This is a genomic window from Dickeya dadantii NCPPB 898 (genome assembly GCF_000406145.1).
Lineage (GTDB): Bacteria > Pseudomonadota > Gammaproteobacteria > Enterobacterales > Enterobacteriaceae > Dickeya > Dickeya dadantii.
This window is the reverse complement of sequence record NZ_CM001976.1, coordinates 3,446,934-3,562,276: the sequence shown is the minus strand read 5'-3', so window position 1 is coordinate 3,562,276 and position 115,343 is coordinate 3,446,934. Positions and strand designations below refer to the sequence as shown.

The window sequence follows — 115,343 nt, the reverse complement described above, 5'->3', positions numbered from 1 at the left end:
TCCGTAACCCGCAAGACGGTTCGGTGATCTTTGATGATCGTATCCGTGGTCCTATCGAATTCAGCAACCTTGAACTGGATGACCTGATCATCCGCCGTACCGACGGTTCGCCGACCTATAACTTCTGCGTGGTGATCGATGACTGGGATATGGGCATCACCCACGTTATTCGCGGCGAAGACCACATCAACAACACGCCGCGGCAGATCAATATTCTTAAAGCGCTGGGCGCGCCGGTGCCGGAATACGCGCACGTTTCCATGATCCTGGGCGATGACGGCAAGAAACTGTCCAAGCGTCACGGCGCGGTAGGTGTGATGCAGTATCGTGATGACGGCTATCTGCCGGAAGCATTGCTCAACTATCTGGTGCGGCTGGGATGGGCTCACGGCGATCAGGAAATCTTCTCTATTGATGAGATGAAACAGCTGTTCTCGCTGGATGCCGTCAGCAAATCCGCCAGCGCGTTCAATACCGAGAAGCTGCAGTGGCTGAACCACCACTACATTAATCACCTGCCGCCGGAATATGTGGCGACCCACCTGTCCTGGCATATCGAACAGGCGGGTATTGATACCCGTACTGGCCCGCAGTTGAGCGAACTGGTGACGTTGCTGGGCGAACGCTGCAAGACGTTGAAAGAAATCGCCGAGTCCTGCCGCTACTTCTATGAAGAGTTCGCCGAGTTTGACGCCGATGCGGCGAAGAAACACCTGCGTCCGGTGGCGCGTCATCCGCTGGAACTGGTGCGCAGCAAACTGGCGGCTATCACCGACTGGACACCGGAAAATATTCATCATGCTATTCAGGGTACTGCTGACGAACTGCAGCAAGGGATGGGTAAAGTCGGGATGCCGCTGCGTGTGGCGGTAACCGGCGCCGGTCAGTCTCCAGGCGTTGATGTGACGGTGCATGCTATTGGTCAGTCGCGTACGCTGGCGCGCATCGATCGGGCACTGGCGTTTATCAGCGAGCGTGAAGCCCAGCAGTAATCGCTTCGAACAAGCCTGCCGTTAACGAAGACCCTGGCTTGCCAGGGTCTTTTGGTTTGGGCTTGATTAGCGGTGTTTTTTACGCCGTAAAGCAGGGGGATTTTCCCGTAAGATGCCATTCTCGCCCTACTTTGACGGCTTTTTCAGCGGTTGATCGGATAAATGGATTTTGGCGTTGACAGGGTTGGGGGCGTTGCATATCATGCGACCCGTTCACACGATACAGTGTCGATACGGGGCTATAGCTCAGCTGGGAGAGCGCTTGCATGGCATGCAAGAGGTCAGCGGTTCGATCCCGCTTAGCTCCACCAAATCTTCCTCCCATAAAGATTTGGTTTTTGACGGTATAATCTGGTGTGGGGCTATAGCTCAGCTGGGAGAGCGCTTGCATGGCATGCAAGAGGTCAGCGGTTCGATCCCGCTTAGCTCCACCAAATTCATTTCGCAGTATTCTCCTTTTTATTTCTCTGATTCTCTGACGATTCGATTATTTCCGACTTTCGTTCCCTGATTTCACCCTAAATTTACGGTCATTGTCTCTGACCAGCAAAGACAATGACGTTCCCTGTTAGGCGTTTTCCGGCAAGCGGGGTGTCCAGTCGATCGGCGTATCGCCCTGTTGTTCCAGCAACTGATTGGTTCTGGAGAAATGGTGGCATCCCAAAAAACCGCGGTGGGCAGATAATGGCGAGGGGTGCGGCGCTTTCAGCACATGATGCCGCTGCGTATCAATAATGCTGCCTTTCTTTTGCGCGTGTGAACCCCACAGCAGAAATACAATTCCTTCCCGGTGCGTGTTCAGCTTTTCGATCACCTTGTCGGTGAAAGTTTCCCAGCCCAGATTGGCGTGCGAATGCGCTTTGCCGGCTTCTACCGTCAGTACGGTATTGAGTAACATCACGCCCTGCTGCGCCCAGCTCTGCAAAAAACCGTGGGAAGGAATTTCAAATCCGGGAATATCGTTAGCCAGTTCTTTGTAGATATTGACCAGCGACGGCGGCGCCGGCACGCCCGGGCGAACCGAAAACGACAGTCCATGCGCCTGATTCGGGCCGTGATACGGGTCCTGCCCCAGAATCACTACTTTGACAGCGTGAAACTCAGTAAAACGAAAAGCGTTGAAGACGTCTTTCTGCGGCGGATAGATCACCTTGCCTGCTGTACGTTCCTGATGAACGAACGACAACGTATTGACGAAATAGGGTAGTTCTTTCTCTTGGGCCAGCACGTCGTGCCAGGTCAGGGAAGTGGTCATGAGAGGCTCTTTGTTTAATACAGTAGTGAGTTCAATACTGTAGTGAGTTCAATGCGCTAACGGGCTGCCGGAACATCATCTGGCGAAAGCGCAGCCTGATTAGTCGGTCCTGATGGGTAAGCTTACCGTCAAAGCCGGACAGGGAAAACCATTAACCGCGTTCGGCTGGTGGTGAATCGCCTTTTGCTGATTTTTTTTAAAATTTACAAAAATAATTGCATTGGTGTTTTTGGTGTAAATTGATATAAAACAAATGATTATGGATTTCGTACCAAGTTACGCCCGGTTAAAATTGACTTATATCAAAGAGTGGCTGAGAAAGGACTGGTATACAGGTAACCAGATTCGGTTGGTTTTGCGCTGGCGTTAATGTCGTTGGCGATTTGTTACCGGCCGTGGATTTTGTATTCGGTTCAATAAGACGCCGCTTAACGGAGGCAATAATGGTTACAGGTATTCAAATCACCAAAGCAAATAACAATGCCCTGGTTAACTCTTTCTGGCTGCTGGATGAAGAGAAATCTCAGGCGCGTTGCGTATGTGCCAAATCCGATTTCAGCGAAGATCAGATCGTTGCCGTCAGCGATTTGGGTCAGTTCGAATATCGTGAAGTGCCGCTGGAAATCAAACCGGAAGTACGTATCGAAGGCGGTCAGCATCTGAACGTAAACGTGCTGCGCCGTGAAACGCTGGAAGACGCGGTTAAACATCCGGAAAAATACCCGCAGCTGACCATCCGTGTGTCCGGCTATGCCGTGCGTTTCAACTCGCTGACGCCGGAACAGCAGCGCGACGTGATCACCCGTACATTTACCGAAAGCCTGTAAGCGCGCGTCGGTAAAAAAAAGACTACCGTCTGGTCAATGCCGGTCACCTAAGGTGTCCGGCATTATTTTTTTATGGGGCGTGAGTTCCGGTATTGCAGGATGAGGGCGCAGTGCGGATTGATCCTGAAGAAGGGGAATATGCTTTGAATGAAAGGGCGTGTGCTTCTTACCAGCGGGAGCGATGTGATACGTCAGAAGGCGAGCGTTACCGCGAATGTGAAGGGAGCCGATTGGCTCCCTTCTTCGTATCAGTAGATCAGATTCAGCTGTTATCCGCCGGTTTTTCTTTCTGCGTCTCCGCCGGCGCTTTGGCGCTGGGCTGGCGGCGTTTACCGATATTTTTGCTGTCGCGATGGCGTACTTTGACCTTCGCTTTCTGTTTTTCTTTCTCTTTCTGCTTCAGCTCTTTGCGCTTGGCCAGCACTTTTTTAGACGGCTTGCCGGTGGTCTTGGGGCTAGGCGCCCGGGTGGCTGGGCGCAGTTCATCGACTACGCGCGCTTTTAGCGGTTCATTCAGATAACGGCCGATCTTCTCCAGCAGCAGGTAGTCATGCGCTTCCACCAGCGAGATGGCGCAACCTTTACGGCCGGCGCGGCCGGTACGTCCGATACGGTGCAGGTAAACGTCTGAAGTGCGAGGCAAATCAAAGTTGAACACGTGGCTGACGTCCAGAATATCCAGCCCGCGCGCAGCGACGTCGGTAGCGACCAACACCTTTACCCGGCCTTCGCTCAACCGCTTGATGGCTTCGTTGCGTTTGGCCTGCACCATTTCCCCTTCCAGATAGCAGGACTCAATGCCTGCCGACCGCAGCCAGTCCACCAGCTCATGCACCCGCTCGCGCTTACGTACGAACACGATCGAACGGGTTACGTCCGGCTGTTTGAGCAGGTGACTCAGTAGGGCGGTCTTGTGCTGAACATCGTCGGCACGGTAGTACCACTGCAGGATTTTTTTGCGTTCGCGCCGTGACGGTTCTGCTTCCACTTCGATAGGGTCGTTCAGCAGACGTTCGGCGAAATCCTGAATGGCGTCGCCTTCCAGGGTGGCGGAGAACAGCATGGTCTGCTTACGCCAGCGGGTTTCTCCGGCGATATGCTCGATGTCCTGAGCGAAGCCCATGTCCAGCATGCGGTCGGCTTCATCCAGAATCAGGGTTTCCACCGCGCGGCAATCAAAATTTTCTTCTTTGATGTACTGCAACAGACGACCGGTGGTGGCGACGACCACATCCTGATTTTCGCTGAACACTTCGGCGTGATTCATGTAAGCCACGCCGCCGGTGATGGTGGCAATGTCCAGATGGGTGTGGGCGGCCATCGCCCGAGCCTGATCCGCTACCTGCATCGCCAGTTCCCGGGTCGGGGTCAGAATCAGGATACGCGGTGGGCCGGATTTCTTACGCGGAAAGTCCAGCAGGTGCTGCAAAACCGGCAGCAGATAAGCCGCGGTTTTACCGGTTCCGGTCGGTGCAGAGCCCAGAACGTCCCGTCCTTCCATCGCTGGGGGAATAGCCTCGGCCTGAATGGCGGTCGGGCGGCTGAAGCCCATGTCGCGCAGGGCGTCAAGCAGGCTATCGTCAAGATCAAACTCGGAAAAATTGGTCGCAGTCATGGTCTACCTCTGTTCGGGGCGCTGATTATAGACGCATTGGCGGGGTTGTTCATCTGTTTAAGCGGTATTGACCACTTTTCCCAGACTGGCGTTTCTCCTATGCTAACCCTGGTTTGGCAATAAATGGCACAACAATGACTTCTTTGCAGCATACACCGGCATTGCGCGCGGGTGGTTTTACCTTCAAACAATTTTTTGTGGCGCACGACCGCTGTGCGATGAAAGTCGGCACCGATGGCGTGCTGTTGGGCGCGTGGGCGCCGTTGCGGGAGGAATCGCGGATTCTGGATATCGGCTGCGGCTCCGGCCTGATTGCTCTGATGCTGGCGCAACGCAGCGGCGGGCGAATTCCGGTGGATGGTGTCGAGCTGGATGTCGCCGCCAGCGAGCAGGCGGCAGGCAATGCGGCGGCGTCGCCCTGGGCCGACAGTATCCGGATTCATCAGATTGATATTCTGGCCTATGCCCGCGCCGTCGCCTCGCGTTATTCCCTGATTGTCAGTAATCCGCCTTATTTTACCCCCGGTGTCGACTGTGCCTCAGCTCAACGCGCACAGGCGCGGTATACCGCCACGCTGACTCATGAGACGTTGTTGGATTGCGCCAGCCGGTTGCTGACGCCGGACGGGCGGTTTTGCGTAGTGTTGCCGGTACAGGCGGCGGATGTCTTTCTGAAGCTGGCGCAGCAGCTGGCGTGGCATGCCGATGCCAGGGTTGACGTCGCGGATAATTCGGCCCGGCCGGTAAACCGGGTGCTGTTGTCGTTGGGGCGACAGCCCGCGATGCTTGACCGGACGTCGTTAATCATCCGTGACGATAACCGTCAGTATTCGGCGTCGTTTCAGGCGCTGGCGCGGGATTTCTATTTGTCGATGTGAAGGGTGTGTTGATGTCGCTTGCCGGGCGTGCGCCCGGCATTCGTGGTCAGGGATGCAGGATGGTAGGATGCGCTTTTTCCGCCTGTTGCGGATAATCGAGCGTGTAGTGCAACCCGCGGCTCTCTTTACGCGCCAGCGCGCAGCGTACAATCAATTCCGCCACCTGAACCAGATTGCGTAACTCCAGCAGATTGTTGGAAAGACGGAAATGGGCATAATACTCGCTGATTTCCTGCTGTAGCAGCGAGATACGCCGCTGCGCGCGTTCCAGTCTCTTCGTCGTGCGCACAATGCCGACGTAATCCCACATCAATAGCCGTAACTCGTGCCAGTTGTGCTGAATTACGACTCTTTCGTCCGAGTTTTCCACTTGACTCTCGTCCCAGCGCGGTAACGATTCCACCAGCGCTTTCTCCGGCAAATGCTGCAGAATGTCCCCGGCGGCGGACCAGCCATACACCAGACACTCCAGCAGCGAGTTGGACGCCATGCGGTTGGCGCCATGCAGGCCGGTATAGCTGACTTCGCCAATCGCGTATAGACCGTCCAGGTCGGTGCGTCCCTGTTGGTCAACCACCACGCCGCCGCAGGTGTAGTGGGCGGCGGGGACGACGGGAATCGGCTCGCGGGTCAGATCAAGACCCAGCGACAGCAGTTTTTCATGGATAGTGGGAAAATGCTGCGTGATGAAGTCCGCCGGTTTGTGACTGATGTCCAGATACATACAGTCCGCGCCCAGTCGTTTCATTTCGTGGTCTATCGCCCGGGCGACGATATCCCGCGGCGCCAGTTCCGCGCGTTTATCAAAGGCCGGCATAAAACGGCTACCGTCCGGGCGCGTCAGCCAGGCGCCTTCGCCGCGTAGCGCTTCGGTCAGCAAAAAATTGCGGGCCTGCGGGTGGTACAGACAGGTGGGATGAAACTGGTTGAATTCCATGTTCGCCACCCGGCAGCCGGCGCGCCAGGCCATGGCGATGCCGTCGCCGGAAGAGATGTCGGGGTTGGTGGTGTACTGGTAGACCTTGGACGCGCCGCCGGTGGCGAGCACGACGGCTTTGGCGCGGCACGATTCGACATGCTCTTTTTCCCTGTTCCACAGGTAAGCTCCTACCACCCGTTTGTGGCCGGGCAGGCCAAGTTTGCTGGAGGTGATCAAATCCACCGCATTGCAACGTTCCAGCAATAAGATATTGGGATGCTGTCTTACCTGGCTGACCAATGTGGTTTCCACCGCTTTGCCGGTAGCGTCCGCCGCGTGCAGGATACGGCGATGGCTATGGCCGCCTTCACGCGTCAGATGATAGCGCGCTTCGCCGTGCGGCGCGGTTTCGGTGTCGAACCGAACGCCCTGATCGATCAACCATTGCACGCAATGACGGGCGTTACGGGCAATAAACGATACCGCTTCCCGGTCACACAGGCCGTCGCCGGCAATCAGGGTATCTTCGATGTGGGCATCGACGCTATCGGTTTCATCGAACACAGCCGCTATCCCGCCTTGGGCGTAAAAGGTGGCGCTTTCGCTTAGCGGCCCTTTGCTGAGCACCATCACACGGGCATGAGGCGCCAGACGCAGCGCCAGTGATAACCCGGCGGCGCCGCTGCCGATGATCAGCACATCACAATGGTAGTCTTTGATAGACGACATAATAGTTTTTGTTTAATTTATAAAACCGTATTTTTGAATTTAGCATGATATTTATCTGAAATGCATTTTTTTGTTTTGTAAATTAAACAAGGTTGATGCGGAATAGTAGAACGGGGTGCCAGCAGCAGGCTTTTGACGTATGATTTTTACGGTTGTACGGGGCAGCGATCAGAATAAAACCCCGGAGAGCGGCACGGTGGTATGCGGCAGGATGCAAAAATGCTTCATGCAACGGAACTTTATGACGTAAAAAGACTCCAACCCGGTGCTTGCTCGATTTCGGATATATAGCTGGCAGTACGTGACTTAGGCGTGGCGACACGGTTTTGGGGAGACATGATCTCGGATGAGCGAGCAGTTAGCGGATCAGGTGCTGGTTGAGCGGGTCCAGAAAGGCGACAGAAAAGCGTTTAACTTACTGGTCGTCCGTTATCAGCATAAAGTGGCGAGCCTGGTATCGCGTTACGTTCCCGCCGGGGACGTGCCCGATGTAGCGCAGGAGTCGTTTATCAAAGCCTATCGCGCGCTGGAATCGTTTCGTGGCGAGAGTGCCTTTTACACCTGGCTATATCGTATTGCCGTCAACACGGCGAAGAATTATCTGGTGGCTCAGGGGCGGCGTCCGCCGTCTAGCGATGTGGATGCCAACGACGCGGAAAATTACGAAAATGCCAGCGCGTTGAAAGAAATATCGAACCCTGAGAACTTAATGTTGTCTGAGGAATTACGACGGATCGTTTTCCATACTATCGAATCATTGCCTGAGGACTTGCGTCTGGCAATTACGCTGCGTGAACTGGATGGGCTGAGCTATGAGGAAATTGCCGCCATCATGGATTGCCCGGTCGGCACTGTCCGCTCGCGTATATTCCGCGCACGGGAAGCGATTGATAATAAAGTGCAACCGCTTATTCAGCGTTAGCTTGTTCTTAACGTTACTCATGACGGGTTTGACAAGGTAAGGTGAAGTTATGCAGAAAGAAAAACTTTCCGCTTTAATGGATGGTGAGGCAGTGGACAGTGCGCTGCTGGGCGCCTTGTCGAAAGACGACAAGTTGCAGCAAAGCTGGCAGCGCTATCACCTGGTGCGTGACACTCTGCGGGGCGATGTCAGCGAAACGCTGATGAATATTGATATTGCCGCTCGGGTGGCCGCCGCCCTCGAACAGGAACCGGTGCAGTTCAACCCGAAGGCGGTGCCGGAATCCCAGCCTCATCCCCGCACCTGGCAGGCGTTGCCGTTCTGGCACAAGGTTCGTCCTCTGGCCAGCCATCTGACGCAGATTGGCGTGGCGGCTTGTGTTTCACTGGCGGTGATTGTCGGTGTGCAGCATTACCAGCAAAACAATGCGATGAGTGACAGCGTGGCGGAAACGGCGCCGGCGCTCAGCACGCTGCCTGTGATGGGCGGCTCAGCTTCTCCGGTCAGCCTGAGCGTGCCGGCCGAGAACAGCGTGGCGCATACCGGGCAGCGTCAGATGCAGGCGCAGCATGAGCGCATCAATGCGCTGCTGCAGGATTATGAACTGCAACGCCGCGTGCATTCCGACCAGCTCCAACTGCAACAGCAGGGGAGTCGACAGCAAGCCGCCGTACAGGTACCTGGTACTCAGTCATTAGGAATTCAACCGCAGTAATGAAGCGCTCTTGGTTTGCCGCATGCATATTGTTGGGCAGCCTGTCTTATTCCTCCCTCGCCCCGGCAAGCGATTCCGGGGCGTTGTTGCAGCAGATGAGCAGCGCCAGCCGATCACTGAACTACGAGATTTACTACATCAGCGTTTCCCGGCAGGGCATTGAGTCATTACGCTACCGTCATACGGTGCAAAATGGCGAGACGCTGGCCGAATTGATCCATCTGGACGGGCCGAAGCGTGAAGTGATTCAGCGCGGCAGCGACATCAGCTATTTCGAAGCGGATGCCGAACCGTTTACCCTATCGGGCGACCATATTGTCGACTCGTTGCCGGCCTTGATTTTCGCCAATGTGGAACGGCTGTCCGCTTATTACGATTTTATCCCTACCGGCCGTATTCGTCTGGCGGATCGCCAGGGCGATGTGGTGAGAATCGTCTCCCGGGACGGCACCCGTTTCAGTTATATCGTCTGTCTTGATGCGGAGTCGCGTTTGCCGTTGCGGGTTGATCTGCTTGATCAGAATGGCGAACTGCTTGACCAGTACCGGGCTATTTCCATCACGGTGGATAAGACTGTGCAGCTTGCCATGAAACCGATGGATAAGGCCAGTCAGCCGCCGCTGCTTAGCATTCCCACCACGTCGACCGCTAATTTCAACTGGGTGACGGAGTGGCTGCCGGTTGGCGTAGAGGAAGTGTCACGCAGTCAGCGGCCGTTACCGGGGGTTACCGGTCTGGCGGAGTCGCGTCTTTACAGCGATGGGTTGTTCAGTTTTTCCGTCAATATCAGCCCGGCCGGGGAGAGTCATCCCGACCAGAATGCGTCGCTGGGCCGTAGAACCATCCATACCGAAGTGCGGGATAACCGGGAAATCACGGTGATTGGCGAACTGCCGCTGGCGACAGCCAAACGCGTCGCGGATAACGTGATCTTCAAGGCGCAACCATGATTAAAGAATGGGCAACGGTGGTTTCATGGCAGGCCGGCACCGCTGTGTTGCATTGTGAACAGCGTTCCGGCTGCCAGAGCTGTCAGTCTCGCTCGTCCTGCGGCACCGGCGTGCTGAACCAGATTGGTGCGGCGGCGACGCATCAATTGACCGTACCGTATTCGCAGCCGTTGCTTCCCGGCCAGCGGGTGGAGATCGGCCTGGCGGAGTCAAGCCTGTTGCGTTCGGCGATGCTGGTCTACCTGTTACCGTTGCTGGGGCTGATGCTGGGCGCCGCCCTGATGCAATACTGGCTGGGCAGCGAACCGGCGACCGTGGCGGGGGCATTTGCCGGTGTGGCGGTGAGTTTCGTTGCTGTAAAGCATTTATCGGCGAAAATCGGCAATAATCAGCGCTATCAGCCGGTGATTCTGCAGGTTTCTTTGCCCGAAAGTCTGCTGCGTACCGATGTGACGCCAGGGCGCTGAAACGCAGGCGGTTTGCAGGCTGGTCGGCCTGTCCGTCTCCCGATTTTTCGCTTTTAATGACTTTTTACCTCTGCTTTCATCTTCTCATTCGCAACCTTGCCATAATCAAGAAATTGATTCGATGCGCCATGACTAGGTTTTCCATCGTCTGGCATGTAGAATGCTGCGATTCAGGTATATGACAGTGGCTATGGCTGTCATCACTTTGCGCGTGCCGTTCGGCAAGAATTTCAGAAATACCAAGGTAGAAAAACTTTTATAATGAAGCATATACGAAATTTCTCCATTATTGCTCACATCGACCACGGTAAGTCGACGCTCTCTGACCGCATCATTCAAATTTGTGGTGGCTTGTCCGAACGTGAAATGGAGGCGCAAGTGCTGGACTCCATGGATCTGGAGCGCGAGCGCGGTATTACCATCAAGGCTCAGAGTGTGACGCTGGATTACAAAGCCTCTGACGGCGAAACCTATCAACTGAATTTTATCGATACCCCGGGTCACGTTGACTTTTCCTATGAGGTTTCCCGCTCGCTGGCCGCCTGCGAAGGGGCGCTGCTGGTGGTGGATGCCGGGCAGGGGGTTGAAGCGCAAACGCTGGCTAACTGCTACACCGCGCTCGAAATGGATCTGGAAGTGGTGCCGGTACTGAACAAGATTGACCTGCCGGCCGCGGATCCGGATCGCGTCAGCCAGGAAATCGAAGATATCGTAGGGATTGATGCTACCGACGCGGTGCGCTGTTCCGCCAAGACCGGCGTAGGCGTACCGGACGTGCTGGAGCGTCTGGTGCGTGAGATTCCGTCGCCGGAAGGCGATCCTGACGCACCGTTGCAGGCGCTAATCATCGACTCATGGTTCGACAACTATCTGGGCGTTGTGTCGCTGATCCGTATCAAGAACGGTACGCTGCGCAAAGGCGATAAAGTTAAGGTGATGAGCACCGGCCAGGTGTACAACGCCGAACGTCTCGGGATTTTCACGCCCAAGCAGGTGGATCGCGACGCGCTGCAGTGCGGCGAAGTGGGCTGGCTGGTGTGCGCCATTAAAGACATTCTGGGCGCGCCGGTGGGCGATACCCTGACGCTGGCGCGTAAACCGGCTGAAAAGCCGTTGCCGGGCTTTAAAAAGGTCAAACCGCAGGTGTACGCCGGTCTGTTCCCGATCAGCTCCGACGACTATGAAGCTTTCCGCGATGCGCTGGGTAAACTCAGCCTGAACGATGCGTCGCTGTTTTACGAACCGGAAAGTTCCACGGCGCTGGGCTTCGGTTTCCGCTGCGGTTTCCTTGGTCTGCTGCACATGGAGATCATTCAGGAGCGTCTGGAACGTGAATACGATCTCGATCTGATCACGACCGCGCCGACGGTGGTGTACGAGGTGAAAACCACCGGCAACGAGGTGATCTATGTCGACAGCCCGTCCAAACTGCCGCCGGTCAATAACATCGAAGAACTGCGCGAGCCGATTGCCGAGTGCCACATGCTGCTGCCGCAGGAATATCTGGGCAACGTGATCACCCTGTGCGTGGAAAAACGCGGCGTGCAGACCAACATGGTCTATCACGGCAATCAGGTGGCGCTGACTTATGAAATTCCGATGGCGGAAGTGGTGCTCGACTTCTTCGACCGTCTCAAGTCCACTTCCCGTGGCTATGCATCGCTGGATTACGGCTTTAAGCGCTTCCAGGCATCGGACATGGTGCGTGTGGACGTGCTGATCAACAGCGAACGTGTGGACGCGCTGGCGTTGATCACTCACCGTGATAACTCGATGTATCGCGGCCGCGAGCTGGTGGAAAAAATGAAAGACCTGATCCCGCGTCAGCAGTTCGACATCGCGATTCAGGCGGCGATCGGCAACCATATTATTGCTCGCTCTACCGTTAAACAGCTGCGTAAGAACGTTCTGGCGAAGTGTTACGGCGGCGACGTCAGCCGTAAGAAGAAACTGTTGCAGAAACAGAAGGAAGGGAAGAAACGCATGAAGCAGGTGGGGAACGTCGAGCTGCCGCAGGAAGCGTTTTTGGCCATTCTGCATGTTGGAAAAGAAAGCAAATAAACCCTGAGGAGTTGGCATGGCCAATATGTTTGCCCTGATTTTGGCATTGGCAACGCTGGTGACCGGCATTGTCTGGTGTCTGGAACGGTTCAAATGGGCGCCAGCGCGGCGTGCCAAGATTTCCGCGCTGAGCCAGCAGGTTAATGGGGCTGTCGACGAGAAAACGCTGGCGCACAGTATCAAGCAGCCGGGCTGGATCGAAACATTTGCGTCGGTTTTCCCTGTGCTGGCGCTGGTGTTTGTGGTGCGTTCATTCATTTTCGAACCGTTTCAGATCCCTTCCGGCTCGATGATGTCGACGCTGTTGATCGGGGATTTCATTCTGGTCGAAAAATTTGCTTACGGCATCAAGGATCCGATAACCCAGACAACCTTGATTGAAACCGGGCACCCGAAACGCGGCGATATCGCGGTATTCAAATACCCTGAAAATCCGCGTTTGGACTACATCAAGCGTGTCGTAGGCCTGCCGGGGGATCGCGTCAGTTACGACCCGATCGCCAAGCAGGTCACCATTCAGCCGGGGTGCGGCGACAAACCGAGCTGCGGCAGCGCTTTGCCGGTGACTTACAGCAATGTGGAGCCCAGCGATTTCGTACAGACATTCAGCGGAACCGGGCGCGAGATGACCAGCGGTTTCTACCAGATTCCGGTTGGTCAGAAAAGTGAAGGCATCCGTATGGCTGTTCGCAAGGAAACGTTGGGCGAGGTCACTCACAACATCCTCACCGTACCGGGCGCTCAGGATCAACTGGGGCTTTATTACCAGCAGATGCGCCAGTCGTTAGGGTCTTGGGTGGTTCCAGCCGGTCACTACTTCATGATGGGCGATAACCGCGATAACAGCGCGGACAGCCGATATTGGGGATTTGTGCCGGAGCGTAATCTGGTGGGTAAGGCGACAGCTATCTGGATGAGTTTTGAAAAACAGGAAGGTGAATGGCCTACCGGTGTGCGTTTAAGCCGTATCGGTGGAATTCATTAATTGAATGTAAATAAACTCGCAGCATATTTGCGACTTCCGTTGTAGAATATTTCTGAATAATAAATGCTGGCTCCCGGGCGGGAGCCACTGCAAACGAAACAGTTTTGACTTTTTAGTGGCAAGGGCAGGGCTGTTCCGTATGCTGTTGTTTAAAAAGGCATTATAGATCTATTGGTAGCACATGAATCCCATCCTGATAAATCGTTTACAAAAAAAGCTGGGCTATACTTTCCAACAATATGACCTTTTATTGCAGGCGCTGACTCACCGTAGCGCCAGCAGTAAACATAACGAACGGCTGGAGTTCCTGGGGGATTCCATTCTGAGTTTTGTTATAGCCAATGCGCTCTATCACCGTTTTCCGCGTGTTGACGAAGGCGACATGAGCCGGATGCGCGCTACGCTGGTGCGCGGTAATACGCTGGCGGAGATTGCCCGAGAGTTTGAACTGGGCGAGTGCCTGCGTCTTGGTCCCGGTGAATTGAAAAGCGGCGGTTTTCGCCGTGAGTCGATTCTGGCGGATACCGTGGAAGCGTTGATTGGCGGCGTGTTTCTGGACAGCAATATCCAGACCGTCGAGCGGCTGATTCTGCAGTGGTACCAGACCCGTCTGGATGAGATTAGCCCGGGCGACAAGCAAAAAGATCCGAAAACCCGCCTGCAGGAATTCCTGCAGGGACGCCATCTGCCGTTGCCTACCTATCTGGTGGTGCAGGTGCGTGGCGAGGCGCACGATCAGGAATTTACCATTCATTGCCAGGTCAGCGGGTTTAGCGAGCCGGTAGTGGGTACCGGGTCAAGCCGTCGTAAAGCTGAACAGGCTGCGGCGGAACAGGCCCTGAAAAAGCTGGAGCTTGAATGAGCGAAGAACAAACCTACTGCGGCTTTGTCGCGATTGTTGGCCGGCCGAACGTCGGTAAATCCACCTTACTGAACCAACTGCTGGGGCAGAAGGTGTCCATTACCTCTCGTAAGCCGCAGACGACGCGTCACCGTATTATGGGTATCCATACCGAAGGGCCGTATCAGGCTATTTATGTGGATACACCCGGGTTGCACATTGAAGAAAAGCGCGCCATCAACCGTTTGATGAACCGTGCGGCCAGCAGCTCGATCGGCGATGTGGAATTGATCATCTTTGTCGTGGAAGGTACCCACTGGACAGACGATGACGAAATGGTGGTGAACAAGCTGCGCGACCAAAAAACGCCGGTGCTGTTGGCCATCAACAAAGTGGATAACGTGGCGGACAAAACCAAATTGCTGCCGCATATCCAGATGTTGAGCGAAAAGATGAATTTCCTCGATGTGGTGCCGATCTCCGCGGAGAAGGGGACTAACGTCGATACCATCGCCGCGATTGTGCGCAAACATCTGCCGCAGGCCATTCACCATTTCCCGGAAGACTATATTACCGACCGTTCACAGCGTTTCATGGCGTCGGAAATTATTCGCGAAAAGCTGATGCGTTTTCTGGGCGAAGAATTGCCGTATTCGGTTACGGTGGAAATCGAGCGTTTCGTTACCAATGAGCGTGGCGGTTACGATATCAATGGCCTGATTCTGGTGGAGCGTGAAGGCCAGAAGAAGATGGTGATTGGCAACAAAGGCACCAAGATTAAAACCATCGGCATCGAAGCGCGTCAGGACATGGAACAGATGTTCGAGGCCAAAGTTCATCTGGAACTGTGGGTGAAGGTTAAATCTGGCTGGGCAGACGATGAACGTGCGCTGCGCAGCCTGGGTTATATCGACGATCTGTAAGGTGTGCGCCGATGGAAGGCTGGCAGCGCGCGTTTGTCTTGCATGGGCGACCTTACAGCGAAACCAGCTTGCTGCTGGATCTGTTTTCTGAAAATGAAGGCCGCGTGCGGGTGCTGGCGAAAGGTGCCCGGGCGCGGCGCTCCAGTCTCAAAGGTGCTCTCCAGCCTTTTACGCCGTTGCTGGTGCGGTGGGGCGGGCGCGGCGAAGTCAAAACCCTGCGCAATGCCGAACCGGTTTCTCTGGCGTTACCGCTGAGCGGTCCGTTGTTATACAGCGGCTTGTACGTAAACGAGTTGCTGACGCGGGTGCTGGAACTGGAAACCGACTATTCCGCGCTGTTTTTCGATTATCTCCATTGTCTGCAACAGTTGGCTGCCGCCAGCGGCTCGCCTGAGCCAGCCTTGCGCCGCTTCGAACTGGCGCTGCTGGAGCATCTCGGTTACGGCGTGGATTTCCTGCACTGTGCCGGCAGCGGCGAACCGGTTGCCGATACCATGACTTACCGTTATCGGGCGGAAAAAGGCTTTATTGCCAGCCTGGTGGTGGATAACGTCAGTTTCACCGGGCGCGAGCTGCAGGCGCTGGCGTCAAGGGAGTTTCCCGACATCGATACCCTGCGTGCCGCCAAGCGTTTTACCCGTATGGCGCTGAAACCCTACCTTGGCGGCAAGCCGCTGAAAAGCCGGGAACTATTTCGGCAATTTATACCAAAACCCTATAAGGCGGCGCCGGACGGCAAGATCTAGTACCGGCAGGGTATCGTCATGTGCAGCCGGGGTGTACACTGCGGCGGTCATTTATTGTTGAAGGATGGATCATGGCTGAGTTGTTGTTGGGCGTAAATATTGACCATATCGCCACCCTGCGTAATGCTCGTGGCACGGCGTATCCCGATCCGGTACAGGCGGCATTTGTGGCGGAACAGGCAGGAGCGGACGGTATCACCGTACACCTGCGTGAAGATCGACGTCATATTACCGATCGCGATGTACGCCTGCTGCGCCAGACCATCCAGACCCGTATGAATCTGGAGATGGCGGTAACGGATGAAATGCTGGCGATAGCCTGCGAACTGAAGCCGCATTTTTGTTGTCTGGTGCCGGAAAAACGGCAGGAAGTGACGACGGAAGGCGGGCTTGATGTGGCCGGTCAGCTCGATCGCATTACCGCGGCGGTAACGCAACTGCGCCAGGCTGGTATTCAGGTGTCGCTGTTTATCGACGCCGACCGTACCCAGATTGATGCTGCGGTAGCCAGCGGAGCGCCTTATATTGAAATCCATACCGGCGCTTATGCTGATGCACAAACCGATGCTGCCCGGCAGCAGGAATTTGAGCGTATCCGTGACGCGGCGGCCTATGCTGCGAGCCGGGGCATCAAGGTCAACGCCGGTCATGGCCTGACCTATCATAATGTCCAGCCGATTGCGGCGCTGCCGGAAATGCACGAACTGAATATTGGTCACGCCATTATCGGGCGCGCAGTGATGAGCGGTCTGGCGTCGGCGGTGGCGGAAATGAAAACTCTGATGCGGGAAGCCCGCCGCTGATGGCGATTTTGGGACTCGGCACGGATATCGTCGAAATTGCCCGTATTGAAGCGATCACCGGTCGTTCCGGTGATCGTCTTGCCCGACGGGTGCTCAGCGATCAGGAATGGTTGCAGTATCAGGCTCATTCACAGCCGGTGCGGTTTCTGGCCAAGCGTTTTGCGGTCAAAGAGGCCGCCGCCAAGGCGTTTGGCACCGGTATTCGCGATGGCCTGGCCTTTGCGCAATTCGAAGTGGCGAATGATTCGCTGGGCAAACCGTGCTTACGGTTTCTGGCGCGTGCCGCCGAACTGGCCGAGACAATGGGCGTTCGGCACGTGCATGTTTCGCTGGCGGATGAGCGTCACTACGCCTGCGCTACCGTAATTATTGAAAATTAGAATTGGGCGGCACCGGGCCGGCCGATATTACGATTGATCGACGATTATGATTGATCGGCAATTACAGTTGATCGGCATGGTGCATCAGAACAAATTTTTCCCACAGTTGATCGTGGTTTTCCTGGTGGTTGGTGTCTTTGATAATGGTGTTGTCTATCGGGCAGACCTTCTGGCAGGTCGGCGTATCGTAGTGCCCGACGCACTCGGTACAGCGTAAGGGGTCAATTTCATAGATCTCGTCCCCCATTGATATCGCCTGATTGGGGCATTCCGGCTCACACATATCGCAGTTAATGCATTTCGCGGTAATCAGCAGCGCCATGTTTTCTTTCCTTTCCTAAATCAGCCGCCGATTATACTCTTCTGTGAGCCGGTTACACAGTCTGGTTGCGTCATAAACGGTGCAGGCGGAGAAGGGCTAAAAAAAATAGCCTATTCGTTTGATTGAGAGACTATACGACGAAGACATTAATCACTATTATGCGATTGTAATGCATAATTTTTCATAGCTTTTTGATATAAAAAAACAAAAATTCCCATGCAATGTGTCCGTCATATTCGCTTTGTACTGTAACTCGCATTACAGTTGACCTGGATAAAGATTGTCAGGGCAAGGTCGATAAACTCATGTATGCATGTGGTATACTTTTATTCGTAAGCATATCCTTCAATGGCGGAACATATAGTGCAGCAAAATAGTCACTTTAATCAGCCCGGCTCTGAAGTCTCCATCACCGGGGAGGCACAGTTTGCAGACGCTGATTACTGGCACAGCTGCCACAGGCGGTACAGATTCCAACCCATTTACCGTACTTCCGGTCGCCTAATGGGAATTGAATTGCTGACTGCCGTTTTTCACCCGTCCATGCCGCAGAAGTTTTTATCTCCCGAACACTACTTTGCCCGCCTTAATGTCGAAGAACGCTTAAATATCGTTATTGAACAATTGCAGTTACTGAGCCGGTGGCATGACCGTTTTGTCCAGGATGGACTGCGCGCATCCGTCAATATTGATGGATTGACATTGCTGGCGCTGCAGGAAAACCTTAAAGCCAAAAAACTGCTGGCGACCATGCCTTGGTTGCGTTTTGAACTGGTTGAAAGCCTGGCTGTTTTGCCTCACGATACGCTGGCGACATTGCCCGAAGCGGGGCAGCTCTGGCTGGATGATTTTGGCTGCGGCGTGGCGAATTTCTCCTCGCTGGCGCCGGCAAGGTATGACTGCATCAAGATTGCCCGCGAGCTTTTCATTATGTTGCTCAAGAGCGAAGAGGGGCGGCAGCTGTTTCCGTCACTGGTCACGCTGATTGCCACTTACTGTAATGATGTCGTCATTGAAGGGGTTGAAACTAAAGAAGAGTGGGAAATTGTCAGACAATCTAATGCCTCGGCAGCCCAGGGGTATTTCTTGTCACGACCTCAACCGTTTGAAAATCTGGACGATCTTCGTTCCGAGTTGTAATCATCCCTTCTGTTATGCCTGCTTTGTTGCTTTTACCCAGGTGTGCAATGCATTCAGCCCCCCCTAGAAACCCGCCGTCGTTCTCACCAGAGCGTTGAGGGTAAAAGAAAAATTCATACTCTATCAATATACAGTATAAAATAAATGATTAGATTGCTAGTCATGGTTTTTTCATTTTTTATGCCTTGTTTTTTATACAAATATAGTGTTTTATGTGGCCGAGGTTCTGTTTGCTGAACAAGTAAACTGTGATGACAGTCTAAAAAAACAGCAATCATAAGAGAAAGAACTGGTTGATTTTATTGTTTTAATTGATTGATTTATAAAGACAAAAAAATAAATGTTTGTCACCAACGATCAAAAAGCGACTGATGATAGTTATTTTTGATTAAAATGGTGGGACTTATCGGTATAATTGATTTGCTTACGAAAAATTGATAGTCAAAATACTGCGCTACGAAATCTGTAAAGAGCTGTATCAAAATATTAGCCAGGCTTATGTCTATAACTATCATTAATATAACTGATTAAGCTAATTCTCTTGATTCTATTATTTAGGTCTGCACACGGCGATATAATGGAGGCTTTATGCTGTCGTTTTTATGGCTATGAACCTGTCCTGCAGAGCTGGATAGTTTTCTCATTCATCCTTTCTACTCTCCGGAAATGTGCCAACCCTGAAAATCCAGACGAGGGGAGTTATTACCGGGATTTTTCGTCTTCAGTGATGCGATTTGTTCGATCAGGACCGTTCCGGGCCTGAGGAGAGTGTTATTGTGTATGAAATTATAATAACCCTATTAATAGTACTCTTAGGGATTTCTTCTGCAAGGAGCCGCAAATTCCAGGAAAAAGCTAACGCGGAACAAAAAAAGCAGGACTTCCTGAACATGGTGTTCTTCGCCGCCGAATACAGCCCCTCATCCATTATGATCGCTAATGAAAGCTGTGAAATCGTGTACGTGAACCGGCAGTTCACCGTGATGTCGGGTTATGAAGCGGAAGAAGTGATCGGGCGCAAGACGAATATATTAAGTTCCGGCATGACCAACGCTAGCGTGTATGAGGAACTGTGGTCCACCCTGAATAAAGGCGAAATTTGGAACGGCGAGTTTATTAACCGTAAGAAAAACGGACAGTTATATTGGGAAAAAGCCAGTATCGTCAAAATATATAATAAAGCCAGCGATGCGGTTCAGTATGTCAGCATAAAAATGGATATCACTGAGCGTAAGACTCAGGAGCACCATGACAATTCCTACAACCGTGCGCTGGAGCTGCTGTCGAGCGGCGCGCCGCTGAAGGATATTCTGGATGCGATCATCTTCAGCGTCGAGGAGAAAAACCCCGGAAGAATTGTCTGCTCCGTGCTGTTGGTCGACAAGGAGAAGAAGTGTCTGACCCTTGGTTCGGCTCCCAGCCTGCCCGGTTTTTACAAGAATGCTATTCATAATGTGAAGATTGCCGATGGCGCGGCTTCGTTCGGCTCGGCCGCCTACTCCGGCAAGCGCGTTATTGCGGAAGACATTTCCACCCATCCCCATTGGGCGCTGTATAAGGGCCTGGCGTTGTATGCCGGCTTGCGCTCCTGCTGGTCTGAACCCATTTTCGGGCAGAACAAGGAAATTCTTGGGGTGCTGAGCGTTTATCACCGTAAGGTTTATTCCCCGACAGAGGACGAAATCGCTTCGATTGAGAAATCAGCGCAACTGGTGGCGGTGGCGATCGAACGTTATCGGGCGATTGATATGTTGCGTCGCAGTGAAGAGCACTACCGACAGCTGGCGCATTACGACTCCCTGACTTCACTGGCCAACGGGTTGACTTTCGCCGAGCAAATGGAGCAGGCGATTCAACTGTCTCGCCAGACCCACCGCAAGATCGCGTTAATGTTCCTCGACCTGGATAAGTTCAAGCAGATTAACGATACCTTCGGCCATGCGACCGGGGATTTGCTGTTGAAGGAAGCCGCGGCGCGTATGCGAGGCGCTGTGCGTGAAACAGACACGGTATATCGCCGTAGCGGCGACGAATTCATCATCTTGCTGCAGGGGATCAAAGAGGTCGAGAATACATTGTATGTCGCGGACAAGATCCACCATGCCCTCAATGAACCTTTCTATATTGAAGGCAAGAAGCTGGATATTTCATGCAGCATCGGGATTGCGCTGTATCCGGAACACGGTACGGATTCGCTGACGCTGGCTATCAATGCCGACGCGGCGATGTATCAGGCGAAGGCATTGGGACGAAGCCAGACTCAGATCTATCATGATTTGAATACCCACCAGTAAACGCCGATTCGTGTTATCTTTCCCGCAGGGCTTCCGCCCGGGCTTGCCGAATCGGTTTCAGCAGATAGCTGAGTAATGTCTTTCTGCCGGTAATGATATTCACATTGGCGACCATGCCGGGAAGAATCAGCAGCGGCTTGTCGATATTCCCCAGATAGTTTTTCTCCGTACGCAACCGCACAAGATAAAAGCTATTGCCGGCCTGATCGGTCACCATATCCTGACTAATCTGGTCGATATAACCTTTCAGCCCGCCAAGTGTAGCGTCGTCATATGCGGTGAACGTCATCATTGCTTCCTGTCCGGGGCGCAAATACGCCATATCTTGCAGCCTGACCCGCGCTTCTATCAGCAGCTTGTCATCCAGCGGCGTGATTTCCACCAGCGTACGGCCGGGAGAGATTTTACCAGTAGCGGCATCGACCAGAATGTATCTGATGATGCCCCGCACGGGAGACACCACCAGCGACAGCTTATCCGCCTTGTTTTCACTGGCGTCGGCGCTCGTATTGGAAGGCTGGATATGCTCCAGCCGCATCAGCGGTTCGCCGATGTTGACGATTTGCCCCTCGCGGATATACATGTCGCTGAGTTCGCCCGTTTCCTGCGCCTGTACCCGATAGCGCTGCGATTGACTGATCGTTTTCCCTGTCACGTGCACGACTTCATCAATTTCGGCAACCGCCGCCCAGCCGACCAGAAAGACTGCGAAAGCCAGCATGATCCAGATCGACAGCCGAATGAGGCGGGGCGTATCTTCCACCAGCGCCCGTCCAACGTCCGGCAACGCCTGAGGATCCGACTGGTGGTGGCTGGAGAAATACGCGTTGAGATGTTGTACGAATTTAGCGAGACGCATTGATCTGCCCCTTCTTTAATGCATCCAGCACGATGGCTTTGGGACCATCGGCGATAATGCGCCCTTTGTCCACGATCACTAGTCGATCGACCAGCGTCAGCATGGAAACCCGGTGCGTCACCAGCAGCAGCGTTCTGTTGGCGATGTAGGTTTGCAGAGCCTGCTTAAACCGGTCTTCGCTGCTGTTGTCCATGGCGCTGGTGGGTTCATCCATCACCAGAATCGGCGGATCAAGCAGCAGCGCGCGCGCGATGGCGACCGCTTGCCGCTGACCGCCAGACAGTTGCATGCCACGTTCACCAACCTGCAGGTTATAACCGTCCGGGTGCAACCGGGCGAAATCGTTCACGCCGGCAATATCCGCCACGCGCAGCATCGCGTCGTCTTCTACATAGCGGGCGCCGCAAATCAGGTTGTCCCGCAGCGTGCCGCTGAATAGCTGAATATCCTGCGGCACATAGCCGATGTGGTGACGCACATCGGCGATATCGAGCTGACGGGCGTCTATGCCGTCGATCAGTAGGTTGCCGTTGGTCGGCTGATACAGGTTGACGATCAGCTTTTCCAGAGAACTTTTACCGGAACCGGTACGGCCGATAATGCCGACTTTTTCGCCGGGGCGGATCGACAGGTTAATATCAATCAGGGCGCGATTTTTCTGCTCCGGGTAGCGGAAGGTGACATCGCGAAACTCGATGCTACCCTGAATGCTTTCCCGTTTCAGAGGGTAGGGCTGTTCGCCCCGTTCCTGCGGTAACTCCATCAGATGACGGGTTTCTTCCAGCGTCAGTCGCGCCTGCTGATAACGGGTAAACAGCTCGGACAGCGGCCCCAGCGTCATCAGCGCCCGACTGTTGAGCAGGTAGCAGGCGAACAGCGTGCCCAGGGTTAGCTGGCCGTCCGGCAGCAGATATACTCCAGAGACAATCACTGCAATGCCGGCGAGATGCTGACATGATTGCGTCAGATGGGTGGCGATGGACGATAGTGTTTTCACCCGCGAGTCCAGCCGGCTGATGTCGCCGCTGATTTGTTCCCACTGGTGCTGACGCTCGCCTTCCGCATTATTAATTTTGATGATATCCAGCCCGCCCAGCGTCTCGGTCAGCAGCGCCTGCCGTTCGTCAGTCAGACGTCGGGAAAGGGTCAGCGCTGTCGTGATCGGCTTTTGCAGCAGCCCGTTGATCAGCAGTACCAGAGGCAGCGTCAGCAACGGTATCCAGACCAGCGGACCACCCAGCATGCCGAGCAGAATCAGCATCAGCAGCGCGAACGGAAAGTCGATCAGCGTACCCAGCGTCAGCGACGATAACGTGTCGCGCAATGCCTGAAATTCCCGCACTCGATGCGCCACCGCGCCGGTCCGAGCCGGAAAGGCCGACAGCATCATGCCGGTCAGGCGTTCAAACAAGGTGGCTGAAAGGATAAGGTCGGTCTTTTTCCCGGCGATATCGACGCAAATACTGCGTAGTATCCGCAGTACAAGCTCAAAGATCAGAGCAATGCCAACGCCGGAGGCCAGCACCCACAAGGTGGTAGTGGTTTGATTGGGGATTACCCGATCGTAGACCTGCATGACGAACAGCGGGACAAACAGCGCGATGATATTAATCAGCAGGCTGGCGGCCACGGCATCCAGATGTAGACTGCGCGACAGTCTCAGCGTGTCCCGGAGCCAGGTTTTGCCGTGCGGCAGCAAGGCCGTCGGCGAGGCTTCGAAGCGATGGGCCGACTGGGCGAACATCACCAGCCCCAGATAGTTTTGTTGCAAGGTATTATGGTCGACCGTGATTTCTCCACCTTCGGTTTCACCGGTCATCAGACGGGCGCTGCCGTCCGCCGTCCAGCCCAGCAGGATAGCGGCGCGACCTTCACGCAGCAACAGCATGGCGGGCATTGACATCGCCGGGATGGCGTTCAGCGAGCGTTTGAGTATCCGGGCCCGCAAACCGGCGCGTGCCGCGGCGCGCGGCAACAGACTGGCGGGCAAGCGCAGGTCTTCAAGCGGCAACCCCGCAGTCAGCGTGGCGCGGCTGGTCGGTTTTCCCTGCAGCCGACACAGCACCAACAGGCTGTCAAGCAAGGGGTCATCATGGCGGATGCGGGGATCCTGATGTTGCGGGGAATGATGATATTCCTCGCCGCTCGGTGGCTGCTCATGGTGTGTATTCATGTCGCTGCGCGTTCCTTAGCCATCGTGACCGCCTGCAGGCAACGCGATCACAGATAAAAAATAGAAAAAAGTGAGCAATATGGCCTGATTTTGTTGTTTTTTCAGGTTTTGACTGGCAAGCATTATTCATGGCGAACCTTGCCGGACGCAACCTTTCATTTCAAGGCCGCCTGTCAGAACTATGCCGGGTTTGAGGCCGTCCCGTCGCTCCGCTCTGCTTGAAAATCATCTATGACGGTCAATATAACTGACATTTTGATACGACATAATACGTTTGGTAATCAGTAAGCTAATAATACTCTGCATGCGATTCAACCCGCCGTAAAACGCGGAGATTTGGCAGAGAATCACGTGGATAGCTTGCCCGGCGGTGGTGAAAATGCCATGCTGGCAGATGGCCTGACGTGATGTGGCGGTGAGGGATGCGAGCTTGTTCAGGCCTTGTCGTGCGGCATTACGCCCGCGTGGCGGCACTGATTCCACCCCGTGGATGGCTGGCGGTGCATCGGCATCGGCGTGTCATCCGGAGCGGATGGAGACGATGGGTTTCCGATGTTTGTGCTCTCTGGCAGATGCGTACGTGTGCGTTGAGACGTGTTGCGTCGTCGTCCTCTCCCAGCCGGACATACGGTTGCCGTGCGCGGTAACAGATGAAATCCTAATCAGGAATAGAGAACCACCTTGCCGGGTGAGTTCTCTTTTGCAAATAAAAAAGGGACTTGGTATGTTTTATATTTTGCGTGACAGCAACGGCCATCTCATCAGGGTAGAAGAAACGCCGTTTCCCGAAATGAACGGCGAACTGCCGGATGGTTCTGTTGAAGCAATGGCATGGCTGAATAATCAACAAGCCATTCTGGCTAACATCGAGCGACTGCGCAGCAGCGATCTGGAAATGGTGCGTGTACTGGAAGATCTGATTCAGGTGTTGATCACCAAAGGTCAGATTAACATCACGGATTTCCCGGCGGCAGCACAGCTTAAACTCATCAACCGGGCACAAGCGCGTGAAGCGCTGGGCGATCTGGATTCGCTAATCCGCGAAGATGAGGACAAAATATTCTGATGTCGAGAAGTACTGACAAAACGGCTTGCCAGTTACCTTGCAAGCCGTTTTTTATTGGTTCGGCAGTGCGTTACCTGTGCGCCGGTTGCCGGCGATCGACGCAGCCTGATGAGCAAGGCGACTGAATAATGATAAAAGACGAAAAAAGTATCGATTTCGGCGCGCTGGTGTCGGAAACACGTAACCCGGCGTCGATGAATCTGGATCAACTGTCCACGCTGGAGATGGTGTCATTGTTCAATCAGGAGGACCACCGGGTACCGGAGGCGATCCGCGAGGTTTTACCGGCGATAGCTCAGGCTGTGGATGCCGCGGCAGGCTGCCTGAAGGCCGGCGGACGGATGATTTATCTGGGGGCCGGCACCAGCGGCCGTCTGGGGGTGCTGGATGCGTCGGAATGCCCACCCACCTTTGGTGTGCCGCATGGATTGGTGGTGGGGTTGATTGCCGGCGGCCCCGGCGCCTTACTGAAGGCGGTTGAAGGCGCGGAAGATGACCCGGCGTTAGGCGAAGCGGATTTGATCGCGCTGACGCTAACCTCTCAGGACATGGTGATCGGTCTTGCCGCGTCGGGGCGAACCCCCTATGTGATTGGCGGCTTGCGCTATGCGCGTGCTCTGGGCTGCCGTACCGCCGCCATTTCCTGCAACCCGCATTCGCCGATCGCACAGGCCGCAGAGATCGCCATTTCTCCGCTGGTGGGGCCGGAAGTGTTGACCGGTTCCACCAGGCTGAAGTCCGGTACGGCGCAAAAACTGGTGCTGAACATGATTTCCACCGGCGCGATGGTGCGCCTGGGCAAGGTGTACCAGAATCTGATGGTGGATGTGAAAGCCACCAACGTGAAGCTGGCGGATCGTGCCTGTCGCATCCTGATGGACGCCACCGGCGTTGATCGGGAAACGGCGCAGCGGTGTCTGGCGCAGACCGATTATGAGGTTAAACCGGCAATAGTGATGGTGGTGACCGGTTGCGATGCGCAGCAGGCCAGACAACGGCTGGCTGGGAAAGGCGGCTATCTGCGTGATGCGTTGCGCGTGGAGAGGACGTGATGCCGTTGCCGCAAACTCGAACGACCGGAGAGCGCCTATGTTGAACGCGTCGCCGACAGCCATGCGGGTTGTGTTCTTCGATTTGGATGGCACCTTGCATCGTCAGGACCTGTTTGGCAGCTTCCTGTGGTTCTTGATCCGCCATTTGCCGTTGAATGTGCTGCTGATTGTTCCTTTGTTGCCTTTGCTGGCGGCAGGATTGGCGATAAACGGCCGCGCCGCTCGCTGGCCGGTTAGCCTGCTGCTGTGGGCGATCACGGCTGGGCGGCGTGAATCGCGACTGCGGCAACTAGAGCAGGCGTTTGTGGTCTGGTTTCGTCAAAGGGTTACCCCTTTCCCTTTGGTTCACCAGCGCCTGGAGCGTTATCTGGCCGACAACCGGTCGCAGGTCTGGCTGGTCACCGGTTCGCCGCAGCGGCTGGTTGAACAGGTTTATGGCGATGCGCCGTTTTTACCTCGGGTTCAGCTGATTGGCAGCCAGATGACGCGGCGCTGGGGCGGTTGGGTACTGAGCCTGCGCTGTCTGGGGCATGAAAAAGTGGTGCAGATGGAGCGCCGGCTGGGCGCGCCGCTTGAGCTGTACAGCGGTTACAGCGACAGCCAGCAGGATAATCCACTCCTGTTTTTCTGTGCGCAGCGCTGGCGGGTGACGCCAGCCGGCCATCTGCAGCAACTGGAATGATTCGCCGCCGCTGGCATGTATAATGCGCGCCGCACGTGATGAGGGCGAAAGCCAAGAGGAATAATGAGTAGTCCAATGGATGATGAATTCTGGATGCGCCATGCATTGACGCTGGCGCAACGGGCCTGGGACGCAGGTGAGGTGCCGGTCGGCGCCGTGCTGGTGCGGGGAGACAAGATCATCGGCGAAGGCTGGAATCGCCCGATTAGCCGGAATGATCCCACCGCCCATGCAGAGATCATGGCGTTACAGCAGGGCGGACAGGCGCTGCAAAACTATCGCCTGTTGGATAGCACCCTGTACATTACGCTGGAGCCCTGCGTGATGTGCGCCGGCGCCATGATCCACAGCCGCATCAACCGGCTGGTGTATGGCGCGGCCGACGCCAAGACCGGCGCGGCCGGTTCACTGGTGGATATTCTGCGCCATCCGGGCATGAATCATCATATCGTCATCACCGACGGGGTTCTGGCGGATGAGTGTTCTGAGCTGTTGAGTCGTTTTTTCCGTATGCGTCGCCAGCAGCAGCGTGACGCGCGCTCTGCAGAACGCGATTCGTCAGACTGAGCGTCAGCGGGAAGGATTGGCGGTTAACTGTTCCGGTGGTACGGCGGGGTAAGCGCTGGCGGCCAGTTGCTGTTGCAACGCCCGGCTTTCTTTCTCCGAGAGATACCCGACCAGGCTGACCATGTAGCGCCGGATGTTTTCCACGTAGTTGTAAGCCTCCTGACCGCGGGCGTAACCGTTGGCGGTCTGGGCGTAATAGCGTTTCTGGCTCAACATCGGCAGACGTATCTTGACGTCGGCCCAACTGTCCGGATTGCCTTTCTGTTTTTCCGTCAGTTTACGGGCATCCATCATATGGGCGTACCCCATGTTATAGGCGGCTAGCGCAAACCAGATGCGTTCGTCCGTCGGGATGGTTGCCGGCACCTGCTGCATCATCTGATTCAGGTATCTGGCGCCGCCGCGGATGCTTTCTTCCGGGTTGAGCCTGTCCACCACATCCAGGCTGTCAGCGGTATTGCGGGTTAGCATCATCAAGCCGCGCACCCCGGTCGGCGAGGTCGCCAGCGGGTTCCAGTGCGATTCCTGATATGAAATGGCCGCCAGCAGTTTCCAGTCGATCTCTCTGGCGTATTTCTCGAACAGTGGGCGCAGGCCCGGCAGCGTATTGTCGATGGCGCTGAGGAAGGTAGTGGTATCCACATAGTCGAACTCGCCGACATGCCCGAGATATTTCTCTTCCAGACGGGCGAGGGTGCCGTCTTCCATCGTTTGACTGAAGAAGTCGAGCAGCGCGGCGGAGAGACTATCGTCATGGTTTTGCCGCATATACCAGGTAACCGGCTCTTCGTCGCTGAGGTCGAACGACACCGCCAACTGCGGGTGAATACGCTGCATCAGGCCGATGTTGATTGAGTCGGCGATGGTGTAATCCAGTTTTCCTTCCGCCACCTGCTTTAGTAAGTCCAGTTCGGACAAGTCGGTGGCGACCTCCCAACTCAGTTGCGGGTATTTACCGGCTTTGAAATCGCGCAGCGTCGCAGCGTGCGCCGAGCCGGACAATACGGCCAGTTTGCCCTGTAACTTGTCCAGCGCGCTGGGGCGAGCCGTACCCATGCGATAGACCAGTTGCTGCGACACAGAATAATAGGAAGGACCGGCCCGGAAACGGCTCAGGCGCTCCCGGTTATAAATCAGGCCGGCGGCCAGCAGGTCGGCATTGTCGTTATCCAGATCGCTGAACAGATCGTCGACGTTTTGGCGCACCGATACCACCAGCCGCACGCCGAGGTAGTCGGCGAATCGTTTGGCCAGTTCGTAGTCCAGTCCGGTGGGGGAACCGTTGCTGAGCGTATAGGTCAGCGGAGAGGTAACGGTGCTGATGCGCAGCTCGCCACGTGAAAGGATTTGCCTTAGCTGAACATCCTGGTGACTGCGCCAGGGAATATTTGGCCACAGTGCCAGCGTCAACAGCAAAGCGATCACCCCGATGAAAACATAATTTATCGTTAAACGCTTCAATGAGTTGTCTCTCGGCGGCCGGTTGGCCTGTCTGTCTGTAACGGCAGTTTCTTATGCATCTGTCCCAGAGTCGGGGGGCATTTTGCTTAACAAACCGCCAGTGTGCAACTGTTATTAGTTTGTCTACTGTTTAACCGCAAGGTTCTCTCAATGTTTAACAATCGCTACGCAAACGGTTTCGTCGCGCGCCACTATTCTCTATAATAGCGCGCGTTTCCCCCCTGTAGCGCCCTGACGCACTGTCTCCGGTGCCTCGAAGACGAGAGAAATTTAGATGATGGAAATACTGCGTGGTTCACCCGCCTTATCGGCTTTTCGTATCAATAAACTGTTGGCCCGGTGCAAGGAATATCACCTGCCCGTCAGCGACATTTATGCCGAATACGTCCACTTCGCCGATGTGAACGCTCCGCTAAACCATGACGAGCAGTCACGACTGAGCCGCCTGCTGAAATACGGCCCTTCTCTCGCAGAGCACGAGCCTACCGGGCGGCTGATTCTGGTGACCCCGCGTCCGGGCACCATTTCTCCCTGGTCTTCCAAGGCAACCGACATCGCGCACAATTGCGGTTTGCAGAAAATTCGTCGTCTGGAGCGCGGTCTGGCGTTTTACATCCACGCGCCGACGCTCAGCGATGCACAGTGGCGGGAACTGGCCGCGCTGCTTCATGACCGCATGATGGAAAGCGTGTTTGACGACCTGCAACAGGCCAATCTGCTGTTTTCCCAGCATCAGCCGGCTCCGTTGAAACGGGTGGAAATTTTGCTGCAGGGGCGTCCCGCGCTGGAAGAAGCTAACCTGCGTCTGGGTCTGGCGCTGGCCGACGACGAAATGGATTATCTGCTGGATGCCTTTACCAAACTGGGACGCAATCCGACAGATATCGAACTCTACATGTTCGCGCAGGCGAATTCCGAGCACTGCCGTCACAAAATCTTTAATGCCGATTGGGTCATCAATGGCGAAACGCAGCCGAAGTCGCTGTTCAAGATGATCAAAAACACCTTTGAGCATACGCCGGACTATGTCCTGTCCGCCTATAAAGATAACGCGGCGGTGATGGAAGGGTCGGCCGTCGGCCGTTTCTTCGCCGATCCGCAGGGCGCTTACGGCTACCATCAGGAAGACGCGCATATCCTGATGAAGGTGGAAACCCACAACCACCCGACCGCCATTTCACCGTGGCCGGGCGCCGCGACCGGTTCCGGCGGCGAAATTCGCGATGAAGGCGCTACCGGGCGGGGGGCAAAACCGAAAGCCGGTCTGGTGGGGTTCTCGGTATCCAACCTGCGCATTCCTGGGTTTATCCAGCCGTGGGAGCAGGATTTCGGCAAGCCGGATCGTATCGTCAGCGCGCTGGACATCATGACCGACGGCCCGCTGGGCGGCGCGGCATTTAATAACGAATTCGGCCGTCCGGCGCTGACCGGTTATTTCCGTACTTATGAAGAAGTGGTGGACAGCCATAACGGCGTTGAGGTACGTGGCTACCATAAACCGATCATGCTGGCGGGCGGTATCGGCAACATTCGCGCCGGGCATGTGAAAAAAGGTGAAATCAGCATCGGCGCCAAGCTGATCGTGCTGGGTGGCCCGGCGATGAACATTGGTCTGGGCGGCGGCGCGGCGTCTTCCATGACCTCCGGTCAGTCTGACGCGGATCTGGATTTTGCCTCGGTACAGCGCGATAACCCGGAAATGGAGCGTCGCTGTCAGGAAGTGATCGACCGTTGCTGGCAGCTCGGCGAACAGAACCCGATTTTGTTTATCCATGACGTCGGTGCGGGCGGCCTGTCCAACGCCATGCCGGAGCTGGTTAGCGACGGCGGTCGCGGCGGTCGTTTTGAGCTGCGCGACATCCTGAATGATGAACCGGGTATGAGCCCGCTGGAAGTCTGGTGTAACGAATCGCAGGAGCGTTATGTGCTGGCGGTAGCGCCGGAACAACTGGCGCTGTTTGATGAAATCTGCCGCCGTGAACGCGCGCCTTACGCGGTTATTGGCGAAGCCACCGAAGAGCAGCACCTGACGCTCAACGATCGCCATTTCAACAATAAACCGATCGATATGCCGCTGGACGTGTTGCTGGGCAAAACGCCGAAAATGCTGCGCGATGTTGAGCGTAAAGACGTGGAAGGCACGCCGTTGAATCGTGAAGGCATTTATCTGGCGGAAGCGGTTGAGCGTGTGCTGCACTTGCCGGCCGTGGCCGAGAAAACCTTCCTGATCACTATCGGCGACCGCACGGTAACCGGGATGGTGGCGCGCGACCAGATGGTCGGGCCGTGGCAGGTTCCGGTGGCGGACTGTGCCGTGACGACCGCCAGTCTGGATAGCTATTACGGTGAAGCGATGTCCATCGGCGAGCGTGCGCCGGTGGCGCTGCGTAATTTCGCCGCGTCGGCGCGGTTGGCGGTCGGGGAAGCGCTGACCAACATTGCGGCGACGCATATCGGCGAGCTGAAACGGGTGAAACTGTCCGCCAACTGGATGGCGGCGGCCGGGCATCCGGGCGAGGACGCTGGTCTGTATGAAGCGGTGAAGGCGGTTGGCGAAGAACTGTGTCCGGCGTTGGGGTTGACCATTCCGGTGGGTAAAGACTCTATGTCGATGAAAACCCGCTGGCAGGAAAACGGCGAAGACAAGTCGGTAACGGCGCCGCTGTCGTTGGTGATTTCCGCCTTTGCCCGCGTGGAAGATGTGCGTCATACCGTCACGCCGCAGTTGCGTACCGACAAGGACAACGTGCTGCTGATGATCGACCTGGGCGCCGGGCATCACGCGCTGGGCGCTACGGCGCTGGCGCAGGTGTATCGCCAACTGGGTCGTAAGACTGCGGATGTGCGTAATCCGGCGCAACTGGCGGGGTTCTTCAACGCGATGCAGGCGCTGGTGGCGAATCAGGCCCTGCTTGCATACCACGACCGTTCAGACGGCGGCCTGCTGGTCACGCTGGCGGAGATGACGTTTGCCGGGCATTGCGGCGTCAAAGCGGACATCGGTTCCATGGGCGAAGATGCGCTGGCGGTGCTGTTCAACGAAGAGCTGGGCGCCGTCATTCAGATCGACGCTTCCCGCCGTGCCGAAGTGGAACAGGTACTGGCTGAGCATGGTCTGGCGGATTGCGTGCATTATCTGGGGCAGGCGGAAGCCGGCAACCACTTCATCATTCACAGCGGCGACGATGTGGTGTACCACGAGAGCCGCACTACGCTGCGCAACTGGTGGGCAGAAACCACCTGGCAAATGCAGCGTCTGCGCGATAACCCGCAGTGCGCCGATCAGGAACACCACGCCAAATCCGATGACAACGATCCGGGGCTGAACGTGGCGCTGACCTTTGACCTGCGCGAAGACATTGCCGCGCCGTTCATCAGCCGTCAGGCGCGCCCGAAGGTGGCGGTACTGCGTGAGCAAGGCGTCAACTCTCATGTGGAAATGGCCGCGGCGTTCCATCGAGCCGGGTTTGACGCTATTGATATTCATATGAGCGATCTGCTGGCCGGCCGCCGTAACCTACAGGACTTCCAGGCGCTGGTCGCCTGCGGCGGTTTCTCTTACGGCGACGTGCTGGGCGCCGGTGAGGGCTGGGCGAAATCGATCCTGTTCAACGATCGGGTACGCGATGAGTTCGCCGCTTTCTTCCTGCGTCCGCAAACACTGGCGCTGGGCGTATGTAACGGCTGTCAGATGATGTCCAACCTGCGTGAACTGATTCCGGGGGCGGAGCATTGGCCGCGTTTTGTGCGCAACAAATCAGACCGTTTTGAAGCACGTTTCAGTCTGGTGGAAGTGACCAACAGCCCGTCGTTGTTCCTGCAGGATATGGCCGGTTCCCGTATGCCGATCGCCGTGTCGCACGGTGAAGGCCGCGTAGAAGTGCGTGACGACAGCCATCTGGCCGCTCTGGAACAGCATCAGTTGGTGGCGCTGCGCTACGTGAACAACTACGGTCAGGCCACGGAAGATTACCCGGCTAACCCGAACGGTTCGCCCAACGGCATCACCGCGGTGACCAGCGCTAGCGGTCGCGCTACGGTGATGATGCCGCACCCGGAGCGTGTGTTCCGTACGGTCAGCAACTCCTGGCACCCGGAAACGTGGGGCGAAGACAGCCCGTGGATGCGTATGTTCCGTAACGCACGCCGTCAGTTGGGGTAATGCGATAAATTAATGTGTTGATAATAAAGGGACTTCGGTCCCTTTATTTTTTTGTCTCAAATCAACGACAACACCATGTTGATCCGTCGCCAAAAGGTGACATTTATCTATTTGATTTTTAATGGCTATTTTTGTTGTTCATCAGGGTGTCTTTTTTTAGCGACAAAAGGCTAAATTTCCAGCGAGCTAAAGTGGCAGTCAGATCGTCTTTTAGATTACCTTTTATTTTATTTTTATTTATATTTCAGTTGTTTATTTTTTGTTGTTGATAATTGGCACGACAGGTGCATAATGGGGCTGCTGCTCATTCAACTGGTTATGATGGTATGGTGAAGGTCAATACCATGCTCATAACGCCCCGAATGATGCCGAAAGATAAGGTGCCTATCGTCCAGCTTTATTGATAACTGCCTTTGGGCTTTATCACACATCGGGCGACACGTTGAGTGAGGCACCGCCTATTCAGAGACCCGGTCAGACAGTTACTGTGTGACCGGGTTTCGCTTTTTGGCGACGTTGCTTTCAAGCTGCCTGGCGCTATTTTGCGAGCCGACTCATACTTTCCCGCCGGATTTTGCATTGCTGCACGGAATGATTGCGTGCGATTTTCCGCGATCCTGACGGTCTGCTTTTGAGGTAATGCGGATAACGCGTACAATGGCGCGTTATTGCGAGTGATGTATCAAGCGGACTGTTCTGGCAGGTAACGATATGATTTCGTTGAAACGTTGGCGTTTTTTCCCACGCTCTTTACGGCAGTTGGTCATTATGGCATTCCTGCTGGTTTTATTGCCGCTGCTGGTGCTGGCCTATCAAGCCTACGAGAGTCTGGATCACCTCAGCGAACAGGCTGCCGGAATCAATAACACTACGCTGGCCGACGCCCGGCGTAGTGAAGCCATGACCAGCACGGCCATCAGCATGGAGCGCAGCTACCGTCAGTTTTGCGTGCTGGGAGATCAAACCTTATCGCAGCTGTATCAAAACCAGCGCAAGCAGTACTCCCAGATGCTGGACGTCCATGCGCCGATTCTGCCTGACCCTTCCTATTATCAAAATCTACGGCAATACCTGACGCAACTGACGGATATCCGTTGTCAGAATAACGGTCCGGCGGCGGAGTCCGCCACGGTGCTTGATACTTTCTCCCGCACGAATGCCCAGATGGTGCAGGCAACCCGCGAAGTGATTTTCTCGCGCGGGCAGCAGCTGCAACAAGACATTGCCGAGCGAGGCCGTTTTTTCGGCTGGCAGGCGTTGGTGCTGTTTCTGGTCAGCGTGCTGTTGGTGATGCTGTTTACCCGAATGATTATCGGGCCGGTGAAAGGCGTAGAGCGCATGATCAACCGGCTGGGAGAAGGCCGTCCGTTGGGTCGAATCGCCAGCTTCAGGGGGCCGACGGAGATTCGTTCTCTGGCGCAGCGGATCATCTGGCTGAGCGAGCGTCTGTCCTGGCTGGAAGCGCAACGTCATGAGTTTTTGCGCCACTTGTCCCATGAACTGAAAACGCCGCTGGCGAGTCTGCGTGAAGGCGCGGCGCTACTGGCGGACGAAGTGGTTGGCACGCTAACGGCTGACCAGAAAGAGGTGGTGGCGATTCTCGATAACAGCAGCCGCCATCTACAGCAACTAATTGAACAACTGCTCGACTATAACCGAAAACTGGCGGATGCGCCGGCCGGGCTGGAACAGGTGGATATCGACGATATCGTCAATATGGTTGTTTCTGCTCATAGCCTGCCGGCGCGTGGCAAACTGATGCAAACGCATATTGAACTGGATGCGAAAGCGTGCCGGGCGGAAACCACGCTGTTGATGCGGGTAGTGGATAATCTCTATTCCAATGCGGTGCACTACGGGCAGGAATCCGGTAACATTTGGATCCGCAGCCGTCAGGTCGAGGGCCGGGTTCAGATTGATGTCGCCAACAGTGGTACACCGATCCCTGAGTCAGATAAAAGTATGATATTCGAGCCTTTTTATCAGGGGGCTCACCAGCGCAAGGGCGCAGTAAAAGGGAGTGGACTGGGATTGAGCATTGCGCAGGATTGCATCCGCCGTATGCAGGGGGAGCTGAATCTGGTCTCGGTGGATTACGCCGATGTCTGTTTTCGTATTGAATTACCATTGAACACTGAGAATTAACCATGATTGCACGGTTGTTAAGCCTCCTGTCGTTACGAGGTCCGGTGATGTCGTTGTCCGGCCCGGAGGTGGTTGCCGCGCTGAAAAAGCTGCTGATCCTGCCATGGCTATTTTTATCGGCTGTTGTACTGGCCGGCTGTGCTCAGGATAACGACAATACCCCCACCGAGCGGCGGGGGACAGAGATAGTCAGTCCGCCCAAAGAGCAGGTGGCGGATTACAGCACCATGTCTTGTGGGCGGTTGTGGCAACTCCATAACACCGAGGCGATGAACAACGCGCTGTACTGGTTGCGTGTGATGGATTGCGCTGCGCACATGACGCCGGCGCAGGCCCGGCAACAGACGCTGTTGGTGGGAGAAAATGACTGGAGCGGTTTGTTCCGTCAGGCCATCTTGCTGGATAATGCTGAAACTACAGTGCAGGAACGTCGCCAGATTATTGAACAGTTGAACCGTCATCGGTTGAATGTGCCGTTGACGTTGCTGCCGCTGTTCCAGGTCTGGCTGGATAAACAGAACCTGATGCTGACGCTGGCTGATGAGCGTCAGCGCTTTCAGCGGACACAAGAAAACAGCGACAAGCAGCTGGAGGTGATGCATGAGCAGCAGAATCAGTTGCAATCCCAGTTGGAAGCCACGACGCGTAAACTGGAAAATCTGACCGATATCGAACGCCAGCTCTCATCACGCAAGCCGGTACAGGGCGATTTGCCTGATGGCGAAGGGCGCCGGGCGGTAAAAAGCGGTGAAGGTGAAACGCCGCCCGCTGCGGTGAAAAAAGGAATGAAAAGCGAATGACCACCCGAAAACCCGCCAGCCTGCTGTTAGTGGATGATGATCCGAGCCTGTTGAAATTGCTGGGAATGCGTTTGACCAGTGAAGGGTTTACCGTCACCACGGCAACCAACGGTCAGGACGCGCTACGGTTGTTGCAGCGGGAAAAAATCGATCTGGTGATCAGCGATTTGCGCATGGATGAAATGGATGGGTTGGCCTTGTTTGCCGAAATCCAGAAAAATCAGCCGGGAATGCCGGTGATTATCCTGACTGCGCACGGTTCTATCCCCGAAGCGGTGGCGGCAACGCAGCAGGGCGTATTCAGTTTTTTGACCAAGCCGGTTGATCGCGACGCGTTGTACAAAGCGATTGATGATGCGCTTAAGCTGTCGCCGCCGGCAAGCGATGAGAGCTGGCGCGCGGCGGTGGTGACGCGCAGCCCGATTATGCTACGCCTGCTCGAACAGGCCAAAATGGTGGCGCAGTCGGATGTCAGCGTATTGATTAACGGCCAGAGCGGCACCGGGAAAGAGGTGCTGGCGCAGGCGATTCACGCCGCCAGCCCGCGAGCGGGAAGGCCGTTTATCGCCATCAACTGCGGCGCATTGCCGGAACCTTTGCTGGAATCCGAGCTATTCGGCCATGCCCGGGGGGCTTTTACCGGAGCCGTCAGTCAGCGCGAGGGGTTATTCCAGGCAGCGGAAGGCGGTACGCTGTTTCTGGATGAAATTGGCGACATGCCGCTCGCGTTGCAGGTGAAGCTGCTGCGCGTATTGCAGGAACGCAAGATCAGGCCGCTGGGCAGTAACCGGGATATAGACATCAATGTACGGATTATTTCCGCCACCCATCGTGATTTACCCAAAGCGATGGAGAAAGGGGAATTTCGTGAGGATCTTTACTATCGCCTCAACGTGGTGAATCTCAAACTGCCTGCGTTGAATGAGCGTGCTGAAGATATTCCGCTGCTGGCGAACCATTTGTTACGTGAAGCGGCGGCACGACACAAACCTTTTGTACGCAGTTTTTCGACGGATGCCATGAAACGCCTGATGGCGGCCAGCTGGCCGGGCAACGTGCGGCAACTGGTCAATGTGATTGAGCAATGCGTCGCGCTGACCAGTGCGCCGGTCATTGGCGATGCGTTGGTGGAACAGGCGCTGGAAGGGGAAAATACGGCGCTGCCTACGTTTGCCGAAGCGCGTAACCAGTTTGAGCTCAATTACCTGCGCAAATTACTGCAGATCGCCAAAGGCAACGTGACGCAGGCGGCGCGCATGGCGGGACGAAACCGTACCGAGTTTTATAAATTGCTGGCAAGGCACGAATTGGACGCCAACGATTTTAAAGAATAGTGTTAAGTTATTGTGAATTGCATGGCCGATCATGATTTCGCCGTGCTGGCTCTGGCCGCTACATAGTGATGATTAGGATTTCACCATGAAAAAGATTGATGCGATTATTAAACCATTCAAACTGGATGATGTACGCGAAGCGTTAGCCGAGGTTGGCATCACCGGGATGACGGTCACGGAAGTAAAGGGATTCGGACGCCAGAAGGGGCATACCGAGCTGTATCGCGGCGCGGAATACATGGTGGATTTTCTGCCGAAAGTGAAAATTGAGATCGTGGTGTCTGACGATATCGTTGATACCTGTGTGGAAACGATCATGAGCACCGCGCAGACTGGCAAGATTGGCGACGGTAAGATCTTTGTCTTTGATGTCGCTCGCGTCATCCGTATCCGCACCGGTGAAGAGGACGAAGCCGCTATCTGACGGGCTATCGTTTGTCAGCCGCCGCAAAGATAAACAGCCAGCCGTTACCGGCTGGCTGTTTTGCTACGAGTTTTAAATCACCTCTTCGGAAGAGGTGATTGTTTGGCATCAGAATGGCAATTCGTCAGGGTAATGTCGGCGTCCAGTCGCCCAGTACTTTGCTCTGCGTGTACTCTGCCGCCTGTGCGTCAGTCAGTTGCCGGCGGTCTTTGCTCACCGCAGCTCCCGCACCATAGGATTTGTACTCGAAGAAACGGGAATCTTCCGGATTGAACCAGATGGTGTTACCGTTTTTGTCCTTGCCGGACATCTTGTCCCAACCATAAATATGATTATCCATGCTGGTGTTCAGGAAAACGGTTTGACCAATAGCATTCGGATCCGCGTAACGGCCATCGGAGAAGGTCGTTGTTGGATGCCAGGGGCGACCCAGTCCGTAGCTTTTCGCCGGTACTGAGTCACTTTCCCGAATCACGCGACTGTTGGTGATCACCAGACCATACTTCTGATTAATGTTGGTACTGGGCGCGGTCAGGTAGCCGGAGACATTGCCGCTTTTCACATCAGCGCGATAGCGGGAGACCAGATCGCAGTTGTTGAACAACGCGGTGCCGTCGCCAAAGATAAAGTCAACCGTGCCGCTGATACGGCAGTCGGAGAAGAAACTGCGGCCGCCGGAAACATACAGCGTGTCCTGATAGCCGACCAGGCTGACGTCTTTGAAGTAGGCGCGGTCGCCGCTTTTGGTGACATAGAGCGCTACCGCCTGCGTGTCCTTGATTTTACTGCTGTCGCTGTCGCTTTTGGCCTGATTGGCCGGGAAATCAAAGTCGTTGCGAATGGTCAGCGACTGGGCGCTGAAATCCTTGGCGCTGATGGTGATGGTGCTGCTGCCTGCCGTTCCCCACTTGCTGCCGTCCGACTTCAGGGTGCCCGCCGCCGTGGCAGCAGCAATGACCGCACCGTTACGACTTTCGCCTTTCAGATGCAGGTTATTACGGGTAATCGTCAGGCGTTCATTATAGACGCCGTTCTTGATCAAAATGACGAACGGCGTGCTGCCTGCTGGGGCGCTGGCAATCGCGTCGGCAATAGTTTTGAACGTTTTGCCGTCGCTGGAAGATTTTGATACCACAGCGTTGTAGGTTGTCGCTGCCTGTGCCTGATGTACGCTGGCGGCGATAATCAGCGACAGCGCGAGGGTTCCAGAGATCGTTTTTAACATACACATATTCCTTTAGTGGTGGATGACAGAAGTCCAGGTGCTTCATGCACGAGTAATGTCCTATAAAACCTTAATTTCTCAGCATTACCGATTAGCTGCTTGCAGCTTGCCTGCCAATTCCCGCAGCGAAGGCGCCGCCTTGATCTGGTCGGCGACTATCGCCGCGACCGCCTGTGCGCCCTTCTGTTGGAAGTGGGTGGTGTCAGGCTGAGTCAGGCTGCCGGCCTGATCACGGTAATAGGGGTAGCGATCCGGATCGACCGCCAGCCAGTATTGCTGCCACTGCTGCCCGTCGCCCTGATTGGCCAGCGCCAGCGTCGCGGTTTCTACATCCAGTAGCGGCACCTTGTTCTTGCTGGCCGTATCGCGAATGGTCTGGGTGTAATCGCCGATATAGGCATAACCGCCGGCTTTGTTCTGTTTGGTCAGGTGACTGTGGACCGCCGGTGTCCCGTTCTTTCCTTCGGCGTTTTTGACGCGCGCCGTTGGGGTCAGCAATACCGGTATCATTCGATGCGCCTGTGCGTAACGGATGTAGCGTTCCAGCGAAATCTGGAAAGACATATCCGGTTTGCCCTGCGGGTATTGCGGTCTACCGTCGGCGCTATTTGGGTAAGTACAGAGGTTGGCGACATCTGCCGCGCCGCGAAGGGCTTTCTGGCTATCGCAGTTTTGATCGTTGTGTCCCATACCGATAAACAGGTAATCGCCCGGCCGCATAAACGGCTCCATCTGGCGGAACCACCCTTCGTAGTAGAAATCACGCGAACTACGTCCCGCGCGGGCACCGTTGACGACGGTAACATCACCGCCAGGGCGGAACTGTTGTTCAAACACCTGGCCCCATCCCATACGGGGAAAACGCGCTTTCTCGTAGGTTGCCGCAGTTGAGTCACTCACGATGAAAATGCGAGTATGTGACTGCTCCAACGCCTTACGGTGTTGGTTAGCACTGGTCAGATCCAAGGGTTCGTAGCTACCAGAGGCATTCAGTCCGGCAATCGGGCGAAACTTGATGTCGGTTAGCACGGTGTGACTGGCCTGGCCGTTGTTATTGTTATAACCGCGAGTGTGGTTGATGACCTGAAGGATTTTCGTAAAGGCTGGCGTCATCGTATCCGAATACGTTAACGGATCGAACTGGGAAGGGTCGGCAATACCTGCCTGTTTCAACGCATCATCAAAACCGACATGAAATTCGCGGTAAGCAGTTTCCCAGACAGTTGTCGATAAAGAGGGCAGCGTGGCGGCATCGATCAGTTGCTGTGGGCCGATATAACCGGCCGATACAGCGACCTCAGACAAAATACGATCGGTCAGCGGATTGATATTGATACGATTTTCATGACCGTCACGCAACTCAGGTACCAGTGCGCCCAGGCAAACGGCGCGAAGCTGATTACTCAACAGGCAATTCTGTCCGCCCGCTTCAATCGCGGACAGACGCAGTGGCGTGACCAGTGAGGAGACGTCGACATAAAATCGCCCTTGAATATCGGTTTTTACGTTGCGTTCTACGCCACGCTGATCTTTGATGAGTAATGTGGCAGGGAAGCGTATGTCACGGTAGGCCACTCTGCCGCTGATCGATGTATTGGGAGCCAGCGTGACGACATTGAGCTCGTGGGGCGTAGGTGAAGCGTTGGTTTCCGTCACGGTGCCTTCAGCCTGCGCAAAAGATATCGGCAGACAAAGCAGGGAACCGAGAAAAAAGGCGCGATTCCAGGTAGTTGTGAGCATGATGATGACCTCTTTTACCTGCGATTGATGCAAAAAGCGGCCACTTTTTCAAGTGGCCGCGATTTACTGGCAGAGGAATTACAGTTTGCCGTATCCTGCATTGCTATTGATGCTGCTAGCCAGGCTACTTGTCATGGTCTGAGCCGAATATTTGTACGGCAGAGTCGGTTTGTAAGCCGTCAGGCCGCAAGTGTCCAGCTTAGTGGTTGACGAGCCGTTAACCAGTGAGCCGTTATCGGAGAATACCTTGCTGTTGAATTGCTTCACGATGCTGCATTCTGGATTTTTGCCATCAATGCTCTTCAGGTTGGAGAGCGTGAAGGAGTTGGACTCCGACAGGATGCTGCCGCTGGTGCCAAGACCGAAGCTGTACAGATACGGATAGACGCTGTTTTTCACGTCGCCCAGATACACGTTGTTATACGCGTGGATGCTACCAAAGCGTACGCGCGGGGTACGTTCGGTTACACGGTCAAACACGTTGTTGTGGAAGGTAACGCGCAGTTTGCCGGAGTCCTGTGAGCCGTTGCTGTCGCTATGGCCGATCAGGATGGTTTTGTCATGCAGTTCGAAGCGGCTGCTGGAAATGGTGACGTAGTCGGACCCTTTCTTGATATCCAGCGCGCCGTCGTGCTGCACATATTTTTCGCCGTTTTTGGTGGTGTATTTGTCATCGGTGAAGCTGCCGTCGCTGATGGTGACATGGTCAACCCAAACGCGGGTGGAATTGTCGATCACCGCCGCATCCCACTCGGCGTTCCAGCCATCCCCTTCCTCGTAATGCGGTGCTACATCCACCGGCGTTTCGATATACAGGTTACGCAGGATAACGTTACTCACGCCTTTGATGACCAGAGAGCCGTTGGTGAATTTGCCATTGCTGCCAATACCGATGATGGTGGTGTTGGACGGAACGCTGATCTGGCTGCGGGCTTTCTGATCGTCAAAGCTGGTGTAGGCTTTGCCGCCGCTGATATCGATAGCGCCGGTCACCTGAATGATTTTCGGATCGGTGTCGGTGCCATTCAGCGCGGCTTTAAATTCGCTGATATTTTTTACTGCATAGATTTTGGCTGAGGCTGCTTTAGCGCCGCCGGTGGTGCCGCCGCCCTGCGTTGCCCAGCCAGTTGACGCTGCTTCTGTCGCCTTGGTGGTTTGCAGCGTGGCTGCATTGACTGACCAGGTCATCATCGATGTAGCGATGATGGCTGCCAGCAAGCTTTTGGTACCTACGGAAGACACTCGTGTGTTGTTCATAGACTGGTTCCTTGCGCTATCTGCGCTAATCCAATTTTGTTGACTGAAAAGTGTTTGTGAAAAAAATGAAACGCCATTTTGTCCTTTGGCAAGGCGGATTTTTAAGCGTTTTCGATTGTTTATTTTGTGATCAAAATCTCGTTTTTTTTATGAGGCTGATTAATTTTATCTAAAGTGTGATCGTGACCGGTAACTTTTGGTTATGAATGTTGAATTAATTTTTCTTTTAAATTCAGCTATATGTATAAGTGTTTTTATCTGAAATAACCCAAACAGTTAACAATTGATTCGATTTTTATTAAATAGAATTTTATTAATCTGTGGCTCTTACTAATTCCTGCTAGTCCCTGCATTTGATGGGGAAAACCGGTCGATTTCTTGATGAACGCCTGTGGCAAGGCCGGATTAACCTGAACCGTATTGAGTGGCGCTTCGGAGAACATCGGGGTAATACGAGTGGTGGGAATATGGGAAAATAAAAGGCCACTTTTGCAAGTGGCCTTTACGCTGGGCGGGAAATTACAGTTTACCGTAGCCCGCGTTGCTGCTGATGCTGCCAGCCAGGCTGGTGGTGATGGTTTGGGCTGAGTATTTGTACGGGATCTTGGCGCTGTATGCACTGAAGCCAAAGCCGCAACCATTCAGATTGTACGAAGCGCCGTTGATGATCGAGCCTTTATCAGAGAAGATCTTACCGTTAAACGCCTTGACCACGCTGCATTCTTTGTCGCGGCCGCTGATTTTTTTCATGTTATCAATGGTAAACGCGTTGGACTCAGACAGCAGGCTACCGCTGGTGCCGATACCGAAGCTGTACTGATAGCGATAGGCTTTGTGGTTGACGTCGCCAACGTAAACGTTGTTGTAAGCGTGAACGCTGCCGAAGCGTACGCGCGGGGTACGTTCGCCGACCCGGTCAAACAGGTTGTTGTGGAAGGTGACGCGCAGTTTGCCGGCGTCCTGCGAGCCGTTGTTGTCGCTGTGGCCGATCAGGATGGTTTTGTCGTGCAGCTCGAAGCGGCTATTAGAAACGGTAACGTAGTCGGAGCCGCGCTTGATATCCAGCGAGCCGTCATGCTGCACATATTTTTCGCCGTTTTTGGTGGTGTATTTGTCGTCGGTGAAGCTGCCGTCGCTGATGGTGACATGGTCAACCCAGACGTGGTCTGTGCTGTCAATCACTACTGCGTCCCACTCGGCGTTCCAGCCATCTCCCTCTTCGTAATGCGGCGCCACGTCCACCGGCGTTTCGATGTACAGGTTACGCAGGATAACGTTGCTGACGCCTTTCACCACCAGCGAACCGTTGGTGAATTTGCCTTTGTTGCCAATACCGATGATGGTGGTGTTGGACGGAATGCTGATTTGGCTGCGGGCCTTCTGATCGTCAAAGCTGGTGTAGGCTTTGCCGCCGCTGATATCAATTGCTCCGGTGACCTGGATGATCTTGGGCGACGAATCGGTTCCGTTCAGTGCTGCTTTGAATTCGCTGATGCTTTTCACCGCGTAGATTTTGGATGATGACGCTTTGGCGCCGCCGGTGGTGCCGCCGCTCTGCGTTGCCCAGCCGGTTGACGCCGCTTCTGTCGCTTTGGTGGTTTGCAGACTGGCGGCGGAAGCGACTGAGACCATCATGGTGGTGGCGATAATCGCCGCCAGCGCGCTTTTGGTTCCCAGGGCAGAACGTCCTGTTGTTTTCTGTGTTGAAACGGAAGACATACGTGAGTTGTTCATGGCAATTTTCCTTGTGTGCTCAGTGAGCGATCCAAATGGTGTCCATTTGTTACATGTGTGTCTAAAAACGAAATACCATTTCATCTTTTGTTTTGGCGAATGTTTATGCGGTTTTAGTGTCTATTTTGTGAACTTTGTCACGATGATGACAATGGTGTTTATTAATAAAAAATAAACTATTGACTGTATTTGTAACTTTGTGTTACTTGGTTTTTTATTTTTTATGATTTAAATCAATTATTTATATTTTTAATTTCGATGATTGTAACGGTGATAGTTAATTAATTCTGCTGTTTTAGACTGGCGGTGTTAATGCGAAAATTAGTAATAAATTAATAAGAAATGAGTACGAAATTGGCACGAAGAAAGGGGACGAGTCGGGCGGATGACGGTGTGGGCTAGACGTAAAAACGGCCGCCCGTGGGGCAGCCGTTGGGAACAAAAGAACGGGAAATTACAGCTTGCCTGAACCTGCGTTGTCCGTAATGGATTGCGCCAGTTCGGTAGTCATCGGCTGAACGGCGTAAACGTAAGGAATCGCGCTGGTGTAAGCGCTGAAACCACAACCGGACAGATCGGCGGCGCTGCCATTCAGGACGGAACCATTGTCGGAGAAAATGGAGCCGTTGAATTTCTTCACAACCTTGCACGCTTTGCTGGCGCTCAAATTGGCGATGGTGAAGCTGTTGCCTTCAGACAGTACGCTGCCGCTGGTGCCGATACCGAAGCTGTACAGGTAACGGTATACCGGATCTTTTACATCACCGTTGAAGACGTTGTTGAAGCTGTGGATGCTGCCGTAGCGTACGCGCGGCGCTCGCTCGGTTACGCGGTTAAACACGTTGTTGAACAGCGTGACGTGCAGCTTGCCTTTATCCTGAGCGGAGTTGGTGTCGCTGTGACCAATCAGCATGGTTTTGTCGTGCTGATCGAACAGGCTGTTGGAGATGGTCACGTAGTCGGAACCGCGTTTGATATCCAGTGCGCCATCGTGCTGGACATAAGTTTCGCCGTCTTTGGTGGTGTACATGTCATCGGTGAAGCTGCCGTCGCTGATGGTGACGTGGTCGACCCATACATGATGGGCGCCGTTGGTGATGTTCATGCCGTCCCATTCGGCGTTCCAGCCGTCGCCTTTTTCGTAATGCGGTTCTACGTCAATTGGCGTTTGGATGTAGACGTTGCGGATGATGACGTTATTGGTGCCGTCGGTACCGTCGATAATCAGAGAGCCGTTGATGAATTTGGCGTCGGTGCCAATCCCGATCACGGTGGTGTTAGCCGGAATGTTGATCTGGCTGCGGGCTTTCTGATCAGCGAAATCTTTGTAGGGCGTGCCGCCGCTGATATCGACCGTGCCTGTGATCTGGATGATTTTTGCGACGGCGCCGGCGCTGAGCGCGCTGGTGAATTCACTGATATTGGTAACGACGTAGATATTATCGCTGGTTGCAGCGGCACCGCCGGTGGTGGAGCCGTTTTGTGACGCCCAGCCGGCGGCGGGCGCAGATTCCAGCGCTTTGCTGTTAACCAGTTCGGCAGCGGAAACGCCAGAGGTCATCACGCCAGCGATCAATGTAGCCAGCAGACAGGTTGAGGTGCGTGTAAAAGAACGTCCTGATACTTTGTTCATCGTATTTTCCTTACTAAAATCCTTTGTTGATTGTTAAAAATAATTTCCATATATATCGATGGGTTATTTTTATTTATCGTCCTCTCATGACCGCCTGCCATACGCCTCATCACCTATCAATAATGTTTTATTATTAATATTGAAGTTTCGGCGATGCCGCCACTTAAGGGCCGCCAATGAATACGATCTATTTATTTGTTTTTCAATATTTGATGATAATGAAACGATGTTTTAAATGTAACATTGTGTTTTTTATTTCTTATTTATGAAGGTTTACTTAACTATTTTCAATTCGGGAATAAAAAGTGAGAAGGGGGAGGGAGCGTTGTTTTTACTGGCGGGTTTTTACTGGTCAGCATGACGCGGTGGTAAATGAAACTATTACGAAACAGTAACGGTTACCTCGTCAGGTTATTTCTGTACTGGTGTTTATTTTTGGGAAATAAATGGAAAGTAAAACAGGCCGGATTCCCGGCCTGCTGGTGTGAATAAATATAACCTTTTATCGGTTATATAACCTTGTGCGGACCAAAGCATTCGTAATGAATCTGCGATTCGGTAATCCCCAACTCCAACAATTGTCGGGCGGCGAATTGCATAAAGGCGACCGGGCCGCATAAATAACAGTGCAGGTTTGTCATCGGCAGCGGCGTCGGGAGGTCCTTCAACGCCATCAATCCGTGAAAAACATGCGCCGAACGTGCCGCTTCCGATGAGGCTTCCCGATACCAGACATAGGATTGCAACTGCGGCAGCGTAGCGGCAACATCGGCGATTTCGTCGGCGAAGGCATGTACCTCTGTGTTTTCAGCCGCGTGTAACCAGAAGATATCCGCCTGGTGCTGCTGATTTTTCAGGCTGTGCAGCATGCTGAGCATCGGTGTTTGACCAACACCGGCGGAAATCAGCGCTACCGGCGTCTCTGGCGTGACCTCAAGGTAGAAATCGCCGTGCGGGGCGGCCAGTTCAATCACATCGCCTTCGCGGGAGACGTCGTGCAAATAGCCCGATACGCTGCCCATCGCTTCCCGTTTGACCGCGATACGGTAATAGCGCCCGTTGGGTTCGTTCGTTAGTGAGTACTGACGAATCTCCTGATATTCAAAGCGCTTATCGCGGATGTAGACCGCCAGATACTGGCCGGGACGGAATGCGGCGATCGGGCCGCTATCCACCGGTTCCAGCGTGAAGCTGGTGATCAGGCTGCTCTGGGGCTGTTTCGCCACGATGCGAAACAGCCGGGTGCCATGCCAGCCGCCGTTTTGTCCGGCGCTTTGCTGATAAATGTCGCTTTCCCGCTGGATAAACACATTCGCCAGCACGCCGTAGGCTTTGCCCCAGGCATCCAGCACCGCCTGACCGGGCTGGAACATTTCTTCCAGCGTTGCCAGCAGGTGAGTACCCACTATCTGATACTGTTCCGGCTGAATATTGAAGCTGGCATGCTTTTGCGCGATACGTTCTACCGCGGGCAGCAACGCCGGCAGGTTTTCGATATGCGTCGCGTAGGCGCAAATGGCATTGAACAGCGCTTCGCGCTGGTCGCCATTACGCTGATTACTCATATTGAAGATATCTTTCAGTTCCGGGTTATGGTGGAACATCCGCTGATAAAAGTGAGCGGTCAGCGCCGGACCGGTTTCGGCCAGCAGAGGAATGGTGGATTTGATGGTGGCGATGGTTTGTTGATCCAGCATGGTGAGCCTCATTGTTGTCTATAAGTTGTATTTTAAATACATCTTATTAAAAAGGATGTTGCCTGTAAATCCCCGGTGATGGTCTGGGGTAGGGGCGGGGTAACGAATCAGGGGGAAAGGCGTATGAAAAAAATGCAGGTTGAGGATGAGAAAAAATCAGCAGGAATGGCTAATCCCGGAAAGACGTAAAGCCTTGCGTAGCCTGTAGCTAATCGTTTGCGTAAAAACCTCTGTCAAGCCCTATCATCGCCAGTCCAAAACGGTTTACACTATGTGCCCACGGCCCTCTGGGGTGTTTTTAATAAAGAAGCAAGTTAGCTGAGTCAGGAGATGCGGATGTTAAAGCGTGAAATGAACATTGCCGATTACGATGCCGAGCTATGGCAAGCAATGCAGCAAGAAGTGGTGCGTCAGGAAGAGCACATTGAACTGATTGCGTCAGAAAACTATACCAGTCCACGCGTCATGCAGGCCCAGGGGTCTCAGCTGACCAACAAATACGCCGAAGGGTATCCGGGCAAACGCTACTACGGCGGTTGCGAATACGTTGACGTGGTTGAACAATTGGCGATCGATCGCGCCAAGGAACTGTTTGGCGCCGACTACGCCAACGTACAGCCGCACTCCGGCTCTCAGGCTAACTTTGCTGTTTACACCGCGCTGCTGCTGCCGGGTGACACCATTCTGGGCATGAACCTGGCGCACGGCGGCCACCTGACTCACGGCTCTCCGGTCAACCTGTCCGGCAAACTGTACAATGTTGTGCCTTACGGCATCGATGACAGCGGCAAGATCAACTACGACGAAATGGCCGAACTGGCCCGCACGCACAAGCCGAAAATGATCGTGGGCGGCTTCTCCGCGTATTCCGGTATCGTTGACTGGGCGAAAATGCGTGAAATCGCCGACAGCATCGGTGCTTACCTGTTCGTCGACATGGCGCACGTTGCTGGTCTGGTTGCCGCGGGCGTTTACCCGAACCCGGTTCCGCACGCTCACATCGTGACCACCACCACCCACAAAACCCTGGCGGGCCCGCGTGGCGGCCTGATCCTGGCGAAAGGCGGCGACGAAGATCTGTACAAGAAACTGAACTCTGCCGTGTTCCCGGGCGGACAGGGCGGCCCGCTGATGCACGTCATCGCCGGTAAAGCCGTCGCGCTGAAAGAAGCGATGGAGCCGGAGTTCAAGACTTACCAGCAGCAGGTGGCGAAAAACGCCAAAGCGATGGTTGAGGTGTTCCTGTCCCGCGGGTTCAACGTGGTGTCCGGCGGTACCGATAACCACCTGTTCCTGCTGGATCTGGTCAGCAAAAACCTGACCGGTAAAGAGGCTGACGCCGCGCTGGGCCGCGCCAACATCACCGTGAACAAAAACAGCGTGCCGAACGATCCGAAGAGCCCGTTCGTGACCTCCGGTATCCGTATCGGTACGCCGGCGGCCACCCGTCGCGGTTTCAAAGAAGCGGAAGTGCGTGAACTGGCCGGCTGGATCTGCGATGTGCTGGACAACATCAACGATGAAGCCGTTATCGAGCGCGTTAAACAGAAAGTGCTGGATATCTGCGCCCGTTTCCCGGTTTACGCCTGATAGCCTGCCTGATGCGTCCGAGTTGCTCGGGCGCGCCGTCAACGCCAGCCTTCGGGCTGGCGTTTGTTTTCTGCTTCCCGTTGCGTCTATTCCGGCTCTCTGCCAGAGTAACCGACCGTAGAGGGGAGATGACATGGTTCTGCAATCAACGTACTGGCTGGCGCTCGGCTATTTCACCTATTTCTTCAGCTATGGCATTTTTTTGCCTTTCTGGGGCGGCTGGCTAAAAGGCGAAGGGCTATCCGCCGAGGCGATCGGCATTCTGCTCGGTGCCGGGTTGGTGGCGCGGTTTGTCGGCAGCCTGTTCATTACTCCGCTGGTGAAAGATCCCGCCCGGCTGATTACTGTACTGAGAGTATTGGCATTGCTGTCGGTGCTGACATTCATCGGGTTCTGGCTGGGCAGCGCCTGGTTATGGCTAATGCTGGTGATGATCGGCTTCAACCTGTTCTTCGCGCCATTGATTCCGCTTACCGATGCGCTGGCGGCGACCTGGCAAAAACAGATTCCTCTGGATTACGGCCGGGTGCGGGTGTGGGGCTCGGTGGCGTTTGTGATTGGCTCCGCTGTTACCGGACAACTGGTAGCGGTCTGGGGGCATCAGGCGATTCTGGCGACGCTGGCGGCAGGGCTGTTATCGATGCTGCTGGGCATGGCGTTGCGGCCGCACGTGATGCCCGCCTCAGTCAAACGTCATCAGACGCAGACGGCCGCCACGCCGTGGTTTATTTTGCTGCGCGATCCGGCGGTCTGGCGTTTTCTGCTGAGCGTGTCTTTGTTGCAGGGGGCTCATGCCGCCTACTACGGCTTTAGTGTGATTTACTGGCAGCAGGCGGGCTATTCCGCTGCGGTTATCGGCTACCTGTGGTCGCTGGGCGTGGTGGCGGAAATCGTCGTTTTTGCGCTGAGCAAGCGTCTGTTCGGGCATTGGAGCGCGTCCGGGTTGCTGATGCTGTCCGCGCTGTGCGGTGTGGTGCGCTGGAGCCTGATGGGGGCGACGGTGTCACTGCCGTGGTTGATTGTGATGCAGATTTTACATTGCGGCACCTTTACGGTTTGTCATCTGGCCGCCATGCGGTTTATCTCCTCGCGCCACGATGCGGACGTGCTGCGCCTGCAGGCGGCGTATTCGGCGCTGGGCACCGGGGGCGCGGTCGCCGTGATGACGGTGGTGTCCGGTTTTCTGTTTGAGTACCTTCAGGGCGGAACCTTCTGGGTTATGGCATTGCTGGTGCTACCGGCGTTCATGCTGCGCCCGCAGGTGAGTGCTCGCTCGCGCTGAGTAAGACGGCATGTCAGTGATAGGTAAAAACAGTGATAGGTAAAAACGGTGATAGGTAAAAACGGTGACAGGCGAAAACGGTCAGGATAGAAAATGTTACATTATAACAATTTAGGCTTTTCATTCCGTTGGGTAAGCTGCCTGCTGTTAACCATGGTGGCGGTATCCGGCCCGGCTCTGGCCCATCCTCACAGTTTTATCGATATGAAAACCACCGTGGAAGGGAAAGACGATCAGATAACCGGACTGCGCATGAACTGGACTATGGATCCCATTACTTCCGCCGATTTGCTGTACGACGCCGGCAACGCCGCCAAGGACTCGGAGGTGTGGAAAAAGCTGGCCGCCGAGGTGATGGCGAATGTGTTGGGGCAGCATTACTTCACGGATATTTATCGGGATGGCAAGCCGGTGAAATACCAGCCGTTGCCAACGGAATACCACCTCTCCCGCGCGGGCAACAAAGCGGTGCTGGAGTTTGTGTTGCCGCTGGCTCACCCGCAAGCGCTGACGGGCGCGCCGTTACTGATTTCCACCTATGATCCCACCTATTTCGTGGATATGTCCTATAAGGATGATAACGCGATTCAGATTACCGCTGCGCTGGCCGCGCGTTGTAAAACCACGCTCATGACGCCCAAACCGGATGCGTCACTCCAGTCCTATGCGCTGTCGCTGGATAAAAAAGCCAAACCGTCCAAAGACGTGGAACTGGGAAAACAGTTTGCTCAACAGGTCACGTTGCAATGCCGGTAAATCGTTCGCATGTGACCCGAAACTATCTGCGCTGGTGGCCGCTGGCGCTGTTTTTACTGCTGATGGGCGTAGCCGCATGGCAGGCACTGGTCTGGTGGCCGTCGATTCTGATGCAAAGCATTGAATGGCAGCGGTCGCTGCATCAGCAGATGTCGGATTTGATGGAGCAGGTGCGGGCGCAACCCCATCAGGCCGGTTGGACGCTGGTGATGTTCAGTCTGGTGTATGGCGTGCTGCATGCGGTTGGCCCCGGTCATGGCAAAGTGGTGATCGCCACCTATCTGGCGACCCACCCGTCGCGGCTGAAAAGTAGTTTGCAACTGACCTTTGCCTCCGCTTTGTTGCAAGGGACGGTGGCGATCGTACTGGTGACCTTGGTGCTGGCGGTGTTGCAGCTTTCCAGCCGGGCTTTGCACATCGGCAGTTTCTGGATGGAGAAAAGCAGCTTTGTGCTGGTCACGGGGCTCGGCGGCTGGCTGTGCCTGCGCGCATTCAGACGCCTGCGGGCGTTGCTGTTTTCCCGCGCCAAACCGCGCATCCGCTCGTTTACGCCGCTTGATGCGTCCGCGTCCGGCATCCGACTGGCGCCTGCCGTACGCCACCAACACGACGAACACTGTGGTTGCGGTCATCAGCACGTGCCGGCGGCAGAGGCGCTCAACCACAGCGATGGCTGGCGTACCCGCCTGATGGTGGTGCTGGCGATGGGGTTGCGCCCGTGTTCCGGTGCAATACTGGTGTTGCTGTTCGCCAAAGTGCTGGACGTGTTTGTCTGGGGCGTGATTGCTGCCCTGACCATGGCGCTGGGGACGGCGCTGACCGTCTCGCTGCTGGGCGTGGTGGTGCTGTTCTGTCGTCGCCAACTGGAACGTTTGAGCCGTGCCGGCGCCTTTTCCTCTCCACGCTGGCAACCGCTTGTCTGGTCAGCCTTGTCGCTGGTGGGCGGCATGGCGCTGACCTTCGCCGGCATTGTGCTTTATCTCACTACGCAACCGGATGTCATGGGCGGGATTCGTCCATTGCTGGGGTGAGTGCGCCCCACGGTAAATTCAGCCCGTTTCGTTGACCCGATCCGTTAACCCAGGAAGGCCGAGTTTGCGCCCTTCGATCACCATCACGTATTGATAAATATCCTGTTTTTTCATGTAAAAAAGATTGCCCGAATGTAACCGTAACTTTATTATTTACATTGAATGATAATGACTCTCATTATCCGTAAAACGGGCAGGGAATAACAGAATGAAAAAGTGGTTGTGTGCCGTTGGCATGGCGTTGGGGCTGGTTTCGGCAGTCAGGGCTGCACCCATTGTGGTGGAAGACGTTAGCGGCAGAAAAGTTGAGATCAAGTCTGAAGTTAAGCGGGTGATCCTGGGTGAAGGACGGCAGATTTATCTGCTGGCGGCCTTTGACACCGACGCGCCGTTCCAGCGTGTGGTCGGCTGGCGCGACGACTTGCCGAAAGCCGACTATGACGGCTATCTGGCTTATGAACATAAATATCCGCAGATTAAACAATTGCCGACCTTCGGCGGCGCTAAAGACGGCACCTTCAACGTTGAGCAGGCGGTGAACCTGAAGCCGGATCTGGTGCTGATGAATCTGGAAGCGAAAGCGGCTACCGATGAGGCCAAGCTGATTGAAAAGCTCAGCGGTCTGGGCATTCCAGTGGTGTTTATCGACTTCCGTGAAAAGCCGTTTGAAAACGCCGAGAAAAGCATTCGCATCATGGGCCAACTGCTGGGCAAACCGGCACGCGCCGAAGAGATCGTTCAGTTCCGTCGTCAACAGATTGATATCGTGACCGAACGCCTGAAGAACTATCAGGGGCCGCGTCCGAAGGTGATGCTCGACCGTGCCGGCGGCTATGACGAAGAGTGCTGCATGTCATTCGGCAATGAAAACTTTGGGAAAATGGTGGAAGCCGCAGGCGGCATCAACATCGCTAAGGGGATTATCCCCGGCACTTTCGGCACCCTGAACCCGGAGCAGATCATCAGCGCGCGCCCGGACGTAGTGATTGTTACCGGCGCCAACTGGAAGAACTACAACACCGCCAACGGCTGGGTTGGGGTGGGGCCGGGGGCCGACCAGCAACAGGCGCTGCAACGCTTGCAGAAGCTGATGGAACGCTCCGCATTTAAAACGCTGCCGGTCGCCACCAACGGCAAGGCTCATGCTATCTGGCATCAGTTCTATGACAGCCCGTATCAGTTTGTGGCGATTCAGGTGATGGCGAAGTGGTTGCACCCGGACTTGTTCAAGGATATCGATCCGGATGCCACCTTCCGTACCTTCCATGAGAAATTCCTGCCGCTGCCGTACCAGCCGGGATATTGGGTGACGCTGCCGGCGAAATCCTGACAAGCCGTGAGGCCGCCTTTATCGGGCGGCTGATTGCAACAGCGCGCCAATAAGCAAACGTGAATAACCGAATGTGAATAAAAAAACGCCCCGTTCATCTGCATGAGCGGGGCGTTTTTTACGTGTGGCGTGGTAAGCCTGATTTACAGCGTCGGTTCGGCAACCAGCCCGTCAATCATCACCTGCGGAATACCGCGAGAGCAGCGTTCGATACGGCCGCGAACGCCGTACACCTGCGCCAGACTCTCTTCACTGATCACCTCGGCCGGTTCGCCATCGGCGATCAGCTTGCCGTCTTTGAGCATCAGTACGTGGTCGCCATGACGCAGCGCGATATTGATGTCATGCACCACCACTACCGTCACGATATTGCGCTTGCGGGTTTCCTGACGTACCAGATCCATCACGTGGAACTGGTAGTTGAGGTCGAGCGCGCTAAGCGGTTCATCCAGCAACAGCAGCGAAGGCTGACGGATAAGCGACTGCGCCAACCCGACCAGCTGTTTCTGACCGCCGGAAAGCTGGTCCAGATAGCTCATCGCCAGATGTGAAATGCCCAGCTGTCTGAGCAGCGTCAGCACTTCGTCTTCGTTGCTGCTGTGATGCAGCCCACCGGACGCGCGCTGGGCGACGATGATCGATTCCAGCACGTGCAGATGCACGCCGGCAGGCAACGATTGCGGCAGATACACCACTTTTTCCGCCCGTTTAGCGAACGGCAACTGCATTACATTAACGTCATCCAGCAGCATGTCGCCCTGCGCCTGTCCCAGCCCGGCCAGCGCACGCAGCAGCGTCGATTTGCCGCTGCCATTAGGCCCCAGCAGCACGGTGATCTTACCGCGCGGCAACAGCGGGACCGACAGATCGTTAATGACGGTCCGTTTGGGGTAACCCGCTGAAAAATGGGAAATCGCCAGTCCGTTGTGACTCATACGTTCCCCCGGTTACGCAGAATGATGCTGAGGAAGAAAGGAACTCCCACCAGCGAGGTGACAATCCCGACCGGAATGATGACGCCCGGCAGCAGGTTCTTGGACACCACGGACGCCAGCGACAACACCAGCGCGCCGGTCAAGGCGCTGGCCGGCAGATAGAAGCGGTGATCCTCGCCGAAAATCATGCGGGCGATATGCGGCGCCACCAGACCGATGAAGCCAATCGGCCCGACGAACGCCACCGACAGCGCCGACAGGAAGCTGATGCGCAACAGCGTGGCCAGACGCAGACGGCGCACGTTGATGCCGAAGCTGATGGCGCGATCTTCACCCAAACGCAATGCGGTCAGCTTCCATGAACTCATCATGGACAACGGCATCACGATAGCCAGTACCAGCAGCAGAATGCCGAGCTTTTCCCAGGATGAACGCGCCAGGCTGCCCATGGTCCAGAACACCAGCCCTTGCAGGGTATCTTCGTTGGCGATGAACTGCAGGATGGATACCAGCGCGTTAAAAGTGAACACCAGCGCGATCCCGAACAACACCACGCCGGATGTCGCTACCTTGGTCCAGCGGGTAATGCCGTCGAGCAGCAACGCCGCCAGCAGCGCGAACAGGAAGGCGTTGGCTGAAATAAACCACTGCGCCGGAACGCCCGGAATACCGACCCCCAGTACGATCGCCAGCGCCGCGCCGAATGCCGCCGCGGAGGACACGCCCAGCGTGAACGGGCTGGCCAGCGGGTTGTTCAGGATGGTTTGCATCTCTGCGCCCGCCAGCCCCAGCGCCAGACCGACTACTACCGCCATCAGCGCATACGGCAGGCGGATGTCCCAGACGATGACGCGGCTACCGGCGTCCGCGTTGGCCGGATCGGTCAGCGTCTGCCACAGCACATCCAACGGCAGGCCGGAAGGACCGAGCACAAAGTCCAGCAACAAAGAGGCGACAATCGCGACGACCAGTACCGCCATCACCGCCAGCCGATGGCGGATGATATGCCGATAATGGATCAGCGCGCTGTTTTCAGCCGTGCTGACACGGCTGATAGGGGATTCGGTGGTTACACTCATGGATTACTCGGCCAGTTTGCGGGCAAACACAAAGTTGTTGTCAGGCAGGGTGGTGAAATGGCGAACAATATAGTGATAGGTATCGTCCGGGTTCAGCGTGCTGAACTGTTTCGGATACACCGCTTTGGCCAGATATTCCATGCCGACGATATTGTACGGGTGGTTATAGAAGTGATGGTATACCCCGTAAACCTGACCGGCCTTAATGGCGGGAATCTGGTCGACGCCGGTGCGGCTCAGCAGCGCTTTGGCTTTGTCCTGAATATCGCTGTCGCCGGCGCCATATCCGAACGGCAGAATCTTGCTGGTGCCGTTGCCGCGTTTGGAGCCGGTCATGATGTAGGTATCAGGTTTTTCGCTGATTACTTTTTCCAGTGAAACAAAGCCGGACGCGCCCGGCAACAATCCAGAACCGATGTTCTTCGCGCCGATGGCTTCCAGCAGGCCACCCCAGCCGCTATGGGAATGGGTAAAGCAGCAGGCGTCGGTGTTGCCGGCGATAGGCTCAATAAACACGTTGGGCTTGGTGGCGATGCTTGCAGTCACTTTCTGAATGCTGTCAAAGTGCTGGCGGTAAAAGTCGGTATACGCTTTGGCGTTTTCTTCGCGGTTCAGCACCTTGCCGAGCAGGTCGACGCTGGGCGCGGTATTTTTGGCCGGTTCAATTTCATAATCCACAAACACCAGCGGGATGTGCAGTGCGTTCAGTTTGCCGATCACGCCATTTTCCATCAGCGCCGGTTTGGCGCGCAACTGGGCGATCATCAGGTCCGGTTTTTTGGCCAGAATACTTTCCAGTTCCACTTCACCCTTGTCGCTGAAACCCATGTCCAGAATGCTTTCAGACTGCGGCCATTTGCCTTTCAGCAGGTCCCAGGTGGCGGTGTCCTGTTTTTTCGGCAAATTGTTCCAGGCGACCAGTCGGCCAAACGGGTTATCGCGGTCCAGCAGCGCCATGGCCATGATATCGCGGCCATCCTGTAGCACAATGCGCTGCGGCTCCTGTTTGATGGTAACGCTTTGTCCGTCGATATCAGTAATGGTGAGGGGATACTGGGTGGCGAAGCTGGCGAAGGCGGTTGTGAGTGTAGTAGCGAGTAAAATAGGGCGCCATGATTTTTTTAGCATGATTTTTCCTGTGATTAACCACTGCTTGACGGGGGTCATCCCCGAAATAAATGAATGAGTTTAATAATTATTATCATATAAGCTTAAACTTTTACTCAACAGGGGCGAGTTGTAAAGAAAAATAACAACAAGGGCACGTCTGACGACATGCCCACAGGAAGGATTAGCGCTTGAGTGCGTCGCTCAGTTGATCGCGGATAGTCGACAGCAGAGATTTCACCACACGCGGATTACCGGCGACGATGTTGCCGGAAGTGAGGTAGTTGTGACCGCCGGTGAAGTCGGTAATGATGCCGCCGGCTTCACGCACCAGCAGTTCGCCGCCGGCGAAGTCCCACGGTTTCAGGCCGATCTCAAAGAATCCGTCCACGCGACCGGCCGCCACATAGGCCAGGTCGAGCGCGGCGGAGCCGGTACGGCGGAAGTCGGCGCACTGACCGAACAGCGCTTCCAGCACGCGCAGGTAGCTGGCGCTGTGCTGTTTGTGCTTGAACGGGAAACCGGTCGCGAGAATGGTGCCGTCCAGATCGCGGGCGTTGCTGCCGCGCAGACGATAACCGTTTAACTGGGTGCCCTGACCGCGGGTGGCGGTGAACAGCTCGTTACGCATCGGATCGTAGACCACGGCCACTTCGGTGCGGCCTTTAACGCGAACGGCGATGGAAACGGCAAAATGGGGGAGACGTTTGATGAAATTGGTGGTGCCATCCAGGGGATCGATAATCCATTGTACGTCCTGATCTTCGCCAACCAGCTCGCCACATTCTTCACCAATAATGGTGTGCTGCGGGTAGGCTTTGCGGATTACCTCGATAATCAGGCGTTCTGCATCGCGGTCAACGTTGGTGACAAAATCATTACTGCCTTTCTGACTAGCCTCGACGGCGTCAGGCGTTTCATAGTTTTTAGCTATCAAGTTGCCGCCTTTGCGCGCTGCGCGCACGGCGATGTTAAGCATCGGATGCATGGTATCGTCCACAAGAATGTTAAAGAACAGAAAACGGCGCGGAGTATAGCAGATAGCGGGAGAAAGAGAAAACAGAGAAGTTTGTGTTAACATACGCCGGTTTTCGTTTCATATGACAGAGTCCGCATGTTACAGAATATACGCATTGTGCTGGTGGAAACTTCACACACCGGCAATATGGGGTCAACGGCCAGGGCGATGAAAACCATGGGGTTGACCAATCTCTGGCTGGTCAATCCGCTGGTCAAACCCGATTCGCAGGCCATTTCGTTATCTGCCGGCGCCAGTGATGTCATTGGCAACGCCACCATCGTTGATTCTCTCGATCAGGCGCTGGAGGGCTGTGGTCTGGTCGTGGGTACCAGCGCTCGTTCCCGTACCTTGCCCTGGCCGATGCTGGAGCCGCGCGAGTGCGGCGTGCGCAGTGTTCAGGAAGCGCAGCACGCGCCGGTGGCGCTTGTGTTCGGCCGCGAGCGCGTGGGACTGACGAATGAGGAACTACAGAAATGTCACTTTCATGTAGCGATCCCCGCCAATCCGGAGTACAGCTCGCTCAATCTGGCGATGGCGGTACAGATCCTGTCTTATGAAGTTCGCGTCGCCTGGCTGGATCGTCAGCAGCGGGGCGAGCCGGCGCATGAGGAGAGTCCGTACCCGCTGGTGGACGATCTGGAACGTTTTTATCAGCATCTGGAAGAGACGTTGCTGCACACCGGTTTCATTCGCCAGCCGCATCAGGGCCAGGTGATGAACAAGTTGCGCCGGTTGTTTACCCGCGCCCGTCCAGAAAATCAGGAACTCAATATCTTGCGCGGTATCCTGAGCGCCATCACCAAGACCGCCTCGTCGACAGACAAGCCACAGGACAATAGTTGAGTTATTTACTCGGTTAAATAGTTGACTGAAACACTCGGGAATGTCAGACTCATGACAGTGCTATGTATGCTTGACTCATAATACTTGTCTTAATAATACATGTTTATCTTACGGATACCATTAACATGAGACTGACATCTAAAGGCCGCTACGCCGTTACCGCCATGCTCGATGTAGCGCTGCATTCAAAGGAAGGCCCGGTTCCGCTGGCTGACATTTCCGAACGTCAGGGGATTTCGCTTTCTTATCTGGAACAGCTGTTTTCTCGCCTGCGCAAGCATGGGTTGGTTGCCAGCGTGCGTGGTCCGGGCGGCGGCTATTTGTTGGGTAAAGATGCCGCCGAAATCGCTGTCGGTTCGGTTATCTCCGCCGTGGATGAGTCCGTGGACGCTACCCGCTGCCAGGGGAAAGAAGGGTGTCAGGGCGGCGATCGCTGTCTGACCCATACGCTGTGGCGCGATCTGAGCGACCGCATCAGCGAGTTCCTCAACAACATCACCCTGGATGAACTGGTTAATAACAAAGAGATTCTGGACGTCGCGGATCGTCAGGATGCTGACGTGCGTCGTACCGCCAACGGGCGCATACAAGAAACCATTAACGTCAACTTGCGTGCCTGAAAAAAAATAACAAAACGCCTTGAACGTTTTGAAGTGATGTACGGAGTTTAAGAGCAATGAAGTTACCGATTTATCTGGATTATTCCGCCACGACGCCGGTCGACCCGCGCGTGGCTGAAAAAATGATGCAGTTTCTGACCCTGGACGGCACGTTCGGCAACCCCGCCTCCCGCTCCCACCGCTTTGGTTGGCAGGCGGAAGAGGCGGTGGATATCGCCCGTAACCAGATTGCCGAACTGGTCGGCGCGGATCCGCGCGAGATCGTTTTTACTTCCGGCGCCACCGAGTCCGACAACCTGGCTATCAAAGGCGCGGCGAACTTCTACCAGAAGAAAGGCAAGCACATCATCACCAGCAAGACGGAACACAAAGCCGTGCTGGATACTTGCCGCCAGCTGGAGCGCGAAGGGTTTGAAGTGACTTACCTGGCGCCGCAGCGTAACGGCATCATCGATCTGAAAGAGCTGGAAGCCGCCATGCGCGATGACACCATCGTGGTGTCTATTATGCATGTGAACAACGAAATCGGCGTGGTGCAGGATATCGCCACTATCGGCGAAATGTGCCGTAGCCGCGGCATCATTTTCCATGTCGACGCGACCCAGAGCGTGGGCAAACTGCCGATTGACCTCAGCCAGCTGAAAGTTGACCTGATGTCCTTCTCCGGCCACAAAATTTACGGCCCGAAAGGGATTGGCGCGCTGTATGTGCGTCGCAAGCCGCGTGTGCGCATCGAAGCGCAGATGCACGGCGGCGGCCACGAGCGCGGCATGCGTTCCGGCACCCTGCCGGTGCATCAGATCGTGGGCATGGGTGAAGCCTACCGCATCGCCAAAGAAGAAATGGCGCAGGAAGCGGCTCGTCTGCGTAGCCTGCGCGATCGCCTGTGGAACGGTATCAACGATATCGAGGAAGTGTACCTAAACGGCGACCTGGAGCAGGGCGCGCCGAATATCCTGAACGTCAGCTTCAACTACGTGGAAGGCGAATCGCTGATCATGGCGTTGAAGGATCTGGCGGTGTCTTCCGGTTCGGCCTGTACTTCCGCCAGCCTGGAACCTTCCTATGTGCTGCGCGCGCTGGGGATGAACGATGAACTGGCGCACAGTTCCATCCGTTTCTCACTGGGTCGTTTCACCACCGAAGAAGAAATTGACTACACCATCGATCTGGTTCGCAAATCCATCGGCCGCCTGCGCGACTTGTCCCCGCTGTGGGAAATGTTCAAGCAGGGCGTGGATATCGGCAGCATCGAATGGGCGCATCATTAATTCGCAGGAATCAGGACGCATATTATGGCTTACAGCGAAAAAGTAATTGATCACTATGAAAATCCGCGCAACGTCGGCTCGTTTGATTCGTCGGATCCGAGCATCGGCAGCGGTATGGTAGGTGCACCGGCCTGCGGCGACGTCATGAAGCTGCAGATCAAGGTCAACGAGCAGGGAATCATCGAAGATGCCCGCTTTAAAACCTACGGTTGCGGTTCCGCTATCGCCTCCAGCTCGCTGGTGACCGAATGGGTGAAAGGCAAGAGTCTGAACGAAGCCGAGTCCATTAAAAACACCCAGATCGCCGAAGAACTGGAACTGCCGCCGGTGAAAATCCACTGCTCGATTTTGGCTGAAGACGCCATCAAGGCCGCCATCGCCGATTACAAGAGCAAACGCGACAAATAACGGGCAGATGAATTAGAGGTTTTGCTTATGTCGATTTCCCTGAGCGACAGCGCTGCGCAACGCGTTAATGCCTTTATGGTCAATCGTGGCAAAGGCGTTGGCCTGCGTCTGGGTGTGAGAACATCCGGTTGTTCCGGTATGGCGTATGTGCTGGAATTTGTTGATGAACTGAACACCGATGATGTGGTGTTTGAAGACAAGGGCGTGAAGGTCATTATTGATGGCAAAAGCCTGGTCTACCTTGATGGCACCGAACTGGATTTCGTCAAGGAAGGGCTGAACGAAGGCTTTAAATTCAATAACCCTAACGTTTCCAGCGAGTGCGGTTGCGGCGAAAGCTTTAATGTCTGACCGCCGGTCGGCCTGTTGACCGACTCCCGCCGCTTTGTGTGCTCCGGCATGTAAAGCGGCGGGCGCGCATTGATTGTCTGCGAACTCAGAGCACACTATGGATTACTTTACTTTATTCGGGCTGCCGATTCGCTATAACGTGGATGGCAGCCTGCTTGCTTCCCGGTTTCAGGAACTGCAGCGCCAGTTTCATCCCGACCGCTTCGCCGCCAGCCCGGAACGTGAACGCATGATGGCGTTACAACAGGCTGCGACCATCAATAATGCCTATCAGACGCTGAAACATCCGCTGAAACGCGCGGAGTATATGTTATCTTTGCACGGTTTTGATTTAAGCAACGAGCAGCATACGCTTCATGACACCGCATTCCTGATGGAGCAGATGGAACTGCGCGAAGAGCTGGACGAGATTGAACGTCGTCCGGACGCGGAAACCGCGTTGGCGGCATTCGCACAGCGCCTGAAAGGGATGACCCGCCAGCGCAGCGAGCGGATGCAGCGCGAGCTGGATGAGGAATCCTGGCCGGATGCGGCGGATACGGTACGTAAACTGCGCTTTTTTGATCGGCTCCGGCAGCAGGTTGAACAACTCGAAGAACAATTGCTGGAACGATAAGTCACATTCAATCCGGCGGGACCGCCGTTGGTCGTATGGCCGCATCGGTCGCCCGCCCGCCAATTGATGGAAGCTCAATATGGCCTTATTACAAATCAGTGAGCCGGGGCTGAGTGCGGCGCCGCATCAGCGTCGTCTGGCCGTCGGGATTGATCTGGGGACCACCCATTCCCTGGTCGCCACCGTCCGCAGCGGCGAGACGCAAACCCTGCCCGATCATGACGGACGCGATCTTTTGCCGTCGGTCGTCCACTACCATGCCGACGGGCTGACCGTTGGCTGGGACGCGCGCCAGCAGGCGGCGGCCGACCCGGTAAACACCGTCAGTTCCGTCAAGCGACTGATGGGACGCTCGCTCTCCGATATTCGCCAGCGTTATCCCCATTTGCCTTATCGGTTTGAAGCCAGTGAAAACGGCCTGCCGGTGCTGCAGACCGCTGCTGGTCCGCGCAACCCGATCCAGGTGTCGGCCGATATCCTGACGGCGCTGACCCGGCGTGCCGAAGAGGCGCTGAACGGGCTGCCTGACGGGGTGGTGATCACCGTGCCGGCCTATTTTGACGACGCCCAGCGTCAGGGCACCAAAGACGCGGCTCGGCTGGCCGGTCTGCATGTGCTGCGTTTGCTAAACGAACCTACCGCGGCGGCGATTGCCTACGGGCTGGACTCCGGCCAGGAAGGCGTGATCGCCGTGTACGATCTGGGCGGCGGCACCTTCGATATCTCTATTCTGCGTCTTAGCCGCGGCGTGTTTGAAGTGCTGGCCACCGGCGGCGATTCCGCGCTGGGCGGCGATGATTTCGATCATCTGCTGGTCGAGTGGATTCGCGAGCAGGCCGGGATCACATCCCGTGACGATCATCAATTGCAGCAGGTGCTGCTCAATACCGCCGTACAGACCAAGATTGCCCTGAGTGATGCGCAAACCGTGCCGGTATCGGTGGCGGGCTGGCAGGGTGAGATCACCCGTGAACAGTTCAACGCACTGATTGCGCCGCTGGTGAAACGCACGCTGTTGTCCTGCCGTCGCACGCTGAAAGACGCGGATGTTGACGCGGATGAGGTGAAAGAGGTGGTGATGGTCGGCGGTTCCACCCGCGTGCCGCTGGTGCGTGAGCAGGTAGGCGAATTTTTCGGTCGCACGCCGCTGACCTCTATCGACCCGGATAAAGTGGTGGCTATCGGCGCCGCGATTCAGGCTGATATTCTGGTCGGTAATAAGCCCGACAGCGAAATGCTGCTGCTGGACGTGATTCCGCTGTCGCTGGGGCTGGAAACCATGGGCGGGCTGGTCGAGAAAGTGATTCCGCGCAATACCACCATTCCGGTGGCGCGCGCACAGGAATTCACCACCTTCAAGGACGGCCAGACCGCGATGATGATCCATGTGTTGCAGGGCGAGCGCGAGCTGGTGCAGGATTGCCGTTCGCTGGGGCGTTTCACGCTGCGCGGCATCCCGCCGATGCCTGCCGGCGGCGCGCATATCCGGGTGACCTTCCAGGTGGACGCCGACGGGCTGCTGAGCGTGACCGCGATGGAGAAATCCACCGGGGTGGAGGCCTCCATTCAGGTGAAGCCGTCCTACGGTCTGAGCGACGACGAGATCGCCGCCATGATTACCGACTCCATGCAGAACGCGCAGAGCGACGTCGGTGCGCGTATGCTGGCCGAGCAGCGCGTGGAGGCGGCGCGAGTGCTGGAAAGCCTCAACAGCGCGCTGGCGACGGATGCCGCTTTGCTGAACGACGAAGAGCGAGCCGCGATTGACGTCGCCTGCCTTCAACTACAACAGGCCGCGCAGGAAAACGACGCCTCAGCCATTGAGGCCGCGATTAAAACAGTAGATCAACAAACCCAGGAATTCGCTGCCCGCCGGATGGATGAATCTATCCGCCGCGCGCTGGCCGGGCATTCCGTGGACGAGGTATAACATGCCCAAGATTGTTTTTCTGCCGCATCAGGACTTGTGTCCGGAAGGGGCAGTTCTGGAAGCGAGCAGTGGTGAAACTATTCTGAACGTAGCGTTGCGCAATGGCATTGAAATTGAGCACGCTTGCGAAAAATCCTGTGCCTGCACCACCTGTCACTGCATCGTCCGTGAAGGATTTGATTCGTTGACGGAAAGCACCGAAGACGAAGACGACATGCTGGATAAAGCCTGGGGTCTGGAACCGGAAAGCCGTCTGGGTTGCCAGGCGCGCGTTGCCGATGAAGATCTGGTGGTGGAAATTCCGCGCTATACCATTAATCACGCACGCGAACACTGACGGAGTAATTTATGGGACTGAAGTGGACCGATAGCCGTGAAATCGGCGAAGCGCTGTACGACCTCTATCCTGATGTCGATCCGAAAACCGTGCGTTTTACCGATTTGCACCGCTGGATTTGCGAACTGGATGAGTTTGACGACGAACCGGAAGCCTCCAACGAGAAAATCCTGGAAGCGATCCTGCTGGTGTGGCTGGACGAAGCCGAATAACCGAACTGGTCAACGGGCTGCCTTGAGGTGGCCCGTTTTCTCTTTTTTATCATGGCGATAGTGGGCTGAGATAACCATGCCCAACCTGGAGTAGCTGTATGACAACTGAAGCGATGCTGATTACCCTTTCCCATCAGCCAGCGGACGCCCGCTGGGGTGAGAAAGCCTCGTTAACCGCCAATGAGCAGGGATTTACCATTCATCTGTCCGGCGACAAACCGCTGACCATCATCCAGCGTGCGGCCCGCAAAATCGACGGGCAGGGCATTAAACAGGTCAAACTGGCCGGCGAAGGCTGGAATCTGGAAAGCAGCTGGGCGTTCTGGCAGGGATACCGCGGTCCGAAGGGCAAACGCACGGTGGAATGGGCCACGCTGGCGGACGCGCAGCAGCAAGAGCTGGAGCGTCGTCTGAAGATCGTTGACTGGGTACGCGACACCATCAACCTGCCGGCGGAAGATCTGGGGCCGGAACAACTGGCGACCCGTGCTATCGATCTGCTGTGTAGCGTGGCGGGCGAGGCGATTTCTTATCGCATTACCAAAGGCGAGGATCTGCGTGAGCAGAACTACGCCGGCCTGCACACGGTGGGGCGCGGTTCCGAACGTTCGCCGGTATTGCTGGCGCTGGATTATAACCCGACCGGTAAGGCGGACGCGCCGGTGCTGGCCTGTCTGGTCGGCAAAGGCATCACCTTTGATACCGGCGGCTACAGCCTGAAAGGCAGCAGCTTCATGGATTCCATGAAGTCCGATATGGGCGGCGCGGCGACGGTGACCGGCGCGCTGGCGCTGGCGGCGGCTCGCGGCTTGCAGCAGCGCGTGAAACTGTACTTGTGCTGCGCTGATAACATGGTGAGCGGCAACGCGTTCCGTCTGGGCGATATCATTCGCTATCGCAACGGCAAAACCGTCGAAGTGATGAATACCGATGCCGAAGGGCGTTTGGTGCTGGCTGACGGCCTGATTGACGCGTGTGAACAGAACCCGCAGTGGATTGTCGACTGCGCGACCCTGACCGGCGCCGCCAAAACCGCGCTGGGCAATGATTATCACGCGCTGTTCAGCTTTGACGACGCGATGATCGATTCGCTGATGGACAGCGCCCGTCGCGAAGGCGAACCGTTCTGGCGCCTGCCGCTGGAGGAATTCCATCGCCAGCATTTGCCGTCCAACTTCGCCGAGTTGAACAACGTGGCCGGTGCAGCGCACACCGCAGGCGCCAGCACGGCGGCGGCGTTCCTGTCTCACTTTGTGAAAAACTACCAGCAAGGCTGGCTGCATATCGACTGCTCCGCTACTTACCGCAAATCGGCGGTGGAACAGTGGTCTGCCGGCGCAACCGGTCTGGGCGTGCGCACGCTGGCCGATTTCCTGCTGAATAAAGCGGGTTAAGCTGTTGACAAACAGCCGCGTTGTCTTATGAACAATGATGTTTGTCTGATCAGTGAATGGTTTCGTGCGGGATAAACGGCGTAGTTTCTTTGTTATTTCATCGCACGCACGACAAGGAGAGGCTTGTATCTTGCTCATGTCGTTGATTAGCTATCACGACATGAAACAGAGTGAGCTTCGAAGGAGAGCCAGGGCTATAAACCTTGCGGTTGAGTTTAAGCCCTCTGTTTCACCTTTCACGCCAGCATTAACATTGAACGGTTACCCAGAGCACTGACTCTGAATGTACAAGCGGAACGGGCGTGATGGCTTCAGTGAAAGGGGGACATCATTATGTATTACGTTGGTATTGATATCAGTAAGCGTGTCGTCGATGTGTGTTTGTTTACCGCATTAAAGGTAAACGGAGACGAAACGTTATGGAGTTTTCCCCCCCCGTTCAGGCTGGAAGAGTTGTTAAAGCTGGCCGCATCGGAACCGGCGCACCGGCCCGAGTTTTTCAGCGAACTGTTGGAAGCTACGGTTTACGTGCTGGGCCACAGCGAAGAAGACGACGCGTTTGGAGAAAGTAGCTTGCAGGCAGGCAGTGGGCTGCAGTTACAGCACTGGGAAAAACCGGATGGTCATTCCGCCGTTCCGTTTTTCTCCTCGCTGGAGGCACTGCAACTGGCGGTGACCGATGAGCAAGCGTTTCTGGCGCTGCCGGTCAGAACGCTGTTTGATATCACCCGTGGCGCGACGCTGTTTCTGAATCCGAAACTGCCGTATGGCAAAGAGTTTCTGCCGCAGGAGATCGAACACCTGTTGTCCAGCGAGGGCAGCAGTCTGGTGCAACAGCACATTCTTGATGGCGGCACCGAACTGAAAATCGGTATTCCGGCTGAGATGCCGGCGCAGATGATCGATTCTCTGACTCAACTGTTCAGCAAGCACCGTAACGTAAAACGGGCGTTTCTGGCGCAGATTCAGGAACCGGATGAAGATCAGCCGCACCTGCTGATCGGTCTGGATGCCGACGGCGACGATCTGGATGCGTTGATTCAGGCGGCCGGATCGGTGGCGACCGATACCCAGCCGGATGACCGCCCGATCGATCTCTGCCTGGTGAGCAATGATCAGCCCGGCATCAGCCACTTCCTGATTCGCCATACCACGCCGTTTTACGAGCGGAAATGGGGCAGTTTCCTACGCGAGTTCAAGCATAGCGGCCAGGCATAGCGCGCGGTTAAAGGCAGAGCGAAACGAATAAAAAAACGGCGCAGGCGGATTGGCCTTGTGCCGTTTTTTATTGTCAGACGTAAACCACCTCCTGATGAGATGGCGATTGTTGTCGGCTCACCCGGTGACGACAGGCACATCGTCGCGGGCGCCCCATTCGCTCCACGAACCGTCGTAAAGCGAGACCTGCGGCGCATTGAGCACAAACAGCGCCAGCATCACCACCGATGCCGTCACGCCGGAGCCGCAACTGGCGACAATCGGGCGTTGAATGTCGACGCCGGCCTGATGAAAGATAGCGGCCAGTTCGTCCGCCGGTTTCAGTGCGCCGCCTTCAACCAGAACACTCCACGGAACGTTGAAACTCCCCGGAATGTGGCCACGACGCAGCCCCGGCCGCGGTTCGTCCACCTCGCCGAGAAAACGGGGCGCGGGGCGGGCATCAACAATCTGCTCGTCGCCGGTGCGGCACAGGGCCAGCACGTCATCCAGCGAACGAATCGCGCCGACGGCAGGCGGCCGGGCGTGGAACACCTGGGCGGTCGGCGAGACGTCGCCTTGTTCCAGCGGCAGCCCCTGCTGTTTCCAGCCCACCAGCCCGCCACTCAGAATCGAAATGCGCGAAGCGCCCGTCAGCCGCAGCATCCACCAGGCGCGTGGTGCGGAAAATAGGTTGCCTTCGTCGTAAATTACCAGATGCTGCTGTTCGTTCAGCCCCAGTTTACCCAGCGCGTCGGCGAAAGCGTCGATGTCCGGCATCATGTGCGGCAGTGGAGTCTGATGGTCGGAAAGGGATTCGATATCGAAAAATACGGCGCCCGGTAGATGCGCCGCCTGGTATTCGGCGGCGATATCGCGTGTATCGTTGCCCGGCGGCAACATGCGGGCGTCAATCAGGGCGATATCTGCATCGTGGCGATGGGCGTTCAGCCAGGACGCGCTAACAAACAGTCCGGCGGCGGATGTGGACATAAAACCTCCCCGTGTGAGCCGATTCTTCGGCCCAGAATGAGACAAGATATTGCATTGTCTGGAATTTTCTGGCTTTGGGCAACACGCCTGACGTTGGCGTGCTGTCCGGATCAATCCTGTTATATACGTAGGGGTAATCAGGATAAATTTTTTTTACGAAAATGTTATTTTCCCGATGGGAAAGTCGTGGCGGTACCTCTATAATCTGCGCCACTTTGCACTGGCTGGTATTATAATTTTATCTATACCCGTCATACTTCAGGTTGCAGATGCGTTGGCTTTCTTACTCGGCCCATCAATGGGCCTCGCCCTATACGGGCCGCTGCAAGCAGCGTTCAAATCGGCGAGAGCCGATTTGTCGCTCACCCCGGTCACTTACTTATGTAAGCTCCCAGGGATTCGCTGCGTCGCCGCCTTCCTGCAACTCGAATTATTTAGGGTATAACCGGCTGTTACTGAATAATGTTGTTGGATGAGGCCAATATGACGGTAGAACGTACCTTCTCTATTATCAAACCGAACGCAGTTGCCAAAAACGCAATCGGCGCGATTTATGCCCGTTTCGAAAGCGCGGGTTTCACCATTATCGCTTCCAAAATGCTGCACCTGAGCCGTGAGCAGGCGGAAGGTTTCTACGCCGAGCACCAGGGCAAACCGTTCTTTGACGGTCTGGTGGATTTCATGACGTCTGGCCCGATCATGGTTCAGGTACTGCAGGCTGAAAACGCGGTGCAGCGTAACCGCGATATCATGGGCGCCACCAACCCGGCCAACGCACTGGCTGGTACGTTGCGTGCGGATTACGCCGACAGCTTTACCGCAAACGCGGTGCACGGTTCTGATTCCGTGGAATCTGCCGAGCGTGAAATCGCTTATTTCTTCAGCGCGGACGAAGTTTTCCCGCGTACCCGCTAATTTCGGCGCAACACTGCCTGCCCCGGTAAAAAATGCGGCTGAGGTAGCGCGGGTGTTATAAAATTTGTACAATGCCGCGCCCCGGATGAGCACGTGCTCATCCGGGGCGTTTCTTTATTATTCGTTTCCCTTTCGCGCCATAACGTGTAACAACGAGGCCATGAGTCAATTTATGTCTGAGCAAACCGTATCTCCCGTCGTCGCTATGTCTGACGCTATCGCCGTTGCCGCCAACAGCAATGAAAAAATCAACCTGCTGGATTTCAACCGTCAGCAAATGCGCGCTTTTTTCGCCGAACTCGGTGAAAAACCGTTCCGCGCCGATCAGGTCATGAAATGGATGTATCATTACTGCTGTGATGATTTTAACCAGATGACCGACATTAATAAGGTGCTGCGCGGCAAGCTGCAGGCGATCGCGGAAATTCGGGCGCCCGAGGTAGTAGACGAACAACGCTCTTCCGATGGCACCATCAAGTGGGCGATTCTGGTTGACGGTCAGCGGGTAGAAACGGTGTACATTCCGGAAGAAGACCGCGCCACGCTTTGCGTCTCCTCACAGGTTGGTTGCGCGCTGGAGTGCAAATTCTGTTCTACGGCGCAGCAGGGCTTCAACCGCAACCTGCGCGTATCCGAAATTATCGGGCAGGTATGGCGCGCGGCGAAAATTATCGGCGCCGCCAAAGTGACTGGTCAGCGCCCGATTACCAACGTGGTGATGATGGGGATGGGCGAACCGCTGCTGAACCTGACCAATGTGGTGCCGGCGATGGAAATTATGCTGGATGATTTTGGTTTCGGCCTGTCCAAACGCCGCGTTACGCTGTCGACTTCCGGTGTGGTGCCGGCGCTGGATAAACTCGGCGACATGATCGACGTGGCGCTGGCGATTTCCCTGCATGCGCCGACCGATGAAATTCGTAACGAAATCATGCCAATCAACAAGAAGTATGATATCGAAACCTTCCTGTCCGCCGTGCGTCGCTATCTGGAGAAATCCAACGCCAATCAAGGGCGTGTGACCGTGGAATACGTGATGCTGGATCACATCAACGACGGTACCGAGCATGCCCATCAACTGGCCGAGTGTCTGAAAGACACGCCGTGCAAGATCAACCTGATTCCGTGGAACCCGTTCCCCGGCGCACCTTACGGCCGCAGTTCCAACAGCCGGGTCGATCGCTTTTCCAAGGTGCTGATGGAGTACGGTTTCACCACCATCGTGCGTAAAACCCGCGGCGATGATATCGATGCCGCCTGCGGTCAGTTGGCGGGAGAAGTGGTGGATCGCACCAAGCGTACGTTGAAGAAAAAGATGCAACGCGACACGATTGCGGTAAAAACCGTCTGAAAATGATGTCAAATCAACCTGCTTTCTCAGGAAAGCAGGTGATAAATGCGTTTTCGGGGCTTATCATACGGTGTGGTCATTGATGACCTGCCACCGTACAAGGCAGGCCGCCATCGGCGGTGGGCTGTCACAGGCGTTAGATTGCGGTAACATGTCACGGATTCGACGAGCCAGGATGGCTCGCAAGAGGAGTATCAGGGATGAAACGGATGTTACTGGGTAAAGCCGTGGCGCTGGCCGCAGGCATGGGACTGCTGGCCGGGTGTGCGCAAACGCCATCGAAGCAGGTGAGTCCCGCGGCGGCGCAGACGCGGTTGCAACTGGGGCTGGAGTATCTGGCCCGTAATAATCTTGACGCCGCGCGCGACAATCTGCAAAAAGCGGAGCAGCTCGCGCCGGATGATTACCGGACCCAGTTGGGAATGGCGCTGTACGAGCAGCGCATCGGCGAGAATCAGGCTGCTGAGACACGTTATCGTCGCCTGCTGCGGCAGGCACCCGCCAACGGCGGCATAATGAATAATTACGGTGCGTTTCTCTGTGGTTTAGGGCAGTATGTAGCGGCGCAACGGCAGTTCGCCGCTGCTGCGCAACTCCCTGATTACCATCAGGTTGCCGATGCACTTGAGAACGCGGGATATTGCTTCCTCAACGCCGGTCGGCCGGATGAGGCGAGTCAGTGGCTCAGCCGTGCGCTGAGATACGATCCCGCCAGAGGAAACCGGCTTCTGGCGGAAGCGAACAGCCGCTTTGCTGCCGGACGCTATGATCAGGCGCGATTGCTCCTGAATATTTACCAGCCATTGATGACGGCAAGCGCCGAAAGTCTGTGGCTACAGATTCGTTTCGCCGCGCTGGCGGGGCATCATGACGAGGTAACACGTTATGGCGGATTGCTGGCGCGAAGTTTTCCACAATCCAAACAGTACCAGCAGTTCTTAGCTAATGAATACTGAAGCCACTCAAGATAATACTGCAGCAACGATAATGACCCCTGGCGAGCGTTTGCGCGAAGCGCGCGAGCGGTTGGGACTGACGCAACAGGTTGTTGCAGAACGGTTGTGCCTGAAAGTGTCGACCGTTCGCGAACTAGAAGACAACAATACGCCCGCTGGCCTTGCCCCTACCTTCCTGCGCGGTTATATCCGCTCTTATGCCCGACTGGTTCACCTTCCTGAAGACGAATTGCTGCCGATGCTGGAAAAACAGGTCGTGCCGAGTCGTGTCTCCAATGTGGCGCCGATGCAGAGTCTGGCGTTGGGAAAAAGCCGCAAGAAGCGTGATGGCTGGTTGATGCTGTTCACCTGGTTGATTCTGCTCGGCGTATTGGGCCTGACGGTGGCCTGGTGGTGGCAGAACCACCAGGCGCAGCAGCGGGAAATCAATTCGATGGTGGACCACGCTAACGCTTCCCAGAGCCCTAAAGACGGACAGGCCGTCGATGCGAATAGCGATCCGGAACCGGTGGATAACGATGAAAGCGCTGCGGGCGCGCCGTCCGGCAACGGGCAGCCTATCGAACTTAATTCGCCTGCCGCCGTGCCGTCGCAGCCTGCTGGTTCTACGTCGGTCGCCCCGACGGCTAACGCGCCTGCCGCCGCCAGCGCGGCGCCTCAGGCACAGGTTTCCGAACAGCCGTTGCTGAATCAGTCGGCCACCGCGCCTGCCAGCGCTGCGGCCGCGGCTGATGCTTCCGGTGCGCCGGGGGCTATCGTGATGCGCTTTACGGCGGATTGCTGGCTGGAAGTGGTTGATGCCGCCGGCAAGAAATTATTCAGCGGCGTACAGCGTAACGGCAATGTGCTGAATCTGACCGGCCAGGCGCCGTACCGGTTAAAAATCGGCGCGCCGGGCGCGGTGCAGGTTGAGTTTCAGGGCAAGCCGGTGGATTTGAGCCGGTTTGTCAAAAGCCATCAGGTGGCTCGTATTACGCTGACGGCTCAGTAATCGTGCCGTCGCACTGGCAATTGTGGAGAAGAAGTCATGCATAGTCCTGCACCCATCAACCGCCGCAAATCAACCCGGATTTACGTCGGCAAGGTGCCTGTCGGTGATGGCGCGCCGATTGCCGTGCAGTCGATGACCAATACCCGCACCACGGATGTCGATGCCACGGTTAGGCAGATCAAGTCGCTGGAACGGGTTGGCGTGGACATCGTGCGCGTCTCGGTGCCGACCATGGATGCCGCCGAAGCATTTCGTCTGATTAAACAGCAGGTGGATGTGCCGCTGGTGGCGGATATCCATTTTGACTACCGCATCGCGCTGAAAGTGGCGGAATACGGGGTCGATTGCCTGCGCATCAACCCCGGCAACATCGGTAGCGAAGAGCGTATCCGGTCGGTGGTGGACTGTGCGCGCGACAAAAATATTCCGATCCGCATTGGCGTTAACGCCGGTTCGCTGGAAAAGGATCTGCAGGAAAAGTACGGCGAACCGACGCCGGAAGCGTTGCTGGAATCCGCCATGCGTCATGTGGATATTCTCGATCGTCTCAATTTCCACACGTTCAAGGTCAGCGTCAAAGCGTCGGACGTGTTCCTGGCGGTGCAGTCCTATCGCTTGCTGGCGTCTCGTATCGATCAACCGTTGCATCTGGGGATCACCGAAGCGGGCGGCGCGCGCAGCGGCGCGGTGAAATCCGCCATCGGCCTGGGATTGCTGCTTTCCGAAGGCATCGGCGATACGCTGCGTGTGTCGCTGGCAGCCGATCCGGTGGAAGAGGTCAAGGTCGGTTTCGACATTCTCAAGTCACTGCGTATTCGTTCTCGCGGCATTAACTTCATCGCCTGCCCGACCTGCTCCCGTCAGGAATTCGATGTGATCGGCACGGTGAACGCGCTGGAACAGCGGCTGGAAGACATTATCACGCCGATGGATGTGTCGATCATCGGTTGCGTGGTTAACGGTCCGGGCGAGGCGCTGGTATCGACACTGGGCGTGACCGGCGGCAACAAGAAGAGCGGTTTTTACGAAGATGGTGTCCGTCAGAAAGAGCGCTTTGACAACGATGATATGATCGACCAACTGGAGGCCAGGATCCGCGCCAAGGCGTCGATGCTGGATGAAACACAGCGTATCGCCGTCAATCTGGTGGATAAGTGATCCGGCCTGTCCGAATGCGATCCGGCCCGAATTCCTGAATTGAAGCGCCCGATGATAGCGGCAGCGACATTGAAGACATTGCGTCGTTGCTCCTATAATCGGGTCTATTTTTTAAAAGCGCATTAATTGCTGAAAACGCATAGAGAACTGACGTGGCAAAGAATATTCAAGCCATCCGTGGCATGAACGACTACCTGCCAGCCGAAACGGCACTGTGGCAGCGTATTGAAGACAGCCTGAAACAGGTACTCCGCGGGTACGGTTATAGCGAAATCCGTATGCCTATCGTCGAGCAAACCTCGCTGTTCAAACGTGCGATTGGCGAAGTCACCGATGTGGTTGAAAAGGAAATGTACACTTTTGAGGATCGCAACGGCGACAGCCTGACGTTGCGTCCCGAAGGTACGGCAGGGTGTGTCCGCGCCGGGATCGAGCACGGCATTCTGTACAATCAGGAACAGCGTCTGTGGTATATCGGCCCGATGTTCCGCCACGAACGCCCGCAAAAAGGGCGTTATCGCCAGTTCCATCAGTTGGGTTGCGAAGTGTTTGGCCTGAAAGGGCCGGATGTGGATGCAGAAATGATCCTGATGACTGCCCGCTGGTGGCGTGTGCTGGGCATCGATCAGCATGTCAGTCTGGAATTGAACTCGATCGGTTCGTTGGACGCCCGCGCTCGCTACCGCGAAGCGCTGATTGCTTTCCTGGAAGAACATAAAGATCAGCTGGATGAAGACTGCCTGCGCCGCATGTATACCAATCCGCTGCGTGTGCTCGACTCCAAGAATGCCCAGGTACAGGCGTTGCTGGATAACGCGCCGGTGCTGACCGATTATCTGGATGACGACTCGCGCGCGCATTTCGATGAATTGTGTGAACTTTTAACCCAGTCCGGCATCCCATATAAGGTCAATCCGCGGCTGGTTCGCGGGTTGGACTATTACAACCGTACCGTTTTCGAATGGGTGACCAGCAGTCTGGGTTCTCAGGGGACGGTGTGTGGCGGCGGTCGTTATGACGGCATGGTCGAGCAGCTTGGCGGCTCCAGTACGCCGGCGGTGGGTTTTGCCATGGGGCTGGAACGTCTGGTGCTGCTGGTGCAGACCGTCAATCCGGCGTTCGCGGCGCAGCCTGGCGTAGACGCGTACCTGATTTCATCCGGCGCCGGCACACAGCATGCGGCGATTCAACTGGCGGAAAAAGTGCGCGACGCGCTGCCGCAGTTGAAGCTGATGACCAACTACGGCGGCGGTAATTTCAAGAAACAGTTTGCCCGCGCGGACAAGAGCGGGGCGCGGGTTGCGCTGGTGCTGGGTGAAACCGAAGTGGCGGCAGGTCAGGTGGTGGTAAAAAACCTGACCAGCGGCGAGCAGGAAACCCTGGCTCAGGCGGATGTGGCGGCGCGTCTCGCGGCGTTACTGAATTAAGGAGAAAGGCAGCGTGGAAGTCTATAGCACTGAAAACGAACAGGTTGAGGCGATTCGCCGCTTCTTTATCGAGAATGGCAAAGCGTTGGCTATCGGCGTGGTGCTGGGTATTGGCGCCCTGGTCGGCTGGCGTTTCTGGCAAAACCATCAGGAAAGCAACGCGATGGCGGCTTCCGCTGCCTATCAGCAAGTGACCGAATCTCTGTCTGCCGGTACGCCGGAAGGCGTTGCCGGCGCTGAAAAATTTGTCACCGGCGATCATGGCAATTACGGCGCGCTGGCTTCACTGGCGCTGGCGCACCAGTTCGTTGAAAAAAATGACATCGCTAAAGCCGAGCAGCAGCTCCGTCAGGCATTGAGCCAGAGTAAAGATGGCGATTTGCAGGCACTGATTAACCTGCGTCTGGCTCGCGTACTGTTGCAGCAGAAGAAGCCGGATGAGGCGTTGAAAACGCTCGATGCCATCAAGCTGGAAGGCTGGACGGCGATGGTAGCGGATGTTCGCGGCGACGTGCTGGCGAGCAAAGGCGACAATCAGGGCGCGCGTGATGCCTATAACAAAGGCATGGCGGCGAAACCTTCTCAGGGGCTGCAATCCCTGTTGCGTATCAAATTGAACAATCTGCCCAGCTAAGAGGGACTTCATGCAACTGCGTAAAACACTTTTGGTCGGACTGGTTTCCGTCACCCTGCTGAGCGGCTGTTCGCTGTTTGATCGTGAGGAAGACGTGGTCAAAATGTCTCCGCTGCCGCAGGTGACCAACCAGTTTACCCCCACCAAAGTCTGGAGTCGCTCCGTTGGAGACGGTACCGGTGATTTCTACTCCAATCTGCATCCGACCTGGCAGGACAGCCGCGTGTATGCGGCCGATCGTCACGGTACGGTAAAAGCGCTGGATCTGAATAGCGGCGAAGAGAAGTGGCGCGTCGATCTGGCGGAAAAAACCGGGTTGCTGTCCAGCAACCGTCCGGCGCTGCTGTCGGGCGGGGTGGCCGTGTCGGGCAACCATGTTTATGTCGGTAGTGAACGCGCGCAGCTGTTCGCCCTGAACGCTGACGACGGTGCATTGCAGTGGCAGACCAAGGTGGCGGGCGAAGTGTTGTCCAGCCCGGTGGTCAGCGATGGCGTGGTGATTATTCATACCAGCAACGGTATGCTGCAGGCGCTCAGCGAATCTGACGGCACCATCAAATGGACCGTGAATCTGGATATGCCGTCGCTGTCGCTGCGCGGCGAGTCTGCGCCGACGACGGCGTTTGGCGCGGCGATTGTCGGCGGCGACAACGGGCGCGTCAGTGCGGTAATGATCAATCAGGGTCAGTTGATTTGGCAGCAGCGTATTTCCCAGCCGGGCGGCGCGACTGAAATCGCTCGTCTGAACGATGTCGACACCACGCCGGTCGTGGCAGGCAACGTGGTGTATGCGCTGGGATATAATGGCAACCTGACCGCATTGGATCTGCGTTCCGGGCAGATTACCTGGAAGCGCGAAATTGGTTCGGTGAATGATTTCATCGTCGATGGCGATCGTATTTATCTGGTCGATCAGGACGACCGCATCACGGCGCTCAACACCAACGGCGGCGTGGTGATCTGGCGACAGGGCGACCTGCTGCACCGTAATCTGACGGCGCCGGCGTTGTATAATGGCTATCTGGTGGTTGGCGATGCCGAAGGCTATCTGCACTGGGTCAACACCACTGACGGCCGCTTTGTGGTTCAGCAGAAAGTGGACGGTTCCGGCCTGCTGAGCAAACCGGTGGTTGCCAGCGATAAACTACTGGTGCAGGCCAAAGGCGGCGAGGTTTACGCCTTTACCCGTTAACCGCTTCGCATGACCGGGACAGGCGGTGAATCCGCCATCCCCATAACGGCTCCTGATACTGTCAGGGGCCGTTTCGTCTTTTATCATCAGCAGACCTTTCTGCTGTAACGAATTGAAATATAAGCAATGAGGTTGTAACAATGATACCTGTCGTCGCGCTGGTCGGGCGCCCGAATGTGGGGAAGTCCACGCTGTTTAACCGCTTGACGCGTACTCGTGACGCATTGGTGGCGGATTTCCCTGGGCTGACGCGTGACCGCAAGTATGGTCGTGCCGAGGTGGAGGGAAATGAATTCATTATTATCGATACCGGTGGCATCGACGGTAATGAAGATGGCGTGGAAACGCGCATGGCCGAGCAGTCGCTGCTGGCGATTGAAGAAGCGGATATCGTGCTGTTTCTGGTAGACGCCCGCGATGGCCTGATGCCGGCGGATCACGCCATTGCCCAGCATTTGCGCATGCGTGAAAAAGACACGTTTCTGGTCGCCAACAAAGTCGATGGTATCGATATCGATACCGGCATTGCCGATTTCTATTCGCTCGGTCTGGGCGAGGTGCATCCAATTGCGGCGTCGCATGGCCGTGGCGTGACTTCTTTGTTGGAAAAAGTGCTGTTGCCGTTTGTCGTCGATCCGGTACAGGAAACGCGTGAACTGACCGAAGAAGAAGCGAACGCGGCTTACTGGGCGGAACAGCTTAGTGAAGGCGATGACGACATTGATGGCGAAGATAATGCACCGAATCTGGAAGGGTTGCCGATCAAGCTAGCTATCGTCGGCCGCCCGAATGTCGGCAAGTCAACGTTGACCAACCGTATTCTTGGGGAAGAGCGAGTGGTGGTGTTCGACATGCCGGGCACCACGCGCGACAGTATCTACATCCCGATGGAACGTGATGGCCGCGACTACGTGCTGATCGATACCGCTGGGGTACGCAAACGCGGCAAGATTACCGATGCAGTTGAGAAGTTCTCGGTGATCAAGACGTTGCAGGCGATCGAAGACGCTAACGTGGTGCTGCTGGTGATCGACGCCCGCGAAGGGATTTCCGATCAGGATCTGTCGCTGCTGGGCTTTATCCTCAACTCCGGCCGTTCGCTGGTGATTGTGGTGAACAAGTGGGACGGGCTGACGCAGGAGATCAAAGATCAGGTGAAGGAAACCCTCGACCTGCGCCTCGGCTTCATCGATTTTGCCCGTATCCACTTTATTTCGGCGTTGCACGGTAGCGGCGTGGGTAACCTGTTTGAATCCGTCACCGAAGCCTACGACTGTTCCACCCGCCGTGTGGGAACCGCTATGTTGACCCGCATCATGCAGATGGCGGCGGATGACCACCAGCCGCCGTTAGTGCGCGGCCGTCGTGTGAAGCTGAAATACGCTCATGCCGGGGGATATAACCCGCCGATCGTGGTGATCCACGGTAATCAGGTCAAAGATCTGCCGGATTCCTACAAGCGCTACCTGATGAACTACTACCGGCGTTCGCTGGACGTGATGGGAACGCCGATCCGCATTCAGTTCAAAGAAGGGGAAAACCCGTTCGCCGACAAACGCAATACGCTGACGCCGAATCAGCTGCGCAAACGTAAACGCCTGATGCAGCACATCAAGAAAGGCAAGTAAGCATCGGCAGCGGTGAAATCAGTTGTTATATCGGGGCAGGAGCGATTCTGCCCCGTTTTTCATGGTGTGATCCGGAGGAGGAAGATGGACGCTTATTGTCCAGAATGTCAACAGCCGATGGTATGGCGCGGCAACAAACAGTACCTCTGTAACGAACAATACCTCTGTAACGAACAGTACCGCTGTGAGGCTTGCCAGCGAGATTTGCTGCGTTTGGCGCTGTGTCCGGAATGCGAACAGCCGTTGCAGGTGTTGCGTGCCTGTGGGGCGGAAAGCTATCTGTGTGCCGGCGGTCACGGGCTGATTTCACGTGCCCGCGTGGTCATTCGTTACCAGCCGCAGTAGCTGTCAGGAGGTTTGATCGTCATCCAGGCCGTTGCGCCATAAGGCTTCCAGCTCGGATGGCGCGCTCTGTTCGGGGATCAGCAATATCCAGTCCGTTTGGTGGGTATCCGGCGTGTTGCAGTAGTGAATATGGATACGGTAGTAAAACTGGTCGCCGCGGCCGGGAGAGTCTGGCTGACCGGGTTCCTGCGCTGTCGGCAGGATGTTACGCAGCATGGCGCAGAGTTTCTCTTTTTTGGCGGCGGGGACTTCGGCCAGCGCGAAGCGGCGCAGGCCGGCCAGTTTGGGGATCCAGGCGAAGCCGCCCTCGCGCGCCAGTTCAATGATCACATCATCCGTTAAATCGGGCAGGTTATTCCTGTTCGTGCTCATTAAGAACTCCCGTATCGACCCCGACCTGATGCCAGGCTCGCAGTACGGCATCAGCTACCGCTTCATTGAAGCGTTTTCTGGCATGTTCCACGGTAAATCTGGCAAAGATGGAGAAGTCCGCATTTTGCGGCAGTTCCTTGTCGCGCAGGGTGTCATACCAGATATGCCCGGCTTTTTCCCAGGAATAGCCGCCCAGTGCCATGGCGGCCAGATAAAAGGCACGGTTGGGTATCCCTGAATTTAAATGTACACCGCCGTTGTCCTCACGGGTATTAACGAAATCCCGCATGTGAGACGGTTGCGGATCGGTGCCCAGCAGCAGGTCGTCATAGGCGGTTCCTGGGCGCGCCATGGAGCGCAGTCCCTTGCCGTCGATACCCTCGGCCAGCAGTCCTTCACCGATAATCCAGTCCGCCTGCTGTACCTTCTGATTGCGATGGTACTGTTTGACCATAGAGCCAAACACGTCCGCGAGCGATTCGTTGAGCGCGCCGGACTGGCGGAAGTACAGCAGGTTACTTTCGCTTTCCACCACGCCATGTGACAGCTCATGGGCGATCACATCGAGTGCGATGGTGAAACGATTGAAGATTTTGCCGTCGCCGTCGCCAAACACCATCTGCTGCCCGTTCCAGAACGCGTTCTGGTAATCCTTGCCGTAGTGGACGCTGCCGATCAGCGACAAGCCTTTATTGTCCAGTGAATTGCGGCCGAAGATTTTCCAGAAGAAGTCATAGGTAATGCCCAGATAGGTGTAGGCTTCATCAACAGCGATGTCGCCATTCTCCGGTTGGCCTTCCGCCCGTACCCGCTTACCCGGTAGCGTCTGCTGGTGCTCTGCGTCGTAAATGTCGCGCTGTATCTTGCCGGCAGGATGTTCCTCATGTTCATCGGGATGGATGACCGGGGCCACCATCAGTGACTGCACGTGCATCAGAGTTTGTTGCGCGCAACGACGTTCCTCATCCGATCCATTGTTGATAATGCGATGGAGAATATAGGGCGGAATGATGTTACGGGCGGATTGCATACTTCATCTCCTTATGCCTTGCAGTATGGTTTGCAACATATTATCAACACTGATCTACCACAGTTATGACACGATAAGTATAGCCTAATCACTAAATATTTTTCGTCTGGCGTTTAGTGCGTGGTTTGGTAGATTCTTTTTGTATTTCAGTTATCTGACTCTCTACCCAGCCATCCTGCAGCCGAGTTTTCAGTATATCGCCCTTGGCGGCCTGAGCGGTACGCTTCATGACTTTGCCGTCCGGCGCGGTGGTGACACTGTAGCCGCGCGCCAGCGTCGCCAGCGGGCTGACGGCTTCGAGATGGGAACAGGCTTCGCCAAACCGTTGTTTATGCTGATTAAGCTGTTTTTCCAACGCGGATTGCATGCGATAGCGCAACTGTTGTACCTGCTGTTGCGCACGGTGCAGACGTGGTTGCGGCTGGTGCTGTCGTAGCCGCTGGACAACGCGTTCCTGACGGCGCGTCTGTTGACGCAATTGCAACTGGATGGCTTCATCCAGACGCTGGCGCAGGCGAATCAACTGGGTCTGTTGGCGGGCCAGGCGCAGTTGCGGGTGTTGCTGATGCAGCCGATGCTGTAGCCGGACGAATTGCTGCTGGCGCTGTGCCAGATAGTAGTCCATCGCCATTTCCAGCCGCTGGCGCTGGGACTGGATCTGCCGCAACAGCTCCAGTTGGTTACGGCTGACCAGTTCCGCCGCGGCGGAAGGCGTCGGCGCGCGCAGATCCGCCACGAAATCGGCAATGGTCACGTCGGTTTCGTGACCGACCGCGCTGACAATCGGGATACGGCTGGCAAAAATAGCTCGCGCCACTCGTTCATCGTTGAAGCTCCACAGGTCTTCCAGCGATCCGCCGCCGCGGCCGACGATCAGCACATCGCATTCCTGACGCAGGTTGGCCAGTTCGATGGCCCGCACAATCTGAGCCGGCGCATCCACGCCTTGCACCGCTGTCGGGTAGATTACCACCGGCAGGGACGGATCGCGCCGTTGCAGAATGTGCAGAATATCGTGCAGCGCCGCACCGCTGGCGGAGGTAATGACGCCAACCTGACGCGCCGGTTTGGGCAACAATTGCTTGTATTGTTGATCGAACAACCCTTCCGCCGACAGGCGCTGTTTCAACTGCTCGAACTGCTGTTGCAGCAGGCCGTCGCCCGCCGGGTGCATGCTTTCGGCCAGCAACTGGTAGTCGCCGCGCGGTTCGTACAGGGTGATGGTGGCGCGAATCAGTACCTGTTGTCCGTTTTGCGGTCTAAAGGTCACCCGCCGGTTGCCGGTGCGGAACATGGCGCACCGCACCTGAGCGCGTTCATCTTTCAGTGTAAAATACCAGTGGCCGGAGGAGGGTTGGGAGAAATTGGAGATTTCGCCGGAGAGCCAGACCTGGCCCATTTCACCTTCCAGCAACTGTTTTACCGTCTGATTCAGGCGGCTGACGGTAAATATGGCGGATGACGGCAATGATGAGGACATTGTGACCCGGATCAAAAATTAAAACAGAGAGTTAATCCTCAATACTACCGGTCAGTGGGCCGTTCGCAAGCATTTTTATAAAAAAATACTGGAGGCAATCGATTTCGGCCTGTATAATGCCGCGGCAATATTTTATCTAATTCCCATCCCAATTCCGGTGAGATATTGCCATGTTACGTATCGCTAAAGAAGCACTGACCTTCGATGATGTTCTCCTCGTTCCAGCCCATTCCACGGTTCTGCCCAACACGGCCGATCTGAGTACTCAACTGACCCAGCGCATCCGCCTGAACATTCCCATGCTGTCCGCTGCAATGGATACCGTGACCGAATCCGGGCTGGCGATTGCGCTGGCGCAGGAAGGCGGCATCGGTTTCATTCACAAGAACATGCCTATTGAGCGTCAGGCGGAAGAAGTTAGCCGCGTGAAGCGCCATGAAAGCGGCGTGGTGGTTGACCCGCAGACCGTCACCCCGGAAACCACGTTGCGTCAGGTGAAACAACTCACTGAACGTAACGGTTTCGCCGGTTACCCGGTGGTAACGACAGGCAATGAACTGGTCGGTATCATCACCGGCCGTGACGTGCGTTTCGTCACCGATCTGGACCGCCCGGTCAGCGCGGTAATGACCCCGAAAGAACGTCTGGTGACGGTAAAAGAGGGCGAAGCACGCGACGTGGTGCTGCAGAAAATGCACGAGCGCCGCATCGAAAAAGCGCTGGTGGTGGATACACAATTCCGTCTGGTCGGGATGATCACGGTAAAAGATTTCCAGAAAGCCGAGCGTAAGCCGAACGCCTGTAAAGACGAGCACGGTCGCCTGCGCGTGGGCGCGGCGGTAGGCGCCGGCGCCGGCAACGAAGAACGTATCGACGCACTGGTCGCCGCTGGTGTGGACGTGTTGTTGATCGACTCTTCCCATGGTCACTCCGAAGGCGTGTTGCAGCGTATCCGCGAAACCCGCGCTAAATACCCGGATCTGCAGATCATCGGCGGTAACGTGGCGACTGGCGCCGGCGCTCGCGCCCTGGCCGAAGCCGGCGTAAGCGCGGTGAAAGTGGGCATCGGCCCCGGTTCTATCTGTACGACTCGTATCGTGACCGGCGTGGGCGTGCCGCAGATTACGGCGATTGCCGATGCGGTTGACGCGCTGGAAGGCACTGGCATTCCGGTCATCGCCGACGGCGGTATCCGTTTCTCCGGCGACATCGCCAAAGCGATCGCCGCCGGCGCCGCCTGCGTAATGGTCGGTTCCATGCTGGCCGGCACCGAAGAATCTCCGGGCGAGATCGAACTGTATCAGGGCCGTGCGTTTAAATCTTACCGCGGCATGGGGTCACTGGGCGCGATGTCCAAAGGCTCGTCCGACCGTTATTTCCAGTCTGACAATGCTGCCGACAAACTGGTGCCGGAAGGCATCGAAGGCCGCGTGGCGTATAAAGGCCGCCTGAAAGAGATCGTGCACCAGCAGATGGGCGGCCTGCGCTCCTGCATGGGTCTGACCGGTTGCCCGACCATTGATGCGCTGCGTACCAAAGCCGAATTTGTGCGCATCAGCGGCGCCGGTATTCAGGAAAGTCACGTTCATGATGTGACCATCACCAAAGAGTCGCCGAACTATCGTATGGGCTAAGCGCGTTACCGGCTGATTTAATGTTACGAACCCGGTAAACTTGCCGGGTTCAATTTTTCTTTCGCTCCGTAGTGGAATACGCCTCTCATGACAGAAAACATTCATCAACATCGCATTCTTATTCTGGATTTCGGTTCGCAATACACGCAGCTGGTGGCACGTCGCGTGCGTGAGCTGGGCGTATACTGCGAACTGTGGGCATGGGATGTCACCGAAGCGCAGATTCGCGAGTTCAACCCGAATGGCATCATCCTTTCCGGCGGTCCGGAAAGCACCACCGAGTTCAATAGCCCGCGCGCGCCGGAATATGTTTTCCAGGCAGGCGTGCCGGTGCTGGGCGTATGCTACGGCATGCAGACCATGGCGATGCAACTGGGCGGTAAGGTAGAAGGCTCCAGCGAGCGTGAGTTCGGTTATGCGCAGGTGGAAGTGAAGACCAACAGCGTGCTGATTCGCGACATTCAGGATGCCGTCAGTGCCAGCGGCGCGCCGTTGCTGGATGTGTGGATGAGCCACGGCGACAAGGTCACCGCCATCCCGGCTGATTTCGTGACCGTTGCCAGCACCGACACCTGTCCGTACGCCATCATGGCTAACGAGGAAAAACGCTTCTACGGCGTGCAGTTCCACCCGGAAGTGACCCACACTCGTCAGGGCCAGCGCATGCTGGAACGTTTTGTGCGCGACATTTGCCAGTGTGAAGCACTGTGGACCCCGGCAAAAATCATCGACGACGCGGTTGAACGCATTCGTGTGCAGGTGGGCAAGGACAAGGTGATTCTCGGCCTGTCCGGCGGGGTTGATTCCTCGGTGACCGCGTTGCTGCTGCACCGCGCCATTGGCGATCGCCTGACCTGCGTGTTTGTGGACAACGGTCTGCTGCGCCTGAACGAAGCCGAGCAGGTGATGGAGATGTTTGGCGACCAGTTCGGCCTGAACATTGTTCATGTGGCGGCGGAGGAGCGTTTCCTGTCGGCGCTGGCGGGCATTGACGACCCGGAAGCGAAACGTAAAACCATCGGTCGCGTCTTCGTGGACGTGTTTGACGAAGAAGCGGGCAAGCTGACCGACGTGAAATGGCTGGCGCAAGGCACCATCTATCCGGACGTGATCGAATCCGCCGCTTCCGCTACCGGCAAAGCGCACGTCATCAAGTCGCACCATAACGTCGGCGGTTTGCCGGACGACATGGCGCTGGGGCTGGTTGAGCCGCTGAAAGAGCTGTTCAAAGACGAAGTGCGCAAGATTGGTCTTGAGCTGGGCCTGCCGTACAACATGCTGTACCGTCATCCGTTCCCGGGGCCGGGTCTGGGCGTACGCGTGCTGGGCGAAGTGAAGAAAGAGTACTGCGATCTGCTGCGCCGCGCTGACGCCATCTTCATTGAAGAACTGCACAAAGCGGACCTGTACGACAAGGTCAGCCAGGCGTTCACCGTGTTCCTGCCGGTGCGTTCCGTCGGCGTCATGGGCGACGGCCGTAAATACGACTGGGTCGTCTCGCTGCGCGCTGTTGAAACCATCGACTTCATGACCGCGCATTGGGCGCACCTGCCGTACGAATTCCTCGGTCGTGTCTCCAACCGCATCATTAATGAAGTGGACGGGATTTCAAGGGTCGTCTATGACGTGTCCGGCAAGCCGCCGGCGACGATCGAGTGGGAGTAGGGTTTATTAATAAATACTTGATTTTATTGTAAAAAATAAAATATAGTCATGTTTACTACGTTATCAATGGCGTTTTTAATGGCGCACATCGTACGTATGTGAGAGAGCTATATCGATACCATGTCCAGGATAAAGAATGCCGACATGGTATCGAGAACGCTCAGCAGCGCAGATGTCAGCAGTAACTGTTTGCCAGTCTCCACTATGATGTTGGTATGGGTAACTCATCACCATCTGCCTCGCCACTGTTACCTGCAAGCGCGCATGGCGTTGTCGACGCCCGATTGGAAACCCCCTTTTTGTACCATTGTGTGAAGTCCCCTGGCGGCGGTTGAAAAGGGGGAACAGCCCTAACTACCAGAAGGTTCAGACCCAACAACTGATTGCCGCGTCAACAGCATCACATTCTCCATGTCCATGAACGCCCGGACTGGGCCTGATTATCGGCGTCCGTCACACACCGTGGACTCATGTGACCGAGTTTGCACATGTCCAGATTATCTTTACGCTTGAAGCCTGCGTCTTTCATGCAATAGCAGCGCATTAGCCTCACATCGATTGGCAATGCGTCTGCTACTTATCTTATCCGCCCGAGTGATTGTTGCCACCGTGGGCAGCGATGAACATGGCGACGGCCGACCGGCAGTAGGATTCGATTTCGTTGTCGCCCTCTACTCTCGCCTCATCGAACAGAGCGATTGTCAGGAGGTCGGATCCTTTGATAAGCGCGCCAAACAAGCGGGCGGACCGGAGAGGATCAGGCACGTTCAGCAGCGCCTTCGCGTGCAACTGACGCAACAGGGCCTCGATCTGAGCGATGACATAGGCAGCGCCGGCTTCGTAATGGAGCTTGCTTAACGACTTTTGATTCGTCTTGTCGGCCATGATCATGGCTTCGACACTGCGGACGTCCGGGCTTAACAGCGTGCGAAGCAGGGATGATCCCACCGCGATGAGCTGATCTTCGGCCGAACCGCCGACGCTTTCAATAAGGGCCTGTGGTGCAAACTGATGGCAGTGAGCCGCGATGGCTGCGCTGAACAGCGCCTCCTTGTTCTCGAAATGCCGATAGATGCTTAGCTTGGATATCTTCGCCCGCTGGGCGACCTTGTCCATTGTCGTCGCTTGAAAACCCAGTTCTACAAAGAGTTCGCTCGCGGCGTCGACTATCGTTTGGCTAAGCGCCTCGTTGGCGGGCCGGCCGCGCCGCCCCTGCTTTTTTTCGGTCATGCTAATTCCAGTACTTGACAGTATCTTAATTTATTAATTATGATACCGCATAGTATCTGAACTGTGCAAGCCAATGAGTAGGTTTCAACCTGCTCTTTAATCACGTTTCCACGGCTTACCCGGCGATATCGAAGGCGCCGTTGTCCCGTTGGTTAACGCAGTGATGGTAACTCGCCGATGCCGAAGCCCTGCTCGCGGCGTGTATCGCATGACGATAACGTGCCGGCCTACTAAACAAGGAGATTTCCATGAAACGACGATCCCTATTGAAGCTGGCCGCGTTTTCCATCACCGGCTTTGCCCACGCACAGTCCACCACTAAGCCCAACACCTTCCATCAACAACACGGAACCCATTACCATGAATGACGTTATCATCATCGGCGGCAGCTTTGCCGGCCTCGCCGCCGCGCTGCAACTCGGCCGTGCCCGCCGCAAGGTCACCGTTCTCGATACCGGCCTGCCGCGCAATCGCTTCGCGGATCGCTCGCATGGCGTGCTCGGCCATGACCACAAACTGCCGCAGGACATTCTGACCGAGGCTCGGCAGCAACTGACGCGCTATCCCACGATCAAACTGGTGAGTGCCCGGGCCGAGAGCGTCTCCGGCGCCATCGACGATTTCTCTGTCCTCACCAGTGATGGCGAAAGCCTCAGGGCGCGCCGCCTGATACTGAGCTATGGCGTTGCCGACCAGATTCCCGCTGTTCCGGGCTTTGCCGAAGGCTGGGGTTCGAGCATCGTGCCTTGTCCCTATTGCGACGGCTTTGAAGTCGCCGGCCGGCATTGGGGCCTCGTCTGGTCTGGCCCAATGTCGCACAACTACGTCAGGCTGTACCACGACTGGACCGACACGCTGACGGTCTTTGCCGATGGTCATGACATTCCAGCCGATATCCGGGTGGATCTGGCGCACCGCTGCATTCCCGTCATCGATGGACGGATCACCGAAATCGACTATGACGCGAGCCGTAACGCCACTATCAGGCTCGATGTCGCCCCCCCTGTCGCGGTCGACATCCTGTTCGCGCATCCGCGCAACAAGCCGTCAGCACGCCTGCACGAATCGCTGGGCCTTGCCTCGGTCGATACGCCCCAGGGCATTGCCCTCAAGGTCGACGAGCGCCGTGAAACCAGTATGCCCGGCATTTACGCCGCGGGCGACCTCGCCAACCCCTCCATGCATTCGGTCACCACGGCGGTATGGCAAGGCGCCATGGCGGGTATCTCCGCCCAGCAGTCGATGCTGGTTTGAGAGTACCGATTACCTTCTCCGGTTGCCGCAGGCTTCTGAAGCCTGCTAGCCGCATCGATCACCCCAGTTTCGATTTCACAATAGATGGGAATACTACCATGGAAGTTTTAAAGAAATTTAAGCCGCTAGACGATGAATTCCCGCTTGAGCGCCAACTGGGCATCTCGGTCGCACCAATCGTACTCATCAATATATTCACGGTCGGTTCCGCCGACGAAGCGGGCTTTCTGGATGCCTTTACGGCGGCTGCCGGAATCCTGACGAAACAGCCGGGCTACATCTCCACCCAAATGCATCGAGCGATCGGCGATAGCCCGATCTTCCTGAACTATGTGGAGTGGGAGTCCACCGAGACGCTCCGCGATGCCTTCGCCCGTCCCGAGTTCATGGCGAAGGTTTCGGCCTATCCGCCATCCGTTTCAGCCACGCCGCACCTGTTTCAGAAGGTCGCCATCCCCGGTTTTTGCACGGCCTGACGCCAGGTACGCGCCGTATATCCCTTCGTTGCATGAAACGGAACATCTATTTCGGCTTCTATTCCGGCTTCTTTGAAGCCGTGTCGCTCGCGCGTCGCAGGTAACAGGCCGCCCGCGCTTCAGCCACGGTCCTGGCGAGCTGACGTGAATGCCACGCATAGTTCAGTGGTAACTAGTTGTTTTCATTACCCTGTGCGCCGGATGGCAATCTGCTCTACATCATAATTTTCTTGTTTGACGACCCAGAACACTGCCTTTCTTCCTCTATCCGGGGAGGAAAGGCTGCTTTCACGACTTAAGGCAGTATTTGACGAGTTTAGAATGTTGCTGTTTGTCATCCAAAAGTAAAAAAAGATCTTTGTATAAGGATTAAAAATAAAGAAATGATGCTCTATTCTGGAATGGGTTTTTAAATGTTGCCAACAAATGGAAAGGAAATAACTTATGACTGTATTTTTGTGTAAAAAGATATGGAAGCTTTTCTCACAAATGATTATGGCGTGCATATGCCTGGTTGGAGCAACATCGAGTTATGCTGCGGCTAATGATACGACATTCCTTCATCCGGGGATGCTTTATACCACGATTGATTTGGACCGAATGAAAACCGGCGTCGATAATAAGCAAGACCCCTGGTACAAGGATTGGCAGATATTGCAGGCCAATCCTTTGGCAAATCCTAATTATTCAGTAAATCCAAAGGCAGTGGTGTACAGGAATGACCCGACATATGGAAATGCTGGAAACGCAGAGTTACAAAACAGTGCTTCGGCAGCCTTATTGCTTGCCATTGAATGGACCATCACGCGAAACCCTGCCTATTCGAATGCCGCTATCAACATTCTCAATAACTGGTCGACGACGTTAAAGGCTATCAAGGGAAAAGACGCTCAACTGGCGGCCAGTCTTTACGGCTATAAGTTGCTTAATGCTGCGGAAATTCTGCGTTACAGCGAGAGCGGTTGGTCATCGGCTGATATCGGGCGTTTTACCACGATGATGACCGATGTGTTTTATCCGCTGACCAGTACCTATGGTCAGGTAAATGGCGGCTGGGCTAATGGTAACTGGGACGCAGCAGATATCGTATTTAATTTGAGTCTGGGTGTGTGGTCGAACGATCTGGCTATTTACAATAATGCGGTGGATTATTTCAAAAATGGCGAGGGTAATGGCTCGGTTATACATTATGTACAAAATGATAGCGGCCAGTTGCAGGAAAGTGGTCGTGATCAGGCTCATGCGCAAGGTGGGCTGGGGTTATTAGTCATGGCGGCCCAGATAGGTTACAACCAGCGCCAATACCATGAAACTGGTGCAGATATGGTGAGCTATCCTAATAATAGTTATCCATTGGTTAACGCTGCTGAATATATAGCCAGGTACAACCTGGGTTACAGTGTGCCTTACACACCAATCCCTGGTAAAGGTTATACCCTTGCAGATATGGGGAGAGGGAATTCATGGACGCCAGGACTGACGGTTTCCCCTCGTTTTCGTGGAGAGTTTCGGCCAATATATCGCAGTATTTTGAGTTTATTCACCGCTGCCGGCGTCTCTGAAACTACGCTCCCTTATACCAAAGAAGTAATCAGCCGTATGCCAATAGGGAAATTCTATTTTGACCATCCCTCGTATGAAGGGCTGATTAATGCTACGTCTTCTTCCACATCAAATAATATGTATGTAGTTTTTCAATCGGTAAAAAAATCGCTAAACGGGGATAACACCGGAACGCTGGCTACGGTTATCGATGCGTCGTCTTCGATTACCGTGAATGGCGTTAATCCGTCCGTTGCCAGTGGGCTTCAAGCCGTGTATCTCGCTAAAAATAGATTCGCCTTCCGATCAATACAGACCGGGAAATACTTGTCAGTCACGGCTAATGGCAACGTACTCGCTTCTGCCGATAACATAACCAGTAGCGAAACCTTTTCCTATAATGATTCCGGTAATGGCAATGGTACGTTGCAGGCGTTGTCCAACGGACGCTATGTGATAATGAATGCTGATACTTATCAAATTTCAGCCACAGCAACAGGCGTCAACGATGATAGCGGCAGGTGGATAATGCTATATCCCAAGCCGGCAGATCTGGGCGTGATTAATTAAGTTTTGAAATACGAGCCAGAGCCGGGCATTGGCTGTTTAATCGCGCCTGTATGATAAAGATTTTGCTATAGGAGGCATCTCTGGCTATCAGGCGTATATCACCGCTGTTGCGGTTAGACAGCGTGGCGCGATAGGCTTAATCGCCCTTAACTTACCTCCGCGTTTCATGGAGAAACCCAGTCAATGTATTACTTCAAAGCCGTGGGACTCGTTTTTATCGGTGTGTTGATCCTGTCGTTTGGGCAAAGTCTGGCGCAGGCCACGTGGGGCGAAGATCGCTGGTCCGGAAAAAGCATCTGGGCGTCGCGGCGTGATTCGGCCGGCGTGGCGCCGGATCCTGCGGCGTTGCGCGATACGGCGATCGTGCAGGTGTATACCGCGCCGACGTACGGCTGGCGCGGACTGGTGGCGGTTCATCCCTGGATCATCGTTAAAAAAGCCGGTGAAACCCGCTACCAGCGGTACGAGGTGATCGGCTGGGGCGGCGATGATGTGATCCGTCGCAATTACACTGTCCCTGACGGATTCTGGTTCGGTTCAACGCCGCGATTACTGGTTGAACACCGCGGAGCGAGCGCGGCAGCGATGATCCCGAAGATAGAGGGGGCGATCAACAGCTACCCCTGGCCGCATACGTATCACGCCTGGCCCGGCCCCAACAGCAATACGTTTATGGCGCATATCGGCCGGGAAGTGCCGGAACTGAAGCTGGATCTGCCGGCCAACGCCATCGGTAAGGATTTTCGGGCGTTAACGCACCCGGTCGGGTTGCCGCCTTCGGGAAGAGGCGTGCAGGTTTCGCTGCTGGGTGTACTGGGCCTGACGCTGGGCGTGGAAGAGGGCGTTGAAGTCAATATTCTGGGGGCCAACCTGGGGGTGGATTTTAATCCGCCGGCGCTGCGCTTGCCGTTTATCGGCCGACTGGGTTATGACAATACGACAACGCACGAAGGGTGACCGCCATGCCTGACCCCGAATGTATCCACCGATAAGTGTGGATACATTCGCGTTCAGTTACCCGTTCGCGTTCAGTTACTCGTTCGGCATGCGTATCAGGATGCTTTTTTAGGGATACTGAACCAGTGTCCCCCCAATCATTTCAATGATTTTATTACGATCATCTTTACCCGACGACGTATAGTAGCGGTCGGCAAACCAGCGCAGCCCACCTGCGCCATGCGCAAACTCCTGTGCGACTTCCGCCTCGTTTTTCATTACCCCATTGATAACGATGCCCAGACTGACGCAAATACCATCGGGCACCTGGCTGCCAGCGCGAGGCGGTAATCCCTGAGTACGATAAATGATCCGGCAATTGGCGAGTCCGTGGGGGTTAAATTGCGAGACGGTGACGCCAGTAGCGGCTCCCCGATTAACCAGTCTCTGTAACACCGCTTCATATCCTGCGTGCCACATGTTGACGTTATGGGATATCGGCGTCAGATAGGCGGCGTAGTTGCTTTGTCCGCCGCATTCGCCATTGACCAGATGACCCTGAATCCAAATTGAGTTGTCCGGCGCGGGGTTTACCGGCATCCAGCCGTTCAGACCGGAGGGATTATTCCAGTCCGGGGCGGCTAAACTCCCCTGATTGATATAAATCAGTTGTCCCCAGGTTCCATAGTGGTTAATGACGGGGCCAAACTGGTAACTCTGTACGCCGCCACCCAGATTGCTGCCAAACGCCAGGCCTGATTGATCAGCCCAGCCGTTGATATTGCCATTATCCATCACATTATCAGCATCACCGGTATACCAGCCATTGATTGGCATTGTTTACTCCATAACACCTAAGGTGTGAATTGTGGATCGGAAAGATGACTGTATCGGCGAAGGGGGGAATAAACCTGGGCGGGATGATGGACAATAGCGCGGTATTTATTTTCTTTGTCTTACTATTACCCGATGGTCTGGCACCGGCTTTACGCTGGCGCGAGCCAATAAAAAATCACTTTTAATGAATAACTAAGCGTTAACTTATAGATCTGGATCATCTTTTCCCGCCGACAACGCGATTATGTTGGTCACTCCGCCCCGCGAACGTGATGCGAACCGGACGGAAAACCACAGAATTCAAACGCCAGAGGGAGGGAACATGCTGGATCATTTGAGTATTCCGGTGTCGGATCTGCATCGTAGCCGGCGGTTTTATGAACAGGCGCTCAAGCCATTAGGGTATGAGCAGGTCAAAGACATGAAATTCGCCGTCAGCTTCGGCGTATTGATGGGGTACGGCCTGTCTTCCGATCCGGGCGGCGAATTCTGGATTTTTCAGGGCGAGGTGACATCGCGTCCGCCGGTGCATTTTGCCTTCAGCGCAGAATCAAGAGCGGAGGTGGATGCGTTTTTCGCCGCGGCGGTGGCGGCGGGCGGTGAAGATAACGGTCAGCCCGGCGTGCGGGCCCAATACCATCCTGATTACTACGCCGCCTTTGTCCGCGACCCGGACGGCTACAACATCGAAGCGGTGTTTCACCGGGCGCCGTAACGGACCAGGCACTGGCTTTAATCTGGTTTATTCAGCGATACCCAGTTTGCGTTCAATGACTCTGGACAGAATGACGATAAAAGTAATGAATACCAGATAAACCAACGCAGCAAATAGATAGGCATTGAAAAATTCAAAGTTCGTTGAAGCGACTTCCTGGATGCGGGAAAAAAATTCAGTGTACTGGATAAGGAAAGCAATGGTGCTGTCCTTAACATTGTTGATGACTTGATTAGTCAGCGCGGGTACTGAGGTGATGAGCACCTGAGGTAATATAATTAAACGGAAAATCTGCCAGCTGCTGAACCCCTGGACGACGGCAGCTTCAGTCTCGTGTTTGCTCAGGGAGTTGTAGGCTGTTGTCATATAAGCTGCATTATAGGCTCCGACATTAAGTGTAAAACCGCTGACTGCCACCGTGAAAGGTGACAGATGGATACCCGTCTGCGGCAAGCCATAATAAATAACAAATAAAATAAGAATTAATGGTGTGCCTATGAAGAAATTCATATATATCTTGGTCAGATTTTTAACGGTCGGTTGACTGCTGATACTGAGAAAAAAATAATAATACCCCATAAAAAACCTGATAAGGAGACAATTGCCGCAAGTTTAAATGTCCCAACAATTCCGTTAAGCACCAAAGGGAGTTGTTCTATCAAATCATGATAAAAATTATTCCATCCATCGAACATCTTATTGCTCTCCAAAAAAGCCATGGATATCCGGATCGGCCTCAAGTGAGGAGAGTACGGAAAAAGACCCTTCAGCACGGATCCTGCCATTATTTAAGAATGTCACTCGGTCACACAGTTGCTTAGCAAGACGTATGTCATGAGTCACACATAATATTGTCACTTTTCGCCCGTTAAGCTGTTTTATGAGCAACCCCACTTCACGCGTCATCAGTGGGTCAAGGGCCGATGTGGGCTCATCGAACACAATGATTTCCGGGTCCGTAACCAGCGCGCGAATCAGTGCAACGCGCTGCTGCTGCCCACCAGAGAGCTGTGAAGGATATTTCATGCTGTGTTCAACCATATCCAGCTTTTCCAGTTCGGATAAAGCCTTACGCTTGGCCTCGTTATGAGGGATATTAAATACCTTGCGAAGAGCCAGAGTAATATTATCCATAACATTAAGGTGACGATACAACGCGTAATTCTGGAAAACAAAACCCACTTTTTTCCGGAACTCAAGAATATTAAATTTTTTATTATTAACATCTATGCCATGAAAAAATATATTTCCTGAATCTGGTTTTTCAAGTTGGGCCAGGCAACGTAACAGGGTGGTCTTGCCGCACCCAGATGGACCCATGACTACTTTTATCTCTCCGTATTCAATCTTTAAACTGATGCTATCCAGCACCTTTTTATTGCTGAACGTTTTACTGATCTCACTTAATTCTATCAATGCCATACATTTTCACCTTGATTTTCTCTAATTCATCACCTGTCATCTTGAATTTTTTTTCAAGCTGCTTTGCTGTAAGAATAGATAGCTTATAAATGAGAAAATATAATATTCCTGCGAGGGTATAAATGACCAACCCATTCATCGTGGTAGCGGTCAGAGACATGGCTTGTTTTGTGATTTCGGAAATACCTACGGTATAGGCAAACGGCGAGGATTTTAATACCGATGAGAATTCGTTTAATATTCCAGGTACAGAAAAACGGAACATTTGAGGCATTTCGATATGTCTTATAATTTGTAGTTTACTTAAACCGGCGGCTTTAGCTGCTGTAATTTCTGAAGGCTCAACCAGTTGAAGCGCACCGCGGAACACTTCGGCAAGATAACCGCCGCTGATTAATCCAATGCTAATATTCATGGCCAGCAGCGGAGAAATGCTCAGACCTGTTGCCGGAAGACCAAAATAGACCAGAAAGACGGCGATTAACACCGGGATGCTACGAAAAACGAAAACCAGGAAATCCAGCGCTTTCTTCATGGATGGAAAAGCCAGTCGCCGTAAAACGGCGACTGTCAGCCCGATAATCAAGGCTGAGGTAAAACACGTCAATGTCACCATTAACGTGTTTGCGATGCCCTCAAGCAAAAAATAGCCTGCATTTATGATATATTGCGACGACATATGCTGCTATTTCATCCATTTATCTACGATGCCCGCTATTTTTTCTTCGCCCTGCTCATTAAGCCAGGCGTTAAAGTCATCCCGCACCGGTGAGCCTTTTTTAAACGCAAACCCCAGATGATCGACATTCTTAAATACGTAGCGGCTTTCAATCGGCATTTTTTGTTTGTTTTTATAATCAAAGTAAACCGGGTCTTCTATGAATGCCAGGTCTAGATTCCCATTTTTCAAGTCAGTAATAGTTTCATTATAAGAGGGGTAAAGCTTTACGTTGCTTAATGAATAATACCCTTTGGGTTCGAGATCGGTTTTGATGAGGTCAGCATACGCCATGCCGCGGGGAAATCCGATGGAATAATTTTTTAATTTACTCAGATCGCTCAAATCTATTTTATGACTGTCCAAACTGACCAGGTTAAATGAATTCACGTAATATGGAGATGAAAAGTCCATTACTTTCTTGCGCTTATCCGTTATTGATATGCCAGAGAAGGCCACATCCGCCTGACCGCTAGCCACCGCGCCCAGCATACCGTCCCATGAGTATTCCATTATTTTTAGTTTGCACTTTCTTTCCTGACAATATGACGAGAAGAGTTCTAGATCGATCCCTTCCAGTTTTCCGTCAGCGGTTTTGAATAGCATGGGGGGCGAAGCAGGCGATACGGCGATATTGAGTGTCTTTCCCGTCACCGGGCTATTTGCAAAAACAGTAAATGAGGTTATTCCTAAAATCATGGCTAAAAAAATGTTTTTTGATGACATACAGGGCTCCTGAATTTAATAGGGTATATACCCGTCATACTTCAAGTTGCAGGTGTGTTGGCTGCGTTACTCGGCCCCTCCTTGGGCCTCGACCTTTCAGGGCCGCAGCAAGCTGCGTTCAAATCTGCTCCCGGCAGATTTGTCGTTCACCCGAATCACTTATCTGAGTAAGCTCATCGGGATGAAATGAGAGACATCCTGTCTCTCACCGGAGGCCAGCCGTTGGCTGGTCAAATTCGTTCCCGACGAATTTGTCACTCTCTTGCCGCGTTACAAGGCTCTTAATGAGCCTTGCCCTGGCGGGCCAACGCGTTGCGTTGTTCAACACGCGAGCGTGTTGTACTGCAACTCGAATTATTTTGGGTATACATAAGTATTTTGAATTAACCATAATAAGAAAAGCACTGTCACCTTGCCGCCAGAAAAGAGAGGGGCAGCATTTTAGCCAGAGGGAAAGACATTACTAACATACCGGAAATCAGTATGTGCTTTGTTACTCTTAATTTTATCTTATATGATAAGAGGATGAATATTTCAGCGTCGTTGATATTAATGACACTATTATCGCCTTATCAGGTTGCTAAATAATCAATATAAACACTAATTTCTCGTTGTGCAAATTTTGTTCGTTTTTTGTATCTGATGGGGGATGTTATGATACGTGGTATGGATAGCTATTTTAGTTGCCTGTTGCCCACGATACTTAATCCGGCAACAGGTCTGGTTAACGGACGGGCTAATTATGGTGACAACATTATGGTGACAACAATTGGGTGTTCTAATTATAGCTGGAATATATTCTAGTAATGGTGTTTTCTTATTTTTCAAGAAGAAATCTCTTAATTGAATTCATATTTTTTTCTAATGCTGATTCATGTGTTTTTCTAATGCTATTGTGGCGATAAGGTTGTGAATCAATTTCTTTGAGTATTGGTCGCTACTACCCACGTTTTTTCTGCCGTTGACCTTTTGGGTCAATGCTTCCAATATGACGTTCGTTGACTCGGGGTGCCGCTTTCCTGTCACGGAAATCGGCTGAGATAGACCCGTATTACCTGATCTGGATTATGCCAGCGTAGGGAAGTCACGGTATCCCGCCGGTACCGCCTTCTTTCACGCCGGTTGGGAGGTTTATGAACGCTCGACCTGTACTTTTCCCTGCCGCGTCCGTCGCGGATTCCCTTGATGCTTTCCGTTTGCGCGCACCGCTGGTGCACTGCCTGACCAATGAGGTGGTGCAGGGGTTTACCGCCAATGTGCTGCTGGCGCTGGGCGCCTCGCCCGCGATGGTGGTGGATGCCGGTGAAGCCGCGCAGTTCAGCGCGCTGGCTGATGGGTTACTGATTAATCTGGGCACCCTTGAAGCCGACCGCGCGCAGGCGATGCGCGCGGCGGTGGCGAGCGCCATCGAGGTCGGCACGCCGTGGGTGCTGGACCCGGTAGCGGTGGGCGGCCTGCGTTTTCGCACCGAGTTTGCTTTTGAGCTGCTGGCGATGAAGCCGGCGGCAGTCCGCGGTAACGCCTCTGAAATCATGGCGCTGGCCGGCGAACGTTCGGCCGGGCGCGGGGTGGACAGCGGCAACGAGGTGCTGGCGGCGCTGCCTTTCGCCATTATGCTGGCGCGCCGCTGGGCCACTTGTGTGGCGGTAACCGGCGAGGTGGATTACGTGACCGATGGCGAACGCGTGCTGGCCGTACCCGGCGGCGATGCGCTGATGACGCGGGTGGTCGGCACCGGGTGCGCGCTATCGGCGGTGGTGGCCGGTTTCTGTGCGCTGGAAGGCGACCGACTCAGTCATGTCGCCGCCGCCTGTGCGGTGATGTCCCGCTGCGGGCAGCAGGCCGCGGCGCAGGCGCGTGGGCCGGGCAGTTTCATCCCCGCGTTCCTGGATGCGCTCTATACCCTGAACCGGGAGGCGCTGGCATGAAACGCATCAACGCGCTGACCATCGCCGGCACCGACCCGAGCGGCGGCGCCGGTATTCAGGCCGACCTTAAAACCTTCTCGGCGCTGGGCGCTTACGGCACCAGCGTGATTACCGCGCTGGTGGCGCAGAATACGCGCGGCGTACAGTCGGTTTATCGCATTGAACCGGTGTTTGTCGCCGCCCAGCTGGATTCGGTGCTGAGCGATGTGCGTATCGACAGCGCCAAAATCGGCATGCTGGCGCAGACGGATATCGTGGAAGCGGTGGCGGACCGGCTGTTGCGCTATCCGGTGCCGTATGTGGTGCTGGACACGGTGATGCTGGCGAAAAGCGGCGATCCGCTGCTGGCGCCGGAAGCGGTAGAGGCGGTACGCCAGCTGCTGTTGCCGCGGGTGTCGCTGATCACCCCCAATCTGCCGGAGGCGGCGGCGCTGTTGCAGTGCTCGCCCGCCGACGATGAGCGTGGTATGCGCCGGCAGGGGGACGCATTACTGGCGATGGGGTGCCGAGCGGTGCTGATGAAAGGCGGTCATCTAAGCGACAGCGAAAGTCCGGACTGGCTATTCATGCCGGATGCGGAGCCGGTGCGGTTGAGCGCGCCGCGCGTCAACACCCGGCATACGCACGGCACCGGCTGCACGCTGTCGGCGGCGCTGGCGGCGTTGCGCCCGCGTCATGACAACTGGCCGGATACGCTGTCCGCCGCGCGGGCGTATCTGCAAGGGGCGCTGGAGCAGGCGGATTCGCTGGAGGTCGGCCACGGCATCGGCCCGGTACACCATTTCCACCGCTGGTGGTGACGCGTTGACGGATTGCCGGCGGCAGAAAAAGCCGTCGGCAACGAACACGCCATGCTCAGGAACCCTTCCTGAGTACGGCGTGTTCGTAAAAAGAAATGTGCATCGGCTGAAATGCACATCGGCTGAAAAGAGCATGTTATTGCGGCCAGATAAAAAAGTATGGCGATAGATACCGTCTTATTCTGAATAACATCGAAAGAGTATTAACGGCGATGCGGGTATGTCGATATGCCTGCTTTTCTGTTTTTGTGACGCAGACAGCTAATTGATAATGCCTTGTTGATGAAATTTTTCTTTCTGATTAACATAAAAAGTAATCGATTACTTTTTATGAAAGACCCTACGGTTAATGCCTGAATATGATATCTGACTGACAGGGAGTAATTGAGACGGAATAACAAAAAGCAAGGAACATCTATCTGGAGAATCTTATGGACCTGAAGCGATTTTTACGTTTATCACTTTTTATCTCGTTGTTTACCCTCAATGCGTTGCCATTACTTGCCAGGGCGAATCTTGAAGCGGGAAAAGGGAATGTGCCCATTGCCCTGCAAATGTATACACTGCGTCATGTCGGCTCGCTGGAAGAGCAGTTCGCAATGGCGAATAAGGCGGGTTTTAATGCCGTAGAGTTGGTTGGCGACCATAATGTGTCGTCTGATGAGATGAAATCGCTGCTTGAGAAATATAACCTGAAGGCGATATCGGCTCATGTGCAGCTCACTAATTTGCGGCAGGATATGCAGAGTGTGGTCGCATTCAACAACGCTGTCGGTAACCGTGTACTGATTGTTCCCTGGATTGAGCCGGCTGACCGGCCGGCCAGCGCGCAGGCATGGAAAGACATGGCGCAGGAACTGGATAATCTGGCTCGTCATCTTAAAAAGCAGGGAATGACGCTGGGATATCATAACCATGATTTTGAAATGAAAAAATATAACGGTAAAACGGCGCTGGAAATTCTTTTTGACCATGCCCCCAATCTGGCAATCGAGCTGGATATGGCCTGGGTGACGCGAGGCGGCCAGGACCCGGCACGTCTGCTGAAAAAATATAAAGGACGGGTGTTTGCCGTTCATGCCAAGGATCACGCGCCGATTGGCACTCGTGATGATGAAATGAATTTTGCGCCGGCCGGCGAAGGTATTCTGACCTGGGATGACATCTTCCCCGCGGCAGAAAAAGCAGGGAAAGTCTGGTTTATCGTTGAGCACGATGCCCCAAAAGATCCTTATTCGATTATCACCACCGCCAGGAAGTTTCTGCTAAAGCATGTCAATCCTTAAAATGACATGAGCTTTTAGTGAACCGGTACAGACAATCTATTATGGGGTTGTCTGTACCACCGCCAGCGTTAATCAACCAGAGATCTTTTTTTGTCAGAACATCGGCAGGTCATCGCGTAACACATAATACCTTAACCTGATGCCCGGGAAATAAATTGCCAGTCCAGGATTCTTTTTTCAGGAAGACTGTCAGGGTCATTGATTTTTTGCAGCAGCAATTTGACGGCCTGCCGACCGATTTCTTGTGAAGGCTGCTGGACGGTGCTTAATTGCGGCGAGGTAATATAGCTTAACTCGGTACCGTCAAACCCGATCACGGCAATATCTTTCGCCACCTGCAATCCCGCGTCTTCAATCGCTTTTAACGCGCCGGCCGCCAGCGTGTCTGACACGGCAAATACCGCGTCTGGTCGTATTTCCTCATTAAGCAACGAGAGCATGGCTTTTTTCCCCGCCTCGTAACTGAGTTCACTGGCATAAATAACCGAGGAATAGGGACGCGCGTGCTCGGCAATCATTTCCCGATAACCCTGTTCCCGCAGTTGGGCATATTTATAATTCAGGTCGTGGTTGATCATGGCGATGCGCTGGCGGTTATTTTTTAACAGGTGTTCAAGCACAAAACGGGATGCCAGCCGGTCATCAATACCGACGCTGGAAACCGCCGCCGCATCGGCGTATTCGGCGCACTGTACCCAGGGCGCGTCGCCTATCATCGTGGTCAATTCCGGCAAACGGGATAATGCGTCCATGGTAATTACCCCGTCGACCATTTTCCCGGACAATAACGACAGGCTGGATTTTGCCCGCGCCGTATCCGAGCCGGAATTACATAACAGAATGCGGTATCCATTCTGCTCCGCTTCGGATTCAATGCCTTTTACCACATCGGCGCAGAATGGGTTGGCGATATTGGAAACCATGACCAGCAGCATATGACTTTTCGCGGTACGCAATTGTCTGGCGAGTAAATTGGGCTGGTAATTGCTTTGTTGGATGGCGTTCAGTACACGTTCACGGTTTTGGGGCTTAACGGAGTCCTGATTATTCAGCACCCGCGATACGGTTGCCACGGAAACGCCGGCAAGTCGTGCGATTTTTTGAATCGACATAATGGGAAAACATTCCTGAACATGAGCTCTGCGAACAGGCTATCACAGTTTGTTTTCTCGAAAAAATCGATAGTCCGGCTGATATCCGCCGGACTATCGGAGATTATGCCGGTATGGCGATCCAGCGCTGTTCCCGGTGGCTGCGCACTATTGCATCAATGATGAACATAATGGTGGCACCGTCGTGGAAGGTTGCGAAGTCGCAGGGATCGACCTGCGGCTGTTTCCCTTCCCGAATATAGGTATAAAAGCGCAGCATCATGTTTTTAAACGCATCGGGCCAGCCTTCAATGTGGCCGCCGGGAAAATGGGCCTGGCTGGACACATCCGCATTCATCAACGCCGGATCATCACACAGTAGTTGATTGGGGCGGTCCCGCTGCCCGATCCACAGATTTTGCGGCAGTTCCTGATCCCAGGCCAGAGACGCCTGAGCGCCATTGATTTCAAAGTGCAGGCGGTTTTTTCTGCCGGCGCTTACCTGAGATACCGTCAGACTGCCGCGGCTGCCATCATCAAAACGCAGCAGGATGGCGGCGAAGTCTTCGGTGGTCACGGGTTTGTCCTCATATTCCGTCGCCGCATCCGGACCGCCAAAGGTAGCCGTCGCCTGGCGGCTGGCCTTACGCGTGGGGTAGACGGTGGCGAGGTCCGCCATCACTTCGACGATTTTACGGCCGGTGACAAACTGGATGGTGTCGCACCAGTGGGAGCCGATGTCGGCGACGGTGCGGGACAGGCCGCCTTTAGCGGCATCGACGCGCCAGTTATAGTCGGTTTCGTAGAGCATCCAGTCTTGCAGGTAACCGCCGTGTACGGCAAACAGACGACCCAGCGCCTCCTGGCGGATCATGCTGGCCGCCTGCTGCACCATCGCGAAGTGGCGGTAAACAAAGCTGACTCCATGAACGATGCCTTTTTCCTGCGCCAGCGCGACCAGTTCGCGGGCTTCCTCGCTGGTCATGCAGAGCGGCTTTTCGGAAAAAATGTGTTTGCCCGCCAGCATCGCTTTGCGGTTGATGGCGGCATGCAGGTAATTGGGCGTGCAGTTGTGCACCACATCCAGACCGGGATGGTTCAGCAACGCGTCAACGTCGCCATAGGCATGGGGGATAGCTAACTGGCGGGCTTTTTCCTGCGCCAGTGCAAGAGTGCTGTCGCATAGCGCGACCACATTGACGAACCCTAACCGCCGGATAGCTTCGATATGCGCAGGCCCGATGAAGCCTGAACCGATAATGCCGACATTGATCATGACGCGTTTTCTCCTTTCAGCCCCAGCATGTTCCTGATGGCCTGGCGATCGCTGGTGGTGGCGGCAAAGTCATCAAATGCTTTGCCGGCCACGGGGATGATGTGACGGCGGATGAACTCGGCCCCTTCCCGCGCGCCGGTTTCCGCCTCTTTCAGGCAGCATTCCCATTCCAGAACCGCCCAGCCCGGATAGTCATACTGCGCCAGCTTGCTGAAAATGGATTTGAAATCGATCTGACCGTCTCCCGGCGAGCGGAAGCGCCCGGCGCGTTCGGTCCAGGGCTGATAGCCGCCGTAAACGCCGCTTTTGCCGCTGGGTATAAACTCGGCGTCTTTCACATGAAAGGCCCGGATTCTGTCGTGGTAAATATCGATAAAGGCGAGGTAATCCATCTGCTGCAACAGCATATGGCTCGGGTCGTACAGCACATGGCAGCGCGGGTGGTCGTCAACCGCATGGAGAAAACGCTCGAAACTGACGCCATCGTGCAGGTCTTCCGACGGGTGCAATTCGTAACAGAGGTCAACGCCGTGGTGATCAAAGACGTCCAGGATTGGGCGCCAGCGCTGGGCCAGCTCGTCGAAAGCCTCTTTGATTAACGTTTCCTTGCGCGGTGGCCACGGGTAGAAATAGGGCCAGGCCAGCGCGCCGGAGAAGGTCGCATGGGCGCGCAATCCCAATTTTTCTGACGCGGCGGCGGCGTTTGTTAACGCGCTTACCGCCCATTGCTGCCGCGCTGTTTTGCTCTGGCGAACGGCAGGCGGCGCAAAATCGTTAAAGGCGTGATTGTAAGCCGGATGTACGGCAATCAACTGGCCTTCGAGATGGGTGGAGAGTTCGCTAATCACCAGCCCGTATTCAGCCAGGCGTCCGGCGACGTCGTCGCAATAGGTTTGGCTGTGCGCGGCCGTTTCCAGATCAAAAATGTGCGGATGGTTGCAGGGGATCTGGAGCGCCTTGAAACCGAGGCCAGCCGCCCAGCCGGCTAGCCCTTCCAGTGAATTAAAGGGCGCCTGTTCCCCAATATACTGCGCGAGAAATAAACCCGGCCCTTTTATTGTTTGCATTCTGCCTCCCTATGTAATGGCTTAACGGTTGTCTTGCTCTTGATATTTAAAGGAAAGAAGGAAAATAAACGCGATGACGGCGGCCATAACGGCCGGGATCCACCAGAAGGTGACCCAGTTGTGTACCTCGGGCGGCGTGGTCTGTCCGAGCAGCCGGTTATACAGCGCGCCAGAGATTTGCGAGCCGAGCAACATGCCAATACCGTAGGTAAACATGACAATCAGGCTTTGCGCCTGACCTTTGACCTTGTCGCCGGCAACGCGATCGGTATAGATAAAACCGATGACAAAGAAAAAATCGTAGCAAACGCCATGCAGCAAAATGCCGAGGTACAGCAGCCCACGCCCGGTCTCGCTGACGCCAAGGGCAAACAGCGCATAGCGGAGAAACCACGCCAGCATACCGATCAGCAGCATGTATTTGATGCCCAGACGGCGGAACAACAGCGGGATAATCAACATGAAAAAGATTTCCGACATCTGGCCGAACGACATCGCCGTGCTGACGTCTTTAATGCCGAGATCCGCGAGGAATGACGCGGTGTAGGCGTAGTAAGTACCCAGCGGAATGGAAATCAGGGTGGCGCAGACGGAAAAAATCAGAAAATGACTTTTCTTCAGCAGGGCGAAGGCGTCGGCGCAGAACAGATCGCGCAACGCCAGCGGCTGGCCTTTGGCCGGCGCCGGCGTATGGGGCAACGTCAGGCTATAAACGGCCAGAATGACGGAGCACACCGCGGCAAGCTGGAAAATCATCACGCTGGCGGCAATGCCGGTAACGCCAATCAAGATCCCGGCGACAATCCAGCCTATCGTGCCGAACACGCGAACCACCGGAAAGGTTTTTTCCGCACTCGCCAGACTGTGGAAGGCAATGTTGTTGGTCAACGCCAGCGTCGGCATGTAACACAACGTGTAGGCGAACAGCAGTGCAATCAGCTGTGCGCCATTTTCGCTTGCCAGCGCCTGCGGAACACACCACAGGATCGCCGCGCCGGCCAGGTGCATCACCGCCATCACTTTCTGCGAAGGGAAAAAGCGGTCAACCAGCATGCCGAGCACAAAAGGGGACAGGATGGAGGCGATAGGCCCGGCCGAGAAAGCGTCGCCAATCAATGAGGACATGTTGTGCTGCGTCATCACCAGCCCCAGCGTGACCGACCAGCTTCCCCAGATAAAAAATTGCATAAACATCATGAACGACAACCGGGGAACGAGCAGTTTATGCAGTGATGTTTTTAATTCGGTACTCATAATTGAAGAATCCATACTCTCCCGCCTTTTAAAAGTAATCGATTACAAAGTGCCTTCAGGTAGAAAGTAATCGATTACTTTACTGAACTCTCTGGGTACGTTTTGGAAATGCGAGATTTATCACAGGAAATGCGTATGACAGAACAGAGGGATCGCAGCAAATCCGGTGTTACAGCAAATCAGGCTGGCAACTCCACGACGGCGATGCCGGTGTGCTGGACGCCGGCCGGGCGAATCAGCCCAGCGTGAAATGCGCCCGAAACTGTTCTAACGCCTCTGCGTCATCTCCCTGCGCCCACCCTTCCAGCGCTATCGGCCCGCGGTAATCCACCTCATGCAGCGTTCTGGCGATGTACCGGTAATTGATCTCGCCGGTTCCCGGCTGGTGGCGGCCCGGTACGTCGGCCACCTGGATTTCCCCGATAAAGGGGTGACAGCGGCGAATCAGCTCGGTGAGATTGCCTTCGCCGATTTGTGCGTGATAGAGGTCGAGATTCATCTTCAGGTAAGGGCTGTTGACGGCGGCAACCAGCGCGAACGTTTCGCTGGCTTTGGCAAACGGCGTTCCCGGGTGGTCGACATCCACGTTGAGATTTTCCAGCGTAAAAACGCGGCCGTATTGCTCGCCCAGGCGGGCAACCTCATGCAGCGCGGCGGCGGCGTTTAACCACATTGAGCCGGTAAGGGTATCAACCGGCGTTACCGGCAACCCGCTGGCATCCAGCACGCTGCCGGTGAGATTAAGGTTCAGACAATCCAGCTTGTCGGCCGCGGCCAGCGACGCCCGAGCGGTGGTTAATAGCCGGCGGATCCCTTCACTATCGGTGAGGTTCCCGGCCAGAAAACCGGACATGGAGGTAAAGCGGGCGCCGGTAGCCGCCAGTGCGGTGAGGTCCTTGTGTTCCCAGCTCCACATTTCAACGCCGAAACCCAACGCATGAATATGCCTGACGCGTTCGATGAACGGGAGTTCAGGGAAAACCATTTCGGCGCAGACGGAGAGCGGATTGTTCATGTCGGTGCGTGACCTCACGGTGGCGTTGCGCATGTCATGTGCCATGCATGCAGGTTGATCTCTGGCGGCGCTTGCTCATTGCCGGCGTAACTTCGCGGATAAATTGGCGAATGGGTAAAAATATTGCATAGACAGCCTGTTCATGACCCGGTAATTTTGTGATCTGCGTCAGATTATTGCCTGCGGGCAGGGCTATTGAACGCCGGATTCTGGGGTGATGTTTTTTCTGAGTCGTGTTGTTCTCTGAATAATTCGGGTTGTTCTCTGAATAATTGTTCTCTGAATAATATTGTTGAGGAGATGTTCATGGCGGGTTCAGCGCGTGCGGTCATGATTGCCAAAGGGTTGCAGACCATACTCAATTTCGGCCTGTTGGTGCTGGCGGTGATTCTGGTGATCTTTCTGGGCAAGGAGACCTGGCATCTGGCGACGGTACTGCTGGTCAGCAATGAGAAAGAGTCGTCCTATATGCTGATCGAAAGCCTGGTGATTTATTTTCTCTACTTTGAGTTTCTGGCGCTGATCGTGAAGTATTTCCTGTCCGGCTATCACTTCCCGCTGCGCTATTTTATCTACATCGGTATTACCGCCATCGTGCGGCTGATTATCGTCGACCATAAAAACCCGGCGGATACGTTCATCTATGCCGGGGCGATCCTGATTCTGGTGATCACGCTTTATCTGGTCAACAGCCCGCGCCTGAAGCGGGAATAACCACCAAAGAAAAAGCCAGCTCAAGGGAGATTGAGCTGGCCAAGGAGGTGGTTCCTAGTAGCATAACTACGCTTATTTTTCGTTTTGTATTTTCTCAGCGCTGCAATAGTAACCAGTTAGCCAGGTCATTGATGTGATCTGATTCTAAAAAATGTCACAATTGGTACGATAGTGTCACCTTTTTGTTATTTCGCGTGTGGATTGCGGGTGTTGGTGCCCGGCAGATTACGCAGCAGCAACGCATATTCCAGCGCGATGTCGTCCGGCACCGGCAGATACACCGTATGACCGTCACCCGGCGCGACATCGATCGCCTGACCTTTCGTGTTGAGCAGGGTATCGATGGTGAACTGGATGTTGCCGCCCGGCGTCATCATTTCCACGCTGTCGCCGCGGGAGAACTTGTTCTTGACCGCCACTTCCGCCAGCCCGTCGCGCCGCTCGCCGGTAAATTCCCCGACAAACTGCTGCTGGTCCGACACCGAATAACCGTAGTCGTAATTCTGGTAATCCTCATGGACGTGGCGACGCAGGAAGCCTTCGGTGTAACCGCGGTGCGCCAGCCCTTCCAGCGTTTGCAGCAGCGTTGGGTCGAACGGCTTGCCCGCTGCGGCGTCGTCAATGGCGCGGCGATACACCTGCGCGGTACGGGCGCAGTAGTAGAACGATTTGGTGCGGCCTTCGATTTTCAGCGAGGCAACCTGCATGGTGGTCAGTCGTTCCACGTGCTGAATGGCGCGCAGGTCGCGCGAGTTCATGATGTAGGTGCCGTGTTCGTCTTCAAACGCGCTCATGTATTCGCCCGGACGCTGCTTCTCTTCCAGCATGAATACCTTGTCGGTGGGCGCGCCGATACCCAGCGTCGGTTCCACTTGAACGGCGGCGTCGAGCTGCGTGACGGCAATCGGCTCGTGGATGTGTACGATGTTGCCGACGGCGTCCTCTTTACCTTCCTGCACGTTGTATTCCCAGCGGCAGGCGTTGGTGCAGGTGCCCTGATTCGGGTCGCGCTTATTGATATAACCGGACAGCAGGCAGCGGCCGGAATAGGCCATGCACAGCGCGCCGTGGACGAAGATTTCCAGTTCCATTTCCGGCACCTGGGCGCGGATTTCGGCAATTTCTTCCAGCGACAACTCGCGCGACAGAATCACCCGGCTTAGCCCCATCTGCTGCCAGAATTTCACCGTCGCCCAGTTAACGGCGTTGGCCTGTACCGACAGGTGGATCGGCATATGGGGAAAGTTTTCCCGCACCAGCATGATCAGGCCGGGATCGGACATGATCAGCGCGTCCGGGTTCATTTCGACCACCGGTTGCAGATCGCGCAGGAAAGTTTTCAGTTTGGCGTTATGGGGCGCGATGTTAACCACCACGTAGAATTTTTTGCCCAGCGCATGGGCTTCGCTGATGGCTTGCGCCAGCGTCTGGTGGTTGAATTCGTTGTTGCGCACGCGCAGGCTGTAGCGGGGCTGGCCGGCATAAATCGCATCAGCGCCATAGGCAAAGGCGTAACGCATATTTTTCAGCGTACCGGCCGGAGAGAGTAATTCCGGTTTGAACATGGTGTTTTCTCAAGTCTGATCACAGGTCAGGCTGTTCCCGGGCGGGAACAGTAAAGGCGGCAGATTCTAACGCCAACGGCGGGAAAAATCAGTAGTCAGCTTACAAAAAGTAAGCCTATTGGCGCGCCGGGCTGCCGATGGCCGGACGACAATCCGGCCGTCGGCGGCGATCAGGCGGTGCGGATACCGGCGGACGGGCCGACCAGTTCGCGCTGGTGCGGGCGCTCGAAGTCCACCAGCGGCCCTTTCGGAATGATGGCGGTGGGATTAAGCCAACGGATGCTGTAGTAACCGGCTTTGATGTGGTCCAGCTTGACCGTTTCTTTGACCCCCGGCCACTGATACAGCTCGCGCAGGTAGCCAGAAAGGTGCGGGTAATCTTCCAGACGACGGATGTTGCATTTGAACGCGCCGTGGTAAGCGGCATCGAAACGCACCAGCGTAACGAACAGCCGCCAGTCGGCTTCGGTCAGCGCGTCGCCCGCCAGATAGCGGTGGCGGGCCAGATGAGCTTCCACCGTATCCAGCGATGCAAACAGGTTTGTGACCGCTTGATCGTAGTGCTCCTGGGTTTTGGCGAAACCGGTTTTGTATACGCCGTTGTTGATGTTGTCGTAAATCAGGCTGTTCCAGCGGTCGATTTCCGGTTGCAGCGCCGCCGGGTAAAAGTCCAGCCGGTTGCCGGTCAGGTCATTGAAGGCGTGGTTGAGCAGGCGAATGATTTCCGACGATTCATTATTCACGATGCGGCCTTCTTTACGGTCCCACAGCACCGGCACCGAGACTTTACCGGTGTAGTGCGCCTCGCTGGCGGTGTAGAGCTGGTGCAGGTAACGCACCGGCGCTATCTTATCGCCGGCATCCTGCGGGGTGCTGAATTCCCAACCCTGTTCGCCGATGCGGGGTTCCGCCACCGACAGTGTTATCACGTCTTGTAAGGCTTTCAGGTTACGGTAGATCAGCGTGCGGGATGCCCACGGGCACAGGTACGAGACGAACAGTTGATAACGCCCGGCTTCCGGCACCAGCGCCGTTGCGCGAAACAGCGTTTCCTGACGGTGAAACGCGCCGCCTTTGATTTCTTCGGCCGCTACATCGCCATCGACCCATTTGCCATTGACTAATCCCGACATGCTTACCCTCATCATGATTATTTTATTTAATGAGTATGCTATACCCGCCATCCCCCACGTTGCCGGCGCATGTTGTCCCGCAACGTGAATACTTAAGTTATAGCAGTTGGAAGCTGAGAGAAAATTGCAAATTTTTAACCGAGTCGGACAGTTTCTTTGACGGCTTGCCGCATGCGACAAGCCGGCGCCTAGATTTCCTGGCTGACGGCCGCTTCCCAGCGGTAACCGATGCCGTACACCGTGCGGATAAACGAGGTTTCCCGATCGAACATTTCCAGCTTGCGGCGCAGGTTCTTGATGTGGCTGTCGATGGTGCGGTCGGTCACCACCCGGTAGTCGTCATACAGATGGTCGAGCAACTGTTCGCGCGAAAACACCCGTCCCGGCTCGGCGGAGAGGGTTTTCAGCAGCCGAAATTCGGCGGGCGTCAATTCCAGATGACGGCCCAGATAGCTGGCTTGATAACGGTTCTGGTCGATCAGCAGCGCGGGCAGCGCATCGCCCGGCAGCGGTTCATGTTGCCAGCGGCAGCGGCGCAGCAGGGTTTTCACCCGGGCGACCACTTCACGCGGGCTATAGGGTTTGCAGATATAGTCATCGGCGCCGATTTCCAGCCCCAGCAGCCGGTCGATTTCGTCGGTGCGGGCGGTCACCATGATGATCGGTACGTTGGAAAAACCGCGAATGGCGCGGCAGAGCGTCAGGCCGTCACGGCCCGGCAGCATCAGGTCCAGCAGGATGAGCTGGCAGGGATGCTCCCGCACCCAGGGTTCGACCTCTTCGCCCTGCGTCAGCCAGTGGGTGTGATAACCCGATGCCTGCAGGTAATCCACCAGCAACTGGGCCAGTTTGGGCTCATCTTCAACGATCAGCACCGGCAGGCTTTCATCACCTGCCGCTGCGGGAGACGATGCTGTCATGTCGATTCCTGTGTCAGGATAGGTGCAACGGAAGCTCGACGGTGATTTGCACGCCGCCGAGCGCGGAGTGATCAGCATACAGGCGTCCATCGTGCGCCTCAACGATATTGGCGCAAATGGACAACCCCAGCCCCGAGCCGCCGCTGGCGCGGTTGCGCGAGCTTTCCGCGCGGTAGAAGCGCTCGAAGATCAGCGCCAGCTGTTCATCGCTGATGCCGGGGGCGCTGTCGCGCCAGTGGATAATCAGCCGCTGCTGGCGCAGTTCGGTTTCCACCTCCAGTTGGCCCTCATTGTCAGTATAACGCAGACTGTTTTCCATCAGGTTGTTGAACAGCTGGTTCAGACGGTCGGGGTCGCCAAACACGATTGCCTCGGGGTGAAGACGGGTGGTGAGCCGGATGCCTTTTTGCTGGAAACGTTCTCTGAACGCCGCCACCGACACCTGCAGCAGGGCGCTGGCGTTGACGGCGGCCTTGCGATAAGCCAGCGCGCTCAAATCGGACAGCGACAGTTGGTGCAGGTCGTCCACCAGCTTGGTCAGCAGCGCGACCTCCGACTGTAGCGAGCCGAACGCTGCGGCGTCCGGACGGCGTACACCGTCCTGCAACGCTTCCAGTTCGCCGCGTAATACCGCCAGCGGGGTGCGCAACTCGTGCGAAATATCCGCCATAAAGGCGCGGCGCGACTGCTCGTTTTTCTCCAGCGCCGAGGCCAATTGGTTAAAATCCTGCGCCAGACGCCCCAGTTCGTCGCGTCCGTTGGCGGAGACCCGGGTGCCGAAATCCCCGCCCGCCAACTGGTGGATGCCGTTGACCAGCCGTTTGACCGGTGCCAGCAGGCCGCGCGACATCATCCAGGTCACCATCGCGGCCAGCAGGGTGGTGAAGGCGACAATCAGCCAACTGGTGCGCTGTTGCTGGTGGTCGAAGCTGATATCGGCGCTGCGGGTCAGCCCTTCCACCGGCGCGGCCACCAGCCAGCCGACGGTCTGTTTTTTCACGGTCAGCGGCTGCCAACTGCTGCCGGCGGGCATTGGAATCGGCGGGCCGATCAGACGGCGGCGGTTCTCATCCGTGACCCAAAACCGGGTACGCCAGCCCTGCATGGCTTCATCGTTGTTCTGCTCCATTGCCCGCAGCATGGGGAAAATACCGCGCTCGTTATTGTGCAGAAAATCCCAGTTGCCGTACTGCTGGTACTGCTCTTCCAGCCACCCGCGAATCTGCACCACTCGTTGTTCGTTGCCGCGGCGGATGTAGTCGATAAACCCTTTCTCGAAGCTGAGCCGGACGCCAAAGTGCATGATGACCAGCACCAGCATGCAGGTGGAAAAAATCGCCAGAAACAGTCTGGCGGTAATGCCGAATTTCATCATTCACCTCATGAAGAACGGGTCAGCGTCGCCTGTTGAACGGTATCGGTCGGCACCCGGTTGAAAATCAGCGCCGGGAATGCCATCACCACCACCATGCTGAGGTAGGTATACAGGAAAACGGTGTGGGTTTCCGGCGCGCCGCTCACCAGATGTTGATTGGCGAAAATACCCAGCAACAGGCCGGCGATGGTCACCCCCATACTGGTGGATAACTGCATCGACATCGACAGCAGGCTGTTGCCGCCGCTGGCCAGATCGTCCGGCAGGTCCTTGAGCGTCAGAGTATTCATGGTAGAAAAGCGAATACCGTTCACCATGCCGACCAAAAGCAATACCACCGGCATCATCCAGTACCAATTCATCAGCGCCACCAGCGCAAACAACAGGGTGGCCAGCGCCAGCGTCAGGGTGGAGGCAATCAGTACCGCGCGGTAGCCGAGCCGGTTGACGATAAGCACCACCAGCCGTTTCATCCCCATGTTACCCAGCACCAGCGGAATCATCATCATGCCGGCGTGAAACGGCGTGTACCCCAGTCCGATTTGCAGAAACACCGGGGTCATGAACGGCAGCATACCGCTGCCGATGCGCGCCAGCCAGCCGCCGAACAGCCCGATGGTAAAGCTGCGGGTGTTGAACAGCCGCAGGTTGAACAGCGACTGTTCGTTGTTTCTGGCGTGCAGCCAGTACCCCAGCAGCGCCAGCAGGCCGGCCAGCACCAGCGCGCTTAGCGCCGGCGCCGACAAACCGAGGCTTTTCTGCCCGTCCAGCGCCAGCGTCAGGGTGCCCATCGCAATGACCAGACAGACAAAGCCGCGCAGGTCGAAACGGCGCGACGGCATGGTGAAATTAGGCATCAGCCGCCAGGTGGCGAGAGCGCCGACCAGGCCCACTGGAAGATTGATCAGGAAAATCCAGTGCCAGCTGGCGTACTGCACCAGAAAACCGCCGAGCGTCGGCCCCATCAGCGGGCCTACCTGCCCCGGCAGCGTGACGAAGGTCATCGCCGCCATGTACTGATCGCGCGGCACCAGCTTCATCACCGTCAACCGGCCGATAGGCACCATCATCGCGCCGCCGACGCCCTGAAGCACGCGGGAAAACAGCAGTTCGTTCAGGGTGGTGGAGCGGGCGCACAGCAGCGATCCGAGGCTGAACAAGACGATGGCGGAGAAGAAGACGTTCCGCACGCCAAGCCGGTCCGCCAGCCAGCCGCTGGCCGGCAGCATCATCGCCACCGTCAGTACGTAGGCCACAATCACGGCATGCATGCGCAATGGGCTTTCATTCAGGCTGATCGCCATGGAGGGCAGGGCGGTGTTGACGATGGTGGTGTCCAGCGCTTGCATAAAAAAGCCGAAGGCCACGATCCACAACTGCCAGCGCACGGAGGCGGGCTGATTGGTCATGCTTGGTGTTACTCCCGGGAATATCCTGTCCCTTGCAGGCGCCGGGGCGAACCCCGGCGAATTATTACAGGTACGGCTGGCGCGGCATCAGGCCGACGGTTCGGTATGCGCGGTCGCGTCAGTGCGTTCGCGGCGGCGCCATTGCAGACGATCAAAGAACAGGTACACCACCGGTGTGGTGTACAGCGTCAGCAACTGGCTCATCACCAACCCGCCGACGATAGTGATGCCGAGCGGCTGGCGCAGCTCCGAACCGTCGCCGCTGCTCAGCACCAGCGGCAGCGCGCCGAACAGCGCCGCCATGGTGGTCATCATGATCGGGCGGAAACGCAGCATGCAGGCGCGGAAAATCGCCTCGCGCGCCGGCAGCTTCCCTTCGCGCTGCGCCACCAGCGCGAAGTCCACCATCATGATGGCGTTTTTCTTCACGATGCCGATCAGCAGCAGAATGCCAATTAGCGCAATCAGGCTGAACGGCTTGTCAAACAGCTCCAGCGCCAGCAGCGCGCCGACCCCGGCGGACGGCAGGGTCGAGAGAATGGTCAGCGGATGGGCGACATTCTCATACAGTATCCCCAGCACGATGTAGACCGTCAGGATCGCCGCGATGATCAGCACCACCTGCGAATGCTGCGACTGCTGGAATGCCAGTGCGGTGCCGGCGAACTGGCCGCGCACGGTAGGCGGCACCCCCAGCGCGGTCATGGTGCGCTCGATGGCGGTGGTGGCGTCCGACAGGCTGGCGCCTTCCGGCAGGTTGAATGAGAAGGTGGCGGCGGCCGACAGCCCCTGATGGTTGACCGCCAGCGGCGCGTTGGCCGGTTGCCAGCGGGCGAAGAACGAGAGCGGTATCGGCTTGCCGTCGTTGTTGATCACAAACATCTTATCCAGCGAACTGGGGTCCTGGGTGTAGGCTGAGTCCACCTCCATCACCACCTTGTACTGGTTCATCGGCTGGTAGATGGTGGAGATTTGGCGCTGGCCGAAGGCGTTGTTCAGCAGCGTGTTGACGCTGGAGACGTTGATGCCTAGACGCGCCATCGCGTCGCGGTCGTATACCATCATCAGCTCGGCGCCCTTGTCCTGCTGGTCGGAACTGACGTCCGCCAGTTGCGGCAGCTTGCTCAGGGCATCGCGAATTTTCGGCTCCCAGGTTCGCAGCACCGCCAGGTCATCCGACAGCAGCGAGAACTGGTAGCCGCCGTTGGCCTCGCGCCCGCCGATGCGCACGTCCTGCACCGCCATCAGGTACAGGTTGGCGCCCGGCTCTTTCGCCAGGTTGGCGCGCAGTCGGGTAATCACCTGCTGGGCGCTGACATCACGCTGGGAGAGCGGTTTGAGGCTGATGAACATCGAGCCGCTGTTGGTGCGCATGCCGCCGGTGAAACCGGTGACGTTATCCACCGCCGGGTCGGCGCGCACGATGGTCATGAAATCCTGCAGTTTGCGCTTCATCGCCTGGAAGGAGATGCTCTGGTCGGCCTGGATAAAGCCCATCAGCCGGCCGGTGTCCTGCTCGGGGAAGAAGGTTTTGGGGATACTGATGTACAACCAGACGCTCAGGCCGATAGTGCCCAGCAGCACCATCATTACCCAGCGCGAGTGGTTCAGCACCCATCGCAGGCTGCGGCCGTAACCTTGCTGCAGCCCGAGCAGCAGCCGGTTGAAGCCGCGGGTGCGCGGCTGGCTGCGGGGCGCGTGAGGGCGCAGCAGCCGGGCGCACATCATCGGCGTCAGCGTGATCGACACCAGCAATGAAATCAGGATCGCCACCGACAGTGTAATCGAGAACTCGCGGAACAGACGCCCCGGCAGGCCGTCCATGAACAACAGCGGAATAAACACCGCGATCAGCGACAGGCTCATCGACACCACGGTAAAGCCGACTTCCCGCACCCCTTGCAATGAGGCTTGCAGCGGCTTCATCCCCGCTTCGATATGGCGAGAAATGTTCTCCAGTACCACGATGGCGTCATCCACCACAAAACCGGTGGCGACGGTCAATGCCATCAGCGACAGGTTGTTAAGACTGAAGCCGCACAGGTACATGGCGGAGAAGGTGCCAATCAGCGATACCGGCACGGCGATGGCTGGAATCAGCGTGGCGCGCCCGGAGCGCAGGAACAGGAACACCACCAGAATCACCAGCGACACCGCGATGGTCAGCGACCGTTCCACATCGCGCAGCGAGGCGCGGATGGTGGGCGAGCGGTCCTGCGCGACATCCAGGGTGATCGATGCGGGCAGCAGGGCCTGCAGTTCCGGCATGGAGGCGCGGATGGCATCCACGGTGGAAATGATGTTGGCGTCCGGCGCCCGGCGGATCATCACCAGAATGGCGGGTTTGGCGTTGGTCATCCCGGCGTTGAGCACGTTCTGCACCGAATCCTTCACCGTCGCCACATCGCTCAGGCGCACCGGCGCACCATTGTTGTAGTGGACGATCAGCGAGCGATAGGCGTCCGCGGTTTTCAGCTCGTCGTTGGTCTGAATCTGGTAATGCGTGCTGCCGCTGTCCACGCTGCCGAGCGGCTGGCGCACGTTGGACTGGGCGATCGACTGGCGCACGGCGTCCAGCGATACGCCCTGATTGAACAGCGCCTGCGGGTTGAGCGCCACCCGCACCGCCGGCAACGAACTGCCGCCGATGGTGACGTCGCCGACGCCGTCGATCTGCGAGACGCGCTGGGCGATCTGGGTAGAGGCGTAGTCGTACAACTGGCCAGGACCGTAGGTGTCCGATGTCAGCGTCATGATCATGATTGGCGCATCGGACGGGTTTACTTTTCGGTAATAGGGGCGGCTCGGCATGCTGCTCGGCAACAGGCTCTGGGCGGCGTTGATCGCCGCCTGCACGTCGCGGGCCGCGCCGTTGATATCGCGCTCCAGCGCGAACTGCAGGATGATGCGGGTATTGCCCAGCGAACTCATCGAGGTCATTTCATTGACGCCGGCGATGCGGCCCAGCGAGCGCTCCAGCGGCGTCGCCACCGACGACGCCATGGTTTCCGGCGACGCGCCGGGCAAGGTGGCGGTGACCGAAATCACCGGGTAATCCACCTGCGGCAGCGGCGACACCGGCAGCAACTGATAGCCGAGTAGGCCGCACAGCGCTATCGCCAGCGCCAGCAATGTGGTGGCGACCGGGCGATGGATAAACAGCGCAAAGAACTTCACTGTGCTTCCCCTTCCTGCGGCTGACGGCGACGCAGACGATGCGCCAGGCGGTCAAACAGCAGATAGATCACCGGCGTGGTGAACAGCGTCAGCACCTGGCTCATCACCAGCCCGCCGACCATACAGATGCCGAGCGGGCGGCGCAGCTCCGCGCCCACGCCGGTACTGAACATCAGCGGCACGGCGCTGAGCAGCGCCGCCATCGTGGTCATCAGGATCGGGCGGAAACGCAGCAGGCAAGCCTGATAAATGGCCTGATACGGCGTCATCCCCTGTTCGCGTTCGGCGGCCAGCGCAAAATCGATCATCATGATGGCGTTCTTCTTCACGATGCCGATCAGCAAAATGATGCCGATGATGGCGATGATGTTCAGATCGCTGCCGGCGATCATCAACGCCAGCAGCGCGCCGACCCCGGCGGTCGGCAGGGTGGACAGAATGGTGACCGGGTGGATAAAGCTTTCATACAGCACGCCCAGCACGATATACATTGCCACCACCGCGGCCACCACCAGCCAGATGGTGCTGGTCAGCGCCGACTGAAACGCCAGCGTGCTGCCCTGAAAGCGGGTGATGATGTCGCTGGGCAACTGCATCTGTTGCTGCGTCTGCTGAATGACTTTCAGCGCATCCCCCAGCGCGTAGCCGGACGCCACGTTGAACGAAATGGTGGTGGAGGGGAACTGATCGATATGATTGACAGACAACGGCCCCTGACGCTCTTCCACCGAGGCGATGCTGTTGAGCGGTACCACGCCGCCGCTACTGTTGATCAACCGGATATCGTCCAGCGCCGCCAGCCCGTTGCTGCTGTCGTGGCGCTGCTCCAGCACCACCCGGTACTGGTTGGACTGGGTGTAAATGGTGGAGATCAGTCGCTGACCGAAGGCGTTGTACAACGCGCTGTCCACCTGCGACATGGTGATGCCGAGACGGCTGGCGCTGTCGCGGTTGACCTTGAGGTAGGCCACCGCGCCGCTGTCCTGCCAGTCACTGCTGACATCCTGCAACTGCGGCAGTTTCTGTAGCTCGGCGGTCAGTTTCGGCACCC

The 115,343-nt window shown here is 55.7% G+C and carries 100 protein-coding genes, 2 tRNA genes, 1 pseudogene and 1 riboswitch (2 of these 104 cut by a window edge); of the genes and pseudogenes, 64 read left to right on the top strand and 39 right to left on the bottom strand.

Going from position 1 to position 115,343, the window contains the following annotated elements; all coding sequences use genetic code 11:
- The 3 genes from gltX to DDA898_RS15975 all read left to right on the top strand — a co-directional run.
- A protein-coding gene (gene gltX / locus DDA898_RS15985) for a glutamate--tRNA ligase (RefSeq protein WP_038911708.1) crosses the window boundary here: on the top strand, positions 1-992 show its 3' portion. 424 nt of this gene lie to the left of the window's left edge; the window shows 992 of its 1,416 coding nt (coding positions 425-1,416); the start codon falls outside the window, past its left edge; it ends in the stop codon at positions 990-992.
- A 235-nt stretch (positions 993-1,227) separates the two neighbouring features.
- Positions 1,228-1,303 (top strand) — tRNA-Ala (locus DDA898_RS15980).
- Between the two features lie 47 nt (positions 1,304-1,350).
- Positions 1,351-1,426, top strand: a tRNA-Ala gene (locus tag DDA898_RS15975).
- 134 nt (positions 1,427-1,560) lie between these two features.
- On the opposite strand, the gene ung is transcribed toward DDA898_RS15975, so the two are convergent.
- Positions 1,561-2,247 carry a uracil-DNA glycosylase gene (gene ung, locus DDA898_RS15970; protein ID WP_038901827.1) on the bottom strand — a complete coding sequence of 229 codons (687 nt, stop codon included), beginning with the start codon at positions 2,245-2,247 and terminating at the stop codon, positions 1,561-1,563.
- Positions 2,248-2,690: 443 nt separating this feature from the next.
- Here ung and grcA point away from each other — a divergent pair, with 443 nt between their 5' ends.
- Positions 2,691-3,074 (top strand): autonomous glycyl radical cofactor GrcA, encoded by a 384-nt coding sequence (grcA, locus tag DDA898_RS15965; RefSeq protein WP_013319019.1) that lies wholly within the window; start codon positions 2,691-2,693, stop codon positions 3,072-3,074.
- A gap of 262 nt (positions 3,075-3,336) precedes the next feature.
- Here the strand turns inward: grcA and srmB are convergent, their stop codons facing one another.
- Positions 3,337-4,689, bottom strand: coding sequence for an ATP-dependent RNA helicase SrmB (srmB, locus tag DDA898_RS15960; RefSeq protein ID WP_013319018.1), 1,353 nt, complete (start codon positions 4,687-4,689; stop codon positions 3,337-3,339).
- Positions 4,690-4,823: 134 nt separating this feature from the next.
- On the opposite strand from srmB, the gene trmN reads away from it, so the two are divergent.
- The gene (trmN, locus tag DDA898_RS15955; RefSeq protein WP_038911707.1) at positions 4,824-5,567 is read left to right on the top strand and encodes a tRNA(1)(Val) (adenine(37)-N(6))-methyltransferase TrmN; all 744 of its coding nucleotides are present in this window, start codon (positions 4,824-4,826) and stop codon (positions 5,565-5,567) included.
- A gap of 46 nt (positions 5,568-5,613) precedes the next feature.
- On the opposite strand, the gene nadB is transcribed toward trmN, so the two are convergent.
- Positions 5,614-7,215, bottom strand: coding sequence for an L-aspartate oxidase (gene nadB / locus DDA898_RS15950; protein WP_038911706.1), 1,602 nt, complete (start codon positions 7,213-7,215; stop codon positions 5,614-5,616).
- Between the two features lie 346 nt (positions 7,216-7,561).
- On the opposite strand from nadB, the gene rpoE reads away from it, so the two are divergent.
- The 11 genes from rpoE (at position 7,562) to acpS (ending at position 17,008) form a co-directional block, all read left to right on the top strand.
- On the top strand, positions 7,562-8,137 hold the full coding sequence (gene rpoE, locus DDA898_RS15945) for an RNA polymerase sigma factor RpoE (RefSeq protein ID WP_013319014.1): 576 nt from the start codon (positions 7,562-7,564) through the stop codon (positions 8,135-8,137).
- Positions 8,138-8,186: 49 nt separating this feature from the next.
- Complete coding sequence (rseA, locus tag DDA898_RS15940; protein WP_013319013.1) at positions 8,187-8,852, top strand: anti-sigma-E factor RseA; 666 nt, start codon at positions 8,187-8,189, stop codon at positions 8,850-8,852.
- On the top strand, positions 8,852-9,802 hold the full coding sequence (gene rseB / locus DDA898_RS15935) for a sigma-E factor regulatory protein RseB (protein ID WP_013319012.1): 951 nt from the start codon (positions 8,852-8,854) through the stop codon (positions 9,800-9,802). The genes rseA and rseB overlap by 1 nt, the downstream gene beginning before the upstream one ends.
- On the top strand, positions 9,799-10,269 hold the full coding sequence (gene rseC / locus DDA898_RS15930; RefSeq protein WP_013319011.1) for a SoxR-reducing system protein RseC: 471 nt from the start codon (positions 9,799-9,801) through the stop codon (positions 10,267-10,269). Before rseB ends, rseC begins: the two co-directional genes overlap by 4 nt.
- A 261-nt stretch (positions 10,270-10,530) precedes the next feature.
- Complete coding sequence (lepA, locus tag DDA898_RS15925; RefSeq protein WP_013319010.1) at positions 10,531-12,330, top strand: translation elongation factor 4; 1,800 nt, start codon at positions 10,531-10,533, stop codon at positions 12,328-12,330.
- Positions 12,331-12,346: 16 nt separating this feature from the next.
- Complete coding sequence (gene lepB / locus DDA898_RS15920) at positions 12,347-13,315, top strand: signal peptidase I (RefSeq protein WP_038911704.1); 969 nt, start codon at positions 12,347-12,349, stop codon at positions 13,313-13,315.
- Positions 13,316-13,496: 181 nt separating this feature from the next.
- Positions 13,497-14,177, top strand: a complete 681-nt coding sequence (gene rnc, locus DDA898_RS15915; RefSeq protein ID WP_013319008.1) for a ribonuclease III — start codon at positions 13,497-13,499, stop codon at positions 14,175-14,177.
- Positions 14,174-15,079 (top strand): GTPase Era, encoded by a 906-nt coding sequence (gene era / locus DDA898_RS15910; protein ID WP_038911703.1) that lies wholly within the window; start codon positions 14,174-14,176, stop codon positions 15,077-15,079. Before rnc ends, era begins: the two co-directional genes overlap by 4 nt.
- A gap of 11 nt (positions 15,080-15,090) precedes the next feature.
- A complete protein-coding gene (gene recO / locus DDA898_RS15905) occupies positions 15,091-15,825 on the top strand; it encodes a DNA repair protein RecO (protein ID WP_013319006.1) in 735 nt (244 codons plus the stop codon).
- A 71-nt stretch (positions 15,826-15,896) separates the two neighbouring features.
- Positions 15,897-16,628, top strand: coding sequence for a pyridoxine 5'-phosphate synthase (gene pdxJ, locus DDA898_RS15900; protein ID WP_038911702.1), 732 nt, complete (start codon positions 15,897-15,899; stop codon positions 16,626-16,628).
- The gene (gene acpS, locus DDA898_RS15895) at positions 16,628-17,008 is read left to right on the top strand and encodes a holo-ACP synthase (RefSeq protein ID WP_013319004.1); all 381 of its coding nucleotides are present in this window, start codon (positions 16,628-16,630) and stop codon (positions 17,006-17,008) included. Before pdxJ ends, acpS begins: the two co-directional genes overlap by 1 nt.
- 61 nt (positions 17,009-17,069) lie before the next feature.
- On the opposite strand, the gene DDA898_RS15890 is transcribed toward acpS, so the two are convergent.
- The gene (locus tag DDA898_RS15890; RefSeq protein ID WP_038911701.1) at positions 17,070-17,330 is read right to left on the bottom strand and encodes a YfhL family 4Fe-4S dicluster ferredoxin; all 261 of its coding nucleotides are present in this window, start codon (positions 17,328-17,330) and stop codon (positions 17,070-17,072) included.
- Positions 17,331-17,678: 348 nt separating this feature from the next.
- Between DDA898_RS15890 and pdeH the strand changes: the two genes are divergently transcribed.
- Together pdeH and DDA898_RS15880 are read left to right on the top strand one after the other, a co-directional pair.
- Positions 17,679-18,470, top strand: coding sequence for a cyclic-guanylate-specific phosphodiesterase (gene pdeH / locus DDA898_RS15885; protein WP_071604555.1), 792 nt, complete (start codon positions 17,679-17,681; stop codon positions 18,468-18,470).
- 776 nt (positions 18,471-19,246) lie between these two features.
- Entirely contained in the window at positions 19,247-20,764 is a 1,518-nt protein-coding gene (locus DDA898_RS15880; RefSeq protein WP_038666731.1) for a sensor domain-containing protein, read from the top strand.
- A 13-nt stretch (positions 20,765-20,777) separates the two neighbouring features.
- Here DDA898_RS15880 and DDA898_RS15875 read toward each other — a convergent pair whose 3' ends face one another.
- Positions 20,778-21,623: a beta-barrel domain-containing protein gene (locus DDA898_RS15875; RefSeq protein ID WP_038911700.1), complete on the bottom strand. Its 846-nt coding sequence runs from the start codon at positions 21,621-21,623 to the stop codon at positions 20,778-20,780.
- Positions 21,610-23,796 carry a type I secretion system permease/ATPase gene (locus DDA898_RS15870; RefSeq protein ID WP_038911699.1) on the bottom strand — a complete coding sequence of 729 codons (2,187 nt, stop codon included), beginning with the start codon at positions 23,794-23,796 and terminating at the stop codon, positions 21,610-21,612. The genes DDA898_RS15875 and DDA898_RS15870 overlap by 14 nt, the downstream gene beginning before the upstream one ends.
- Before the next feature lie 724 nt (positions 23,797-24,520).
- Between DDA898_RS15870 and DDA898_RS15860 the strand changes: the two genes are divergently transcribed.
- From DDA898_RS15860 to tadA, 4 genes are all read left to right on the top strand, one after another.
- Positions 24,521-24,862, top strand: coding sequence for a tryptophan synthase subunit beta (locus DDA898_RS15860; RefSeq protein WP_033112002.1), 342 nt, complete (start codon positions 24,521-24,523; stop codon positions 24,860-24,862).
- Positions 24,863-24,990: 128 nt separating this feature from the next.
- Positions 24,991-25,914: an N-acetylmuramic acid 6-phosphate etherase gene (gene murQ / locus DDA898_RS15855; RefSeq protein ID WP_038901813.1), complete on the top strand. Its 924-nt coding sequence runs from the start codon at positions 24,991-24,993 to the stop codon at positions 25,912-25,914.
- Between the two features lie 37 nt (positions 25,915-25,951).
- The gene (gene yfhb, locus DDA898_RS15850) at positions 25,952-26,596 is read left to right on the top strand and encodes a phosphatidylglycerophosphatase C (RefSeq protein ID WP_038901812.1); all 645 of its coding nucleotides are present in this window, start codon (positions 25,952-25,954) and stop codon (positions 26,594-26,596) included.
- A 63-nt stretch (positions 26,597-26,659) separates the two neighbouring features.
- Positions 26,660-27,163, top strand: a complete 504-nt coding sequence (gene tadA, locus DDA898_RS15845) for a tRNA adenosine(34) deaminase TadA (protein ID WP_038911697.1) — start codon at positions 26,660-26,662, stop codon at positions 27,161-27,163.
- Between the two features lie 3 nt (positions 27,164-27,166).
- Here tadA and mltF read toward each other — a convergent pair whose 3' ends face one another.
- A complete protein-coding gene (gene mltF, locus DDA898_RS15840; protein WP_038911696.1) occupies positions 27,167-28,624 on the bottom strand; it encodes a membrane-bound lytic murein transglycosylase MltF in 1,458 nt (485 codons plus the stop codon).
- Positions 28,625-28,901: 277 nt separating this feature from the next.
- Between mltF and purL the strand changes: the two genes are divergently transcribed.
- The 5 genes from purL (at position 28,902) to glnB (ending at position 37,489) form a co-directional block, all read left to right on the top strand.
- Entirely contained in the window at positions 28,902-32,786 is a 3,885-nt protein-coding gene (purL, locus tag DDA898_RS15835; RefSeq protein WP_038912611.1) for a phosphoribosylformylglycinamidine synthase, read from the top strand.
- A gap of 711 nt (positions 32,787-33,497) precedes the next feature.
- Positions 33,498-34,931, top strand: coding sequence for a sensor histidine kinase (locus tag DDA898_RS15830; protein WP_038901810.1), 1,434 nt, complete (start codon positions 33,498-33,500; stop codon positions 34,929-34,931).
- A 2-nt stretch (positions 34,932-34,933) separates the two neighbouring features.
- Positions 34,934-35,731 carry a two-component system QseEF-associated lipoprotein QseG gene (qseG, locus tag DDA898_RS15825; RefSeq protein WP_038901809.1) on the top strand — a complete coding sequence of 266 codons (798 nt, stop codon included), beginning with the start codon at positions 34,934-34,936 and terminating at the stop codon, positions 35,729-35,731.
- Positions 35,728-37,065 (top strand): two-component system response regulator GlrR, encoded by a 1,338-nt coding sequence (gene glrR / locus DDA898_RS15820; RefSeq protein WP_013318987.1) that lies wholly within the window; start codon positions 35,728-35,730, stop codon positions 37,063-37,065. Before qseG ends, glrR begins: the two co-directional genes overlap by 4 nt.
- Positions 37,066-37,150: 85 nt before the next feature.
- Complete coding sequence (gene glnB, locus DDA898_RS15815; protein WP_013318986.1) at positions 37,151-37,489, top strand: nitrogen regulatory protein P-II; 339 nt, start codon at positions 37,151-37,153, stop codon at positions 37,487-37,489.
- 124 nt (positions 37,490-37,613) lie between these two features.
- Here the strand turns inward: glnB and pemA are convergent, their stop codons facing one another.
- From pemA to hmpA, 6 genes are all read right to left on the bottom strand, one after another.
- A complete protein-coding gene (gene pemA, locus DDA898_RS15810; protein ID WP_038901807.1) occupies positions 37,614-38,714 on the bottom strand; it encodes a pectinesterase PemA in 1,101 nt (366 codons plus the stop codon).
- An 84-nt stretch (positions 38,715-38,798) separates the two neighbouring features.
- Positions 38,799-40,454, bottom strand: coding sequence for a pectin acetylesterase PaeY (paeY, locus tag DDA898_RS15805; RefSeq protein ID WP_038912610.1), 1,656 nt, complete (start codon positions 40,452-40,454; stop codon positions 38,799-38,801).
- A 78-nt stretch (positions 40,455-40,532) separates the two neighbouring features.
- Positions 40,533-41,711, bottom strand: coding sequence for a pectate lyase PelD (gene pelD, locus DDA898_RS15800; protein ID WP_038901806.1), 1,179 nt, complete (start codon positions 41,709-41,711; stop codon positions 40,533-40,535).
- Positions 41,712-42,230: 519 nt separating this feature from the next.
- Complete coding sequence (pelE2, locus tag DDA898_RS15795) at positions 42,231-43,445, bottom strand: pectate lyase PelE2 (protein ID WP_038901804.1); 1,215 nt, start codon at positions 43,443-43,445, stop codon at positions 42,231-42,233.
- A gap of 454 nt (positions 43,446-43,899) precedes the next feature.
- Positions 43,900-45,078, bottom strand: coding sequence for a pectate lyase PelA (pelA, locus tag DDA898_RS15790; protein ID WP_038911695.1), 1,179 nt, complete (start codon positions 45,076-45,078; stop codon positions 43,900-43,902).
- A gap of 509 nt (positions 45,079-45,587) precedes the next feature.
- A complete protein-coding gene (gene hmpA / locus DDA898_RS15785) occupies positions 45,588-46,775 on the bottom strand; it encodes an NO-inducible flavohemoprotein (protein ID WP_038911694.1) in 1,188 nt (395 codons plus the stop codon).
- A 336-nt stretch (positions 46,776-47,111) separates the two neighbouring features.
- On the opposite strand from hmpA, the gene glyA reads away from it, so the two are divergent.
- From glyA to DDA898_RS15760, 5 genes are all read left to right on the top strand, one after another.
- On the top strand, positions 47,112-48,365 hold the full coding sequence (gene glyA, locus DDA898_RS15780; RefSeq protein WP_013318978.1) for a serine hydroxymethyltransferase: 1,254 nt from the start codon (positions 47,112-47,114) through the stop codon (positions 48,363-48,365).
- Between the two features lie 133 nt (positions 48,366-48,498).
- Positions 48,499-49,647, top strand: a complete 1,149-nt coding sequence (locus tag DDA898_RS15775) for a 3-phenylpropionate MFS transporter (protein ID WP_038911693.1) — start codon at positions 48,499-48,501, stop codon at positions 49,645-49,647.
- Positions 49,648-49,740: 93 nt separating this feature from the next.
- Positions 49,741-50,403, top strand: a complete 663-nt coding sequence (locus DDA898_RS15770) for a DUF1007 family protein (RefSeq protein WP_038911692.1) — start codon at positions 49,741-49,743, stop codon at positions 50,401-50,403.
- Positions 50,394-51,434 carry a nickel/cobalt transporter gene (locus tag DDA898_RS15765; protein WP_038911691.1) on the top strand — a complete coding sequence of 347 codons (1,041 nt, stop codon included), beginning with the start codon at positions 50,394-50,396 and terminating at the stop codon, positions 51,432-51,434. Before DDA898_RS15770 ends, DDA898_RS15765 begins: the two co-directional genes overlap by 10 nt.
- A 208-nt stretch (positions 51,435-51,642) precedes the next feature.
- Positions 51,643-52,764: an ABC transporter substrate-binding protein gene (locus DDA898_RS15760; protein ID WP_013318974.1), complete on the top strand. Its 1,122-nt coding sequence runs from the start codon at positions 51,643-51,645 to the stop codon at positions 52,762-52,764.
- Positions 52,765-52,907: 143 nt separating this feature from the next.
- Here DDA898_RS15760 and DDA898_RS15755 read toward each other — a convergent pair whose 3' ends face one another.
- From DDA898_RS15755 to suhB, 4 genes are all read right to left on the bottom strand, one after another.
- Positions 52,908-53,699 (bottom strand): ABC transporter ATP-binding protein, encoded by a 792-nt coding sequence (locus DDA898_RS15755; protein ID WP_013318973.1) that lies wholly within the window; start codon positions 53,697-53,699, stop codon positions 52,908-52,910.
- Positions 53,696-54,679 carry a FecCD family ABC transporter permease gene (locus DDA898_RS15750; RefSeq protein ID WP_374070278.1) on the bottom strand — a complete coding sequence of 328 codons (984 nt, stop codon included), beginning with the start codon at positions 54,677-54,679 and terminating at the stop codon, positions 53,696-53,698. The genes DDA898_RS15755 and DDA898_RS15750 overlap by 4 nt, the downstream gene beginning before the upstream one ends.
- 102 nt (positions 54,680-54,781) lie before the next feature.
- Positions 54,782-55,906, bottom strand: a complete 1,125-nt coding sequence (locus tag DDA898_RS15745; protein WP_033111997.1) for an ABC transporter substrate-binding protein — start codon at positions 55,904-55,906, stop codon at positions 54,782-54,784.
- A gap of 163 nt (positions 55,907-56,069) precedes the next feature.
- The gene (gene suhB / locus DDA898_RS15740) at positions 56,070-56,873 is read right to left on the bottom strand and encodes an inositol-1-monophosphatase (RefSeq protein ID WP_013318970.1); all 804 of its coding nucleotides are present in this window, start codon (positions 56,871-56,873) and stop codon (positions 56,070-56,072) included.
- Positions 56,874-56,999: 126 nt separating this feature from the next.
- Between suhB and trmJ the strand changes: the two genes are divergently transcribed.
- The 11 genes from trmJ to sseB all read left to right on the top strand — a co-directional run bounded on the left by trmJ (position 57,000) and on the right by sseB (position 66,106).
- Positions 57,000-57,749, top strand: coding sequence for a tRNA (cytosine(32)/uridine(32)-2'-O)-methyltransferase TrmJ (gene trmJ / locus DDA898_RS15735; protein WP_038911690.1), 750 nt, complete (start codon positions 57,000-57,002; stop codon positions 57,747-57,749).
- 125 nt (positions 57,750-57,874) lie between these two features.
- Positions 57,875-58,369 (top strand): Fe-S cluster assembly transcriptional regulator IscR, encoded by a 495-nt coding sequence (gene iscR, locus DDA898_RS15730; RefSeq protein WP_013318968.1) that lies wholly within the window; start codon positions 57,875-57,877, stop codon positions 58,367-58,369.
- 56 nt (positions 58,370-58,425) lie between these two features.
- The gene (iscS, locus tag DDA898_RS15725) at positions 58,426-59,640 is read left to right on the top strand and encodes a cysteine desulfurase (protein ID WP_038901787.1); all 1,215 of its coding nucleotides are present in this window, start codon (positions 58,426-58,428) and stop codon (positions 59,638-59,640) included.
- Between the two features lie 24 nt (positions 59,641-59,664).
- A complete protein-coding gene (gene iscU / locus DDA898_RS15720) occupies positions 59,665-60,048 on the top strand; it encodes a Fe-S cluster assembly scaffold IscU (RefSeq protein ID WP_013318966.1) in 384 nt (127 codons plus the stop codon).
- A gap of 27 nt (positions 60,049-60,075) precedes the next feature.
- Positions 60,076-60,399: an iron-sulfur cluster assembly protein IscA gene (iscA, locus tag DDA898_RS15715; protein WP_013318965.1), complete on the top strand. Its 324-nt coding sequence runs from the start codon at positions 60,076-60,078 to the stop codon at positions 60,397-60,399.
- Positions 60,400-60,496: 97 nt separating this feature from the next.
- Entirely contained in the window at positions 60,497-61,015 is a 519-nt protein-coding gene (gene hscB, locus DDA898_RS15710; RefSeq protein WP_013318964.1) for a co-chaperone HscB, read from the top strand.
- Between the two features lie 79 nt (positions 61,016-61,094).
- Positions 61,095-62,945, top strand: a complete 1,851-nt coding sequence (hscA, locus tag DDA898_RS15705) for a Fe-S protein assembly chaperone HscA (RefSeq protein ID WP_038911689.1) — start codon at positions 61,095-61,097, stop codon at positions 62,943-62,945.
- 1 nt (position 62,946) lies between these two features.
- On the top strand, positions 62,947-63,282 hold the full coding sequence (gene fdx, locus DDA898_RS15700) for an ISC system 2Fe-2S type ferredoxin (protein WP_038911688.1): 336 nt from the start codon (positions 62,947-62,949) through the stop codon (positions 63,280-63,282).
- An 11-nt stretch (positions 63,283-63,293) separates the two neighbouring features.
- Entirely contained in the window at positions 63,294-63,494 is a 201-nt protein-coding gene (gene iscX, locus DDA898_RS15695) for a Fe-S cluster assembly protein IscX (RefSeq protein WP_013318961.1), read from the top strand.
- Positions 63,495-63,592: 98 nt separating this feature from the next.
- Positions 63,593-64,888 carry an aminopeptidase PepB gene (pepB, locus tag DDA898_RS15690; protein WP_013318960.1) on the top strand — a complete coding sequence of 432 codons (1,296 nt, stop codon included), beginning with the start codon at positions 63,593-63,595 and terminating at the stop codon, positions 64,886-64,888.
- Between the two features lie 333 nt (positions 64,889-65,221).
- Positions 65,222-66,106 carry an enhanced serine sensitivity protein SseB gene (gene sseB, locus DDA898_RS15685; RefSeq protein WP_236616678.1) on the top strand — a complete coding sequence of 295 codons (885 nt, stop codon included), beginning with the start codon at positions 65,222-65,224 and terminating at the stop codon, positions 66,104-66,106.
- Between the two features lie 117 nt (positions 66,107-66,223).
- Here the strand turns inward: sseB and sseA are convergent, their stop codons facing one another.
- On the bottom strand, positions 66,224-67,078 hold the full coding sequence (sseA, locus tag DDA898_RS15680) for a 3-mercaptopyruvate sulfurtransferase (RefSeq protein WP_038911687.1): 855 nt from the start codon (positions 67,076-67,078) through the stop codon (positions 66,224-66,226).
- A 483-nt stretch (positions 67,079-67,561) separates the two neighbouring features.
- Here sseA and ndk point away from each other — a divergent pair, with 483 nt between their 5' ends.
- The 10 genes from ndk (at position 67,562) to DDA898_RS15625 (ending at position 77,675) form a co-directional block, all read left to right on the top strand.
- Entirely contained in the window at positions 67,562-67,993 is a 432-nt protein-coding gene (gene ndk / locus DDA898_RS15670; protein ID WP_013318955.1) for a nucleoside-diphosphate kinase, read from the top strand.
- A gap of 172 nt (positions 67,994-68,165) precedes the next feature.
- Positions 68,166-69,344 (top strand): dual-specificity RNA methyltransferase RlmN, encoded by a 1,179-nt coding sequence (gene rlmN, locus DDA898_RS15665; protein ID WP_013318954.1) that lies wholly within the window; start codon positions 68,166-68,168, stop codon positions 69,342-69,344.
- Between the two features lie 200 nt (positions 69,345-69,544).
- Positions 69,545-70,300, top strand: a complete 756-nt coding sequence (gene pilW / locus DDA898_RS15660) for a type IV pilus biogenesis/stability protein PilW (RefSeq protein WP_107768352.1) — start codon at positions 69,545-69,547, stop codon at positions 70,298-70,300.
- A complete protein-coding gene (gene rodZ / locus DDA898_RS15655) occupies positions 70,290-71,291 on the top strand; it encodes a cytoskeleton protein RodZ (protein WP_038911686.1) in 1,002 nt (333 codons plus the stop codon). Before pilW ends, rodZ begins: the two co-directional genes overlap by 11 nt.
- A 36-nt stretch (positions 71,292-71,327) precedes the next feature.
- Positions 71,328-72,449, top strand: coding sequence for a flavodoxin-dependent (E)-4-hydroxy-3-methylbut-2-enyl-diphosphate synthase (ispG, locus tag DDA898_RS15650; RefSeq protein WP_038911685.1), 1,122 nt, complete (start codon positions 71,328-71,330; stop codon positions 72,447-72,449).
- 152 nt (positions 72,450-72,601) lie between these two features.
- Positions 72,602-73,876 carry a histidine--tRNA ligase gene (gene hisS, locus DDA898_RS15645; RefSeq protein WP_038901778.1) on the top strand — a complete coding sequence of 425 codons (1,275 nt, stop codon included), beginning with the start codon at positions 72,602-72,604 and terminating at the stop codon, positions 73,874-73,876.
- Positions 73,877-73,889: 13 nt separating this feature from the next.
- The gene (locus DDA898_RS15640; RefSeq protein WP_013318949.1) at positions 73,890-74,510 is read left to right on the top strand and encodes a YfgM family protein; all 621 of its coding nucleotides are present in this window, start codon (positions 73,890-73,892) and stop codon (positions 74,508-74,510) included.
- A gap of 10 nt (positions 74,511-74,520) precedes the next feature.
- Entirely contained in the window at positions 74,521-75,702 is a 1,182-nt protein-coding gene (gene bamB / locus DDA898_RS15635) for an outer membrane protein assembly factor BamB (protein ID WP_038911684.1), read from the top strand.
- 140 nt (positions 75,703-75,842) lie between these two features.
- A complete protein-coding gene (gene der / locus DDA898_RS15630; RefSeq protein WP_038901776.1) occupies positions 75,843-77,330 on the top strand; it encodes a ribosome biogenesis GTPase Der in 1,488 nt (495 codons plus the stop codon).
- Positions 77,331-77,414: 84 nt separating this feature from the next.
- Complete coding sequence (locus DDA898_RS15625) at positions 77,415-77,675, top strand: zinc ribbon domain-containing protein (RefSeq protein WP_038911683.1); 261 nt, start codon at positions 77,415-77,417, stop codon at positions 77,673-77,675.
- 3 nt (positions 77,676-77,678) lie between these two features.
- On the opposite strand, the gene DDA898_RS15620 is transcribed toward DDA898_RS15625, so the two are convergent.
- From DDA898_RS15620 to xseA, 3 genes are all read right to left on the bottom strand, one after another.
- A complete protein-coding gene (locus DDA898_RS15620; protein ID WP_013318945.1) occupies positions 77,679-78,047 on the bottom strand; it encodes a protealysin inhibitor emfourin in 369 nt (122 codons plus the stop codon).
- A complete protein-coding gene (locus tag DDA898_RS15615; RefSeq protein ID WP_038911682.1) occupies positions 78,028-79,077 on the bottom strand; it encodes a M4 family metallopeptidase in 1,050 nt (349 codons plus the stop codon). Before DDA898_RS15615 ends, DDA898_RS15620 begins: the two co-directional genes overlap by 20 nt.
- Positions 79,078-79,168: 91 nt before the next feature.
- Positions 79,169-80,557, bottom strand: coding sequence for an exodeoxyribonuclease VII large subunit (gene xseA, locus DDA898_RS15610; protein ID WP_033111994.1), 1,389 nt, complete (start codon positions 80,555-80,557; stop codon positions 79,169-79,171).
- A 170-nt stretch (positions 80,558-80,727) separates the two neighbouring features.
- Between xseA and guaB the strand changes: the two genes are divergently transcribed.
- Together guaB and guaA are read left to right on the top strand one after the other, a co-directional pair.
- Positions 80,728-82,191 carry an IMP dehydrogenase gene (gene guaB / locus DDA898_RS15605; protein ID WP_013318942.1) on the top strand — a complete coding sequence of 488 codons (1,464 nt, stop codon included), beginning with the start codon at positions 80,728-80,730 and terminating at the stop codon, positions 82,189-82,191.
- A gap of 87 nt (positions 82,192-82,278) precedes the next feature.
- A complete protein-coding gene (gene guaA, locus DDA898_RS15600; RefSeq protein ID WP_038911681.1) occupies positions 82,279-83,856 on the top strand; it encodes a glutamine-hydrolyzing GMP synthase in 1,578 nt (525 codons plus the stop codon).
- Positions 83,857-84,438: 582 nt separating this feature from the next.
- On the opposite strand, the gene DDA898_RS15595 is transcribed toward guaA, so the two are convergent.
- On the bottom strand, positions 84,439-85,086 hold the full coding sequence (locus tag DDA898_RS15595) for a TetR/AcrR family transcriptional regulator (protein ID WP_038911680.1): 648 nt from the start codon (positions 85,084-85,086) through the stop codon (positions 84,439-84,441).
- 360 nt (positions 85,087-85,446) lie between these two features.
- On the opposite strand from DDA898_RS15595, the gene DDA898_RS15590 reads away from it, so the two are divergent.
- The 4 genes from DDA898_RS15590 to DDA898_RS15575 all read left to right on the top strand — a co-directional run bounded on the left by DDA898_RS15590 (position 85,447) and on the right by DDA898_RS15575 (position 89,885).
- Positions 85,447-86,340: an NAD(P)/FAD-dependent oxidoreductase gene (locus tag DDA898_RS15590; protein WP_038911679.1), complete on the top strand. Its 894-nt coding sequence runs from the start codon at positions 85,447-85,449 to the stop codon at positions 86,338-86,340.
- 98 nt (positions 86,341-86,438) lie between these two features.
- A complete protein-coding gene (locus tag DDA898_RS15585; protein ID WP_038911678.1) occupies positions 86,439-86,816 on the top strand; it encodes an antibiotic biosynthesis monooxygenase family protein in 378 nt (125 codons plus the stop codon).
- 444 nt (positions 86,817-87,260) lie between these two features.
- Positions 87,261-88,928 (top strand): alginate lyase family protein, encoded by a 1,668-nt coding sequence (locus tag DDA898_RS15580; protein WP_038911677.1) that lies wholly within the window; start codon positions 87,261-87,263, stop codon positions 88,926-88,928.
- A gap of 183 nt (positions 88,929-89,111) precedes the next feature.
- Entirely contained in the window at positions 89,112-89,885 is a 774-nt protein-coding gene (locus tag DDA898_RS15575; RefSeq protein WP_038911676.1) for a DUF3750 domain-containing protein, read from the top strand.
- Positions 89,886-89,993: 108 nt separating this feature from the next.
- Here DDA898_RS15575 and DDA898_RS15570 read toward each other — a convergent pair whose 3' ends face one another.
- Positions 89,994-90,701 (bottom strand): hypothetical protein, encoded by a 708-nt coding sequence (locus DDA898_RS15570; RefSeq protein WP_013318933.1) that lies wholly within the window; start codon positions 90,699-90,701, stop codon positions 89,994-89,996.
- A gap of 322 nt (positions 90,702-91,023) precedes the next feature.
- Here DDA898_RS15570 and DDA898_RS15565 point away from each other — a divergent pair, with 322 nt between their 5' ends.
- Positions 91,024-91,416: a VOC family protein gene (locus DDA898_RS15565; protein ID WP_033111990.1), complete on the top strand. Its 393-nt coding sequence runs from the start codon at positions 91,024-91,026 to the stop codon at positions 91,414-91,416.
- 27 nt (positions 91,417-91,443) lie between these two features.
- Here DDA898_RS15565 and DDA898_RS15560 read toward each other — a convergent pair.
- The 4 genes and pseudogenes from DDA898_RS15560 to DDA898_RS15545 form a co-directional block, all read right to left on the bottom strand.
- A pseudogene (locus DDA898_RS15560) lies at positions 91,444-92,111 on the bottom strand (amino acid ABC transporter permease).
- A gap of 1 nt (position 92,112) precedes the next feature.
- Entirely contained in the window at positions 92,113-92,838 is a 726-nt protein-coding gene (locus DDA898_RS15555) for an amino acid ABC transporter ATP-binding protein (RefSeq protein WP_038911675.1), read from the bottom strand.
- On the bottom strand, positions 92,816-93,517 hold the full coding sequence (locus DDA898_RS15550; protein ID WP_038911674.1) for an amino acid ABC transporter permease: 702 nt from the start codon (positions 93,515-93,517) through the stop codon (positions 92,816-92,818). The genes DDA898_RS15555 and DDA898_RS15550 overlap by 23 nt, the downstream gene beginning before the upstream one ends.
- 6 nt (positions 93,518-93,523) lie before the next feature.
- The gene (locus DDA898_RS15545; protein ID WP_013318928.1) at positions 93,524-94,282 is read right to left on the bottom strand and encodes a transporter substrate-binding domain-containing protein; all 759 of its coding nucleotides are present in this window, start codon (positions 94,280-94,282) and stop codon (positions 93,524-93,526) included.
- 994 nt (positions 94,283-95,276) lie between these two features.
- Positions 95,277-95,381: riboswitch (TPP riboswitch) on the top strand.
- A 34-nt stretch (positions 95,382-95,415) separates the two neighbouring features.
- On the opposite strand from DDA898_RS15545, the gene thiM reads away from it, so the two are divergent.
- The 3 genes from thiM to DDA898_RS15530 all read left to right on the top strand — a co-directional run bounded on the left by thiM (position 95,416) and on the right by DDA898_RS15530 (position 98,296).
- Complete coding sequence (thiM, locus tag DDA898_RS15540) at positions 95,416-96,210, top strand: hydroxyethylthiazole kinase (protein ID WP_038911672.1); 795 nt, start codon at positions 95,416-95,418, stop codon at positions 96,208-96,210.
- A complete protein-coding gene (gene thiD, locus DDA898_RS15535; protein WP_038901760.1) occupies positions 96,207-97,010 on the top strand; it encodes a bifunctional hydroxymethylpyrimidine kinase/phosphomethylpyrimidine kinase in 804 nt (267 codons plus the stop codon). Before thiM ends, thiD begins: the two co-directional genes overlap by 4 nt.
- Positions 97,011-97,441: 431 nt before the next feature.
- Positions 97,442-98,296, top strand: a complete 855-nt coding sequence (locus tag DDA898_RS15530) for a sugar phosphate isomerase/epimerase family protein (protein ID WP_038911671.1) — start codon at positions 97,442-97,444, stop codon at positions 98,294-98,296.
- Positions 98,297-98,427: 131 nt separating this feature from the next.
- Here DDA898_RS15530 and DDA898_RS15525 read toward each other — a convergent pair whose 3' ends face one another.
- From DDA898_RS15525 to DDA898_RS15505, 5 genes are all read right to left on the bottom strand, one after another.
- Complete coding sequence (locus tag DDA898_RS15525) at positions 98,428-99,408, bottom strand: LacI family DNA-binding transcriptional regulator (RefSeq protein ID WP_038911670.1); 981 nt, start codon at positions 99,406-99,408, stop codon at positions 98,428-98,430.
- A 103-nt stretch (positions 99,409-99,511) separates the two neighbouring features.
- Positions 99,512-100,663 (bottom strand): Gfo/Idh/MocA family protein, encoded by a 1,152-nt coding sequence (locus DDA898_RS15520; RefSeq protein WP_038911669.1) that lies wholly within the window; start codon positions 100,661-100,663, stop codon positions 99,512-99,514.
- On the bottom strand, positions 100,660-101,730 hold the full coding sequence (locus tag DDA898_RS15515) for a sugar phosphate isomerase/epimerase family protein (RefSeq protein ID WP_038911668.1): 1,071 nt from the start codon (positions 101,728-101,730) through the stop codon (positions 100,660-100,662). Before DDA898_RS15515 ends, DDA898_RS15520 begins: the two co-directional genes overlap by 4 nt.
- A gap of 21 nt (positions 101,731-101,751) precedes the next feature.
- Positions 101,752-102,984 carry an MFS transporter gene (locus tag DDA898_RS15510; RefSeq protein WP_161624728.1) on the bottom strand — a complete coding sequence of 411 codons (1,233 nt, stop codon included), beginning with the start codon at positions 102,982-102,984 and terminating at the stop codon, positions 101,752-101,754.
- Between the two features lie 235 nt (positions 102,985-103,219).
- Positions 103,220-104,044: a TIM barrel protein gene (locus DDA898_RS15505; protein WP_236616677.1), complete on the bottom strand. Its 825-nt coding sequence runs from the start codon at positions 104,042-104,044 to the stop codon at positions 103,220-103,222.
- 261 nt (positions 104,045-104,305) lie between these two features.
- Here DDA898_RS15505 and psiE point away from each other — a divergent pair, with 261 nt between their 5' ends.
- The gene (gene psiE, locus DDA898_RS15500; protein ID WP_033111988.1) at positions 104,306-104,713 is read left to right on the top strand and encodes a phosphate-starvation-inducible protein PsiE; all 408 of its coding nucleotides are present in this window, start codon (positions 104,306-104,308) and stop codon (positions 104,711-104,713) included.
- 185 nt (positions 104,714-104,898) lie between these two features.
- On the opposite strand, the gene trhP is transcribed toward psiE, so the two are convergent.
- The 7 genes from trhP to DDA898_RS15465 all read right to left on the bottom strand — a co-directional run.
- Positions 104,899-106,278: a prephenate-dependent tRNA uridine(34) hydroxylase TrhP gene (gene trhP / locus DDA898_RS15495; protein ID WP_038911666.1), complete on the bottom strand. Its 1,380-nt coding sequence runs from the start codon at positions 106,276-106,278 to the stop codon at positions 104,899-104,901.
- A 170-nt stretch (positions 106,279-106,448) separates the two neighbouring features.
- Complete coding sequence (locus DDA898_RS15490) at positions 106,449-107,411, bottom strand: glutathione S-transferase family protein (RefSeq protein ID WP_038911665.1); 963 nt, start codon at positions 107,409-107,411, stop codon at positions 106,449-106,451.
- A 188-nt stretch (positions 107,412-107,599) separates the two neighbouring features.
- A complete protein-coding gene (gene baeR, locus DDA898_RS15485) occupies positions 107,600-108,331 on the bottom strand; it encodes an envelope stress response regulator BaeR (protein ID WP_033111987.1) in 732 nt (243 codons plus the stop codon).
- A 13-nt stretch (positions 108,332-108,344) separates the two neighbouring features.
- Positions 108,345-109,703 carry an envelope stress sensor histidine kinase BaeS gene (baeS, locus tag DDA898_RS15480; protein WP_038901751.1) on the bottom strand — a complete coding sequence of 453 codons (1,359 nt, stop codon included), beginning with the start codon at positions 109,701-109,703 and terminating at the stop codon, positions 108,345-108,347.
- Positions 109,704-109,711: 8 nt separating this feature from the next.
- Positions 109,712-111,115 (bottom strand): multidrug transporter subunit MdtD, encoded by a 1,404-nt coding sequence (mdtD, locus tag DDA898_RS15475; protein ID WP_038911664.1) that lies wholly within the window; start codon positions 111,113-111,115, stop codon positions 109,712-109,714.
- An 87-nt stretch (positions 111,116-111,202) separates the two neighbouring features.
- The gene (mdtC, locus tag DDA898_RS15470) at positions 111,203-114,292 is read right to left on the bottom strand and encodes a multidrug efflux RND transporter permease subunit MdtC (protein WP_038911663.1); all 3,090 of its coding nucleotides are present in this window, start codon (positions 114,290-114,292) and stop codon (positions 111,203-111,205) included.
- Positions 114,289-115,343, bottom strand: partial view of an MdtB/MuxB family multidrug efflux RND transporter permease subunit gene (locus tag DDA898_RS15465; RefSeq protein WP_038911662.1) — the end only. The gene runs 2,086 nt beyond the window's last position; 1,055 of the gene's 3,141 nt are visible here — the last part of the coding sequence; its start codon lies beyond the right edge, outside the window — the gene reads right to left on this strand; its stop codon occupies positions 114,289-114,291. Before DDA898_RS15465 ends, mdtC begins: the two co-directional genes overlap by 4 nt.

Excerpts from the sequence above, each read along its gene's own strand:
- era (WP_038911703.1), top strand. The coding sequence starts at position 14,174 with ATGAGCGAAGAACAAACCTACTGCGGCTTTGTCGCGATTGTTGGCCGG.
- iscA (WP_013318965.1), top strand. The coding sequence starts at position 60,076 with ATGTCGATTTCCCTGAGCGACAGCGCTGCGCAACGCGTTAATGCCTTT.
- trhP (WP_038911666.1), bottom strand. The coding sequence starts at position 106,278 with ATGTTCAAACCGGAATTACTCTCTCCGGCCGGTACGCTGAAAAATATG.
- grcA (WP_013319019.1), top strand. The coding sequence starts at position 2,691 with ATGGTTACAGGTATTCAAATCACCAAAGCAAATAACAATGCCCTGGTT.
- ispG (WP_038911685.1), top strand. The coding sequence starts at position 71,328 with ATGCATAGTCCTGCACCCATCAACCGCCGCAAATCAACCCGGATTTAC.
- DDA898_RS15890 (WP_038911701.1), bottom strand. The coding sequence starts at position 17,330 with ATGGCGCTGCTGATTACCGCGAAATGCATTAACTGCGATATGTGTGAG.
- trmJ (WP_038911690.1), top strand. The coding sequence starts at position 57,000 with ATGTTACAGAATATACGCATTGTGCTGGTGGAAACTTCACACACCGGC.
- DDA898_RS15775 (WP_038911693.1), top strand. The coding sequence starts at position 48,499 with ATGGTTCTGCAATCAACGTACTGGCTGGCGCTCGGCTATTTCACCTAT.
- suhB (WP_013318970.1), bottom strand. The coding sequence starts at position 56,873 with ATGCATCCGATGCTTAACATCGCCGTGCGCGCAGCGCGCAAAGGCGGC.
- guaA (WP_038911681.1), top strand. The coding sequence starts at position 82,279 with ATGACAGAAAACATTCATCAACATCGCATTCTTATTCTGGATTTCGGT.
- yfhb (WP_038901812.1), top strand. The coding sequence starts at position 25,952 with ATGTTGAACGCGTCGCCGACAGCCATGCGGGTTGTGTTCTTCGATTTG.
- DDA898_RS15870 (WP_038911699.1), bottom strand. The coding sequence starts at position 23,796 with ATGAATACACACCATGAGCAGCCACCGAGCGGCGAGGAATATCATCAT.
- srmB (WP_013319018.1), bottom strand. The coding sequence starts at position 4,689 with ATGACTGCGACCAATTTTTCCGAGTTTGATCTTGACGATAGCCTGCTT.
- DDA898_RS15620 (WP_013318945.1), bottom strand. The coding sequence starts at position 78,047 with ATGAGCACGAACAGGAATAACCTGCCCGATTTAACGGATGATGTGATC.
- DDA898_RS15595 (WP_038911680.1), bottom strand. The coding sequence starts at position 85,086 with ATGACCGAAAAAAAGCAGGGGCGGCGCGGCCGGCCCGCCAACGAGGCG.
- DDA898_RS15770 (WP_038911692.1), top strand. The coding sequence starts at position 49,741 with ATGTTACATTATAACAATTTAGGCTTTTCATTCCGTTGGGTAAGCTGC.
- DDA898_RS15860 (WP_033112002.1), top strand. The coding sequence starts at position 24,521 with ATGTTTTATATTTTGCGTGACAGCAACGGCCATCTCATCAGGGTAGAA.
- rseA (WP_013319013.1), top strand. The coding sequence starts at position 8,187 with ATGCAGAAAGAAAAACTTTCCGCTTTAATGGATGGTGAGGCAGTGGAC.
- hscB (WP_013318964.1), top strand. The coding sequence starts at position 60,497 with ATGGATTACTTTACTTTATTCGGGCTGCCGATTCGCTATAACGTGGAT.
- recO (WP_013319006.1), top strand. The coding sequence starts at position 15,091 with ATGGAAGGCTGGCAGCGCGCGTTTGTCTTGCATGGGCGACCTTACAGC.
- paeY (WP_038912610.1), bottom strand. The coding sequence starts at position 40,454 with ATGCTCACAACTACCTGGAATCGCGCCTTTTTTCTCGGTTCCCTGCTT.
- glrR (WP_013318987.1), top strand. The coding sequence starts at position 35,728 with ATGACCACCCGAAAACCCGCCAGCCTGCTGTTAGTGGATGATGATCCG.
- baeS (WP_038901751.1), bottom strand. The coding sequence starts at position 109,703 with ATGAAATTCGGCATTACCGCCAGACTGTTTCTGGCGATTTTTTCCACC.
- pemA (WP_038901807.1), bottom strand. The coding sequence starts at position 38,714 with ATGTTAAAAACGATCTCTGGAACCCTCGCGCTGTCGCTGATTATCGCC.
- DDA898_RS15625 (WP_038911683.1), top strand. The coding sequence starts at position 77,415 with ATGGACGCTTATTGTCCAGAATGTCAACAGCCGATGGTATGGCGCGGC.
- DDA898_RS15490 (WP_038911665.1), bottom strand. The coding sequence starts at position 107,411 with ATGTCGGGATTAGTCAATGGCAAATGGGTCGATGGCGATGTAGCGGCC.
- psiE (WP_033111988.1), top strand. The coding sequence starts at position 104,306 with ATGGCGGGTTCAGCGCGTGCGGTCATGATTGCCAAAGGGTTGCAGACC.
- baeR (WP_033111987.1), bottom strand. The coding sequence starts at position 108,331 with ATGACAGCATCGTCTCCCGCAGCGGCAGGTGATGAAAGCCTGCCGGTG.
- pepB (WP_013318960.1), top strand. The coding sequence starts at position 63,593 with ATGACAACTGAAGCGATGCTGATTACCCTTTCCCATCAGCCAGCGGAC.
- pdxJ (WP_038911702.1), top strand. The coding sequence starts at position 15,897 with ATGGCTGAGTTGTTGTTGGGCGTAAATATTGACCATATCGCCACCCTG.
- der (WP_038901776.1), top strand. The coding sequence starts at position 75,843 with ATGATACCTGTCGTCGCGCTGGTCGGGCGCCCGAATGTGGGGAAGTCC.
- DDA898_RS15575 (WP_038911676.1), top strand. The coding sequence starts at position 89,112 with ATGTATTACTTCAAAGCCGTGGGACTCGTTTTTATCGGTGTGTTGATC.
- rnc (WP_013319008.1), top strand. The coding sequence starts at position 13,497 with ATGAATCCCATCCTGATAAATCGTTTACAAAAAAAGCTGGGCTATACT.
- DDA898_RS15570 (WP_013318933.1), bottom strand. The coding sequence starts at position 90,701 with ATGCCAATCAATGGCTGGTATACCGGTGATGCTGATAATGTGATGGAT.
- DDA898_RS15760 (WP_013318974.1), top strand. The coding sequence starts at position 51,643 with ATGAAAAAGTGGTTGTGTGCCGTTGGCATGGCGTTGGGGCTGGTTTCG.
- pdeH (WP_071604555.1), top strand. The coding sequence starts at position 17,679 with ATGGCGGAACATATAGTGCAGCAAAATAGTCACTTTAATCAGCCCGGC.
- ndk (WP_013318955.1), top strand. The coding sequence starts at position 67,562 with ATGACGGTAGAACGTACCTTCTCTATTATCAAACCGAACGCAGTTGCC.
- thiM (WP_038911672.1), top strand. The coding sequence starts at position 95,416 with ATGAACGCTCGACCTGTACTTTTCCCTGCCGCGTCCGTCGCGGATTCC.
- DDA898_RS15745 (WP_033111997.1), bottom strand. The coding sequence starts at position 55,906 with ATGCTAAAAAAATCATGGCGCCCTATTTTACTCGCTACTACACTCACA.
- lepB (WP_038911704.1), top strand. The coding sequence starts at position 12,347 with ATGGCCAATATGTTTGCCCTGATTTTGGCATTGGCAACGCTGGTGACC.
- DDA898_RS15755 (WP_013318973.1), bottom strand. The coding sequence starts at position 53,699 with ATGAGTCACAACGGACTGGCGATTTCCCATTTTTCAGCGGGTTACCCC.
- sseA (WP_038911687.1), bottom strand. The coding sequence starts at position 67,078 with ATGTCCACATCCGCCGCCGGACTGTTTGTTAGCGCGTCCTGGCTGAAC.
- xseA (WP_033111994.1), bottom strand. The coding sequence starts at position 80,557 with ATGTCCTCATCATTGCCGTCATCCGCCATATTTACCGTCAGCCGCCTG.
- DDA898_RS15590 (WP_038911679.1), top strand. The coding sequence starts at position 85,447 with ATGAATGACGTTATCATCATCGGCGGCAGCTTTGCCGGCCTCGCCGCC.
- DDA898_RS15515 (WP_038911668.1), bottom strand. The coding sequence starts at position 101,730 with ATGCAAACAATAAAAGGGCCGGGTTTATTTCTCGCGCAGTATATTGGG.
- trmN (WP_038911707.1), top strand. The coding sequence starts at position 4,824 with ATGACTTCTTTGCAGCATACACCGGCATTGCGCGCGGGTGGTTTTACC.
- glnB (WP_013318986.1), top strand. The coding sequence starts at position 37,151 with ATGAAAAAGATTGATGCGATTATTAAACCATTCAAACTGGATGATGTA.
- DDA898_RS15555 (WP_038911675.1), bottom strand. The coding sequence starts at position 92,838 with ATGGCATTGATAGAATTAAGTGAGATCAGTAAAACGTTCAGCAATAAA.
- DDA898_RS15525 (WP_038911670.1), bottom strand. The coding sequence starts at position 99,408 with ATGTCGATTCAAAAAATCGCACGACTTGCCGGCGTTTCCGTGGCAACC.
- rseC (WP_013319011.1), top strand. The coding sequence starts at position 9,799 with ATGATTAAAGAATGGGCAACGGTGGTTTCATGGCAGGCCGGCACCGCT.
- DDA898_RS15550 (WP_038911674.1), bottom strand. The coding sequence starts at position 93,517 with ATGTCGTCGCAATATATCATAAATGCAGGCTATTTTTTGCTTGAGGGC.
- DDA898_RS15510 (WP_161624728.1), bottom strand. The coding sequence starts at position 102,984 with ATGAGTACCGAATTAAAAACATCACTGCATAAACTGCTCGTTCCCCGG.
- DDA898_RS15765 (WP_038911691.1), top strand. The coding sequence starts at position 50,394 with ATGCCGGTAAATCGTTCGCATGTGACCCGAAACTATCTGCGCTGGTGG.
- iscR (WP_013318968.1), top strand. The coding sequence starts at position 57,875 with ATGAGACTGACATCTAAAGGCCGCTACGCCGTTACCGCCATGCTCGAT.
- DDA898_RS15520 (WP_038911669.1), bottom strand. The coding sequence starts at position 100,663 with ATGATCAATGTCGGCATTATCGGTTCAGGCTTCATCGGGCCTGCGCAT.
- rlmN (WP_013318954.1), top strand. The coding sequence starts at position 68,166 with ATGTCTGAGCAAACCGTATCTCCCGTCGTCGCTATGTCTGACGCTATC.
- mdtD (WP_038911664.1), bottom strand. The coding sequence starts at position 111,115 with ATGACCAATCAGCCCGCCTCCGTGCGCTGGCAGTTGTGGATCGTGGCC.
- iscU (WP_013318966.1), top strand. The coding sequence starts at position 59,665 with ATGGCTTACAGCGAAAAAGTAATTGATCACTATGAAAATCCGCGCAAC.
- sseB (WP_236616678.1), top strand. The coding sequence starts at position 65,222 with ATGTATTACGTTGGTATTGATATCAGTAAGCGTGTCGTCGATGTGTGT.
- ung (WP_038901827.1), bottom strand. The coding sequence starts at position 2,247 with ATGACCACTTCCCTGACCTGGCACGACGTGCTGGCCCAAGAGAAAGAA.
- iscS (WP_038901787.1), top strand. The coding sequence starts at position 58,426 with ATGAAGTTACCGATTTATCTGGATTATTCCGCCACGACGCCGGTCGAC.
- DDA898_RS15565 (WP_033111990.1), top strand. The coding sequence starts at position 91,024 with ATGCTGGATCATTTGAGTATTCCGGTGTCGGATCTGCATCGTAGCCGG.
- hscA (WP_038911689.1), top strand. The coding sequence starts at position 61,095 with ATGGCCTTATTACAAATCAGTGAGCCGGGGCTGAGTGCGGCGCCGCAT.
- acpS (WP_013319004.1), top strand. The coding sequence starts at position 16,628 with ATGGCGATTTTGGGACTCGGCACGGATATCGTCGAAATTGCCCGTATT.
- glyA (WP_013318978.1), top strand. The coding sequence starts at position 47,112 with ATGTTAAAGCGTGAAATGAACATTGCCGATTACGATGCCGAGCTATGG.
- pelA (WP_038911695.1), bottom strand. The coding sequence starts at position 45,078 with ATGAACAAAGTATCAGGACGTTCTTTTACACGCACCTCAACCTGTCTG.
- bamB (WP_038911684.1), top strand. The coding sequence starts at position 74,521 with ATGCAACTGCGTAAAACACTTTTGGTCGGACTGGTTTCCGTCACCCTG.
- DDA898_RS15580 (WP_038911677.1), top strand. The coding sequence starts at position 87,261 with ATGACTGTATTTTTGTGTAAAAAGATATGGAAGCTTTTCTCACAAATG.
- DDA898_RS15530 (WP_038911671.1), top strand. The coding sequence starts at position 97,442 with ATGGACCTGAAGCGATTTTTACGTTTATCACTTTTTATCTCGTTGTTT.
- DDA898_RS15585 (WP_038911678.1), top strand. The coding sequence starts at position 86,439 with ATGGAAGTTTTAAAGAAATTTAAGCCGCTAGACGATGAATTCCCGCTT.
- lepA (WP_013319010.1), top strand. The coding sequence starts at position 10,531 with ATGAAGCATATACGAAATTTCTCCATTATTGCTCACATCGACCACGGT.
- qseG (WP_038901809.1), top strand. The coding sequence starts at position 34,934 with ATGATTGCACGGTTGTTAAGCCTCCTGTCGTTACGAGGTCCGGTGATG.
- fdx (WP_038911688.1), top strand. The coding sequence starts at position 62,947 with ATGCCCAAGATTGTTTTTCTGCCGCATCAGGACTTGTGTCCGGAAGGG.
- purL (WP_038912611.1), top strand. The coding sequence starts at position 28,902 with ATGGAAATACTGCGTGGTTCACCCGCCTTATCGGCTTTTCGTATCAAT.
- DDA898_RS15545 (WP_013318928.1), bottom strand. The coding sequence starts at position 94,282 with ATGTCATCAAAAAACATTTTTTTAGCCATGATTTTAGGAATAACCTCA.
- rodZ (WP_038911686.1), top strand. The coding sequence starts at position 70,290 with ATGAATACTGAAGCCACTCAAGATAATACTGCAGCAACGATAATGACC.
- DDA898_RS15875 (WP_038911700.1), bottom strand. The coding sequence starts at position 21,623 with ATGCGTCTCGCTAAATTCGTACAACATCTCAACGCGTATTTCTCCAGC.
- DDA898_RS15505 (WP_236616677.1), bottom strand. The coding sequence starts at position 104,044 with ATGGCACATGACATGCGCAACGCCACCGTGAGGTCACGCACCGACATG.
- thiD (WP_038901760.1), top strand. The coding sequence starts at position 96,207 with ATGAAACGCATCAACGCGCTGACCATCGCCGGCACCGACCCGAGCGGC.
- nadB (WP_038911706.1), bottom strand. The coding sequence starts at position 7,215 with ATGTCGTCTATCAAAGACTACCATTGTGATGTGCTGATCATCGGCAGC.
- DDA898_RS15830 (WP_038901810.1), top strand. The coding sequence starts at position 33,498 with ATGATTTCGTTGAAACGTTGGCGTTTTTTCCCACGCTCTTTACGGCAG.
- DDA898_RS15750 (WP_374070278.1), bottom strand. The coding sequence starts at position 54,679 with ATGGCGGTACTGGTCGTCGCGATTGTCGCCTCTTTGTTGCTGGACTTT.
- murQ (WP_038901813.1), top strand. The coding sequence starts at position 24,991 with ATGATAAAAGACGAAAAAAGTATCGATTTCGGCGCGCTGGTGTCGGAA.
- DDA898_RS15615 (WP_038911682.1), bottom strand. The coding sequence starts at position 79,077 with ATGCAATCCGCCCGTAACATCATTCCGCCCTATATTCTCCATCGCATT.
- rseB (WP_013319012.1), top strand. The coding sequence starts at position 8,852 with ATGAAGCGCTCTTGGTTTGCCGCATGCATATTGTTGGGCAGCCTGTCT.
- guaB (WP_013318942.1), top strand. The coding sequence starts at position 80,728 with ATGTTACGTATCGCTAAAGAAGCACTGACCTTCGATGATGTTCTCCTC.
- hmpA (WP_038911694.1), bottom strand. The coding sequence starts at position 46,775 with ATGCTGGATCAACAAACCATCGCCACCATCAAATCCACCATTCCTCTG.
- tadA (WP_038911697.1), top strand. The coding sequence starts at position 26,660 with ATGAGTAGTCCAATGGATGATGAATTCTGGATGCGCCATGCATTGACG.
- iscX (WP_013318961.1), top strand. The coding sequence starts at position 63,294 with ATGGGACTGAAGTGGACCGATAGCCGTGAAATCGGCGAAGCGCTGTAC.
- rpoE (WP_013319014.1), top strand. The coding sequence starts at position 7,562 with ATGAGCGAGCAGTTAGCGGATCAGGTGCTGGTTGAGCGGGTCCAGAAA.
- pilW (WP_107768352.1), top strand. The coding sequence starts at position 69,545 with ATGAAACGGATGTTACTGGGTAAAGCCGTGGCGCTGGCCGCAGGCATG.
- pelD (WP_038901806.1), bottom strand. The coding sequence starts at position 41,711 with ATGAACAACACACGAGTGTCTTCCGTAGGTACCAAAAGCTTGCTGGCA.
- pelE2 (WP_038901804.1), bottom strand. The coding sequence starts at position 43,445 with ATGAACAACTCACGTATGTCTTCCGTTTCAACACAGAAAACAACAGGA.